Source organism: Ectopseudomonas composti, from assembly GCF_001567565.1.
GTDB lineage: Bacteria > Pseudomonadota > Gammaproteobacteria > Pseudomonadales > Pseudomonadaceae > Aquipseudomonas > Aquipseudomonas composti_A.
The window spans coordinates 218,182-331,713 of the sequence record NZ_LSSW01000029.1; the positions used below are offsets into that span (position 1 = coordinate 218,182).

Below are 113,532 nucleotides of genomic sequence, written 5' to 3' on the forward strand. Positions count from 1 at the left end.
GGAACCTGCAGGCCGTGGCGCGCAAGCTGCACGGCGACTTGCTGATCGGCACCGCGGGTGACCGCCTGATCGAGTTGGCCGCCGGCTGGGGCATCGTGCTGGTCGTCTCGGGGCTGTATCTGTGGTGGCCGCGTGGTCGTAGTGGCGCCGGCATCCTCTGGCCGCGCCTGAGTGCTCGTGGGCGCCTGTGGTGGCGAGATATGCACGCCGTCACCGGCTTCTGGGGCAGCGTCATCCTGCTGCTGATGCTGCTCACCGGCATGACCTGGACCGGCTTCTGGGGCGCGCAGTTCGCGGCGGTGTGGAACCGGTTTCCCGATGCGATGTGGAACGACGTGCCCAAGTCCGGGCAATTGACCGGCAGCCTCAACAACAGTGCCCGGCAGACCGTGGCCTGGGCGGTGGAAACGGCGCCGCTGCCGGCTTCCGACGCGCATGCAGCGCATCAGGGCCATGGCGACCATCAGGGCCATGGCGCTCATTCGCAGCCTGCCGCTACCGGCAGTGCTGCTGCGCTGCTGCAGCATGTGGTCGATACCGCCGAGGCGCGTGGCGTGCAGCCCGGTTACAGCATCACCCTGCCCAAGGGCGAGCAGGGCGTGTACACCGTCGCGCTGTTCGCCAGCGACCCACGCAACGACGCCACCCTGCATGTCGACCAGTACAGCGGCGAGGTGCTAGCCGATGTGCGCTGGGATGACTACGGCCCGGTCGCCAAGGCCGTGGAAAGCGGCGTGATGATCCATGAGGGGCGCATGTTCGGCTTGCCCAACCAGTTGCTGATGGCCGCGATCTGCCTGCTGATCCTGTTCAGCTCGATCAGTGGCCTGGTGCTGTGGTGGAAACGCCGCCCGGCCGGGCAGCTGGGGGTGCCGCCGCTGCGTCACGACCTGCCACGCTGGAAGACGGCCATCGGCGTGATGCTGGCGCTCGGTGTGGTCTTCCCGCTGGTCGGCGCCTCGTTGCTGCTGGTGTGGGGCCTGGACTGGCTGCTTGGCCTGTGGCGTCGCCAGTCGGTACCCAGTGCGCCTGTGGCCTGACCTCCTGAAGTTGGCCGGGCGCCATGCAGGCGTCCGGCCGCGACCGATCATTGCGGTGCCTGCCGAGGTGGGCTGCCGCGACTGGAATTGAATACATGCAAGCAATACTCAAACGCTCGATTCACCTGGCCGCTCTGGCCCTTGGTCTGCAGGCCCTGCCGGCCTCGGCCGACAGCACCTTGGCACTGGGCACCGTTACCGTAACCGGTGAGGAAAAAGGGCCGCTGTCGAGCCACAACATCCTCAGCTCGGTGGACTACGTCGGCAGCGACGTGCTGGAAAAACAACCCGTGCAATACAGCTGGGAGCTGTTCAACCGTGTGCCGGGGGTGATGCTGACCCAGTTCAACCAGGGCACCACCTCCGGCAAGCTGTCGTTTCGCGGCTTCAACGGCGAGGGCGAGGTCAATGCGGTGAAGCTGTTGATCGACGGCATCCCGAGCAACACCAACGACGGCAACATGCCGTTCATCGACATGGTCTTCCCGCTGGATATCGAGGACATCGAAGTGGTGCGCGGCACCAACGATCCGCGCTACGGCCTGCACAACATCGCCGGCAACGCCAGCATCAACACGCGCGTCGGCGGTAACGAGGGCAAGCTGCGCCTGCGCAGCGGCAGCTTCGATACCCAGGAGCTGCAGGCGATCAAGGGCATCGAGACCGGCAACTGGTCGCAGAACTACTTCGTCGCCTACCAGAAGAGCGGTGGCTATCGCGATCACGCCGATGCCGAGCGCCAAAGCTTCGCTGGCAAATGGTTCTACACCGCCGATGCCGGCTGGCGCGCCGGGCTGATCGCTCGGCACTACGAGGGCGAGGCGCTGGAGGCTGGCTACCTGAGTCACGCCGACGCCCACGATGATCCCCGTCAGTCCTATGCCAACAACGCCACCGACAAGGGCGAGCGCAGCATGGATCAGCTCAGTCTGCATCTGGACACGGATGTCGCCGAGGATCTGGCCTGGTCGAGCAAGGCTTACTACAGCCGCTTCAAGGATCGTCGTTGGGTGCGTTACTGGCGTACCGTCAGTCAGCAGGAGCGCTTCAACGACGAGGATCAATACGGCGCCATCAGCAGCCTGAGCTGGCGACCCGAGGTGCAGGGCCTGTATGACTTCGCCCTGGAGGGAGGGGCGGATATCCAGCGTCAGGAGGTGGTCAGCGAGCGCTATCGCACCGTCAATCGCGTGCGTGCCGGGCAGACCCGTGATCAGGTGTTCGATCTGACCACCACGGGTGTTTATGTGCAGGCCGTGATTCAGCCCTGGGAAAGCCTCAAGTTGATCCCGGCCTATCGCGTCGATCGCATCGAGGGTGATTACCGCAACGAACTGAGCGGCGAACGAGCCAGCGCCAACGACTACGGCAGCATCCGCCAGCCCAAGTTCAGCCTGGTCTACTCACCGTGGAAAGCGGCCAGTTTCTACGCCAACTGGGGGCGTACCTTCCAGGTCGGTGTCGGCTCCGGCGCCTACAAGCTGGCGGGCCAGGCCGATGACCTGAAACCCTCGATCAACGAAGGCTGGGAAACCGGCATCAAGTTCAGCCCGCTGGCCTGGTTCGACGGCCGCGTGGCCTACTGGGAGCAGCACGCTACCGACGAGGTGCAGCGCAAGCTCAACGACGCCGTCGGCGACTCGGAGAACGTCGGCGAGACCCTGCGCCGTGGCTACGACCTGCAGCTCAATCTGTACCCGAACGATCTGGCGCGTGTCTGGCTGTCCTACTCGCGGCAGTTCTCCGAGATCCTCGAGCCGAGCCCCAACCTGCCAGCCAGCAAGGGCAAGGAAATCGACCACATGCCCCATCATCTCTATGCCCTGGGCGCCGACTATCAGGCCAGCGACAAGCTCAAGCTGAGCGCCTGGGTCAACGGCCAGAGCGACTACTATCTGGAGCGCACCAATGCCACCGGCCAGTACGGCGGCTATACGCTGCTCAACCTCGGCGCCGAGTACCGTGTCAGCGAGTCGGTGAGCGTCGACGTGCAGATGAAGAACGTCACCAACCGCTACTACGAATACGTGTGGTACGACAGCACCGCGAGCGTCGCCCAGTCCCTGCATGCACCGGGCGACGGCCGTGCGCTGTATGCCGGTTTGACCCTGGATTTCTGATGTTTTCGTTTTCCCCCAAGGAGGCAACACCCATGACCCTGAAGAAAACCCTGCTCGGCCTGACCCTGCTGCTGCCGGCGCTGTTGGCCCAGGCGCATGAATACGAAGTTGGCCCACTGCATATCGACCATCCCTGGTCGCGCGAGATGCCGCCGGTGGCGCCGACTGCCGCCGCCTACTTCGTGGTGCACAACAAGGGCAGCGAGGCTGATCGCCTGCTCGGCGTCAGCACGCCGGTGGCGGGCAAGGCCGAGTTGCACGAGCACCTGCATGCCGATGGCGTGATGAAGATGCAGCAGGTGCAGGACGTGGTGATCCCCGCCGGCGGCGAAGTGAAGTTCGAGCCCATGGGTTATCACGTCATGCTGTTCGACCTGAAGCAGCAGGCCAAGGCCGGCGAGCGTTTCCCGCTGACTCTCGACTTCGAGAAGGCCGGCAAGGTCGACGTCGAAGTGGCAGTGCAGAAAGAGGCGCCGGCTGACCATGACCACGCTGCGGGTCACGGCGAAGGCGAACACTCGCACTGATGCTGTTCACGGCACGCAGACGAACCCTTGCGGCCCGGCTTGGGCTGCTGGCGTTCGTCCTGATCGTTCTGGCGCCACTGGCGTCGCAGCTGCGTGCCGAGCCGGCTGACTGGAGCTGGCTGAGCGAGCTCAGCTGTCATGACGGGACTGGTCGCGCGCCGGCCCCCGGTGGCAGCCCCGAGCCTGTGCTGCAGGTGGACGCGTGCGGCTACTGTTCGCTGCTCTCGCATTGTCCCGTGCTGGCCGACGTCGGTTCGATCGGCGCGAGCCGGCTGCAGCCGTCCCACTGCGTCGCCCAGGCGTGGCCCGAACAACCGCTGCCGGGCGCTCACTTTCCTCATGCGCTATCACGCGCACCGCCCATGCTTGCCTGAAATCACTGGTTTCTCTTCATCAATCGACTTTTCAGGTATTCGCATGTCCGTTTCCTTCGTTGCGGGCGCCGCTTTCGTGCGCCCTCGTTTTCCCCTGTCCGCGCTGGCCATCGCCTGCGGTCTGTGTTCCATCGGTACTGTGCAGGCCGAAGAGCATGTGCACGAACTGCCGCCCAGCGTGATCACGGCGATTCAGCAAAGCTCACCGCTGACCGTGGTGGCCGATCCCAAGGATCCGCGCCAGCCGGTGCCGGCCAGCGATGCCGCCGACTACCTCAAGACCATTCCCGGTTTCTCGGCGATTCGCAGCGGCGGTAGCAACAGCGACCCGGTGCTGCGCGGCTTGTTTGGCTCGCGCCTGCTGCTGCTCACCGATGGCGGACAGATGATCGGCGCCTGCCCCGGTCGGATGGACGCACCCAGTTCCTACATCTCGCCGGAAACCTTCGATCTGCTGACCGTCACCAAGGGCCCACAAACCGTGATCTGGGGGCCGGGTGCTTCAGCCGGCGTGGTGCGTTTCGAGCGTGAGCCGGAGCGTTTCGGCGAACTGGGCGCGCGCCTGCATGCCAGCGTGCTGGCCGGCTCCAACGGCCGCTTCGACCGCCTGATCGATGGCGCCGTAGGTGGCGAGCAGGGCTATCTGCGGGTGATGGGCAATCGCTCGCAGTCGGACGATTACGACAACGGTGACGGCGACACCATCGCCTCGCGCTGGAACAAGTGGAACGCTGACGTGGCCCTGGGCTGGACGCCGGATGCCGATACCCTGGTCGAATTCAGCGCCGGTCGTGGCGATGGCGAGGCGCGCTACGCCGGGCGGGGCATGGACGGCACCCAGTTCAAGCGCGAAAGCCTCGGCCTGCGCATCGAACGCAGCAACCTGGGCGGCGTGCTGGATAAGCTCGAGGCCAAGGTCTACTACAACTACGCCGACCACATCATGGACAACTTCCGCCTGCGTGTGCCGGACCCGAGCAGCATGATGGCCGGGCCGATGGCGGCACAGGTCGATCGCCGCACCCTCGGCGCACGCCTGGCCGCGACCTGGAAGTGGGACGACGTCGAGCTGATCACCGGTGTCGATGCGCAGCGCAGCGAACACCGCGAGCGCAGCTCCAGCGGCGGCATGATGGGCATGCCCTATGTCGACGCCAACCGCTTTCCCTGGGACAAGGACGCGCTGATGCACAACTACGGCGTATTCGCCGAAGCCACCTGGAGCCTGGCCGAGCGTGATCGGCTGATCTCCGGCGGGCGCCTGGATCGCGCCTCGGCCAAGGATTACCGGCAGAACTTTCGCAGCATGATGGGCATGACCCGGCCCAACCCGACAGCGGGTGAGACCCGCGCCGATACCCTGCCCAGCGGTTTCGTGCGCTACGAACACGACCTGTCCGGCTCGCCGACCACCGTCTATGCCGGTATCGGCCATGTGCAGCGCTTCCCCGATTACTGGGAGCTGTTCTCTGCCGGCCTCAATGGCCCGGCTGGCGCGGACAACGCCTTCGCTGGCATCGAGCCGGAGAAGACCACCCAGCTCGATATCGGCATCCAGTATCAGGACGACAAGCTGCAGGCCTGGGCTTCGGCCTATGCCGGGCAGATCCGCGATTACATCCTGTTCGACTACCGGGGCATGAACACCCAGGCCGACAACGTCGACGCGCGCATCATGGGCGGCGAGCTGGGCGTGGCTTACGCCTTCGATTCCAACTGGAAGGCCGACGCCACACTGGCCTACGCCTGGGGCAAGAACAGCTCGGATGGCGAGGCGTTGCCGCAGATGCCGCCGCTGGAAGCGCGCCTGGGCCTGACCTACCAGCGTGACGACTGGAGCGTCGGCGCGCTGTGGCGTGTGGTCGATGGTCAGGGCCGCATCGCCGAAGGGCGTGGCAACGTGGTCGGGCAGGACTTCGCCGACAGCGCCGGCTTCGGCGTGCTCTCGCTCAACGGCGCCTACCGCGTCAGCCAGCATGTCAAGCTCAGCGCCGGTGTGGATAACCTGCTCGACAAGAACTACGCCGAGCACCTCAACCTGGCCGGCGATGCCGGTTTCGGCTTCCCGGCCGAAAGCCGTATCGATGAGCCAGGCCGCACCCTCTGGGCCAAGGTCGATTTCGATTTCTGAGGCGTTTGTGGGAGGGGCTTTAGCCGCGACTGACAAGGTTCCAGTCCCTCCCCGCAGTTATTGGATGCGTAGCCCGGATGCAATCCGGGGCGGCCGGCAGGACAACTCCCGGATTGCATCCGGGCTACATATTCGTACGCGCTAATACGGCCTTAAGGTTGCGGCGCGAAAGTAGCCCCCGCAGACACCCTTACCCCTGCATCGAAGAGGACTTCATCATGCGCAAACTGCTTCTGCTGTCTCTGGTTCTGGCCAGCCCGCTGACCTTCGCCGCTACCGAATGCACCACCGTCGACAAGGCCCAGTGGCAGGATCAGGACAAGTTCCAGGCCGACCTCAAGGCCCAGGGCTACGAGATCAAGAAGTTCAAGGTCACCGGTGGCAACTGCTACGAAATCTACGGCCACGACAAGGATGGCAAGAAGGTCGAGATCTACTTCGATCCGGTCAGTGGCAAGCCGGTCAAGAGCAACGTGGAAGGCTGATGAGCACCGCGACCGTGCGCTTGTGGGATCCAGTGGTGCGCCTGTTCCACTGGTCCCTGGCCGGCGCTTTCCTGGCCAACTACTTCTTCACCGAAGAAGGCGAGGACTGGCATCGCTGGCTCGGTTATTACGCCGTGGCCTGGCTGGCAGTCCGCCTGGTGTGGGGTTTCGTCGGCACGCCGGCGGCGCGCTGGGCGGATTTCTGGCCGAGCCGTGCGCGTTTGCGCGAGCACCTGCATGCGCTGATTTCCGGGCAGCCGTATCACCGCCTGGGCCATTCGCCGCTGGGCGCGCTGGTGATGATCCTGATGATGGCGCTGATGCTCGGCCTGGGCGTGACCGGCTTCCTGATGGAGGAGGTCGACTATTTCTGGGGCGCCGATCTGCCGCTGGAAATCCATGAATTCTGTGCCAACGGCCTGATGGCACTGGTCGGCCTGCATATTGGCGCGGCCTTGTTCGAGAGCTATCGGCTGCGCGAGAACCTGCCGCTGTCGATGGTGACCGGCAAGCGGCGCAAGCTTTCGGAACACTGATACTGCAGTCGCGGCTGAAGCCCCTCCCACACTTTACCCACTCAGTGGGAGGGGCTTTAGCCGCGACGCTCTGGCTCAGGCCAGGCGCGCGTCCAGGCTGTTCTGCGCCAGGCGCTTGGCCTGTGCTTCGGTCATGCCCAGGTGCTCGTGCAGAGCGGCGAAGTTCTCGCCGACGTAGCCACCGAAGTAGGCCGGGTCGTCCGAGTTCACCGTCACCTTCACGCCGCGCTCGAGCATCTCGAGAATGTTGTGCTGGCCCATGTGCTCGAACACGCAGAGCTTGATGTTCGACAGCGGGCAGACGGTCAACGGAATCTGCTCGTCGATGATGCGCTGCATCAGGCGCTCATCCTCGATGGCGCGCACACCGTGGTCGATGCGTTTGATCTTGAGCAGATCCAGCGCTTCCCAGATGTATTCGGGCGGGCCTTCCTCGCCGGCATGTGCCACCGCGTGCAGGCCTTCGCTGCGTGCTTTGGCGAATACTCGCTCGAATAGCCGTGGCGGGAAGCCCTTCTCCGAACTGTCGAGGCCGACGCCGATGAAGGCATCGCGGAACGGCATGGCCTGTTCCAGGGTCTTGAACGCTTCCTCTTCGGGCAGGTGACGCAGGAAACTGAGGATCAGGCCGTGGCTGATGCCCAGTTGCTGTTCGCCGTCGCGCAGCGCCTGCTGGATGCCGCGCAGCACCACCTCGAAGGGAATGCCACGGTCGGTGTGGGTCTGCGGATCGAAGAAGGGTTCGACGTGGATGACGTTCTGCGCCTTGCAGCGTTGCAGGTAGGCCCAGGTCAGGTCGTAGAAATCCTGCTCGGTGCGCAGCACGTTGGCGCCGGCGTAATACAGGTCGAGAAATTCCTGCAGGTTGTTGAAGGCGTAGGCCGCGCGCAGGGTCTCGACATCGGCCCAAGGCAGGGCGATCTGGTTGCGTTCGGCCAGGGCGAACAGCAGTTCAGGCTCCAGCGAGCCCTCCAGGTGCAGGTGCAGTTCGGCCTTGGGCAGGGCGTTGAGCCATTCGGGCATGGTCGGTTCTCGTTGTCAGGCTTCGGTAGCGGCAAAGTTTAACCGCTGAGACAGGATTGTGCTGCGCCGGTGGGCGTACCTGGTCTGTGTGTGAGGGGCTTTAGCCGCGACAGATCGGCCATTTCGGCTGTCGCGGCTAAAGCCCCTCCCACTTTTTCATGGATTCCCCTGGCGGATTTCGCTAGCGACAAGAGCGGCGATCCGTTCGCGAGGCTGGCGTAGGGTGGACATCGCTTTCATGTCCACCAAAGCGTTGATTCCGGCTGCGTGAACGGTGGATGAAAAGAGCGTCATCCACCCTACGATGCTGTACGTTCTGTAGGAGCGGATTCATCCGCGAATTTCGCGACTGAAGTCGCTCCTACAGTTGGAGGCATTCAGCCCTACGCCTCCTCCCGCCGATAGGCATAGGTATCGGCGAAGCGCGACAGCAGGTAGGCGGCGCTGGTCACGGGCGTGTACTTGACCGGGTTGTCCGCACTGGAGCAGTTCGGCAGGCAGTCGATCAAGGTGTCGGGATGCGGCTCGGCGAAGAACGGCATGGAGTAGCGATCCACCCCCAGCGGGCTGATCACCCGATGCGGTGTGGAGGTGTATCGATCATTGCTCCAGCGCGCCATCATATCGCCGATATTGACCACGAAGCTGCCGGCAATCGGCGGCGCGTCGATCCACTCGCCACTGCGCGCACGTACCTGCAGGCCGCCAGCGTCGTCCTGATAGAGCAGGGTGATGCAGCCGTAGTCGGTGTGCGCGCCAGCGCCCTGTTGCTCGGCGCTGCTGGCGGTGTGGCGCGGTGGGTAGTGGATCATGCGCAGCACGCTGATCGGCTCATGAAAGCGCGCGTCGAAGAAGTCGTGCGCGATGTCCAGCGCCATGGCCATGGCGCGCAGCAGGGTCTTGGCCAGCGCCTGCATGTCGGCGTAGTGGCTTTCCATCAGCGCTTCCCAGCCGGGCATGTGCGGATGGCGATTGGGTCCGCGCAGCGGTTTGCCGGCCAGCACCTCGGGGTGATCGGCGGGCATATGGAAACCCATGTCGAAGGTTTCCTTGAGATCGCTCGGCTTGCTCGGGTCGAGCTGCTCGGTGGCGATGGCGCCATAGCCACGGTGGTGCGTGGTCTGGGTGATGTCGATCCTGAGTTTTTCCTCGTCGGGCAGGGCGAAGAAGCGCTTCGCCGCACCGAGCAGGGCGTCGATACGCTCACTGCCGATGGGGTGGCCAACGATGTAGAAGAAACCCCAGTCGCGGCAGGCGCGGTCGATGGCTTCGGCCACGGCAGGCCAGGCCGAAGTGTCGGCGGCGTAGAGAGGGGCGATGTCGATGATCGGTAGGCTGTTCATAAAAGCTCCGGGGTGTTGCTGCGAGTCTTCTCGTACCCAGGGCAGCGATGCGTGGCACCAAAGGCCGGCGCCACGGTGATGCGGTTCTGCTGAGATAAGCAGGGACGGCATCGGTGATTTCTAGATCATCGCGGCTGAAGCGCAATGCCGCCCAGCCGCTCCTACAGGAGTGGGAGTAGGAGCGGCTTCAGCCGCGATAGCCTGTGGCCTCCGCCACAGGCTGCGCCATTGCGCTTACTTCGGCATTTCGGCCTTCACGTTTTCCACGTAGTAGTTCATCGAGGCCAGTTCGGCGTTGCTCGCGCTCACGCCATCGGCGATGCGCACCGAGCCGCTCTGATCCTTGATCGGGCCGGTGAAGGGGTGGAACTTGCCGCTGCGAATGTCGGCGATGATCTGCTCGGCCTCGCTCTTCACGTCAGCCGGCACCAGGTCGCTGATCGGCAGTGAGAGGGTGTCTTCGGCCAGGCCGCCCCAGAAGTCCTGTGGCTGCCAGGTGCCATCGATCACCGCCTGGGTGGATTTGATGTAGTGCGGGCCCCAGTCGTTGACGATGGAGGTGAGCACGGCTTTGGGTCCGAAGTGGGCCATGTCCGAGGCGTAGCCTACGGAGTAGATGCCGCGACGCTCGGCGGTCTGGATCGGCGCCGGGCTGTCGGTGTGCTGGAACATCACGTCCACGCCCTGATCGATCAGCGCGTTGGCGGCGTCGGATTCCTTGCCCGGATCGAACCAGGTGTTGACCCACACCACCTTGATCTCGGTACCCGGGTTGTACTTGTCCAGCGCCAGCTGGATGGCGTTGATGTCGCGGATTACTTCGGGGATCGGGAAGGAGGCGATGTAGCCGACCTTCTTGGTCTTGGTCATCTTCGCCGCGAGGAAGCCGCCGACGTAGCGCCCTTCATACGAGCGCGACAGGTAGGTGCCGACGTTCTTGGCCTGCTTGTAGCCGGTGGCGTGCTCGAAGGTGACCTTGGGGAATTGCTTGGCCACCTTGATCGTCGGGTTCATGTAGCCGAAGGAGGTGGTGAAGATCAGGTCGAAACCACCCTTGGCCATGTTGCGAATCACTCGCTCGGCGTCGGCGCCTTCCGGCACGTTCTCGACGAAGCTGGTGGTGACCTTGTCGCCCATTTCCTTGATCAGCATCTGCCGGCCCTGCTCGTGCTGGTAGGTCCAGCCGTGGTCGCCAATGGGACCGATGTAGACGAAGCCGACCTTCAGCGGATCGGCGGCCGAGGCGCTGAGCATGGCGCCAAAGCCCAGGGCGGCGACGAGGGTGCGCAGCAGCGGTTTCTTGCTCTTCTCGAACATGGTGGATGGAGCTCCAGTCTTGGTATTGGGATGGCCTTTGCTTGGCTGCTGCCATGACTGCAAAAAGCTGACCAACAAGACAGATAGGCGGGGCGACGGCGCTCTGTCTGTGTACCTGCTCAGGAGTGGGGGCGGTATTGGTGCGCGGCAGACTGGTATGACGTGTTGTGGTGCGTCGCTCCTAGCCTTGTACGGAGGAAACGACGGTCGCGGCTGAAGCCCCTCCCACAGGTTGGCGCTGTTCTTGTGGGTGTGGCTTTTGTAGGAGGGGCTTTAGCCGCGACTCAGCCGGTAGCCTGGGTTTCACTGCACTCGCCCCAGCCTACGCAATCGATGTCAGCCCGCGATCAGCTCACGCGCCGCCTGGCGGTGATCGGCGATCAGTTGTGCCACGTCCAGCCCCTCGATCTGCCCGTCGATGACGCGCCAGGTACCGCCGATCATCATCCGGTCGGCGCGGTCGGCGCCGCACAGCAGCAGGGCGGAGAGCGGGTCATGGCTGCCGGAGAAGCGCAGTTCGTCGAGCTTGAACAGCGCCAGGTCGGCCTGCTTGCCCACTGTCAGTTCGCCGATGTCGCTGCGGCCCAGCAGTTGCGCCGAGCCCTTGCTGGCCCAGCCGAGCACGCGCTGCGGAGTGATCTGCTCGGCGCCGTAGCGCAAACGCTGGATGTACAGGGCCTGGCGCGCTTCGAGAATCATGTTCGATGCATCGTTGGAGGCCGAGCCGTCGACGCCCAGGCCCAGCGGCGCACCGGCGGCCTCCAGTTCGACGCTGGGGCAGATGCCCGAGGCCAGGCGCATGTTGGAACTGGGGCAATGGCAGATACCGGTGCCGGCGGCGCCGAGGCGGGCGATTTCGTCGGGATTGAAGTGGATACCGTGGGCCAGCCAGGTGCGTGGGCCGAGCCAGCCGACACTGTCCAAGTAATCCACCGTGCGCAGGCCGAAGCGTTGCAGGCAGAAGTCTTCCTCGTCGAGGGTTTCCGCCAGGTGGGTGTGCAGGCGCACGTCCAGTTCCTCGGCGAGCTGGGCGCTCTGGCGCATGATGTCCTGGGTTACCGAGAAGGGTGAGCAGGGCGCCAGGGCGATCTGGATCTGCGCGCCGTCGCCGCGCTGGTGGTACAGGCCGATCAGGCGCTGGCTGTCGGCCAGGATCACCTCGCCCTGCTGCACCGTCTGCTGCGGCGGCAGGCCACCGTCGGCTTCGCCCAGGCTCATCGAACCACGGGTGAGCATGGCGCGCATGCCCAGCTCGCGCACCGCCTCGACCTGTACGTCGATGGCATTTTCCAGGCCACCGGGGAACAGGTAATGGTGATCGGCCGCCGTGCTGCAGCCGGACAGCAACAGCTCGGCCAGCGCCACCTTGCTGGCCAGCGCTAGCTTTTCGGGAGTGAGGCGTGCCCAGACCGGGTAGAGCGTTTTCAGCCAGGGGAACAGCGGCTGGTTGACCACCGGCGCCCAGGCGCGAGTAAGGGTCTGGTAGAAGTGATGGTGGGTGTTGATCAGGCCCGGTAGCACCACGTGCTCGCGGGCATCGAACACTTGCTCGCAGGGTGTCGAAGGCTGCTGGCCTTTGCCGAGCACTTCGGTGATACGGCCATCCTCGATCACCAGACCGCCGCAAGCGTCCAGGTCGTTGGCAGTGAAGATGGCGAGAGGGTTCTTGATCCAGATGCGGGTAGCTGCCATGAGCAGGCTCCTCTGAGGTTGATGTCAGGTAAGCCAGCTCAGTGTTGACCCTGTCTGCTGATCCAGGTGCGTCGGCATCGCGACGTGGGCGCAAGATAGCTGACTTTCAGGTCAGCATGCAATCCGCGTCAGGCGCGTAGCGGGCAAGTGGTCGCCAGGCGCTGCAGAGTCTGCACCACGGCCTCGGCCTGTCCGGTGCGCTGCCGCCATTCGAGCCGATGCATATGCTGCTGGCCAACCTGATGGGTTCGATCGTCTGCGTCTGGTCGGTGCTGCGTATCCGCGACTCGCAAGTGGTATTCGGTCGCTATGACGCGGCCGGTCGCCTGCTGTTCTCCATCTGGCATATCTACGCCATGATGCACGGCGCAACGCCGCTGATCATGATTTTCCTGGTCGTCGAACTGGTCTGGGGTGTGGCGCAGTTGTGGCCTGTTAGGGCGAAGTAAGCCTGTCGCGGCTAAAGCCGCTCCCACAGGTTGGCGCTGTTCTTGTGGGAGGGGCTTCAGCCGCGACTACCAAGGTCAGAGCCACACCGAATCCCACAGCGGGTAATCGCCCACCCGGCTGACCAAGCCTGCTCTTAGAGGATTGGCGACGATATAGCGTGCTGCCGGCAGAACATCTTCCTCCCGGCGCAGTGCCCGATCATGAAAGCCATCCTGCCAGAGCTTTCCCTGGCGATCTGCCAATGCGTTGATTCGCTTGGCGCTGCGCCCTTTGATACTGCGCATCAGTTCGCTGAGTGACCCTTCGTGCAAGGCAACCAGCCAGTGAAGGTGGTCGGGCATGAGAACCCAGGCCAGTGATTCGGCCAGGCCATCTTGCTGGGCGGCTTTCAGCTCGGCGACGACGAGTCGACCAAGCGTGAAGTCCGAAAACAGCGCTTCGCGGTTTTCGGTTGTGGCAGTGAGGAGATAGATGCGCTGTGTTTCCGAGAAACGGCCGGCGCGCAAGCTGGATGAGTGGGGCATTCCTTTGCCTACCGATCAGGGTGTGACAAAGGTATAGCCGAAAAAGGCTTGTCGCGGCTAAAGCCCCTCCCACGGGCCCATATGACACCCGTGGGCAGGCTTCTGTGGGAGCGGCTTCAGCCGCGATTCATGGGCGCACTAATGCCCCGGCTGCCAAGGCTGGCCCAGCGATACCGGCGCGTACAGCCGGGTCTTGATCGCATCACGCGAGAGCAGGACCAGCACGACGATGGTGGCGACGTAGGGCAGCATCGCCAGCAGGTTCGACGGAATCGACAGGCCGATGCCCTGCGCCACCAGATGGAGGATGCTGGCCAGGCCGAACAGGTAGGCGCCGAGCAGCACGCGCAGTACCCGCCAACTGGCGAACACCACCAGCGCCAGGGCGATCCAGCCGCGCCCGGCGGTCATGTTCTCCGCCCACATCGGCGTGTAGGCCAGCGACAGGTAGCCGCCCGCCAAACCGGCCATGGCGCCGCCGAACAGCACCGCCAGGGTGCGCACGCGCAGCACCGGCAGGCCCATGGCACTGGCGGCGTCCGGGTTCTCGCCAACGGCCTGGATGATCAGGCCGATACGGCTTTTCAGCAGCACCCAGGCCACCAGCGCGAACAGGGCGAAGGACAGGTAGACCAGCAGGTCCTGGGCGAACAGCATGCGCCCGATCAGTGGGATATCGGACAGCAGCGGGATGACAATGGGCTCGAAACCGGTCAGCGGCTTGCCGACCCAGGCGGCGCCGACGAAGGTGGACAGGCCGACGCCGAAGATGGTCAGGGCCAGCCCGGTGGCCACCTGGTTGGCGTTGAAGCCCAGCGCCACGGCGGCGAACAGCAGCGACAGCAGCATGCCGGCGGCAATCGCCAGCAGCACGCCGAGCCACAGGCTACCGGTGCTGAAGGCGACGATAAAACCGATCACCGCGCCGAACAGCATCATGCCTTCCTGGCCGAGGTTGAGCACGCCGCTCTTCTCGCACACCAGTTCGCCCAGGGCCACCAGCAACAGCGGTGTGCCGGTGCGGGCCATGGCGTAGAAGATATTGGTCAACAGGTCGAGATCCATGGGGATTCCTTTGCTTTCATGCTCGTTGTGGGAGGCGCTTCAGCGGCGAGCTTTTGTCGCGGCTACAGCCACTCCCACAAGAAAATAGGAGTCAGGTGGTCGCTTCAGCGAGCCTCTCGCGCTTCGCCCATTTCCACTTCAGCCGTGGCCGGTAGAGGATCAGCACGTCACAGGCCAGCAGGTAGAACAGCATCATCCCCTGGAACAGTTGGGTTATCGCCTGCGGCAGGTTGAGGTTCATCTGCGCGTTCTCGCCGCCCAGGTACAGCAGCGCCATCAGCAGGCTGGCAGCGACGATACCGAGCGGGTTGAGTCGGCCGAGGAAGGCCACGGTGATCGCTGCATAGCCGTAGCCGGGCGATACCTGCGGCACCAGTTGGCCAATCGGCCCGGCCACTTCGCCGACACCTGCCAGCCCGGCCAGCGCGCCGCTGACCAGCAGGGCGAACCACACCAGGCGCTTCTCGCGGAAACCGACGAAACCAGCGGCGCGCTTGTCCAGACCTAGCACCTTGATTTGGAAGCCGAGAAAGCTCTTGTGCAGCAGCACCCACACCGCCACCAGGGCCAGCAGCGCCAGGTACAGGCCGCCGTGCAGGCGCCCGTCTTCGCTGACCAGCGGCAGACGGCTGGCATCGCCGAACATCGCCGACTCGGGGAAGTTGAAACCAGCGGGGTCTTTCAGCGGGCCATGCACGAAGAACAGCAGCAGGTTCAGCGCGATGTAGTTGAGCATGATGCTGGTGAGGATTTCGTTGGCGTTGAACTGCGTGCGCAGCCAGGCGGTCAGCCCGGCCCAGGCCGCACCCGCGCAGGTGCCGGCCAGCACGACCCAGGCCAGCGCCCAGCGACTTTCCCAATCGATCAGTTGCAGGGCCATGGCGCTGCCGGCCAGGGCGCCGAGTAGCAGCTGGCCTTCGGCGCCGATGTTCCAGATGCGCGCCTGGTAGGCCACTGCCAGGCCCAGGGCGCAGAGCAGAATCGGCAGCGCCTTGACCAGCAATTCGGATACGCCGTACCAGTCGCTGACCGGGGCGATCAGCAGGGTGTGCAGGGTCTGCAGCGGGTCATGGCCGAGCAGGGCGAACAGCAGCATGCCGCTCACCAGTGTCAGCATGGCGGCAAGCAGTGGCGACAGCCAGAGCATGGGGCGCGACGTCTGGCCGCGCGGTTCCAGGGATAACAGCATGACGGGCTCCGTCAGCAGGCCGCAGCGGCGGCGGGTTGATCGAATTCGCCGGCCATCCAGCGGCCGACTTCCACGGGGCAAACCTGCGCGGTGTCGGCCAGCGGCGACAGGCGCCCGCTGCACAGCGCGCCGATGCGGTCGCTGATCTGGAACAGCTCGTCGAGGTCTTCGGAGATCACCAGGATCGCCGCGCCGGCATCACGCAGGGCGATCAGCGCGCGGTGGATGGCGGCAGCGGCGCCGACGTCCACGCCCCAGGTCGGGTGCGCGGCCACCAGCAGTTTCGGGTTTTGCAGAATCTCGCGGCCGAGGATGAATTTCTGCAGATTGCCGCCAGACAGGCTGCGCGCGGCGGTGTCGGCATTCGGCGTCTTCACCGCGAAGCGCTGGATGATCTGCTCGGCCAGCGCGCGTACCTTGCCGCGCTGCACCAGGCCGCCCTTGACCAGGCCCTGGCCGAAGGCGGTGAGCAGGGCGTTGTCCACCAGGCTCATCTCCGGCACCGCACCATGGCCGAGGCGTTCGGCGGGCACGAAGGCCAGGCCCAGCCCACGGCGTGCATCCGGGTGCAGATTGGCCACCGGCGCGGCATCCAGGCTGATCCGCTCGCGTTCGCTGCGTGATAGGCGCGTTTCACCGCTGAGCAGGGCGAGCAATTCGTCCTGACCATTGCCAGCTACGCCCGCGATGCCGACGATCTCGCCGCTGCGCACCTCCAGGCGTATACGTTCGAGCGAGCAGCCGAAGGGATCGGGGTTGTGCCAGCTCAGATCATCGACGCGCAGTCGTGGCAGGCCGCCGCTGACTTTCGGGTAGCTGCTTTCCAGCCCCTCGGCATCGCCGACCATCAGTCGCGCCAGTTCCAGGTCGCTGCATTCTGCCGGCACGCAATGACCGGATACCTGGCCGCCGCGTAGCACCGTGGCGCTCTGGCACAGTGCGCGCACCTCGCCGAGCTTGTGGCTGATGAAGAGGATGCTGCAGCCTTCGGCGGCCAGGCGACGCAGGGTGACGAACAGCTCGTCGGCCTCCTGCGGGGTGAGCACCGAAGTGGGCTCGTCGAGGATCAAGAGCTTGATGTCCTGCATCAGGCAACGGACGATCTCCACCCGCTGACGCTCGCCGATGGACAGGCTGTGCACCAGCCGGGTCGGCTCCAGCGCCATGCCGTAGCGCTGCGACACCTCGCGAATTTTCGCCTCCAGCTGCTCCGGCGTACCGGCCTGCGCGCCCATGGCCAGGGCGATGTTCTCGGCCACGCTCAGGGTCTCGAACAGCGAGAAATGCTGGAACACCATGCCGATACCCAGACGGCGCGCCATGGCCGGATCGCGCATGCTCAACCGTTCGCCCTGCCAGCGAATCTCGCCGCTGCTGGGCTGGGTCACGCCGTAGATGATCTTCATCAGCGTGCTCTTGCCGGCGCCGTTCTCGCCGAGCAGGGCGCGGATCTCGCCGGGGGCGATGGCCAGGTCGATACGGTCGTTGGCCAGGCAGCCAGGGTACTGCTTGCTGATGGCGGTCAGCTGCAGGCGTGGGGAAGCAGGTGGGGCGGACATGGGAAACGCTCATGGAGAGAACTGAGCGGGGCTAAAGCAAAAACCTGGCCAGTGAGTCAGAAAACCATTTTCTGCGCGCTCGTCCATGGCCGAGCGCACGGTCGTGCCTGTCATTGGTGCGCGTCTCTCCGTGCGCGGCGCTCAATGCACCGTATGCGAGCGTTCGCGGCTAAAGCCCCTCCCACAAAAGCAGCGCCCGCCTGAGGGGGTATCAGCCAGTAGCCTGGGTAGAGCGCAGCGAAACCCGGGGGCCATCGATGGGTTTCGTGGGTTCAATCCATCGATGGCACTGACCAATATCGGTTCGCAGCAAGGCTTACCAGGGCAGCGGATTGCCCTCGAAGTCCTGATAGCGCAGACCGGGTTGGCCGACGGCGGCGCTGACGTGTTGGACCATGCCCTTGCAGCTGCTGTCGATGTCCAGCGGGGCGTCGGCGCCGCCCATGTCGGTGCGCACCCAGCCGGGGTGCATCAGCAGTACGCCGAGGTGCGGATTGTCCTGGCCGCGCACGAAGCACTGCACGAGGTGGTTGAGCGCGGCCTTGCTGGCGCCGTACAGCGGCATGCCCAGGCCGGCGCCGGCCTCGATGCTGCCGAGGATCGAACTCATGAACACGATCAGGCCATGCTCGGCCGACAGCTGCGGCAGCAGGCGTTCGGCTACCCGCAGCGGGGCGACGGCGTTGGTCAGGAACAACTGGCCCATTTCCTCGGCATTGGCCTGTGCGGTGCTGTGGTGCGCGGGGCCGGCAACCCCGGCGTTGACGAAGATGACGTCGAACTGCTGACCGCTCAGGCGACCGGCCAACTGCTCGAGGCTGCCCGGATCGGTCATCTCCAACTGCTCCACGCGAACGCCGGGCAGTGCCTGCAGCGGCGCATGTTGCGCGGCGCTGCGCACGGTCGCGGTAACGGCCCAGCCCTGGGCGGCGAATTCACTGGCCAGACCAAGGCCGAGGCCGCGTGAGGCACCGATGATCAAAATGGATCGAGGCGCAGTCATATTCAGGCTCCATGACGGATGAGTGAGGCGCGTCAGCATAGCGTACTTGCTCTGTCAGCCAGGCGCCCTGGCTGCGGCCGCAAGCGGTTTGCCGGTCGCGCGCTTCAGGGCGCTTTCAGGCTCTCGCGGCCACGGCTGATATCGCCCAGCAGCCGCTCCAGCGTGGCGCGCTCGGCCGGTGCCACGGCCAGCTGCAGGCGCGCGCCGGTGGCGTCGTAGGCCTCGCTTTCGATCAGGCTGTCGAAGTCGTTCAGGCGCGCCTTGAATACTGGCAATTCGGCGAACTGCAGGTGACAGGTAAAGGTCTGGCGCACGACCAGTTCGCGGCGTTCGCCAGCCTGCAGGCACTTGGCTGCGCTGCCGCCATAGGCGCGGGCCAGACCGCCGGTGCCGAGCTGAATGCCGCCGTACCAGCGAATCACCAGCACCACCACCTGGTCGCAGTCCTGCCCTTCGATGGCCGCCAGTATCGGTCTGCCAGCGGTACCGCCGGGCTCGCCGTCGTCGTTGAAGCGGTACTGGTTACCGACCTTCCATGCCCAGCAGTTGTGCGAGGCGGCCGGTTCGCTGTAGCGGTCGATGAAGGCTTGCGCTTCGGCCGCGCTGGCAATCGGCGCGGCGAGGGCGATGAAGCGGCTCTTGCGAATCTCCTCGCGGTATTCGCAAGGGCCGAGCAGGGTGAACGCCATCAGGCTTTGGCGGCAGGCGTCAGGCCGCAGCCCTTGAGGATGATCTGCACCAGCTGGTCGGAGGCTTCCTCGAAGTCCTGCTTGGTCAGCCGCGAGCACTGCTTCACGCGGCAGATCTGCGAGGCGAAGTCGGCGTAGTGCTGAGTGCTGCCCCACAGCAGGAAGATCAGATGAATCGGGTCGACCGGGTCCATCTTGCCGGCGGCGATCCAGCTTTCGAACACGGCGGCGCGGCCGCGAAACCAGTCCAGGTAGTTCTGGTTGAAGTACTGCGACAGGCACTCACCGCCGCTGATCACTTCCATGGCGAAGATGCGCGAGGCTTTCGGATGACGCCGGGAAAACTCCATCTTGGCGCGAATGTAGCGCTCCAGCGCCTCGGCCGGATCGTCCTCGACGCTGAGGTTGTTGAAGGTGCTGTCCCAGAGTTCGAGGATGTTGCTCAGTACCGCCAGATACAGACCCAGCTTATTGCTGAAGTAATAGTGCAGGTTGGCCTTGGGCAGGCCGACGTTCTGCGCGATGGTGTTCATGCTGGTGCCCTTGAAGCCATGCCGGGCGAACTCTTCCTCGGCAGCCTTGATGATGGCTTCTTCGTTCTTCTGGCGGATGCGTCCGGCGGGCTTGCCGCTGGCGCTGTGTGCGTGGACTTCGAAGGTCATGGGCGATTCCGGAGTGATCTGGGAGCGGAGCGATTGCACAGATACCCCAGCCTTGGCCGGGTGACAAGCATCTGGGCGTGAAAAAGCCCGTTAAAGTCGGCCATGTCACGCTGCCTGGTCGGCCGTGGGCAGTGGCTGCCCACGGTTGTGTCGGTCACACCTTGAAGTTGGCGAGCAGGCCGTGCAGGTTGCGGGTCATGCCGGTCATCTCGTCGCTGACGTTCACCGTGCTCTGCGCTTCGTGGGCGTTGCTCTCGCTCAGGCTCTTGATCTCCAGTGTGTTCTGTTCCACGCCTTGCACCACTGCCGCCTGTTGCTCGGCCGCCGAGGCGATCTGGATATTGTGGTCGATGATCTGATCCATGCTGCCGGTGATCTGCTCGAAGATGCTGGCCGTCAGGGTGATCTGCTCGACGCTCTGCGCCGCGCTCTGGTGGCTGCCACGAATGGTCTTCACCGCGCTGCCGACCTGCTGACGCAGGCGGGCAATGGTCTGGTCGATCTCGCCGGTCAGCTCGTGAGAACGGATCGCCAGGCTGCGTACCTCGTCGGCCACCACGGCGAAACCGCGGCCCTGCTCGCCGGCCCGCGCCGCCTCGATGGCGGCGTTGAGCGCGAGCAGGTTGGTCTGTTCGGCGACGCTCTTGATCAGGTCGACGGCCTTGGCGATTTCTTTGCTTTCCTTCTCCACCGAGGTGATGGCGCCGATGGAGTCGTCCATCTCGCTGAACAACTGGGTGATGCGTGAAACCGCATGGTCGACCTGCACCCGGCCTTCGCGGCATTTCTCACCCGCCGTGTTGGCCTTGTCGGCGGTGACGTGAGAGTTCTGGCTGACCTCCTGAACGTTGCTGACCAGCTCGCTCATCGAGGTGGCGATCAGTTCCAGCTCGCTGGCCTGGCGCTCGACGCTGCGCTGGCTGGTGGAAGCGCTGTCGCTGACGCTCTGCGCCTTGTCCAGGGTGGTTTCGGAAAAATCTGCGACCTGAGCGATCAGCTCGCTCATGCGTGCCTGCATCTCGTTGAAGTCCTGGGCCAGGTCGCCCAGTTCGTCGCGTGCTGCAGTTTCCACGCGCTGGCGCAGGTCACCTTCGGCCATGCGCCGTGTGGCGCTGGTCAGGTCGCGAATGGCGCCACGGACCGAAAGGTAGAAACCGATGAACAGGTACACCAGCACGCTTACCACCAGCAGCAGGGAGCCGGCCCACAGACCCAGCTCGCGCTGGTTGGCGTCGGCGCGTCTTTGCAGCAGTGCGGCGGTTTCCTCCAGCAGCAGGCTGCTGGCCTTGTCCAGTTCGGCAGCCTGCGGTGCGTAGGACTGGTAACGCTGCAGCCACTGCTCCACCCCCTTCTGGTCGAAGTAGCCGCTCTGCGTGTAAGTGTCGATGATCTCGCGCTTGTACTGTTCGGCACCGCTGCGTGCCGCGTCGCGCATCAGCTGCTGCGCCTCGGCATTGCCTTTGGCCTCGGCGCCTTCGGCATAGCGTTGCAGGGTATTGAGCTGGTTGACGATGGCCGGGCGCGACGAGGATTCGAGGAAGCCGTAGGCGGTCATGTAGCTGGCGTAGGCGCGGGTCTGGTTGAGCGCCTCGTACAGCGGCAGCATCTGGTTGAGCAGCAGATCCACGTTGCGATAGATACGTGGGTTGCTGTCCTGGCTCAGCTTGGAGGCGGCGGCGATCTCGCGCATGTTGGCGCTCAGGACGTGCACGGCGGCCATGTGTTCGATCATCTGCGAACTCAGTCCCTGTACCGACAGCTTCTTGTCCAGGGCTTTGCCAGGGTCGGCTGCGGCCAGCTTCATGTTGACGAACTGGCTGCCGTCGAGCCAGGCATTGAGGGCACCGATATTGTTCACCAGCGATTCGCTGCGCCGCTCGATTTCCTGTTTGGCGTCATCCTTGTTACGGGCGTAGCCGATCACATGCATGCCCGCCTGCTCCAGTGCCTGGCGGTACACCGGCAGGTACTGCTCGATGGTCTGCAGGCCATGCAATTCATGATGCGATTGCTCCAGTGCATCGTTGACATCGGCCAGTTTGCTGATCGACAGCCAGCAGTAGGGCAGCATGAACACAGCGAAGATCAGTAGGAACTTGTGGGCATAGCGCGCGCGGTTCATCAACGTCAGAACCGGGGTGAAGAAAAACATTTCAAGCCTCGAAAACCAGGAGTCACGACAGCCAAGCCTACGGCCAGGGCGTTTGGGGGGGGGGAGGTGCAAACCTCTCTGGCGATCTGCCAGCAAGAAACTTGCCGTCATTTATATGACGACGAGAAGCCGGCAAAAACCTCTGCGCTTTGCCCGACTCGAAAGCCTGTCGCGTCGCAGGGCCTGAACCTCGGATTGAGCGCGTGCGCTGAGAATCTTGCTCGGGTTTGGTGCGTCGTGCGTTGGCGTGGTGCGTGAATCAGGCCTCGGCCAGGGCTTCGAGAAAACTCTCCAGCACCAGGTGTGCGCGTCGCCCCTTGCGGGTTACAGCGGCCAGGTTGATGTCGTAGTAGCGGCTGCTCGCTTTGAGTGTGCGCAGGCGTCCCTGTTGTACCCAGGCCTGGGCATAGTGATCCGGGAGGTAGCCAATGTAACGCCCGGTGAGGATCAGAAAGGCCATGCCTTCACGATCCGAGGCGCTGGCCGTGCAGTTCAGTGCCTGATAGTGGCTTTGCACTTCAGGGGGGACACGAAAGGTCGGGGCGATGGCCTCCTGGGCGTTGAGCCGCTGGTCTTCGAGCTGCTGGTCATCGACGTAGAACAACGGGTGGCCGACGGCGCAGTAGAGCAGCGAGCGTTCGTCGTACAGCGCCTGGTATTCCAGACCGGAGAGGGCGCCGACCTGCGGCACCACGCCGATGTGCAGGCGGCCGTCGAGCACGCCCTGTTCCACTTCCGAGGGCGGCGTCATGCGGATATGGATGCGTACGTCCGGCCCCTGCACCTTGAGGCGGGCCAGGGCATTGGTAATGCGCATGTGCGGGATGGTCACCAGGTTGTCGGTCAGGCCGATGTTCAGCTCGCCACGCAGGTGCTGGTGCAGGCCGTTGACCTCGGTGCGAAAGCTCTCCAGCGCTGCCAGCAGTTGCAGGGTGCTCTGGTACACCTCGCGGCCTTCCTCGGTGAGGGCGAAACCGGCGCGGCCGCGCTGGCACAGGCGCAGACCGAGGCGCTGTTCCAGGTCGCTCATCTGCTGGCTGATGGCCGAGCGGCCGATGCCCAGGGCGCTTTCCGCAGCGGAAAAACCGCCACATTCCACCACGCTGCGAAACAGTTTGAGCAGGCGGATTTCAAAGTCGCTGACCTGGGCCAGCGGATCGGGACGGCGGCTGCTCATTTGTTTAGTAGGCCTTGAACTGAAGATAAGAAGAGTATTGTTTTACTGACTCTATGCCCGTGGCACCTTTGCTGGCAACTGATGCCCTTACTTGTAGGAGCGGCTTCAGCCGCGATGGCTGTCGACAGTCGCGGCTAAAGCCCCTCCCACCAAGCCCCCGATCACACCGCCACTGCCGAGGCCACCCAGATGAACATGCCGCAGACCGCAACCCCGTCCCTGGCCAGCCAGCTCAAGCTGGATGCGCACTGGATGCCGTTCTCCGCCAACCGCAACTTCCAGCGCGACCCGCGTCTGATCGTCGGTGCCGAAGGTAGCTGGCTGACCGACGACCAGGGCCGCAAGGTCTACGACAGCCTGTCGGGCCTGTGGACCTGCGGCGCCGGTCACTCGCGCAAGGAAATTCAGGAAGCCGTGGCCAAGCAGCTCGGCACCCTCGACTATTCGCCGGGCTTCCAGTACGGCCACCCGCTGTCGTTCAAGCTGGCCGAGCAGGTCGCCGACCTGATGCCGGGCGAACTCAACCATGTGTTCTTCACCGGCTCCGGCTCCGAGTGCGCCGACACCGCGGTGAAGATGGCCAAGGCCTACTGGCGTCTGAAAGGCCAGGCCTCCAAGACCCGCTTCATCGGCCGTGCCCGTGGCTACCACGGGGTCAACATCGCCGGCACCGCCCTCGGTGGCATCGGCGGCAACCGCAAGATGTACGGCCAACTGATGGACGCCGACCACCTGCCGCACACCCTGCAGCCGGGCATGGCCTTCACCAGGGGCATGGCCGAAACCGGTGGCGTGGAGCTGGCCAACGAACTGCTTAAACTTATCGAGCTGCACGACGCCTCGAACATTGCGGCGGTGATCGTCGAGCCGATGTCCGGCTCCGCTGGCGCCATCGTGCCGCCGGTGGGCTACCTGCAACGCCTGCGCGAAATCTGCACGCAGCACAACATCCTGCTGATCTTCGACGAAGTGATCACCGGCTTCGGCCGCATGGGCAAGTGGAGCGGCGCGGAATTCTTCGGCGTCACCCCGGACCTGATGAACGTCGCCAAGCAGATCACCAACGGCGCCATCCCGCTGGGCGCGGTGATCGCCAGCAGCGAGATTTACAACACCTTCATGCAGCAGCCGTCGCCTGAGCACATGATCGAGTTCACCCATGGCTACACTTACTCGGCGCACCCGGTGGCCTGCGCCGCCGGCCTTGCCACGCTGGAACTGCTCAAGCGCGAGAACCTGATCCAGCAGTCCGCCGAGCTGGCACCGAAGTTCGAGGCCGCCCTGCATGGCCTCAAGGGGGCCAAGCACATCGTCGACATCCGCAACTGCGGCCTGGCTGGCGCTCTGCAGATCGCCCCGCGTGACGGCGACGCGGTGATCCGTCCCTTCGAGGCCGGCATGGCCCTGTGGAAGGCCGGGTTCTACGTGCGCTTCGGTGGCGACACCCTGCAGTTCGGGCCGACCTTCAACGCCAAGATGGAAGACCTCGACCGCGTCTTCAACGCCGTCGGCGACGTGCTGAACACGCTGGACTGATTCCTGTGGCAGGGGTTTGAGCCGCGACATTCATACGGTCACGGCGAAAACCCCTCCCACCCACCTGACTTTGGAGATTCCCATGAGCCACATCCCTCACCTGATCAACGGCGAACGCGTTGCCGGCAACGATCGCAGCGCTCCGGTGTACAACCCGTCCACCGGCGACTCCACCAGCGCCGTGGGTCTGGCCGACCGTGCCACCATGCAACTGGCCATCGACGCCGCCAAGGCGGCCTTCCCGGCCTGGCGCAACACGCCGCCGGCCAAGCGCGCGCAGATCATGTTCCGCTTCAAGCAACTGCTGGAGCAGAACGAAAACGAGATCGCCGCACTGATCAGCGCCGAGCATGGCAAGACCCTCGAAGACGCCGTCGGTGAGCTCAAGCGTGGTATCGAGAACGTCGAGTTCGCCTGCGCTGCCCCGGAAATCCTCAAGGGCGAATACAGCCGCAACGTCGGCCCGAACATCAACGCCTGGACCGATCTGCAGCCCATTGGCGTGGTCGCCGGGATCACCCCGTTCAACTTCCCGGCCATGGTGCCGCTGTGGATGTACCCACTGGCCATCGTCTGCGGCAACTGCTTCATCCTCAAACCGTCCGAGCGTGACCCCAGCTCAACCCTGCTGATTGCCGAGCTGCTGCTGCAGGCCGGTCTGCCCAAGGGCGTGCTCAACGTGGTCAATGGCGACAAGGACGCGGTCGACGCGCTGATCGAGGCGCCCGAGGTCAAGGCCCTGAGCTTCGTTGGCTCGACGCCGATCGCCGAGTACATCTACAGCGAAGGCACCAAGCGCGGCAAGCGCGTGCAGGCCCTCGGCGGGGCCAAAAACCACGCCGTACTGATGCCCGACGCCGACCTGGACAACGCTGTCAGCGCGCTGATGGGCGCGGCCTACGGCTCCTGCGGCGAGCGCTGCATGGCCATCTCGGTGGCCGTGTGCGTGGGCGACCAGATCGCTGACGCGCTGGTCAGCAAGATCGTGCCGCAGATCCAGGCACTGAAAATCGGTGCCGGTACTCAGTGCGGCCTGGATATGGGGCCGCTGGTCACTGCTGCTGCACGTGACAAGGTAGTGGGCTACATCCATGACGGTGTTGCTGCGGGTGCCAAGCTGGTGGTCGATGGCCGTGGTTACAGCGTGGCCGGTCACGAGAATGGCTACTTCGTCGGCGGCACCCTGTTCGACCGGGTCAAGCCTGACATGCGCATCTACAAGGAGGAGATCTTCGGCCCGGTGCTGTGCATCGTCCGCGTCGGCAGCCTGGAAGAAGCCATACAGCTGATCAACGATCATGAATACGGCAACGGCACCTGCATCTTCACCCGCGATGGTGAAGCCGCAAATCTGTTCTGCGACGAAATCGAAGTGGGCATGGTTGGCGTCAACGTGCCGCTGCCGGTGCCGGTGAGCTACCACAGCTTTGGCGGTTGGAAGCGCTCGCTGTTCGGCGACCTGCATGCCTACGGCCCGGACGGCGTGCGCTTCTACACCCGCAAGAAGGCCATCACCCAACGCTGGCCGGCACGCAAGAGCCACGAAGCAGCGCAGTTCGCCTTCCCCAGCAATGGCTGAATGAGCTGCAGCACTGAAGCAAAAGGCCGGTCGCGAGATCGGCCTTTTTCTTGGTCGCAGTGTCGCGGTGCTTGGGCTTCTCGTAGGAGCGGCTTCAGCCGCGAATGAACGTGCAAGCACCAGCGATGCAATACCTGACCAACCTTACGGCGCTGGTAGCAATGGTTGATTCGAACGGGCAGAAAAAAGGGGAGCCATTGGCTCCCCTTTTTCGTCAGCGGGAAAGGCGGTGGTTTTTCCGCAGGTCGACCAGATCCTGATAGGTGCAGGTTTGTGGCGTCGGGCCAGTCAGGTCGTAGCAGCGCTGGCCGAAGCCCATCGGCCAGTAGGCGATGCCCACCGGCGGCCAGAAGATCGAGGCAACGCGAAAGCGTGTCTTCAGGCGGCCGCTCTGGATGACATGCGACTGTTTGTCTTCCAGGCGATAAGGCACGCCGCCTGCTGCGCCCCAGGAGAACGGACGCGTCTTGACCAGGCCTTGGTTGTGCTGCGCCGGGCGTTCATTGACGATGAGGGCGCTATCGTCGGGGAGTTTGACCCAGGTGGCAGTGGAACAACCGCTGACGATGATGGCGGCTGCCAGCATGGCGGCAGACTTGAGCGAAGACATCCGGAATACATCCTTGTCGTAGTGCTGATAGGGGCGCGTACTATAAAGGCTTATGGCTATCAGGAAAGTGCCGAATGTCCGTTACCAGTGGATAGCGGCAAGGCATTGAAGAAAAAGCCCGGCTCTGGCCGTAATGCTGTTCGCTTAAGGTTGCACGCGTTTGGCTCCCCTCTCCCATTTATGGGGCGTAAGCGGAAATAGCGAAGCACTGCTTCGCCCGCTGAAGCGCCCTGAGCTCTGCGAAGGGCTGGGGCGCAGGGCGGGGGCTGGGGGAGAGGGCCGAAAACACCGCAAACCTGCCAGTTTTCCCCTCTCCGAACGCGGCCCGCCCTAACCCTCTCCCCAAAGGGGCGAGGGGACTAATCGCGTCCGACCATTTCTTATGTGAACAGCATTACGGTCATGCGAGCGGCCTTCCTGGTATCAGGCGGCGCATTGTTCCCAGCCACGGGCCGCCGCTCACTGCGCCTGATCGATGGCCTGTTGCAGGCGCTGGGTGCTCGCCGCATTGGCCTGGTCGATCTGCTGTTTGAGTTGCTCCATCTGCTGCTGCGCCTGTTTGGCCTGCTCCGCCTGGAGCGAGGCCGTGGCGGCCGTCTCCCCGGCGCCGCAGCCGCTCAGGGCGAACAACAGGGCAAAGGTGCAGAAGCGGTGCAGGCGCATCATGGAGTCCTCGAACGAGCGTGTGTGCTGGAAGACAGATTGGCGCATTTTTGCCGGTTTGTATGTGCCGGTTGCCGCAAACCGAAGGCGCTGATTCGATTACGGCAGGTGGCTTGTGGCATGTCGTCTATCCATGTCCTCTGGTAAAACGGTCGCCAGGTAGAAAAGGGAGATGCACGATGACAGCGCCATTGTTGCTGGATCTACACACCTATCTCGGGCGTCTGGGCTATTGCTCGGCGCCCCCGGCGACCCTCGACACTCTGCGCGAACTGCAGGCGCGGCACACCGCCGAGTTTCCCTTCGAAACCCTGGCGAGCATGCTGCGGGTACCGGTGGAGGTCGAGCCAGCGGCGATCCAGGACAAGCTCCTGCGCCAGGGCCGTGGCGGTTACTGCTTCGAGCTCAACCGCCTGTACCTGCTGCTGTTGCAGGCCTTGGGCTTCGACGCGCGCGGTTTGACCGGCCGCGTGGTGATGGGCGGCCCGGAAGATGCTCTGCCGGCTCGCACCCATATGCTGGTGCTGGTAACCATCGATGGTGTGCGCTACATCACCGATGTCGGCTTCGGCGGCATGGTGCCGACCGGGCCCTTGCTGCTCGACAGCGAGGCGCAGCAGTTCACGCCGCATGAGCCCTATCGCCTGACACTGGTGGACGGCACCTACACCCTGCGTGCATTGGTGGCCGGCAGCTGGCGGGCGATGTATCTGTTCGATCTGCAGAAGGTGGCGGATATCGATTACGTGGTGGGTAACTGGTACGTGTGCACCCACCCAGATTCGCCCTTTCTTGGCCAGATGATCGCTGCGCGCACTGGACCAGGCCTGCGCAAGACGCTGAACAATGGCAGCTTCGCCATCCATCGCCTGGGACAGGCCAGTGAACGGGTGCAGTTGCAGGGTGTCGACGAGGTCCTGAAGGTGTTGCGCGAGGAGTTCGGCATTCGGGTGCCGGAGCATCCCCAGCTTCGAGAGATCATCGCGCGTTTGATCGCCGGAGCGTGAAAGCGGAGGCTGGCCGGTATCGTCGAGCTTTTGTAGGAGGGGCTTCAGCGCGACCCAAAGCCCCCAATCTGTAGGAGCGGCTTCAGCCGCGAAAATCTCTCAGCCAATCAAGATCGCTGAAAGAACGCGATCAGTCCCCCTTTTCCATACACGAGAGAGGCTTTGCGCCCGGTGTGCGTTCAGGCCTCGCGAAGGGGGAGTGGTGAGTTCCTATCATTTGCTCGGTTTTCGATTTCGCACGGCGAGAGCCTGACCACCGGTCGTGGTCGCCCCCAGAACTTGCAGCTCAAAGCGGTCATTTTGCGCCTTGATCAGGTCGCTCAGCTTCTTGAAACCGTACATCCGCGCGTCAAAGTCCGAGCGTATCTTGCTGATGTTCGAGCCCAGCAGGCCCAGGTGGCACCAACCGTCCTCATCGGAGTTGTCGTCGATCACTTTGGCGATGAAGTCCACCGGCACTTTCAGTGGTTTGACCTTGCTCGGTGTTGGTTGCGCGGCGGGTTTGCTTTCCGCCGAGGCGGCAGGTGTCGGTGCTGCGGCAGATGCGTCGCTGATGGCGCTTTCAGGCTCCGCAGCCGGTGCGTCGTTGCGCAGCAGCTCGGTATAGATGAATTTGTCGCAGGCCGAAACGAACGGTTTGGGTGTTTTCTGTTCACCGAAACCGATGACTTCCAGGCCTTCTTCACGTATCCGGGCGGCCAGACGAGTGAAGTCGCTGTCGCTGGAAACCAGGCAGAAACCTTCGAAACGCCGCGTGTAGAGCAGGTCCATGGCATCGATGATCAGCGAGCTGTCGGTGGCGTTCTTGCCCTTGGTGTAGGCGAACTGCTGGATCGGCTGGATGGAGTGTTCGAGCAGCACTTTCTTCCAACTGCCGAGGTTGGGCTGCGTCCAGTCGCCATAGATGCGCTTGACGCTGGCGACGCCGTACTTGGCGATCTCTTCGAAAAGGCCTTCGACTATGGCTGCGGGGGCGTTGTCTGCATCGATCAGGACGGCGAAGTGCTTGTGCTGGCGGGCGCTGCTGGGTTTGCTGGCCATGGTGCGTCCTTGCGAGGGCGATGCACCGACCTTACTGCGAAATGAAGGCTCTGCGCCATAGCCCGAAAGGCTATGGCGCTTTGCTTTGAATCAGCCGTTGCGGCTACTCAGTTGCCAGGCGCCTTTGCCGTCCAGGTCGAGCTGGTGGCTGTGGAAGGCGGCGAGGGTGTGGCGGTGGCCGACGCTGATCAGCAGGGTGTCGGGCAACTCGCGGCGCAGCAGGGTGTAGAGCGACTGCTCCAGACCTTCGTCCATCGCCGAGCTGGATTCGTCGAGAAAAGCCACCGCCGGGCGGTTGTAGAGCAGGCGGGCAAAGGCCAGGCGTTGTTGTTCGCCCAGGGACAATACCCGGCTCCAGTCGCCGGGTTCGTCCAGGCGGCCTGCCAGGTGCGGTAGGCAGACTTGCTCCAGCACCTGTTGCATACGCTCGCGGTCGTCGCCCGGTTCGGCGGGGTAGGCGAGGGCGCTGCGCAGATCGCCCAGTGGCAGGTACGGGCGTTGCGCGAGGAACAGCGCCTGGTGCCCGGTGGGCCGCGCCACCTGGCCGTCGGCGTAGGGCCAGAGGCCCGCCAGGGCGCGCAGCAGGGTGGTCTTGCCGCAACCGGAGGGGCCGCGCACCAGCAGGGCCTGGCCAGCGTGCAGGTCAAGGTTGAGGCCATCGACCAGCAGCTGGCCGTCCGGGCGTTGCAGGTGCAGGTTTTCGACGTACAAGCCGCTGGCTTGGGCGTGGGTGGTGACGTGCGGCAGTTCGCGGGCCTGCTGGTTGGCGTCGAGCAGGCCGCTCAGGCGGTTGAGGGTGGCGCGGTACTGGGCGAAGGCGTCGTAGCTGCTGCGGAAGAACGACAGGGCGTCCTGCACCTGGCCGAAGGCCTGCGCGGTCTGCATCACGTCGCCGAGCTTGATGGCGCCGCTGAAGAAGCGCGGCGCCTGGATGATGAAGGGGAAGACCACGGCTACCTGGCTGACGCCGAGGTTGAAACCGTCGAATTTCAGGGTTCGGTAGACCAGCGCCCAGAGGTTTTCCACCAATGCGGCGAAGCGGCCCAGCAGGGTGCGCCGCTCCACGTCACGGCCCTGGTAGAAGGCGACGTTCTCGGCGTATTCGCGCAGGCGCACCAGGGCGTAACGGAAGTTGGCCGAGCGCTGCTCGTTGAGGAAGTTCAGGCGGATCAACGGGCGGCCGAGGCGGAAGGCGATCAGTGTGGCGATGATCACGTAGATGTACACGGCGAATACCATGGCCCGGGGGATTTCCACGCCGGCCACCGTCAGTGGTGCGGACAGCCCCCAGAGAATGGCGCTGAAGGCCACCAGCGAGACCAGCGAGCTGACCGCGCCTAGCGAGAGTCGCAGCGAGCCGGAGACGAAGGCGGCGACGTCCAGCTCGATACGCTGGTCGGGGTTGTCGATCGGCTGGTCGAGGAACTGGCCACGGTAGTAGGCATCGCCCTTGAGCCAGTCATCGGTCAGGCGCTGGTTTAGCCAGGTGCGCCAGTGGATGCTCAGCGCCTGGTTGACGTAGAAGTCGAACAGCGCCCGCGTGACATGGATGGCGGCGAGGATGGCGAAGATCCCCAGCATGAACCAGAACGCCTGCTGATCCAGCTCCTGCAAGGCGCTGTAGAAGCCGTTGTACCAGAAGGAGAACAGCACGTTCATGCGCACCGCGAATAGCGACAGCAGCAGGAGCAGGGCGAAGGTCAGCAGCGGTCGCCAGCTGTTGCGCGGGTTGAGGTAGGGCCCGGCGATCTGCCAGAACTGGCGACCCCAGCGGGTGAATCGCACCAGGGCGAAGGCGGTGAGGCTGAAGCCGACGAGGGTGCACAGTGAAGCGATGGCCAGCCAGATCAGGCTGTCGGTGAGGGCTTGGTGCCAATCCATAAGGTGTGGGTTCCGCGATGCTTCGACAGGGAGGGGGGTGCCGGAGGGCCGGCTGCCGAGACTGCAGGCGTGAGTTATACGCCTGTGTTGCAGACTTTTCGCCGCTTCGTGGGTTCCGGGGGCTACGGCCTTTGTGAAAGTCGGACGGCTGCCGTTCAGGTTGCGATCGGTTGTGGCTATTGCGCCTGTTTCAGCGCCTGTTGCAGGCGATGGGTATTGGCCGCGTTGGCCTGGTCGATCGGCTGCTGGGCTTGCAAGCTGGTGCCGGCGGCGGTTTTACCCGCGCCACGGGCGCCGAGGTTGAGGCGCTGGGCAATGGGGCGACCGCATGGTGGGCCTCAAGCGAGTGATAGCAACTCAATAGAGTGGCGATTTCGCCTGGTTTGTATGCGCCACCATGCGCAATGTGTTGCGATCAGGCCAGTGCGGTGCGTTGCCGGCCTTCCACCCGGCGTTTCAACGCCGCGCCTTCGACGATATCCAGCCCGCCGCCTTGGGCTCGGGCAGAGCGGCCCCAGTCTTCCAGCAGTTCCATGCAGGCGTGGTCGATGTAGCGCACGTTGGCCAGGCTCACCTGCAGGCGCGTGCCCGGAGCGACTTCGCCGAGGACGGCCGCCAGTTGCGGTACGCGCAGGAAGGTCGCCGCGCCCTTCATGCGCAGCTCGGCGCTGTCCGGGCCGGTGGCTACCAGCTTCACGCGCAGGCGCGAGGCGTTCCACACCAGCTTCAGCAGGGTCATGGCGAAGCCCACCAGCACGCCGGTCAGCAGGTCGGTGAGGACGATGCACAGCGCTGTGGCGGCGTAGATGAACACAGGCGCGCGGCCATACTGACCGAGGCTGCGCATGGCCTTGGGATCGACCAGCTTGCAGCCGGTGTATACCAGTACCGCGCCGAGGCTGGCCACCGGAATGCTCTGCAGTACGCTGGGCAGCAGGGCGACCAGGGCCAGCAACCAGGCGCCGTGGAGGATGGTCGAGGCGCGGCCGCGTGCGCCGGCCTGGACGTTGGCCGAGCTGCGCACGATCACGCCGGTCATCGGCAGCGCACCGACCGCGCCACAGAGCATGTTGCCAATGCCCTGGGCCGACAACTCACGGTTGAACCGCGCGCGCGGGCCATCGTGCATGCGGTCGACGGCGGCGGCGGAGAGCAAGGTCTCGGCGCTGGCGATGAAGGCCAGCGCCAATGCCGCGATCAGCAGTTGCGGGTCGGCCAGGCTGGCGAGCCCCTGCGGGGTGATCCAGTCGATGGCGTCGCCAAGATTGGCCGGCAGCTCCACACGCTTGACCGGCAAGGTCAGCCAGAGACTGATCAGCGTGGCCAGTGTCACGCCAACCAGGGCGCCGGGCAGAAAGCGCAGCGGCGCCGGACGAAAGCGCTCCCACAGCCAGATGCTGGCGATGGTGCCGAGACCCACCGCTCCGGCGATCATGGCATTGCCACCGGCCAGGCTCAGGGCATCGAGCACGGCACCGGGAAAGGCCAGCAAATTGTCCAGGCCCGATGCCTGAGGCGAGGCATCGATCATCACGTGCACTTGCGACAGTACGATGAGGATGCCGATGCCGGCGAGCATGCCGTAGACCACCGCCGGCGCAGTGACGCGAAACCAGCCGCCCAGGCGCAGGCTGCCAGCGACCAGCTGGATCAGGCCGGCGAGCAGCAATACCGGGCCGAGCGCGGCCATGCCGTGGGTGCGTACCAGCTCGAATACCAGCACCGCCAGGCCGGCTGCCGGACCACTGACTTGCAGTGGTGCGCCGGCGATGAAGCCGACCACCAGACCGCCGATGATGCCGGTGATCAGGCCCTTGGCCGGCGGCATGCCGGAGGCGATGGCAATGCCCATGCACAGCGGCAGGGCGACGAGAAAGACCACCACGGACGCCAGCGCGTCCCGTGGCAGTGTGCGAAATACATTCATGGTGCTATCTCTCCTTGTCCACCTCGTGAACAAAAGCAGCCAGTACCCGCGCCGTTCCAGGCGCAGGCAGGGGGAAACGAGTGATCAGGCGCTGGCGTAGCGCGGTTGCGGGGTGGCGCAGGGCTGCTCGTCGCCGTCCAGCGCCAGGAAGTTGCCCGAGGCTGCGTCATAGGCGCGAATGCCGCCGCTGTCGATGTCGTAGACCCAGCCGTGGATGTGCAGCTGGCCACTGGCGATGCGCGCGGCGACCGAGGGATGGGTCCGCAGGTGGTCGAGTTGGGCCACCACGTTCTCCTCGGTCAGCACACCGAGGGTTTCGTGGGCGCTGCCACAGCTGCAGTTGTCCGCCACCACGCTGCGCGCCACTTCGGCGTGGCGCAGCCAGGCACGTACCGTGGGCATGCCATCGAGGCTGGCCGGGTTGAGCACGGCTTTCATCGCGCCACAGTCGGAATGGCCGCAGACGATGATGTGCTGCACGCCTAGCGCCAGTACCGCGTATTCGATGGCGGTGGAGACGCCGCCGTTCATCTGTCCGTAGGGTGGCACCACGTTGCCCACGTTGCGGGTGACGAAGAGGGTGCCGGGGTCGCTCTGGGTGATCAGCTCCGGCACGATGCGCGAATCGGCGCAGGTGATGAACATCGCGCTGGGCGACTGTGCCGAGGCCAGGCGCTTGAATAGCGCCTGCTGCTGCGGGTAGACCTCCTGACGAAAACGCCGAAAGCCCTGTACCAGTTGGTGCAGAGCGGTCTGGGCGGTGTCCTTGGCTACGGGACGCAGGGTGTTGCCGGTTCGGGAAGCGGTTGAGTTCATCGTTGCATCTCCTGTGATCTTCATCGGTGACGTTCTCGACTGCCAGCCAAACGCCTGTGACCAATTGGTCACTTCCAGGGCAACGATAAGGATTATTACTTAATCAAAACTGAACGGAAGGCTCTAAAACGCCACTATCCGGCCATTCCAGGGGGCAATTTCTGCAGCAAAAGGGCGTTCGCGAGGGATGGGGATCGATGAACGGTGCGTCTGCTCGGGTTGCGCGGGTACGAGCCGCCAGGCGATTCACCTGCAGATACAGGGTGCATCACCTGGCGAACAGTGGGCTGTGCTGTGGCTTAGTGCTCGCCCTTCAGCGCGCCGCTGAGGCCGAACATCAGCACCAGCAGGTTGGCGTCGGGCTTGGCCACTGGTTGCCCCTGTTTACGCAGGGGCGCAATGGGGCAGGGGGCCAGTGCTGAGCAGTCATGGGTTTCCAGTACGCGCGGGCCGGGCTCCTGCCAGGCGGCGGCAGCAATCGCCGTTACGCTGAGGGCGAGGCCGAGAAACAAACCTCGTGCTATTCCTAACTTCATTTTGCTAACCCCTTGAAAGCGCTGCCAAACGCTGTTCGCTAAACCTAGATCACCCATTTCGATACTGCCGTTCTGTGCGACGAACGGTTCTGTCACATGGCTGGCACCCGCCGGGGCTGTGCTGAGACACAGGCCGCGTCGGTTTGTTCAACCATGGTGCGGGTAACGTCTTAACGTAACCTTAGGTGCCCGTGATGGCGCCCTGTAACGGCCGGTCCTGGCAGCTGCAGTCGCCTGCAGACTTACTCTTTGCCTGGCGCAAAGGCGCGCGCTAGAGCCACTTCCTGGTGGGGGGATACGGATGTTGCCGATACAAGACTACCGGTGCAGGGCCGGCAGTCGTTTACTTAGGCAAGCTCTGTGCCGAGGCCCTTGGCGCCGTCGGCGAAGACCTGGCGATAACCTTGCAGCAGTTGCTGCCAGTCTGCGTCGCACCAGGGGCTGTGGCGGCGCAGCTGGGGCAGGTCGTGCTGGGCGGCCTGGACGCGGGTCAGGCGACGACGGCTTTTCTCCAGATCCAGCAGGGCCACCTGCGGCGTTTCGCCGTCAACGCGTACGAAGATGTGCTTGGCATACAGGCAGCCGTGCTGCCAGCGGCCCAGGTGCATGCGCGCCAGCGTGACACCGACAAGTTGCAGCAACTGGCTGTGTACGGCTTCACCGCAGGCTTGCCGGCCACCTTGCTCATACCAGTGCTCGATGTTCTCGAAGCCTTCCAGGGCCTCGGTGACCAGCAGGCCGCGCCAGCCTTCCTGGGCATCGTAGTCGATGCCGCAATAGATCATTTTCGGTACCAGCACCCCTAGAGAGGGCAGCGCCTGCAAGGCTTTGCGTTCGCGCAAGACGGTGGGGCGCCCCTGCGGATGCAGCAGGCTGCGATAGATGTGGCCGATCTGTTTCTTGGCGTAGAGCACGCCGTTTGCATCCAGCAGGCGTTGTACGCCGCTTTTACCACCGCGACGAACGTTGGGTTCTTCGACCCAGTCGCCTTGCTGTTGCCACCATTGCTGGAATGCCTGCTGAGGGATTTCGCTCGTGCTGCATAGGGCCATGTTGTTCTTCTTCTATTGGTGGGTTTGCGCCGCACTCGTCTCGTGAACGGTAATGCGTCGTTCAAGGTTGTAACAAAACATAAGCAAACAACGTTCCCGAGTCCACAGGAAATGTCCACGGGGTTTCCGAGCGGTATCACTTTCTTGCGCAAATAAAAAACCCCGCGACTGGCGCGGGGTTCTTTTTTTCCTGCTTGGGAGCCGGTCGGCTTACATCATGCCGCCCATGCCACCCATACCGCCCATACCGCCCATGTCAGGCATGGCCGGAGCTTTGTCGTCAGCCGCGTCGGCAACCATGGCCTCGGTGGTGATCATCAGGCTGCCGATGGAGGCAGCAGCTTGCAGAGCCGAACGGGTGACCTTGGCCGGATCGAGAATACCCATCTCGATCATGTCGCCGTAGGTGTCGGTCGCGGCGTTGAAGCCGAAGTTGCCCGAACCCTGCTTGACCTTGTCGACCACGACGCTCGGCTCGCCGCCGGCGTTGGAAACGATCTGACGCAGCGGCGCTTCGACAGCGCGACGCAGCAGAGCGATACCGACGTTCTGGTCTTCGTTGTCGCCTTTCAGGCCATCGATGGCCTGCAGAGCGCGCACCAGGGCAACGCCACCGCCAGGCACCACGCCTTCTTCCACAGCAGCGCGGGTAGCGTGCAGGGCGTCTTCAACGCGGGCTTTCTTCTCTTTCATCTCGACTTCGGTGGCAGCGCCAACCTTGATCACGGCAACACCGCCAGCCAGCTTGGCCAGACGCTCTTGCAGCTTCTCTTTGTCGTAGTCGGAAGAGGTTTCTTCGACCTGCTTGCGGATCTGCGCAACGCGGGCTTCGATGTCGACCTGGGCACCAGCACCATCGATGATGGTGGTGTTGTCTTTGTTCAGGACGACGCGCTTGGCGTTACCCAGGTGCTCCAGAGTGGCGCTTTCCAGGGACAGGCCAACTTCTTCGGAGATCACGGTGCCGCCGGTCAGGATGGCGATGTCCTGCAGCATGGCCTTGCGACGGTCGCCGAAGCCCGGAGCCTTGACGGCTGCAACCTTGACGATGCCGCGCATGTTGTTGACGACCAGGGTAGCCAGGGCTTCGCCTTCGACGTCTTCAGCCACGATCAGCAGCGGACGGCCAGCTTTGGCAACGGCTTCCAGAACCGGCAGCAGTTCGCGGATGTTGCTGATCTTCTTGTCGACCAGCAGCAGCAGCGGGCTGTCGAGCTCGGCAACCATGGTGTCCGGCTTGTTGATGAAGTACGGCGACAGGTAGCCGCGGTCGAACTGCATGCCTTCTACGACGGACAGTTCGTTTTCCAGGCCCGAGCCTTCTTCAACGGTGATCACGCCTTCCTTGCCGACCTTGTTCATGGCTTCGGCGATGATGTCACCGATGGAGCTGTCGGAGTTGGCGGAGATGGTGCCGACCTGGGCGATGGCCTTGGAGTCGGTGCACGGTTTGGCCAGCTCTTTGAGCTGGGCGACGATGGCGCTAGTGGCCTTGTCGATGCCGCGCTTCAGGTCCATCGGGTTCATGCCGGCAGCGACGGACTTCAGGCCTTCGTTGACGATGGCTTGAGCCAGAACGGTAGCGGTGGTGGTGCCGTCACCGGCAGCGTCGTTGGCCTTGGAGGCAACGTCTTTCACCAGTTGGGCGCCCATGTTTTCGAAGGCGTCTTTCAGTTCGATTTCCTTGGCGACCGAAACACCGTCTTTGGTGATGGTCGGGGCGCCGAAGGATTTGGCCAGAACCACGTTACGACCTTTCGGGCCGAGGGTGGCTTTGACGGCGTCGGCCAGTACGTTGACGCCAACGAGCATTTTCTTACGGGCGGAATCGCCAAACTTGACTTCTTTAGCAGCCATGTTGATCAGACCTCAAATTCTTGAAGGTTAAACGGAGACTCGTGGGAATCAGGCTTCGACGACAGCGAGGATTTCGTTCTCGCCCATTACCAGCAGGTCTTCGCCGTCGACTTTGACGGTGTTGCTGCCGGAGTACGGGCCGAATACCACCTTGTCACCGACCTTGACGGCCAGCGGACGGACTTCGCCGTTATCCAGAACCTTACCGGTACCGACGGCAACGACTTCACCTTGGTTCGGCTTCTCGGCGGCCGAACCCGGCAGCACGATGCCGCCTGCGGTTTTGGTCTCTTCTTCGCTGCGACGGATCACGACGCGGTCATGCAGAGGACGAAGCTTCATTGTCGATCTCTCCTAACAATTGAATGGCCAACTTGCCGACTCTTGCTTGGTCGGCGGGTTTGTAAAATCCGGCGAGGCCGGGCGCGGCACGCTGGGCGCACCGCGAAAGTTGGACTGCCTCGATGGGCAGGCACCTTGCGGTGACTGGTACATGTGGGCGGGCAAGGGTATTTCAAGGGGCGGCGGTGAAATTTTTTGCGTGGGAGAGGGGGGAAATTACAGATGACGGGCCGATGCCGGCCCTATGCGGGGGTTGCCATATGCAGGCTGTGGCTACCGGCGATCAGGCTTCGAGGTGATCGCCGGCAAGTTATTGTTGAGCATGCCTATTCGCGGCGTTCGTATTCGCCTTCGAGGACGTTTGGGCGGGTCTGTCCGGAGCGGGCCGCCTGGTCATCGAAGAAGGCGCGCTGGCGCAGGGCTTGTTCTTCGGCGCGGCGGCGAATTTTGCCGACCATGAGGCGTCGCGTGAAAGGAATCAGGCAGAGCACGCCGAAAATGTCGCTGATGAAGCCCGGCAGCAGCAGCAGGCCTCCACCGACGGCGATCAGCAGGCCTTCGAGCATCTCCTGTTCGGGCAACTCGCCGCGAGCGAGTTTTTCCCGCGCGCGCCAGGCCGTGGCAACCCCGGCGACGCGCAGGAGAATGCTGCCGAGAATCGCAGTGCCGATGATCAGCAGCAGGGTGGGCAGCACGCCAATGGCGCTACCGACCTTGATCAGCAATGCCAGTTCGATGATCGGGAACAGCAGGAAGAGAAACAAAAACGCGCGCATTTCAGTGGGTCCTTGGCGGAAGTGGACTTCCAGTAGGAATAAAGTATGGGGCCGTGGCCTGAATTCAAGCTTAAGGGGCGCCGTCGGTCGGCCAGCTCTCGGCGCGAGCCAGTGTCACCAGGGCTTCACGTACCTGTCCCGGGTTGTTGCAGGGTACCGGAAATGCCAGCCAATGCAGACTCTGGCCGATGCGCAGGTGGAAGCCTTCCTGGTCGACGCCGACCATCTGCGCCGGCTCATGCTGAGGCAATCCGGCCAGTTCGACGTAATGGGCAATGGCCTTGGCATGGTCTTCATTCATGTGCTCGACCATGCTCGCTTCGCTGCCGTCCGTCGCAAAGGGGTTGGCCAGGGCGACCTGGTCGAGCCAATGAATGGCGCCGAAGCCGCCAATGAAGCGCCAACGCACCGGCTCCAGCCGCCAGAAATCGAAGTCATGCGCCCGGTGGTAGTCGCGCGATTGGGGGAAAAAGCGGTAATAACGTTGTGCGGCCGCTTCGATTTGCTCTTCGTCACGCAATTGTCGTGCTTCGGCGAGCAAAGTGAGGCGGCCGACCGCCTGCACATCCTCTGCGCCACGCTCGCCGACCAGTAGCGAGCATTTGGCGTCCTGCCCGAGATTATGGGTGTGCTGGGCGATACGGCTGATCAGGATCAGCGGCCTGCCCTCGGCGTCCAGGCAGTAGGGCACCACCGATCCGAAAGGGAAACCCGGCATGGCCTTGGAGTGGGTGCTGAGCACCCCACGGTATTCCTTGAGCAGCAATTCTCGTGCATGCTTGCCGGCTTTCACGCTCACCTTATGACTCCTCGCAAAGAATCCGTCAGAAACGGACAGACGCCCTAGCATAGCGGTTAGCGGGCATCTGCGGGGTCGGAAAATGCTGCACCTTGAGGGGATAAAGCGATGCAACTGAAAGACAAAGTCATCATCATCACTGGCGGTTGTCAGGGACTGGGCCGCGCCATGGGTGAGTACCTGGCGGCCAAGGGTGCCAAGCTGGCGCTGGTCGATCTGAACCAGGAAAAACTCGACGAAGCCGTGGCCGCCTGCAAGGCTGCCGGTGGCGACGCTCGAGCCTATCTGTGCAACGTCGCCGATGAAGAGCAGGTCACGCATATGGTTGCCCAGGTCGCCGATGACTTCGGCGCCATCAACGGCCTGGTCAACAATGCAGGCATCCTGCGCGATGGCCTGACCATCCGCGTGAAGGATGGCGAGATGACCAAGATGAGTCTGGCGCAGTGGCAGTCGGTGATCGACGTCAATCTGACCGGCGTGTTCCTCTGCACCCGTGAAGTGGCGGCGAAGATGATCGAGCTGAATAACCAGGGCGCGATCGTCAACATCTCCTCCATTTCCCGCGCGGGCAACATGGGCCAGGCCAACTACTCCGCTGCCAAGGCCGGCGTCGCTGCCGACACCGTGGTCTGGGCCAAGGAGCTGGCGCGTTACGGTATTCGCGTCGCGGGCGTGGCGCCGGGCTTCATCGAGACCGAGATGACCGGCAGCATGAAGCCGGAAGCCCTGGAGAAGATGACCTCGGGCATTCCCCTCAAGCGCATGGGTAAGCCGGCCGAGATCGCCCATTCGGTGGCCTACATTCTGGAAAATGACTACTACACCGGTCGTATTCTGGAGCTGGACGGCGGCTTGCGTCTGTAATCTGCTGCGCCGAAATGAAAAACGCCCCGACTGGTTCGGGGCGTTTTTGTTTTGCCAGCGCGGTGTATCGCGAGCCCGTAGCCGGATGTAATCCGGGAATGGCTATATCCCGTAAACCCGCCCCCGGACTGTATCCGGGCTACCTGTCTGGTCTTGTCAGGCTTAGTGCGTACGCGCGACAGCGAAACGGCTCAGCTCGATCAGTGCGTCGCGATACTCACCGGCTGGCAGTGCTTCCAGGCAGGCGATGGCGCGCTCGGCGTAGTCGCGAGCGAGCTGTGCGGTGTAGTCCAGAGCGCCAGCGGCGTCCACGGCGGCGCGGATGCTTTCCAGGTCTTCGATACCGCCTTTCTGAATGGCTCGACGCACCAGGGCAGCCTGCTCTTCGCTGCCTTCGCGCATGGTGTAGATCAGTGGCAGGGTCGGTTTGCCCTCGGCGAGATCATCGCCGACATTCTTGCCCAGCTCGGCGGCGTCGCCCCTGTAGTCGAGCAGGTCGTCGACCAGCTGGAAGGCGATACCCAGGTGGTCGCCGAAGGTGCGCAGGGCTTCGCGCTGCGTTTCGTTGGCGCCGGCCAGCGCTGCGGCGGCGTGAGTGGAGGCCTCGAACAGCATCGCGGTCTTGCCGCGAATGACCTCCATGTAGGTCTCTTCCGTGGTGCTGGCATCGCGCACCTTGGACAGCTGCAGCACTTCGCCCTCGGCAATCACGCGGGTGGCGTTGGAGAGGATCTTCATCACCGGCATGGAGCCGAGTTCGACCATCATTTCGAACGAGCGTGAATAAAGGAAGTCGCCCACCAGCACACTTGGCGCGTTACCCCATTGGGCATTGGCGGTGCTGCGGCCACGGCGCATGTCGGACATGTCGACCACGTCGTCGTGCAGCAGGGTGGCGGTATGCAGGAACTCGATGGTGGCGGCCAGCAGGCGCAGGTCATCGGCCTGATAACCCAGCGCACGACCGCTCAGCAGCACCAGCAGCGGGCGCAGGCGCTTGCCGCCAGCAGAGATGATATAGTCGCCGATCTTTTCCACCAGCGGCACGCGCGAGACCACCTGTTGACGGATGATGGCATCGACGGCGGTGAAATCGTCCGCTACCACGCGGTAGAAAGCCTGAGGTTGCATCGGCGATTAGTGCTCCTTTGAGGTTGCGCGGCATGCTAGGTGGCGGGGTAGGGGCTGTCAAGGCAACTGCCTGTGGCCCTTGCGAAGCGTTCGGCGCTTGCGTACAATCGCGCACCCTGAACTTCCCCCTGGGCATTTCCCTGCCTTACGCAATTGCAAGGGTGTCACTTCCGGCCCCGAGCAGCCATGCCAGCCAATAACGATTCTTCTAAAGCGCTGGGTGAGCAGGATCAACGGAGATTTACCATGTACGCAGTAATTGTTACTGGTGGCAAGCAATACAAAGTCACCGAAGGCGAATTCCTCAAGATCGAGAAGCTCGAAGTCGCCACCGGCGAAGCCGTGACTTTCGATCGCGTTCTGCTGATCGGCAATGGCGACGACGTTCAGATCGGCGCTCCGGTCGTAGACGGCGCTAAAGTGGTTGCCGAAGTCGTGTCGCAAGGTCGTCACGATAAAGTGCGCATCATCAAGTTCCGCCGTCGTAAGCACCACATGAAGCGTCAGGGCCACCGTCAGTGGTTCACTGAGATCAAAATCACCGGTATCCAGGCCTGATTCGTCGGTCCCGATCCCTTTATAGGAGTATTGACTCATGGCACACAAAAAAGCTGGCGGTTCTACCCGTAACGGCCGCGATTCCGAAAGTAAACGCCTTGGCGTGAAAATGTACGGTGGTCAGGTCATCAAGGCCGGCAACATCATCGTTCGTCAGCGCGGCACCGAGTTCCACCCGGGTTTCGGCGTGGGCATGGGCAAAGACCACACCCTCTTCGCTAAAGTCGAAGGCGTGGTCAAGTTCGAAGTGAAGGGCGCTTTCGGCCGTCGCTACGTGAGCGTCGTTCAGGCCTAATCGCCTGCGCGCTGGAAAAGCCCTGTCCGTAGGACGGGGCTTTTTTATTGGCCCGCCATTCATGGCGGCAACCCTGCGGGCCGTCGCAGGCGACGTTAAAAACGCTCCAGGCGTTTTTTTCGTTTGTGTATCTTTGGTTCGCTTGCCAGATCCGCTAGTTCTGGATGATCCGGCAAGCGTTCCCCCAGCCCGCAGATGACGCGGGAGGCATATCCATGAAATTCGTCGACGAAGTTTCTATTTTTGTAAAGGCCGGTGACGGCGGTAACGGCATGATGAGCTTCCGCCGCGAGAAGTTCATCGAAAAGGGTGGCCCCAACGGCGGTGACGGTGGCGACGGCGGCTCGGTGTTCCTCGAGGCCAACGAGAACCTCAACACCCTCATCGACTACCGCTACACCCGCAAATTCAACGCGCAGAATGGCGAGAAGGGCGGCAGCACTGATTGCACCGGCGCCAAGGGCGAAGATCTGATCCTGCCGGTGCCGGTCGGCACCACGGTGATCGACGTCGCGACCCAGGAAGTGATCGGTGATCTGGTCAAGGCCGGTCAACGCCTGATGGTCGCGCATGGCGGCTGGCACGGTCTGGGCAACACCCGCTTCAAGTCCAGCACCAACCGTGCGCCGCGCCAGACCACGCCGGGCAAACCGGGCGAGTCGCGCGACCTCAAGCTGGAGCTGAAAGTGCTGGCCGACGTCGGTCTGCTCGGCCTGCCCAACGCCGGCAAGAGCACCTTCATTCGCGCGGTTTCCGCAGCCAAGCCGAAGGTCGCCGATTATCCGTTCACCACCCTGGTGCCGAACCTGGGCGTGGTCAGTGTCGACCGCTTCAAGAGCTTCGTGGTCGCCGATATTCCGGGGCTGATCGAAGGCGCCTCCGACGGTGCTGGTCTGGGTATCCGCTTCCTCAAGCACCTGGCGCGTACTCGTCTGCTGCTGCATCTGGTGGACATGGCGCCGCTGGACGAGAGCGATCCGGCCGAGGCAGCGCAGGTGATCATCGACGAGCTGGGCCGTTTCAGCCCGGCGCTGGCCGAGCGTGATCGCTGGTTGGTGCTGAACAAGATGGACCAGGTGCCCGAGGACGAGCGTGAAGCGCGCAAGGCCGATATCGTTGCCCGTCTGAACTGGCAGGGCCCGGTTTACGTGGTTTCTGCAATCAGCCGCGACGGTACCGAGCGCATCAGCCGCGACATCATGCATTACCTGGAAGTGCGCGCCGAGCGCATCGCCGAGGACCCTGTGTTCGCCGAGGAACTGGCCGAGCTGGATCAGCGCATTGAGGACGAGGCGCGCGCCCGTCTGCAGGCGCTGGACGACCAGCGTGCGTTGCGCAAGTCCGGTGTGCGCAGCGTCGATGACATCGACGAAGATGATGACTTCTTCGACGATGAAGACGACGATGGCCCGGAAATCATTTACGTCCGGGATTAAGCAAATTTTCAACGCCGCTTAATTGCGGCGTTTTTGTAGGTGGGGTGGACCCCATCGTTTTCTGGCTAAGGTTGGAAGATCATGCGTGACAAGGTGACCGGCGCGAAGCGTTGGGTGGTGAAGATCGGCAGTGCGCTGCTGACCGCCGATGGGCGTGGCCTGGATCGTGCGGCCATGGCTGTGTGGGTCAAGCAGATGGTGGCGCTGCGTGAGCAGGGCGTGGAGCTGGTGCTGGTGTCCTCCGGCGCGGTGGCGGCCGGCATGAGCCGTCTCGGCTGGACCAGTCGACCGAGCGCGATGCACGAGCTGCAGGCTGCTGCCGCCATCGGCCAGATGGCGCTGGTGCAGGCCTGGGAGTCGAGCTTTGCCGAGCATGGCATGCGCACTGCGCAGATTCTCCTGACCCATGACGACCTGTCTGACCGCAAGCGCTACCTCAATGCCCGTAGCACTCTGCGCACGCTGGTGAATCTCGACGTGATCCCGGTGATCAACGAGAACGACACCGTGGTCACCGATGAAATCCGCTTCGGCGACAACGACACCCTGGCCGCGCTGGTGGCCAATCTGGTCGAGGCCGACCTGTTGGTGATCCTCACCGACCGTGACGGCATGTATAACGCCGATCCGCGCCACAATCCCGATGCCGAGCTGATCTCTGAAGCCCGCGCGGATGATCCGGCGTTGGATGCCGTGGCCGGTGGTGTGGGCGGTGCGCTGGGCCGTGGTGGGATGCAGACCAAGCTGCGTGCCTCGCGTCTGGCCGCGCGCTCCGGCGCGCATACCGTGATCGTTGGCGGCGCCATCGAGCAGGTGCTGGCTCGCCTCAGGGGCGGCGAGCGTCTGGGCACGTTGCTGGCGCCCGAGCGCGGCCTGCTGGCGGCGCGCAAGCAGTGGCTGGCTGGCCATCTGCAGACCCGTGGCACCCTGGTGCTGGACGCTGGCGCGGTGAAGGCGCTGAGCCAGGACCGCAAGAGCCTGCTACCGGTGGGCGTGAAGGCGGTGCAGGGCAGTTTCCGTCGTGGCGAGATGGTGGTCTGCGTATCGCCTGACGGCCGTGAGATTGCCCGCGGCCTGGTCAACTACAGTGCGCTGGAGGCGCAGAAGATTATCGGCCAGCCATCCGATGCCATCGTGAAGCTGCTCGGCTACGTGGATGAGCCCGAACTGGTGCACCGGGATAATCTGATCCTGGTTTGAATGCGAAAGGAGAGTGCGATGAATCTGTTCAAGGGATGTGTGCTGAGCCTGCTGGTGCTGCCCAGTCTGGCGCTGGCCGAAACCATCGGCGAGGTGTCGACGGTGTTCAAGTGGGTCGGTCCCAATGACAAGATCGTCGTCGAGGCCTTCGATGATCCCAAGGTGGAGGGCGTGACCTGTTACCTGTCGCGTGCCAAAACCGGTGGCGTGAAGGGTGGTCTGGGCTTGGCCGAGGATCGCGCAGAGGCCTCCATCGCCTGCCGTCAGGTCGGTCCCATAGCATTCAAAGACAAGCTCAAGGACGGCGAGGAGGTGTTCAAGGAGCGCACCTCGCTGGTGTTCAAGACCATGCAGGTGGTGCGCTTCTTCGACAGCAAGCGCAATACGCTGGTGTATCTGGTCTACAGCGACCGGGTGATCGAAGGCAGCCCGCAGAATGCGGTAACGGCCATCCCGATCCTGCCATGGGGTCAGCAATAAGCCGATCAGCGCCCACAAAAAAACCGCCCCGAGGGGCGGTTTTTCATGGCTGACGATCAGGCGCTGGGCGTATCGAGTTGCAAGCGCTGGTTCGATTGCGCCTGCACCTGGCGATAGCGTTCGGCGTCGTGGGACAGCACGTCGGCCATGGCCGGGAAGATCTCATTCAGCTTGGCCTGCCAGCCCTCGCTCTTGGTCTGCTCGGGGAAGCAGCGGCGCAGCAGGTCGAGCATGATCGACACGGTCACCGACGCACCTGGCGAGGCGCCGAGCAGGGCAGCGATGGTGCCGTCCGCACCCGCCACCAGTTCGGTGCCGAACTGCAGGATGCCGCCTTTGTTGGCGTCCTTCTTGATGATCTGCACGCGTTGGCCCGCCACCTCCAGGCGCCAGTCCTCGGCCTTGGCTTCGGGGTAAAAGCCGCGCAGGGTGTTCAGGCGCTGTTCCTCGGACTGCATCACTTCCTTGATCAGGTAGCGGGTCAGGTCCAGGTTGTCGCGCGCCACCGCCAGCATCGGGCCGAGGTTGTTGGGGCGTACCGACAGCGGCAGGTCGAGGAACGAGCCGTACTTGAGGAACTTGGTGGTGAAGCCGGCGTACGGACCGAACAGCAGGGATTTCTTGCCGTCCACCACGCGGGTGTCGAGGTGCGGTACCGACATGGGCGGCGAGCCCACCGCCGCCTGGCTGTAAACCTTGGCCTGGTGCAGCTTGACGATCTCCGGATTGTCGCAGCGCAGCCACTGGCCGCTCACCGGGAAACCGCCGAAACCTTTGCCTTCGGGGATGCCGGACAGTTGCAGCAGGGGCAGCGCGCCGCCACCGGCACCGAGGAAAACGAACTTGCTCTTGAGCTTGCGCGTGGTGCCGGAGCGGGTGTCCTTGATAGTCACCAGCCAGCCTTCACCGTCACGCGTGAGGTCGGTGACCTTCTGGTTGCAGGTGACCTTGGCGTTGGGTTGGGTGGTCAGGTAGGCGAGCATCTGCTCGGTGACTGCACCGAAGTTGACATCGGTACCCGCGTGTACGCGGGTCATCGCCAACGGCTCGCTGCTGTCGCGGCCCGGGATCAACAGCGGTGCCCACTCGGCGATGGTGGCGCGATCCTCGGTGTATTCCATCTCGGTAAAGGCGTGATGCTGGCGCAGGGCTTCGAAGCGCTTCTTGAGGAAGGCGATGCCGCTGTTGCCGCGCACGAAACTCATGTGCGGGACCGGATTGATAAAGGTCTTCGGCGAGTTGATCGCGCCTTTTTCGATCAGGTAAGCCCAGAACTGCTTGGACTCCTCGAACTGGGCGTTGATGTTCACCGACTTCTTGATGTCGATGCTGCCGTCAGCGCCTTCCGGGGTGTAGTTCAGCTCGCACAGCGCGGCGTGACCGGTACCGGCGTTGTTCCAGGGGTTGGAGCTTTCCACTGCGCCGGACTCGCGCAGCTCAATCACTTCCAGAGTGATTTCGGGGTTGAGTTCCTTGAGCAGTACGCCCAGGGTCGCGCTCATGATGCCGGCGCCTACCAGCACCACATCTACGCTTTGGGAATCGTTGTGCGCCATTAACCTCTCTCCAAGAAAAACTGCACCAGATGGGCGGCCGTTCGGCCTTTCAGGGCGATACCGGCAGACTCAGGCGTGATGCCCCGTCGTTCGGCGGTGAGGGTCAAGGCTGGGGTTTGCGGACGCAAAACTGTTCATCTGTTCGCCACACTCTTGTGAAGTTGTAAAAACCGTTTTTTCACGCTCTTTTGGAGCGGTGAACCTCAAAAGCTCGACTGCCTCGGCACGCTTTCTCCCGTGCAAGTCATGCACTGCATGGCTGCCATTGGCTCTGCATATGGGCGGAAAGCGGCTAGCCGGAAGCGGCAGCTCGAAGTGGGCGACTCTCTGAGGCGGGGCGATGACGTTGCATCGGCGAGGTCGTGCGGCCCGATCAGGAGACGTCCTTATAATCGGGGCGCGATTATAACGGTGAATGAGGGGAAATTGATCGCCCCTGCGTGACTTTTATTCTTCCGCCGGTCAGGCCGCCAACGGGCGAACGGTCGATGCGTGTGTGACGACCGGCGTGATGCGGGCGCCGGCGGGCAGGGGGGCGCCCAACCAGGAGATGTTTGGCTCGCGAACTTCCACCCAGCCCGCCTGGGTCGGGTGTTCCTGCATCTGGCGCAGCGCGCAACAGCGCCCACGATCATCGATCAGGGCGAAATGGCGCATCGGGCGAGGGCGACTGAACAGGCGGCGCAAAAGCATGGCGAAGGCTCCAGCGGGGGACTGTCGCCTTTATGCCAGGGGGCGGTGACAGCCTGATGACAGGAACCGCAGCCGTGGGCGGGCTGTCCTATGCAGCGCCCCTGTCGGCCCAAGGCCGCGCTGGGTATACTGCCGGCCACTTCTAACTCACTCGGAGAGATGAGCATGCTGCACCGTGCGTTGATCGCCTTGCTTGCTGCCACCAGCCTGACTCTGGCCGGTTGCGCCCTCAGCCCTCAGCAACTCACCCCGCAACCCAAGCTCACCAGCTCGCTGACGCCAGTCGGGCAGGGCCAGCCGGTGGTGGTGCGCGTGGTCGATGGTCGCTCTTCACCGGTACTTGGCACGCGCGGCGGCCTGTATCCGGAAACCAGCTCCATCAGCGTCAGCCCGGAATACGTGCTGCCCAAATTGCAGGCTGAGGCCGAAGCCGCCGTCCGTTTGCTCGGCTTCACTCCGTCGCCCAATGCCTATAACGCTCCGCAACTGACCATCACCCTGGCGGACCTGAAGTATCAGTCGCCCAAAGAAGGGATGTACGTTACCGAGGCGGATATCTCTGCTTCCATTCGCGCCGACGTGCAGGGCAGCAGCCGCCGTTATACCGGTCGTTACGGTGCCTCGCTGAACCAGCGTTTCGGCACTGCTCCGAATCAGCGGACCAACAGCAAGCTGGTGAGCGATGTGCTCAGTGACGCGCTGACCCGTGCGTTCAAAGACCCGACCATTGGCCAGGTTCTGCTTCAGTAAGCCGTCGCGCTGTTAAAAAAACGCCCCGCATTGCGGGGCGTTTTCATTTGTCTCGGGCCTTCAGGCTGCTTCGGCGTAGAACTCCGGCAGGCTCATGCCGGTACGGTTGTCGATATCCGGCAGGTCGTAGTGCTCATGGCCGCCGAGGGCGCAGTACACCAGCCAGTGCTGGTCCTGCACGTTGAAGGAGAGTTCATCGACCACGGCGTCCACTTCATCCAGCGAGTCGATCAGGTAGTCGCGATCCAGCGGTTGTGAATTGAGCATGGCAGGTCCTCCAGGGACATTGAGGTTTGGCTCCAGCAACAGCGGTGACTGTTTGGTCACTCTGAGAGATACAAACCCTAGGCCAGGCATATGACAGTTTTCAGACGATTTCGGGATAGAGAGCTGCGTTCGTCGGAAACGAACCTTATAAAAGATGGGTTTCAGTACACTGCGCAACGACTTTTCGCTGGCTGAGAAGCGTGCTTTTCAGCTGAATTCCCCATTCTGGTGCAGTGGCGGGGCTGCTGCACCATGCTGTACTCGAGGTGTCGCATGTCGCTGCAGGTGTTGTGGTCACTGTTCGTCGCCCACCCGGCCGGGGCGGTGAATTCGCTGGCCTTGTTCTTTGCCCTGGCGGGTGCCTGGTTGTGTCTGATGACCCGACTGCGCGAGCAGCGCGGGATGGCGCGAGTGATGGCGCAGGGGGCGCTGGATGAGGCTGAGGTGTTGGACGAGCGCACCTGGCGTATCAATCGCTTCTTCTATCGCTTTGGCGCCCTGTGCCTGGGGGCTGCGTTGTTGCTGTCCTGGTTCAGCACGCGGTTTTGACGCTTGAGCGATTAACGAAAACGGCAGCCCTGGTGGCTGCCGTTTTGGTTTGTAGCGGAGCGCTTAGAGGGGCAAGCCGGCCTTGATTCGATACTGGTTACGGACCGGATTGGCGTATTGCAGGATCAGAAACGGCTTTTCTTCGGCGCTGCAGGCTGCCAGGCGTTTGTTCCACTGCGCTTCGGCCGCGGCCAGTTCTGCCTCGGGGAATACCTCGCTTGCCGCCGGCACGTTCAGCTCGCTCTCGCGGCCTTCCCACATGGCGTAGGCCAGGTAGTGGACGGGGAACAGGCGGTACTGGCCGAGAATATGGCGATCCAGCGCCTGCGCCAGCTGCTTGGTATCTTCCAGGCCGGCCATCGGCGGGCTGAAGTGCAGGTGCACGCGTCCTTTATAACCGGTGATGCCCAGGGCGATGCTGGCGTCGTCCTCGCCTGGTGCCTTGGTGTAGTTGCCGGTGGCGGCGCGTATGCTCAGCTCGCGGGCCTTGGCCAGGTCGCAGGGATCGTACTCGTAGCTGATCGAAACCGGCACCAGGTTCAGCGAGTCGATGACCTCGGCGAACGGCTCGTCCTTGCGGCTCATGTGGAACATCTTGAGGATGGCCGAATCGGTGCGGTCGTCCCCATCCTTGGCGCGGCCTTCGGCCTGGGCGATCCAGATCGATTCGCCGTCTTCGCAGATCGAGTGATTGATGTAGGCCGAAAGCAACTGATAGGCCGCCAGCTTCTCGCGTCGCCCGCTGATCGAACGGTGCACGATGAAGCTCTTGTTCAGGCGCATCAGGTCGCTGACGAAGGGGCGCTGCAGCAGGTTGTCGCCGATGGCGATACGCGGTGTCTGCAGGCCGGCATGGTAGACGGCGTAGTTGACGAAGGCCGGATCCATGACGATGTCGCGATGGTTGGCCAGATACAGATAGGGTTTGCCCGGCTGCAAGTGCTCCAGGCCGGAGTAGCTGATGCCGTCACTGGCATGCTCGATGGTACGGTCGATGTAGGGCTCGATCTTTTCCTGCAGCTTGTTGACCGAGTCGATGCTGGCGAATTCGCTGCGCAGCCGCGCGGCGATCAGCGGTTTGAGCAGCCAGCCTAGCGGGCTGGCCAGTCGTGGGAAGCGAAAACGGGTAAGGGTACCGAGGAACGCCGGGTCGGCGAGCAGGCGCGCCAGCACGGGGCGTACTTCTGCATCGGCATAGGGTCGGATGGCATCAAATGCGCCCATCATGCTCTCTTGTTGTAAAACGGCTAAGGTTGAAAGGGGTCTGCTTAACAGGGTGAGCAGTAGACCGGCGATTATACAGCCAAGTCACAAGGAGGCCGCGATGCTGGAAAGCGAGTCGTATCATTGCCCCTATTGCGGCGAACCGGCCGAGGCGCTACTGGACCTGTCGGGCGGTGATCAGTCCTATATCGAGGATTGCCCGGTGTGTTGCCGGCCGATCGAGTTCGAGTTGCGTACGGACGGTGTCGAGTGGGCGTTGGAAGTACGCGCGGAGAACGATTGATGCAGCGAATCTACGAGCCGGAAAATCTTCTGGAAGGTCAGATGCTGGTGGACATGCTGGCCAGCGAGGGCGTCGAGGCGCACCTGCTCGGTCAGCATCTGGTCGGTGCCGTGGGAGAGCTGCCTGCATGTGGCCTGCTCGGTTTGCTTGTCGCGGACTGCGACGCTGAACGGGCGCGTACGCTGATCGCTGAGTACAATACGGCGCAACCTGTGTCTGGCGATGAGCCAGAGTCCTTTCAGGGCGTGTTGCTCTGTTGATGTGCCCCCTGCCTGTCGAGTCGTTTCATGTGTGGACGTTATGCCCTGTTCCGCTGGTCGCCCGCTTTTGCGGCGTTGCCCGGCTTTCCTGCTGATCAGAAGCCGCACTGGAACCTAGCGCCCAACGGTCAGGTCCTGATGCTGCGCGCAGGCGAGAATGGGCCGCAGGCCGCCGCGGCGCGTTGGGGGCTGACCCCCGCCTGGCTGAAGGATCTGTCCAAGGCGCCGGCTCATGCGCGGGCCGAAACCCTTGGCGAGCAGCCGATGTTTCGTGAGCCCTTGCGCCTGCGCCGCGCTCTGTTGCCGGCCAACGGCTTCTACGAGTGGCGCGGGGCGACACGCAAGCGGCCGTACTGGATGACCAACGGCGACTCGCTGATGTATTTCGCCGCCTTGTGGGAGGTGTATCCGGTTACCGGGCACGACTACCTGAGTGTGGCGTTGATTACCCAGGAAGCCGCGACGCTGCGTCGCCCGCTGATTCTTGACGAGCATGAACGGGCACTGTGGTTGAGCGACGACACCACGCCCGAACAATTGGCGGCGTTACTGGCCAAGCCGCAGGTCGCGTTGCGAGAACGCGCCCTGGCGACCCTGGTCAATGATCCGAAGCTCGATGCGCCGGAATGCCTGACCCCAGCCTAGGTACGCCGTGCGCACCCGGACGGAGGAGCATTTGGCCTGACGCCTCCGGCGTCGCGGCCTGCCTGAGGTGAATGCTCCCTACACCTTGAACTGATTGATCAGGCGCCGCTGCTGTTCGGCCAGCTTGGTCAACTGCGCGCTGGCCTGGCTGGCTTCGTCGGCACCGCCTGCCACGTCGTTGGCGACCTGCCCGATGTTGGTGACGTTGCGGTTGATGTCCTCGGCTACCGCACTCTGCTCTTCGGCTGCGCTGGCGATCTGTGTGTTCATGTCGTTGATCACCGACACCGCCTGGGTGATGGACTCCAGCGATTGGGCGGCCTGGCTGGCATGTTGCACACTGTCGTCGGTCTTGCTCTGGCTCTGCTCCATCACCTTGACCACTTCGCGTGTGCCTTGCTGCAGCTGCTGGATCATGCTCTGGATTTCTTCGGTGGCTTGCTGGGTTTTCTGCGCCAGGTTGCGCACCTCATCGGCGACCACCGCGAAGCCACGGCCCTGTTCGCCGGCGCGGGCCGCCTCGATGGCCGCATTGAGCGCCAGCAGATTGGTCTGCTCGGCGATGCCACGAATGGCGACGAGGATCGCGTTGATGTTCTCGCTGTCCTTGGCCAGGTTCTGCACCACGCTCACGGCGCGGCCGATCTCGGTGGCCAGCGCAGCGATGGCAGCAGAGGTTTGCTGTACCACCTGCTTGCCCTGATTGGCTGCATGGTCGGCGTGGTTGGCCGCTTCGGCCGCATGTGTGGCATTGCGTGCGACGTCCTGCGCGGTGGCGGTCATCTCGTGCACGGCCGTGGCCACCAGCTCGATCTCGGCCAACTGCTTCTGCACGCCCTGATTGGTGCGGATGGCGATGTCGGCAGTGTGCTCGGAGGAGTCACTGACCTGCTGCACCGAGGTCACCACGGACGCGATCATCGTCTGCAATTTGGCCAGGAAGGCATTGAAGCCGGCTGCGATCTGCCCGAGCTCGTCCTTGCGATCGACTTGCAGGCGTACCGTCAGATCACCTTCGCCCTTGGCGATGTCGTCGAGCATGCCGACCATCTGCCGCAGGGGGCGGGCGATGCCGTAGCCGACGAACCAGATCACCAGCAGGCCCAGGCCGGCGATCAACAGGCCTACCAGTGTCATGCCCAGGGTGTCGCCGTCGCGCTGCGCGGTCAGGTCGCTCTGCAACTGGAGCAGGTCGGCCATCACGGCTTTGAGCGGTAGCACCAGTATCAGCACCCAGCGCGTGTCGCTCTGGCCGATATTGAAGCTGAGAAATAGCTCGATATGACTGTGTTCCGGGTCTTCCTTGGCATCGATGGAATAAATCGGTTGGCCGGGCTGCAGTTTGCCGAGATTAGCCACTTCGTTGGCGTCGAGCAGAACGGTGGCCGGTTCGCCGAGTTTGTCCGGCGCCTTGGTCGAGGCGACCAGGCGTCCATTGCTGGCGATCAGCGCGATCTCGCCGGCTCCGCTGTAGAGTTGGGCATCGGCCTTGACCAGCAACTCCTGAATGAAATTCACCGCCAGGTCGGCGCCGGCGATGCCACGGAACTCGCCGTTGACCAGAATGGGAGAGGTGAAGGAGGCGAGCATGGTCATCTTGCCGCCGACATCGTAAGGGGCCGGGTCGATCACGCAGGGGCGCTTGCGCTCCTTGGCGCAGAGATAGTATTCACCTTCGCGCACACCGGTAGGCAGCAGCTTCTCGCTCTCCATCGAACCGATGGCGTCGATGCCCAGGCTGCCGTCGGCATTGCGGTACCACCAGGGCAGGAAGCGGCCGCTGCCGTCGTAGCCGTTTTCCTTGCTGCCGGCATAGATGTCGTCGCTGGCGTCGAAGGCGTTCGGCTCCCAGCCCAGATAGCTGCCGAGCAGCTTGGGATTTTGCGCCGTGGTTTCGTGTACCAGATTGGCCAGCTCTTCACGGCTGATGCTGAGCATCGGGCTGCCGTTGGTGTCGGTCATGCCGAGCATGGCGTTGACCCGCGCCAGATCGGCGGTGATCTGCAGTGGGGCTTCCAGCTCCCGCTGAATTTCGCTGACCTGCGCCTGAGCCAATGCCGACAGACGCTGTTCGATGACTTGCTCCAGTAGTTTCTGCGTGCGCTCCTGTACCAGGTTTTGGGTTCGGCCGCTGGCGAACAGGGCGTAGAGCACCAGAGCCACGACCACTGCGAGTACGCTGGCGCCGGCTAAGAATGCGACGGAAAACTGGATCGACTTGAACTTCATGTAGGCTCCCGGACGCAGAGTGCGACTGTCTCCTGCTATCGGCAGTGGCAGGTGAAAACCTTAGTGGGTGGGTGCTGACAAGCAGGTTGGTGTCGTATTCAGCGAAGGTGGCGTGCGCTCATCGCGCAAGTGGCGCAGCTGCTCGTATCAAGAGTGCAGTCTGGCCGGCTCCTGAGAGTCTGGGCGAGGCAGGCGTGAATCGCCGAAAAAGCGGAGCCTGGGCCGTGTACATGAGCATTTGATTGCTGCTGATCGAGGCACGCTCAAGCGAGTTGGTTTGCGGCTGTCAGGCTGTTTTTACGTGGGACTGCCAACGTAGGTAAGTTGTCAGCGGGCTGCTAGCATAGGGTGTCCGATTCAAGGAGATAGCTCGATGAGCAAGGTTTTCTATCTGAGTGGCCTGGCTGCGGCGCTGCTGTTGAGCGGTTGCCAGGCGGTCAATACCACCAGCGGCGGTGCAGTCGGTGTGGAGCGCAAGCAGTACATGTTCAGCATGCTGTCCGCCGATGAAGTCAATCAGATGTATGCGCAGTCCTATCAGCAGACCCTGAGCGAGGCCTCGAGCAAGGGCATGCTGGACAAGAGCAGTGCCAACGCCAAGCGTTTGCAGACTGTCGCTGGTCGCTTGATCCCGCAGGCGCCGCGTTTTCGCCCGGATGCCGCCAACTGGCAGTGGGAGGTCAATCTGATCAAGAGCCCTGAGCTCAACGCCAACTGCGGCCCTGGCGGCAAGATCATTTTCTACAGTGGCATCATCGAGCAACTGAAGCTGACCGATGACGAGATCGCCGCGATCATGGGGCACGAGATGGCTCACGCCTTGCGCGAGCACAGCCGTGAAGCGATGTCCAAGGCCTATGGTATCGAGGTCGCCAAACAGGGCGCCGGGGCGTTGCTCGGCCTCGGCGAGAGTGGCATGGCGCTCGCCGATACCGTGGTGCAGTACAGCCTGACGCTGCCCAACAGCCGCGGTAACGAGAACGAGGCCGATCTGATCGGCCTGGAACTGGCTGCTCGCGCGGGCTATGACCCGAATGCGGCTATCAGCCTGTGGCGGAAGATGGAGGCTGCCGGTGGTGGCGCACCGCCCGAGTTCATGAGCACTCACCCGTCGTCCAGCAGCCGTATCGCTGCGCTGCAGGCGGCCATTCCCAAGGTCATGCCGCTTTACCAACAGGCCAAGGCCGGGCGCTGAGTTTGGCTATGAAAAACGGCGCGGCGTGATGGTTCACGGCGCGCCGTTGGCATTTCAGGGCAGGGCCGTTTCGGCCAGGGGGCGCGGCTGCAGGCCCAGTTGGGCGCGGAAGCTCTCCATGTCGAACATGGTGCAGATTTCCTGAATCTCATTACAAGGTGTCAAGGTCCAGAACGCCATCGCCGAGATGCTCAGCACCTTGTCGCTCGGCGGGTAGCCCAGTGCGGGGTTCTGGATGGTGCCGATCAGCGTGCACCAGGTCACCACCTTGTAGCCTTCGGCGATGCACTCTTCGATCATGATCTGCAGGTCCGGCATGGCATGGCGGACGGTCTGCACTATCTGGGCGAAGCCGGCGCTGCCGACCGGGTGCCCGATGAACGAGCTCTTGTAGAGAAAGTCGCGACTGTGCAGTTGTTCGGCCAGGGCCAGGCGGCCCTTGTTCCAGCTCAGGTCGATGTGTTGGCACACCACCCTCTTGCGATCATCCAGTGACATGCTGCCCTCCCGACTGCATAGCTGAACCATGTGACGTGGCACGCACTTTAGCAGCAGGCAGGAGGGGGCTGGAATTGGCCGAAATGCCAGTTGGTTGACGTCAGTAATGTGTCAGATCATGCCGCTCAGCTTCAGTGCCTGATAGCCGGCATAGATCGCCAGTGCAGCGAAGGCGCAGGCTGCCAGGCGGCGAATCAGTGTCAATGGCAGGCGTTCGGCCGCGAAGTTGCCCGCCAGCACCACCGGTACGTTGGCCACCAGCATGCCCAGCGTGGTGCCGATCACTACCAGGATGAAGTGCGGATATTGCGCAGCCAGCATCACGGTCGCGACCTGAGTCTTGTCGCCCATCTCGGCGAGGAAGAAGGCGATCAGGGTGGTGAGGAAGGGACCGTATTTCTTCAGGCCGGATTCCTCGTCGTCGTCCAGCTTGTCTGGAATCAGGGTCCAGGCCGCCACCACGACGAAGCTGGCGGCAAGAATCCAGCTCAAGGTGGCAGGCGAGAAGAAGCTCGCAACCCAGCTGCCAATGGCGCCTGCGGCAAAATGGTTGGCCAGGGTGGCGACGACGATGCCCCAGATGATCGGCCATGGCCGGCGAAAGCGAGCGGCCAGCAGCAGCGCGAGCAATTGCGTCTTGTCGCCAATTTCGGCGAGGGCAACGATGAAGGTGGGGACGAACAGGGATTCCAGCATCAGGCTTCCTAAAGGGGCGGGTCAACACGGCTTATGACACGAACGACCTTCCCGCCCCGGGTGAGGTTGTGCGTGTCATAGGTCTTGTCAAACCGCAGGCCTATCGACGTAGGCCTTGGGTCGCATGCGCCATGCTCTGCGGAGCAAGTGTGTTGACGCATACCGGGCGAGCTGGGCGCTCGCGGGAGACTACTCCCCTAGGACGGGCGCAATTGTGCCCAAGCGCCAAGCTGGGAGCAAGCCCAATTCAGCGCCGCGCGCTGTAGATGCGAAAACCCTCGGCATCGGCCAGGGTGCGGCAGGGCCCCAGGTGTCGCTCGATCAGCGGGGGATACTTGAGGAAACTGTTGGCCACCAGGCGCAATTCACCACCTTTGACCAGATGGCGCGCCGCCTGGGTCAGCAGGTTCTCGCTGGCCTGATAATCGGTGTGCACGCCCTGATGAAACGGGGGATTACTGACGATGGCGCTCAGTCCTTCAGGCGCTGATTCGATCCCGGTGCCGGCGATCAGGTTGGCTGACAGACCGTTGCGTGCAAGCGTCAGGCGGCTGCTCTCCAGGGCGAAGGCATCGACATCCAGCAGGCTCACTTCGCTGGACGGGTAGCGCCGTTTGAGCGCAGCACCGAGCACACCGGCGCCGCAGCCGAAGTCGAGCATGTGGCCGCTGGGCAGTTCATCCAGATGCTCCAGCAGCAGCGCGCTGCCCCGATCCAGGCGGCCATGGGCGAACACGCCGGGCAGGGTGACGATCTCCAGCGCGCCATCGTTCAGTTGCAGTGAATAGCTCTGTGCCAGGGCGTGCAGATCCGGTACTGCTGGCGCTTGATCCACCTCGACGCACCAGAGCTGGCAATGCCGCGCGCTGTCGAGCTTGCGCGGTTTGCCATAGACCGCCAACTGTTTCGCCGCGCGCTCGATGCCGCCCCGTTTTTCGCCCACCAGGTACAGCGGCTTGCCGGCCAGGCGCGAAGCCAGGGCGTGCAGCAGGTAATCGGTCAGCTCGCGTGACTTGGGCAGGAACAGCACGGCTGCGCGGTAGTCGCCCTCCGGCATGCGTGTGTCGAACTGGCAGCGACCGGCAAAGCGCGCAGCAAGCAGCGCCTGGTCGCCGGCATGCCAGGTCCAGCCACGTGCCTGCGGCAAGGCGCCGAGCAGGTCGTCAGCCGGAAGACCGGCCAGCAACAGCTCGCCACTGAACAGCTCGGCCTGACGCAGGAGAACTTCGCTTCGCGCATCCATGGTGGGTTCCTGCCTGAAAAAGCTGCGCAGCTTACCCGACGACTCGCAGCGGCGCACCGGCGAAGAAGCCGGCTGCGTTGTCGACCATCTGACCGACGATGCGCTGGCGTGCTTCCTGGCTGCCCCAGGCGCTGTGTGGCGTGACGATCAGACGGGGGATGTCCGCTGCCAGCAGTGGATTGCCGTCCTTCGGGGGCTCCTGCAGCAGCACGTCAGTGGCGGCGCCGCCCAGGTGGCCGCGGCGCAGGGTATCAGCCAGCGCCTGTTCGTCGATCAGGCCACCGCGTGCGGTGTTGATCAGAAATGCTCGCGGCTTCATCAGTGCCAGCTCATCGGCGCCAATCATGTTGCGTGTCTGCTCATTGAGCGGGCAGTGCAGGGTCAGTGCATCGACCTGCGGCAGCAGTTCGTGCAGTGGCAGGCGATCAGCACGTGCCGGGCGGCCGGGCAGTTGGCCAAGCAGTACGCGCATGCCGAAGGCTTCGGCCAGACGGGCGACGGCACCCCCCAGCTCACCATGGCCGAGCATGCCCAGGGTCTTGCCTTCGAGTTCGACGATGGGGTGATCGAGCAGGCAGAACTGGCTGGCTTGCTGCCAACGGCCTGCAGCGATGTCGCGTTGATAATCGGGCAGACGCGTGGCCAGGGCCAGCAACAGCATCAGGGTATGTTGCGCCACGGAGGGCGTGCCGTAGCCCTGGCAGTTGCAGACGGTTACGTCGTGGGTGCTGGCGGCTTTGAGGTCGATGTTGTTGGTGCCGGTGGCTGACACCAGCACCAGCTTCAGTTCGGGGCAGGCGGCGAAGGTGTCTGCATCCAGCGGGACTTTGTTGCTGATGGCGACCTGGGCGCCTTGCAGGCGTTCGGCGACCTGATCCGGACGCGTGTGGGCGTGCAGGGTCAGCTCGGCGAAGGCCTGGTGCAGCGGTTGCAGGTCGAGGTCGCCAAGGTCGAGAGAGGCGTGGTCGAGGAAGACGGCGCGGGGGCTTTTGCTCATCAGCTGTACCTTTTCGCAGGAGGGGCGCAGGAGTAGATTGGCGAGCCTACCAGACCTTCACCGTCGATGCGGAGCCGCCATGTACTGGAGTGAATTTCTCACCGTTGCCCTGATTCACCTGCTGGCAGTGGCCAGTCCAGGGCCGGATTTCGCCATCGTCGTACGTGAGAGCGTCGGCTACGGGCGCCGGGCCGGCCTGTTCACCGCATTCGGTGTGGGCACCGGCATTCTGGTGCACGTCACCTATTCGCTGCTGGGCATCGGTCTGATCGTGTCGCAGTCCATCGTCCTGTTCAATGCGTTGAAATGGTTGGCGGCGGCTTATCTGCTGTATATCGGCATCAAGGCGCTGCGCGCGCGCCCGGCCGACCCGGCCAGTGCCGAGCTGAGTCTGGCAGCCGGCGAGCGCAGCGGCTGCGGTGCGTTCGTCACTGGGTTCATCACCAATGGGCTCAACCCCAAGGCGACGCTGTTCTTCCTTTCCCTGTTCACCGTGGTGATCAACCCGCACACGCCAGTGGCGGTGCAGGCCGGCTACGGCATCTATCTGGCAGTGGCCACGGCCGTCTGGTTCAGCCTGGTGGCCTGGCTGTTCAGCCAGCAACGCGTGCGTGCCGGCTTTGCCCGTTTGGGGCACTGGTTCGATAGGTTGATGGGGGCGGTGTTGGTGGGGATCGGGGTCAAACTGGCGCTGACCGAAATGCGCTAAAGCAAAGAGCCCCGCAATCGCGGGGCTCATTGGTGATGGGCTGGCTTACAGCAGCTCGATGGCCACCGCGGTGGCTTCGCCGCCACCGATGCACAGCGAGGCGATGCCGCGCTTGCCGCCTTTTTTCTGCAGGGCGTTGATCAAGGTGAGGATGATCCGCGAGCCGGTGGAGCCAACCGGGTGGCCCTGAGCGCAGGCCCCGCCGAAAACGTTGACCTTGGCGTGGTCCAGACCGTGTTCGCGCATCGCCAGCATGGTCACCATGGCGAAGGCTTCGTTGATCTCGAACAGGTCGACCTCGTCCTTGCTCCAGCCGGCTTTCTTCAGCAGGTTGCTCATCGCACCGATGGGTGCCAGGGTGAACTCGCTCGGATCCTGACTCTGGGTCGCGTGGGCAACCACCTTGGCCAGCGGTTTGAGACCGCGCTTGGCCGCTTCATCGGCGGTCATCAGCAGCAGCGCGCTGGCGCCGTCGGAGATCGAGCTGGCGTTGGCCGCGGTGATGGTGCCGTCCTTCCTGAAGGCAGGCTTGAGCGCGGGGATCTTGTCCAGGTTGGCCGTCAGCGGCTGCTCGTCATCCTTGACCACCACCTCGCCCTTGCGCGACGTGACGGTGATCGGGACGATCTCGGCGTCCAGCGAACCGTCCTTGATCGCCACTTGTGCGCGGCGCAGCGATTCGATGGCGTAGGCATCCATTTCCTCGCGGCTGATGCCGTACTGGTCGGCTGTCTCCTGGGCGAAGGAGCCCATCAGGCGGCCAGTGCGGGCGTCCTCCAGACCGTCGAGGAACATATGATCCTTGACTTCGGCGTGACCCATGCGCAGGCCGGTACGGGCTTTCTCCAGGATGTAGGGCGCGTTGGACATGCTTTCCATGCCACCGGCGATCATCACCTGATTGCTGCCGGCTTTCAGCGAATCGAAGGCCATCATCACGGCCTTCATGCCCGAGCCGCACAGCTTGTTGATGGTGGTGCAACCAGTGGCGGCGGGCAGGCCGGCGTTGAGCGAGGCCTGGCGCGCCGGGCCCTGCTTGAGCCCTGCCGGCAAGACGCAGCCCATGATCACTTCCTGCACGTCGGCTGACTCGATACCGGCACGCTTGACCGCTTCGCGAATGGCGGCCGCGCCCAGCTCGACCGCTGGCACACCGGCCAGGCTGCCTTGAAAACCGCCCATGGGCGTGCGTGCGCCGCTGACGATGACGATGTCGGACATGGTGTTACCTCGAACGAAAGTTTGGCGTGGTGCAGCCTGTTTCAGAACTGGCTGGTTGGTTCGATTCTACCCTGTGACTAAAAGTGTCCATAGAGTCACGTGGCAAATCATTCTTTGGGCTGATTTAGCACTGCGCGAGCCGCTCTAGAGTCGCTGCATACCCATTCCTAGCGTGCCCAAGGTGATTTCATGCTGCAGACTCGACTGATCCCTCCCGCTGAAAACGCTCATGCCTATCCGCTGCTGATCAAGCGCCTGCTGCTGTCCGGTAGTCGTTACGAGAAGACCCGTGAAATCGTTTATCGCGACAAGCTGCGCTACAGCTATGCGACCTTCAACGAGCGTGTTGCACGCCTGGCCAACGTGCTTAGCGAGGCCGGGGTCAAGGCCGGTGATACCGTGGCGGTGATGGATTGGGACAGCCATCGCTATCTGGAGTGCATGTTCGCCATTCCCATGCTCGGCGCGGTGCTGCACACCATCAATATTCGCCTCTCGCCGGATCAGATCCTCTACACCATGAACCACGCCGATGATCGCTTCGTGCTGGTCAACAGCGAGTTCGTGCCGCTTTACAACGGCATTGCCGGGCAACTCACCACCGTCGAGAAGACTCTGCTGCTGACCGATGGCGAGGACAAGAGCGCCGATCTACCGAACCTTGTCGGTGAGTATGAGAGCCTGCTGGCTACAGCGAGCACGCACTACGATTTCGCCGATTTCGACGAGAACTCGGTGGCCACAACCTTCTATACCACCGGTACCACCGGCAACCCCAAGGGCGTGTACTTCACCCACCGGCAACTGGTGCTGCACACCCTGTCCATGGCCACCACCATGGGGGGCCTGGACAGCATCCGCCTGCTGGGCAATGACGACGTCTACATGCCGATCACGCCGATGTTCCACGTGCATGCCTGGGGTGTGCCCTACGTGGCGACCATGCTCGGGGTCAAGCAGGTGTACCCCGGCCGCTACGAGCCGGACATGCTCTGCCGCCTGATCAAGGAGGAGAAGGTCAGCTTCTCCCACTGCGTGCCGACCATCCTGCAGATGGTGCTGGGCGCACCGGGGGCGCAAGGGCACGACTTCGGTGGCATGAAGATGATCATCGGTGGCAGTGCGCTCAACCGTTCGCTGTACGAGGCGGCCAAGGCGCGCGGCATCCAGTTGACGGCCGCCTATGGCATGTCGGAGACCTGTCCGCTGATCTCTTGCGCCTACCTCAACGAGGAGCTGCGTGCGGGCAGCGAGGATGAGCGCACGGCGTACCGCATCAAGGCCGGTATCCCGGTGCCGCTGGTGGAAGCCGCGATCATGGACGATGAGGGCAAGCTGTTGCCGAGCGACGGCGAGGCGCAGGGTGAGCTGGTGCTGCGTGCGCCGTGGCTGACCCAGGGGTACTTCCGCGAACCGGAGAAAGGCGAGGAGCTCTGGGCCCACGGCTGGCTGCACACGGGGGATGTGGCGACCATCGATGGCATGGGTTTCATCGAGATTCGCGACCGCATCAAGGACGTGATCAAGACCGGTGGCGAGTGGATTTCCTCGCTCGAGCTGGAAGACCTGATCAGCCGTCACGCTGCCGTGCGCGAAGTGGCGGTGGTGGGCGTGCCCGATCCGCAATGGGGCGAGCGGCCGTTCGCCTTGCTGGTGGTGCGTGACGGCGAGGCGCTGGATGCCAAGGGGCTGAAGGAGCACCTCAAGCCTTTCGTCGAGCAGGGGCACATCAACAAGTGGGCCATTCCTTCGCAGATCGCCCTTGTTACCGAAATTCCCAAGACCAGCGTCGGCAAACTGGACAAGAAGCGTATTCGCGTCGAAATCGCCCAGTGGCAGGAGGCGGGCAGCGCATTTCTCTCCACGCTGTGAGTGGCGCGCTGGCTGGGCGGTGAAAGTGACCGCCCAGTCAAACAAGCGTTTGGCTTGCTAATTGCTGTTTCGCGTCCATGCTTGGCTAGGCGCAGGACGTGAAACCTGCGAGCCAGAGTGCGTGGGGACTGCAAATCACACTTTCGAGGGATCAAGCAGTAGTACCCGCTGGCTATAGTCCAAGCATCCATAACAAAAAACACATGGAGTAGCGTCGATGACAACAAGAACAAAACCCTACTGGCGTTTGGCGAAACTTCCGCTGGCCGTCAGCCTCGCTTCCACCCTTGCCGCTCCGGCATTCGGCGTCACTTTCAATATCGGTGAGATCGAAGGTCAGTTCGATTCGTCGCTGTCTGTGGGTGCCAGCTGGTCCGTACGCGGAGCCGACAAGGACCTGATCGGCGTGAACAATGGTGGTGATGGCCTGTCCCAGACCACCGACGACAGTCATCTCAACTTCAAGAAAGGCGAGACCTTCTCGAAGATCTTCAAGGGTATCCATGACCTCGAACTGAAGTACGGAGACACCGGGGTATTCGTTCGAGGCAAGTACTGGTACGACTTCGAACTGAAGGACGAGAGCCGCCTGTTCAAGGACATCGACGACAGCAACCGGAAAACCGCCGCGCAGGCCTCTGGTGCCGAAATCCTCGACGCATTCGTCTATCACAACTACACGATCGGTAACCAGCCGGGTTCGGTGCGCCTGGGTAAACAGGTGGTGAGCTGGGGTGAAAGTACCTTCATCCAGAACAGCATCAACTCCATCAACCCGATTGATGCGGCTGCATTCCGCCGTCCTGGCGCGGAAATCAAGGAAGGCCTGATTCCGGTCAATATGTTCTACGTGTCGCAAAGCCTGACCGACAACTTGTCGGCCGAGCTTTTCTACCAACTGGAATGGGATCAGACGGTCGTCGACAACTGCGGCACCTTCTTTGCCCAGCCAGACATCATTGCCGATGGTTGCGACAACAATCTGCGAGTACTGAGCAACAACCTGGCAGCCGGCGCGTCGGTCAACAACGCACTGACCAACGTTCTTGGACGGCCGGACCTGGTGATCGACCAGAACTCCGAGGGTGTGTTGGTTCGACGCAGCGGTGATAGAGACGCTCGTGACAGCGGCCAATGGGGCGCGGCCTTCCGCTATTTCGCTGAGGAGCTGGATACCGAATTCGGCCTCTACTTCATGAACTATCACAGCCGCACGCCGGCGTTCAGCGCCGCCGCACCGGGAGCTGACGTTTATGCCACCGCAGGGCTTACAGGCGCGGCGGCACCGCTGGTGGTGGCCGGTAACTCCACCTACTTCCTCGAGTACCCGGAAGATATCCGCCTTTATGGCCTGAGTTTCTCGACCACGCTGCCTACCGGTACTGCCTGGAGCGGTGAAATCAGCTACCGACCCAATGCCCCTGTTCTGCTGAACACCACCGATATCCTGTTTGCGGGTGTTCGTCCGCTCGGGGTCTCCATCTTCCCCAATGCGTCCCTGATCGACGGGCAGCCTGGTGATGAGGTCAATGGCTACCGCCGTAAAGAAATCACCCAGTTCCAGACCACCTTCACTCACTTCTTCGATCAGGTAATGGGCGCAAGCCGCCTGACTCTGGTCGGTGAGATCGGTGTGGTGCACGTCGGAGGCTTGGAGAACTCAAATGACCTGCGTTATGGCCGTGACCCGGTATTTGGCCCAGGTCCTCTGCCTGCAACTGGGCCTGTCAATACCTGCCGTGCGCTGAACACCAGCACCCTGGGCAGCGCCAGTGCCGAGAACGTCAGCAAGTACTGTGAAGATGACGGCTTTGTAACCAGCACCTCCTGGGGATACCGTGCGCGCGCAATCTGGGACTATCCGGACGTTTTCGCCGGTGTGAACCTCAAGCCCAGTGTTTCCTGGTCGCATGACGTGAATGGCTACGGTCCTAATGGCCTGTTCAACGAGGGGGCTAAAGCCGTCAGCCTGGGGCTGGATGCCGAGTACCAGAATATGTACACGGCCAGCCTGTCCTATACCGATTTCTTCGGTGGCAAATACAACACTGCAATTGACCGTGACTTCGTCGCGCTCAGCTTCGGCGTGAACTTCTAAGCGGCCAGGAATTTCGAGGAATGAAGATGCAAACGAAAACAACAAAAAAACTGTGGCAAAGCGGCATCCTGACCCTGTCTCTGCTGGCCACCAGCGTGATGGCGGCGGTGTCGCCGGACGAAGCGGCGAAGCTGGGTAACACGCTGACCCCGGTTGGCGCCGAGATGGCCGGTAATGCCGATGGCTCGATCCCGGCCTGGACCGGCGGCCTGCCGGCCAATGCCGGCACCGTCGATGGCAAGGGCTTCCTGTCCGACCCGTTCGCCAACGAGCAGCCGCTGTTCACCATCACCGCGCAGAACGTCGACCAGTACAAGGACAAGCTGACGCCTGGCCAGCTGGCCATGTTCAAGCGCTACCCTGACAGCTACAAGATGCCGGTCTACCCGAGCCACCGTTCGGCGAGCCTGCCACCAGCGGTGATCGAGGCGGCCAAGCAGAATGCGGTCAACACCAAGATGGTAGAGGGTGGCAACGGCCTGGAGAACTTCCAGACCGCCAACCCCTTCCCGATTCCGCAGAACGGCCTGGAAGCAATCTGGAACCACATCACCCGCTACCGCGGTGGCAGCGTGCGCCGTCTGGTCACTCAGGCGACCCCGCAGGCCAGCGGTTCCTACTCGCTGGTCTACTTCCAGGACGAGTTCACTTTCCGTGATGCGCTGACCGACTTCGACCCGAGCAAGGAAAGCAACGTCCTGTTCTACTTCAAGCAGCGCGTGACCGCTCCGTCGCGCCTGGCGGGTAACGTGCTGCTGGTGCACGAAACCCTCAACCAGGTGAAGGAGCCGCGTCTGGCGTGGCTGTACAACGCCGGTCAGCGTCGTGTGCGTCGTGCCCCGCAGGTGTCCTACGATGGTCCGGGTACTGCAGCTGACGGCCTGCGTACCTCCGACAACTTCGACATGTACAACGGTGCGCCGGACCGTTACGACTGGAAGCTCGAAGGCAAGAAGGAGATCTACATCCCCTACAACGCCTACAAGCTGGACTCGCCGAGCCTGAAGTACGAGGACATCATCAAGGCTGGCCACATCAACCAGGACCTGACTCGCTACGAGCTGCACCGCGTATGGCATGTGACCGCGACCCTCAAGCAGGGTGAGCGCCACATCTATGCCAAGCGCGACTTCTACCTCGACGAGGACACCTGGCAAGCGGCGCTGATCGACCACTACGACGGTCGTGGCACCCTGTGGCGCGTAGCCGAGGCGCATGCGCAGTACTACTACGACAAGCAAGTGCCGTGGTACACGCTGGAAGCGCTGTACGACCTGCTGTCCGGTCGCTACCTGGCCCTGGGTATGAAGAACGAGGAGAAGCAGGCCTACGACTTCAACTACAAGGCCTCCAGCAGCGACTACACGCCGGCGGCCCTGCGCCAGGCGGGCGTTCGCTGATAGTTGCTCGCGATACGACGAAGCCGGCCTTGTGCCGGCTTTTTCGTTACGGACTGTAGCAAGCGCTTCTAAAGGCCACTGCAAGTCGCTAGGCTGAGCTCAGATCGAGCCCCAGACAGAAGACTTCCAAGAATCGGCCGATGACAGACCTTTCCCGCTCCCCAGCCTTCCCCTATGCACCGGCTACGCCGGCGGAGGCGCGTTTCTATCGGCCACCGCTGCCGGCCGGGCACATGCCCAGGCCCAGGCTGTGCGAACGCCTCGAGGAAGGGCTGCAAGGACGCCTCCTGCTGGTCAGCGCGCCTGCCGGCTTTGGCAAGAGCTCGCTGGCGATCGAATTCTGCGAACGCCTGCCGAATCACTGGCGCAGCCTCTGGCTGGGCCTGAGCGAGCGGGATCGTGATCCCGGGCGCTTCCTCGAACGGTTGTTGCAAGGCCTGCAGCAGTCGTACCCGGGCCTGGGCGAGGACGCCCTTGGCCTGCTGAAAATGCGTCAGCGCCATCAGCCCTTCGCCTTCGAGCAGTGGCTCGACGGTCTGCTCGATGAGCTGACCCAGCAACTCGACGATGGTCAGCCGCTGTTGCTGGTATTGGACGACTACCATCTGGCGCAGGGGCCGGTGCTGGATCGTTGCCTGCAATTTTTCCTCAACCATTTACCGCCCGGCGTGCTGCTGCTGGTTACCAGTCGTCAGCGGCCGGACTGGCATCTGGCCCGCCTGCGACTGTCGCGACAGCTGCTTGAGCTCAACGAGCAGGATTTGCGCCTGACCGCAGCTGAGCTAGACGCACTGCTGACCAGTCAGGGCGCGCGTCTTGAAAAACAGCAGGTCACGGGGATTTTGCAGCGTAGCGAGGGCTGGATCGCCGGGTTGCGCCTGTGGTTACTGGCTGTCGAAGAACTGGGGCCATCAGGCGAGGGACTGCAGTTGCACGGCGGGGAAGGGCTGATTCGAGAGTACCTACTCGAGGAAGTCATCGAGCGGCAGCCCGCCGAGGTGCAGCAGTTCCTCTACGATACCGCCTGCATGGAACGCTTCTGCGCTGAGCTGTGTGATGCGGTGCGTGACAGCCGTGACAGCGCCGCGATCATCCGCCAGTTGCAGGCCAATCAGGTATTTCTCGTGCCGCTGGACGAGCAGGGGCACTGGTTTCGTTATCACCATCTGTTTTCCGACCTGCTCAATGCGCGCCCTGCCGAGGGCGCCAAGCATTCGCGTGGTTGCGCTCACCTACGTGCCTGTCGCTGGTTCGCTGCACAAGGCATGCTGGATGCTGCCATCGAGCAGGCGCTGCTGGCGGGGCAGGCCGATGTCGCGGCCAACTTGGTACAGAATCTTTCCGAGGAGCAGATGCTGGCGGAACAGAACATCGCCATGCTGCTGCGCTGGAAGACCAATCTGCCGGACGATCTACTGGTCAGCACGCCGCGACTGATCATGCTCTATGGCTGGGCATTGGCGTTGGCTTGCCAGCTGGATGCGGCGCAGGAGCTGCTCGATCATCTCGAGCGCTTCCTTCCAGCGGCCGAGCCGCTCGCTCAGCGGAGCCTGCTGGCGCAGTGGCAAGCGCTGGACGGGGTCATTGCCCGAGGCCGTGGTGATGGTGTGCGCGCCGAGCAGCAGTGCAGTGAGGCACTGGCCGGCTTGCCGGCGGAACGCTACGGCCCGCATTTCATGTGCCTGTCGGCATTGTCCAATCTGGCCATGGTGCGTGGCGATCTGTGGCGTGCGCGTGGCCTGAACCGCGATGCGCTGGAGTTGGCGCAGCGTATCGATAATCCGCTGTTCGAGGCGCTTGCCCACTATGAGCGTGCCCGCGTGCTGCAGGCCCGCGGGGAGGTGCTGCGGGCGCAGGAAGAAGTGCATCAGGGCTTGCTGCTGGTGCAGTGCCTGCCGGCTCAGCGCAGCTACTCCGTGCGGGCGCGGCTGACGATTTATGAGGGGTATCTGCTCAGTCTGCGGCTGCAGCCACAGGCGGTGGAGCGCTTGCGGGCGGGAATAGCCGAAGCCCGGGCTTGTCGTGACGTCGGCGCGTTGATCGGCTATTGCGTGCTGGCCTGCCTGGAAGGGCAGGATGGACGCTCTGCCGAGGCCTTTGCCCTGCTCGGTGAGGCAGAACGCCTGATGCACGTCTGGGACGTGCCGGCGATCTACTACCTGGCGATGATCACGCTGATCAAGTGCGAGCTGTGGTTGCGGCAAGGGCAGGTCGAGCTGGCAGCCGCCTGGCTACCGCAACTGGCTGAAACCTATGGTGAGCAGGGACGAGCGCTGGCGCCGGAGTTCCACCCACAGCTGGCGCTGCATATCGATCTGCAACTGGCCGCTCTGGAGCGCCTGCAGGGTGGGCAGGAGAATGCCGAGCGCCGTCTGCGCGCACTGCAGCAGCGTGCACAGGGTGTGGGCGGCCAACTGGTGGGGCTGATGGCGCAGGCGCAGCTCGCGCAATTGCTGAAGCAGACCGGGCGAGAGCGCGAGGCGCAGCAACAGCTCGATAGCTGTCTGGACCTTGCTCAAGGCGGAGCGCTGCTCACCTTCATCGAGCTGTTGCAGCATCAGCCGCAGTGGCTGCGTGAGCGTCTGCAGGGACGTAGCGCCTGTCTGCTGCGCGACGACTTGCTTGCGCGGTTGCCGGCAGAGCAATGGCCCGATGAGCCTCCCGAAGTCGAGGAGGGGCCGCTCACTGAAAAACTCAGCGGCCGCGAGCTGGCCGTGCTGCAACTGATTGCGCGCGGCTGTTCGAACCAGGAGATCAGCGAGCGCCTGTTCATCTCCCTGCACACGGTCAAGACCCACGCACGGCATATCAACAGCAAACTTGGCGTCGAAAGACGGACCCAGGCGGTGGCTCGTGCCAAAGGGTTGGGCCTATTGCGCTGAGGTCGGTGCCGACAGATCCAGCACTGGCGCTTTGGCCTCTGGCTTCACGGGTTGCGCCAGTTTGCGCTGCACATCCTCATGAATCATCCGCAGCACCGGTAACAAGGCCGCCATGTCCTGGCCGACCTCTGGGTAACGATGGCCTGTGCTGAGTCCTTCGATACGTGCCAGCAACTGCGCCTGTACATCGGCGGATAGATGAACGAAGAGTTCGGGAAACTGCTGGCTCAGTTCGGCGCTGTACAGCAGCAGCTCGTCGCGGCCAAAGGCCTGGGTCAGTTCCAGGTAGTCCAGGGCACTACCACTGAGCATGGCTGCCGCCGCTTTGGTCTCCTGTAGCCCCTGCAGGCGCACCGGGTTGCCTTGTTCGCTCTGTGACAGGGTCATCCAGAACTCGGTGGTGAGGGTGAACAGAATGGCCTGCTGGCGCAGTGAGTAACTCATCAGGCCCAACGCTTCGGCAGCGTAGGGTTGCTGTTTGGCGCGAAAGTCGAAGTACAGGTGCATCAGCTCCTTGAGTTCGAACAGCACCTCGCGCGCCTCGTTCTGGCGCAGCTCCAGCGGCGCATAGATGTTCAGTTGCGGGCGGAAGTTTTCCGCCGAGACCATGCGCTCATAGATCGGCCCGGTGAACTCGCCGCTGCGCCGCGGTAGTGCGTTGGCCTGAGTGCTGTCGACCTGCTCCAGGGCTTCGCGTAGCTGCCGATAGTCGCCAATGCGCCACGGCTTGTGGATATCCGGGATGCGTTGGCCAAGATAGAACAGCTCGGTGGCTCCCAGCGGCGGTAGCCAGACCAGCAAAAGGATGGCCAGCGGCCAGAGCAGGTGACGTGCTAGGGTGGATGACACGATGATTATCCGCGGCTAGAGGCGGCTCCAGAGTACTCAGCTCGCGGCGCCACGTCACCCGCGCCTTGGTTGGGAAAGCAGTATGGACGAGTTGGCCGAGCACGGTGCGATACGCGCGGTTTTCGAGGACCTGGGCGGTTATGGCGCACTCGCCTCGCAGCAGGTTGGCGGTGGCGAGGGCCCGTTGGTTGGCCATCTGCAGCGCACCAACATCCAACTGGCGGCTATTGCCGTGTTCGCCCGCAAGGGCCTGGAGCAGGCGACGGTGAATGACCTGCTGGAGGCGGCGCAGGTCTCGCGGCGCACCTTCTATAAATACTTCGCCAACAAGATCGAGGTGCTCGAAGGCATCTACCAGACTTCGGTGATGTTGCTGCTGGCGCGTTTTCGCGAGATGCAGCAGGTGGCCGGCAGTCCGCAAGAATGGCTGAGGGCGATGGTCGGGCGCTTTTTCGATTATCACCTGGCGGTCGGGCCGATCATCCGCCTGATGCAGGAAGAGGCGTTGCGCGCACAATCGCCTCTGGCTGCCCATCGCCAGCGAGCGCACCAGGAGATGCTGCGCCTGCTGGTCGAGCGCCTCGAGCCGGAGCTGGCGCCACGCGATCCCCTGGTCTATCAGGCGTTGATCTGGGCGCTGGAAGCGGCCTCTCTCGACCTGCTCGGGCGGCGTGCCAGCCGCGAGGAAATCGAGCGGGCCAAGAGGGTTCTGGCGGATCTGCTGATTGCTTCGTTGTGCCCGCGCTCCTAGGCGTTCTCGTAGCTGGGATGGGCCGTGATGGCCGCCAGAGATGACCTGTTAACAGACCCAAGGTTGGGCGCTAACGTGCAGAGGCTCATGCTTTGATGCGGCTACCTACAACAAGATTCGAGGTACGCCGCATGACCGCCAACAGCCTGTCCCTGCAACCGCCGCTGGCTGCCGGATTCGCCCGCCTGGGTTTCGGCGCTCTGCCGCTGGAGCGCCTCAAGGGCCGCTACGGTAGCGCTGCCGATGGCTCGCGCTATATCGAACTCGACGGCTTCAATATCCACTACCGGGATGAGGGGCGCCGCGACAAGCCGGCATTGGTGATGATTCACGGCGTGGTCGCCTCGTTGCACACCTGGGACGCCTGGGTGCAGGCGTTCGCCGCCGACTACCGCATCATCCGCTTCGATGTACCGGGGTTCGGCCTGACCGGCCCCGCGCGTGACGGCCAGTACTCGGCCGAGCGCATGATTCGTGTGCTCGGCCTGTTGCTCGATTACCTGCAGGTGGACAAGGCGGATATTGCCGGCAACTCCCTTGGTGGCTACATCGCCTGGAACTTCGCCCTGGCGCAGCCGCAACGGGTCGGCAAGCTGGTGCTGATCGACCCGGCCGGCTATCCCATGCGCAAGGTGCCGTGGATGATCGCCGCCGCCGCATTGCCTGGCGCGACCGTCGCCATGCCGATGTGGATGCCGCGTGCACTGATCGCTCAGGGCATCAAGGAGGTCTATGGTGAGCCGGGGCGCATCAAGCCCGGTGTGGTCGATCGCTACTACGACCTGTCGCGGCGTCCAGGCAACCGCCGCGGCATGATGGAAATCTTCCGCGTGCTGCTGAAGGTCAACAAGGACGAACTGCATACGACGCCTGAACGGGTCGCGCAGATCAAGGTACCCACCCTGCTGATGTGGGGTGAGCGTGATCGCTGGATTTCGCCCAAGCACGTGCCGCTGTGGCAGCGTGATCTGCCGGGGATTCAGGTCAAGGTCTACCCTGGCGTCGGGCATATCCCCATGGAGGAGATTCCCGAGCAGAGCGCCGCCGACGCGATGCGATTTCTGAAGGGGTGAGCGCGCACTGGACATGAAAAAGCCCGGCCAGAGCCGGGCTTTTTCATACGTCGCTTGGCAGCAGTAGCGCGTCAGGCAGCGCTGGCCTGGACCTGTGGGCTGCCATCGAACTCTTCGCGGGTGGCGTGCAGCACGTCCAGGTTGTCGTGCTCCCAGGGATGGAAACCGTCCTTGAAGAAGTCCAGATAGGTGCGGATCAGCGGGCGGAACACGCCTTCCTTGCCCCACATCCAGCGGATGCCGTCGCGCCATACGCGCCAGTTCCACAGTAGGCCGTCGACCTTGAGCATATGCGCCAGGCCGCGCGTAGTGTCGAGGACGAAGAACATGGTGCCCATGAGCATCGCCCGGCGCAGCAGCTTGCGGCTGCCACAGACCTGGTTGTAAACGTCGAAGGCCACCGCCTTGTGCTCGGTCTCCTCCAGCGCGTGCCAGCGCCATAGGCGGGCCAGCGACGGATGAGCACCGGCCAGGTGGGCCTCGTTTCTCAGCAGGCCATCGGCCATGATCGCGGTGATGTGCTCCAGCGCCGCAGTCGCCGCCAGCTGCCGCTGCGGCGAGAACTTCTTCTGCGTGTAGCGGATGCGCGCGCGGGCGCGTTTCTCGATGCGCTCGACGTTGTAACCCAGGTCACGTAGACGCTGGCTGTATTCGAGATGTTCACGGCTGTGATGGCCTTCCTGGCCGATGAAGCCGCGAATCTGTTCCTTGAGTAGCGGGTCGTCGATACGGTCGCGAAATTGGCGCACCGAGTCGATGAAAAAGCGTTCGCCATCGGGAAACAACACCGACATGGCATTGAACAGATGGGTCTTGAAGGCGTCGCCGCCGTTCCAGTGGCGCGGCAGCGGGTTGGGCAGATCGAAATTCATGTGCCGGGGGCGAATCTGCAATCCTTCCGGTGTGGTGCTGGCCATGAGGGCTCCATTGCGCTGTTTGACTGGCATTCACTATGGGCGTCATTCGCGGTTGGGCACAGGTTCGTAACAGCCAAGGTGGCAGTCATATCTGGCCAGTGCGCTGTTCCAATGGAAAGTTGGGGTGGCCGCAGAGCGGCGAACACGGATTCGCTGAGTTAAGGTTCATCGTCAGGACGGTCATTTGCGGCCAGTCGCCGGAACAACCCACCCATGAAGAACACCCTCAACTTCACTGCCGAACTGGTGCCCGTGGCTTATGCCGAGGCACTGCTGGCGCTGGCCGAAGAACTCGGCCAGGCACGTGCCGAGCTGTTCGTCGCGGCACGGGTACGCCCTGAAGTGCTGGGCAGTCCCAATGGTCGATTGTCCTTTCTCGACTTTCACCAGTTGACCCAGGCGGCGCTTGAGCGCTGCGGCGAACCGGCGCTTGGCCTGGTGCTGGGGCAGCGCCTGAACGTCTCCACCCACGGCATTCTCGGTTACGCGGTGTTGTCCAGTGCCAATCTGGGCAAGGCGCTGCAGTTCGCCCTGAAGTACTACCGCGTGCTGGGTCTGGCGTTCGAGTTGGAGTTGGTCGAGCAGGGCGAGGACATGCAGTTGCGTGCAGTCGAGTCCTTTCCCATGGGGCCACAGTCACGGTTCGCCGCCGAGGGGCTGCTGACCAGTATCCACACCATCGCGCGTTTTCTGCTGGGCGAGGAGTTGCAGGGCGTGGCCGTTGGCTTCGCTCATTGCGCCCCAGCCTACGCTGCGCGCTACGCCGAGGTGTTCGGCGTAGCGGCGCAGTTCGAACAGCCCTATCACTGGTTGCGCTTGCCCCGGCATTACCTGCAACGGCCCATGGCGCTGGCCAACCCGGCCACGGTGCAGATGTGCGAGCAGCAGTGCGAAGCGCTGCTGGCCAGCCTCGACGTGCAGGATGGGCTGCTCACGCGGGTGCGCCGCCTGTTGCTGGCGCGTCCTGGTGACTTTCCTGATCTGCAAAGCGCCGCGAGCGCCTTGCACACCAGCGGCCGCAGCCTGCGCCGCCACCTGGCGCAGATGGGCACCAGCTATCAGCAGGTACTCGACGATGTGCGCAAGCGTCTGGCTTTGCAGTACCTGACGACCACGCATTTGCCTCTGTATGAAATCGCCCAGTTGCTGGGCTTCAGCGACCCTTCCAACTTCCGCCGTGCATTTCGCAAATGGACCGGTAAACTGCCCGGCGATTACCGCAACGAGGCCTCCTGATGACCACCGCCGAACGACCCGCCCTGATTCGCGAAACCTTCCCCGTCGGGCCTTTGCAGTGCAACTGCACCATCATCGGCGACCCGCTCACTAAAAGGGCCATCGTGGTCGATCCGGGCGGTAATCCCGATCTGATCATGGCGCGTCTGGAGGCCCATGGCCTGAAAGTGGTCAGCATCATCCACACGCATGCGCACCTTGATCACTTTCTCGCCTCGGGGCAGATGAAGGAGAAGACCGGCGCCACCTTGCACCTGCACAAGGAGGATCAGTTCCTCTGGGACAATCTGGAGATGCAGTGCAGCATGTTCGGCGTGCCCTACACGCCGGTGCCGGCGCCGGACAAGTGGCTGGCCGATGACGAGGAGCTGGCCTGCGGCTGCGGTGTGGCGCTGCATACTCCCGGCCACACCCCGGGTTCGATGAGCTTCTGGTTCGAGGACGCCAAGCTGCTGATCGTCGGCGACACGCTGTTTCGTCGGGGGATCGGCCGTACCGACCTGTGGGGCGGTGACTACGCCACCATCGAGCGTTCGATCAAGCAACGCCTTTATAGCCTCGACGAGGACGCTACCGTGGTCACCGGTCATGGGCCGGACACTCGCCTGGGCGATGAAATGCGCGAGAACCCCTTTATTCGTGCATGACAGGGCACTAATGGCGGTGTGAGGACTCAAACAGCCATCACCCACCGTTCATGGAGACTCCTTCATGTTCCGCCTGCCCGTCATTGCCCTTTGCACCTCTGCGCTGCTGCTCGGCGGTTGTGTTTCGCAGAACCCTTATGATCAGAGCGCGCCGAGCTCCAACCGCACTGCGACCTATGGCGGTCTCGGCGCGCTGGCTGGCGCGGCCGCTGGTGCGTTGATCAACCATGACAACCGGGGCAAGGGCGCGCTGATCGGCGCCGCCGTAGCCGGTGCCGCCGCGGCAGGTTACGGCTACTACGCCGACAAGCAGGAAGAGGAGCTGCGCCGCAGCATGCAAGGCACCGGGGTCGAGGTGCAGCGCCAGGGCGATGTGATTCAGCTGATCATGCCCGGCAACATCACCTTCGCTACCGACTCCGCGCAGATCGCCAGCAGCTTCTATCAGCCACTGAACAACCTGGCCAACTCTTTCCGTCAGTACAACCAGAACAGCATCGAGATCGTTGGTCATACCGACAGTACCGGGTCGCACAGCCACAACATGGCGCTGTCGCAGCGTCGTGCGCAAAGCGTGGCCGATTACCTGCTGGCACAGGGCGTCGACCCCAGCCGTCTGAGCACACGAGGCATGGGGCCGGACCAACCGGTGGCGAGCAATGCCACGGCAGATGGGCGAGCGCAGAATCGTCGTGTCGAGGTGACCCTGCGGCCTCTGCCAGGCGTGCAGTAACGCTCCGTAGCGTGCAGACCTGCTCTGGATCGCAGCCCTCATGCGCTCAGGCTGATAAGCTTGGGCGGAACTTCACTGTGCCCTGGCGGTTCGAAGACTGTGGCATGTCTGCCCGATATCAGAAGAAATCCTAAGGAAATGTTATGAAGACCAGACGCAATCTGATCGCAGCAACTGCGCTCATGGCCATGCTGGCTGGCTGCACCACCAACCCCTACACCGGTGAAAGCCAGGCTGGTAAAGCCGGCATCTACGGTGGTGTCGGCGCCGTTACTGGTGCGGTGATCGGCGCCGCGACATCGAGCAAGAAAGACCGCGCCAAGGGGGCGCTTATCGGTGCGGCCGTTGGTGGCGCTGCCGGTGGTGGTTATGGCTATTACGTCGACACTCAGGAAGCCAAGCTGCGCCAGACTCTGCAAGGCACAGGCGTACAGGTACAACGCCATGGCGATGATCTGAAGCTGATCATGCCGGGCAATATCACCTTCGCCAGCAACTCGGCGGACATCTCCAGCAGCTTCTACCCGACCCTCAACTCGCTGGTGCTGGTGTTCAAGGAGTTCGACAAGAACGGTGTGAACATCGTCGGTCATACCGACAGCACCGGCTCGCAGGAGCTGAACCAGAGCCTGTCGCAGCGTCGCGCGCAGAGCGTGGCCAATTACCTGACCGCCAACGGCGTGCCGGGGCAGCGTATCTCCGCCTACGGCGCGGGCCCGAGCCAGCCGATTGCCAGCAACGCCACCGATGCTGGTCGCGCGCAGAACCGCCGCGTCGAGATCAACCTGCGCCCGCTATAAGGCTGGGTTGCGTTGCACGAAGCCTCCCTCTGGGAGGCTTTTTTATGTCGCCGACAATTCACCGCTATGAATGTCTTTTCAGCGACGTTGCCAGAACATCCTTGCGAGCCTGTTCGCGACCACTTGTCGTGTCCCTTCTGGCAAAAGGCCACTCATTCAAAACCTGACTAGACTGCTGTTGTGGTTCTGTGATGTCCGCGTGCGGGGTGTCCGCGCGCGTTGGTTCTGGATGACCGAAGGAGAGCGAATGGAAGACAGAGCTGTCGAGCTGCCGCCAAGGCCCTGGACGCCGTTACTGGCTGCACTTGGCCTGTTGCTTGGGCTGGGCGGATTGATTTTCTGGCAGTGGGACACCCTGCAGGATCGTGAGCGGGAAGACAGTCAGAGGCAGTTCCAGCAGCAGTCACAGGAGATCGGCCAGCGTGTGCTGGCGCGTATGCGCGCATACGAGATGGTCTTGCGTGGCGTGTCCGGGCTCATGATCGGCAGTGACCATGTCTCGCTCGCCGAATGGGACCGGGCCATCGATCAGCTGCAACTGCAGGAGCGCTATCCCGGTATCCAGGCGGTGGCCTGGTCGCGTTATCTGTCACCCGAGCAGCTCGCTGACTTTGCCGATGAGTTGAGGGCCGATGGTCGCTCCGACTATCAGATATTTCCAACAGGTGAGCGCGAGCACTATCTGCCGATCGATTACGTCAGTCCGCTGGACTGGCGCAACCGCCGCGTACTCGGTTTCGACATGCTCAGTGAGGCCGTGCGGCGAGCCGCGATCGAGCGCAGTATCGATACCGGTGATGCCAGCCTGAGTGGGCCTTTGATCCTGCGCCAGGAGGTGGATGTCAACGTCCAGTCCGGCGTGCTGCTCTACTTGCCGGTTTTCCGCCCAGGGTTGCCCGTCAATACGGTCGAGCAGCGCCGGGCGGCGTTGCTGGGGATGGTGCATGGCGGATTCCGCAGTCAGGACCTCATGGACGGGATACTCGGCTCCCAGACCCGCTTGTTCGACATCATCCTGAAAGATCCGCAGGCCACCGATCTGCAATTGCTCAGTGGCGAAACTCAGGCCAACGGCTGGCGCCCGCGTTTTCGCAGTCAGCAGCAATTGCCGCTCTACGGGCGCACCTGGGCGCTCGAGGTCATCGGTACGCCCGAGTACGAACGAAACCTGATCGATCGCACCGGCACGCTCGGACTTTGGGCCGGGTTGGCCGCGGCGCTGTTGCTGTCGACGCTGGTTGGCGGTTTTCTCTATCAGCGAGATCGCAAGCTGCAGATCAGTGAACGGGCTGCGGTGGCCTTGAGCGAGCGTGAAGAGCGCTTTCGCTTGTTGGTCGAGCGGTTGCCGGTCGCGACCCTGTTGTGCGACGACAAGGGCCGTATCGAGATGGCCAATCGCAGCGCCGCCGAGCTGCTCGACTGCCCGCTCAATGCTTTGCCGGGCGAATCTGTGCTGCGCGTGCTGCCCAATATCGAGTCACCGAAAGATCTGCAGGAGCAACTGGCCGAAAGCGACGAACGTATGGTGCGCACGTTGCGCGGCGAGTCGATTCCGGTCGGCATCAGCCTCAATCCACTGCATGAAGGCAGCAGCTATTTGATCAATCTGGTCGACCTGCGTGCGCGCAAGGTAGCCGAGGAGCGCTTCAGGCTGGTGGTCGAAGCCTCGCCCAATGCCATCGTGCTGGTCGATGGCCTGGGGCGCATTGCCATGGTCAATCGGCAGACCGAGCTGCTGTTCGGCTACGAGCGTCAGATGCTGCTCGACGAGCCCGTGGAAATGTTGCTGCCCGCAGCGCAGCGTGGCAGCCATGTGGCGATGCGCCGTGGCTATCAGGCGATGCCCGAGCAACGCCGCATGGGCGGTAATCGTGAACTGTTTGGCCAGCATCGCGAAGGGCGTCTGATTCCGTTGGAGGTAGGGCTGTCGCCGATTCGCAGTGGCGACGAGAACCTGGTGCAGGCGGTGATCATCGACATCAGCGAGCGCAAGGCGGCCGAGCAGAAATTGCGCGAGCAGGCCGAGCAGCTGTTGTTGGCCAACCGTTACAAGTCAGAGTTCCTGGCCAACATGTCCCACGAACTGCGTACACCGCTCAACAGCATCCTGATTCTCAGCGATCAGTTACGGCAGAACCTGGCCGGTAATCTCACCGAGAAGCAGACCAAACACGCGGATATCGTGCATCGCGCCGGCTGCGACCTGCTGCAGTTGATCAACGACGTACTGGACCTGGCCAAGGTCGAGTCCGGGCGCATGCAGCTCAAGCTCGAGGCGATCAACATGCAGGACGTGCTGGTGGAGCTGGATGCCAGCCTGCGCCCGATGGCCGAACTCAAGGGCCTGCGCCTGCACACCCAGCTGGAAGCCGGCGTGCCGCGCGTGATTCACACCGACCGTGTGCGCCTGCATCAGATCCTGCGCAACCTGTTGTCGAACGCGTTGAAGTTCACCGATCAGGGCGAGGTCGCTCTGACCGTCAGCAGTGAGGGGCGACAGGAGGATGAGCGTGAGCTGCTGAGTTTCAGCGTGCGTGACACCGGTATCGGCATCGATCCCGCGCAACATGAACAGGTGTTCCAGGCCTTCCAGCAGATCGACGGCTCCACCAGTCGGCGCTTCGGCGGCACCGGGCTGGGGCTGGCCATCACCCGGCAGCTGGTGCTGGCGCTGGATGGCGATATCACCCTGCAAAGTGCGCCCGGACAGGGCTCCACCTTTACCGTCCGCCTGCCGGTTCAGGCCGCTTCGATCAGCGTCGAGGCGCCGGTCCAGGGGCCGCAGCGTGCCGGGGATGGACCGCCGCTGCTGATCATCGAAGACGATGCCAATTTTGCCGCGGTGATCGCCGAAGAAGCCCACGCCCATGGTTTTTCCAGCGTGCACTGTCGTACCGGGTTGCAGGCGTTGGGGCTGCTGCAGCAGGAGTCGTTCAACGCGGTGATCCTCGACATCCTGCTCCCCGATCTCAGCGGCTGGCAGCTGTTTCGCCGTCTACGGGCCCAGCCGACCCACCGGCACACACCGGTGCACATCATTTCCTGCGTGCCACAGCCGGCGGGCTGGAACGATGATGGCACGCGCTACCTGGTCAAACCCATCGGCCGCGACGAGTTGGAGCAGGTGTTCGTCGAGCTGCAGCATGGCGCGCAGCAGGATAGGGCTCTGCTGCTGGTAGAGGATGTCGAGGCCGAGCGTGAGCACTATCGCCAGCAACTGACGGAGCTGGGCTTTCAGGTCACTGCCTGCGCCGATGGCGAGCAGGCTCGCGCGGCTTATGCGCAGGGACAGTTCTGCGCACTGGTGATCGATCTGGACCTGCCCGATCAGGACGGTTTCGCGCTGCTCGACAGCCTCAATCAGCTACGCCAGTTGCAGGGCACGCGTGTGGTGATCAACACCGGCGTCGATGTCACTCAGCAGACCTTGCAGCGTTTGCGCCGCTACAGCGCCGTGGTGGTGCGCAAGCATGGCGACGACACCGACGCACTGTGCAAGGCGGTGCAGGGCTTTCTCGGTGACGTGCGTGCGCCGCAGGCGGCGCACTTGCGGCTCAATCCGCTGGAGGGCAAGCGCATCCTGCTGGTGGATGACGACGTACGTAACGTCTACGCGCTGACGGCACTGCTGGATGAAGTGGGGCTGCACGTCAGCTCCGCCACGGACGGCATCGAGGCCATCGCCGCCTATCAGAGTGATCCATTTGATCTGATCCTGATGGACATGGCCATGCCCAACATGGACGGCTATACCGCCACGCGCCTGCTCAAGCAGGAGCATGCGTGCATGATCCCCATCATCGCGCTCACCGCCCATGCCATGAAGGGCGATCGCGAGAAATGCATCACGGCAGGCGCGGACGACTACATGGCCAAGCCGATCCAGCGCGATGAGCTGCTGGCACTGCTGGAGCGCTGGCTGAGCATGCCGGTCATGTCTTCTTCCGGTGATGGACTAACCTGATGGCAGGAGTGAGTAGGACAAGGGCATATGGATAGAGGAGTGATGATGGCCCAGGCGCAGAACAAGAATGCCATCGTGCCCGCCAGGCAGGTTCTGCTGGTGGTGGATGATCGAATGGAGAACCTCGAGGCCATGCAGGCGCTGCTCGAGGATGGTGAATGGCAGTTGCGCTGTGCCAGTTCCGGTGAAGAGGCCCTGCGTTGTCTGCTCGAAGAGGACGTCGGGCTGGTGCTGCTCGACGTGCAGATGCCCGGCATGGATGGTTTCGAGGTCGCCCGCCTGATGCGCGGCAATCCGCGCACGCGGCTGACGCCGATCATCTTCGTTTCTGCCATCGCACAGACCCACGACGCCGTGCTGCGCGGCTACAGCACGGGCGCGGTGGACTTCGTGCTCAAGCCGTTCGATCCCAGTGTGCTGCGGCACAAGATCCAGAGCCTGTTGGAGCATGAGCACAATCGCTGTGAGCTGCAGGTGCTGTCGCAGCAGCTCGAGCGCGCCAGGGCGTTCAATGCATCGGTGCTGGACAACGCCGCCGAGGGCATCCTGGTGGTCGGCGAGGACGGCCGTATCCAGTTCGCCAACCCCGCCATGGCGCACATGCTCGATGGCGAGGTCGCGGATCTGGAGGGCTCCGACCTGTTGTCCTTCCTCAAGAATCCGGCTAGCGAGGGTGGCTGGCAGCAGTCCGAGTTCTACCTGCACTTCAGGCGTGAGGCGACCTACCGCGTACACGAGGCGATGATGCGCACGCTCAAGGGTGGTTGCCTGCCAGTGGCGCTGTCCTGTTCGCCGCTGCCCCGGCAACAGCACGCCATGGTGGTGATCGCCCTGGACATGTCGGTGGTGCGCAACCTGCACGCGCAGCTGGAGTCGCAGGCGGTGACCGACTCGCTGACGGGGCTGCTCAATCGGCGCGGCTTTCACCAGGCGCTGGCGTCGGCGCTGGCGCGTATCGAGCGCAGCGGCCAGCGGGTGGCTGTGCTGTATCTGGACCTGGACGGGTTCAAGCGCATCAACGACTCGCTTGGCCACGATGTCGGCGACCAATTGCTGCGTCGTGTGGGCGAGCAGCTCAAGGCCTGCTTGCGTCCCTATGACAGCCTGGCCCGTATTGGCGGTGACGAGTTTACCGCGTTGCTGGACAACCTCGGTCATCCCGAGGATGCCGCCAAGGTTGCGGAGAAACTGATCGAGCTGGTCTCGGTGCGCCATACCCTCGATGGCGTGGATTTCACCTTGGGCGCCAGTGTCGGCATCGCCTGCTTCCCCGAGTGCGGGCAGAGCGTCGAGGGTCTGCTGCGCTCCGCCGACATGGCGATGTACGAGGCCAAGCGTGCCGGTCGCCAGCAGTACCGCTTCTTCTCGCCAGAAATGAACGGTCGTGCGCGTTCACGGCTGATGCTCGAGGAGAGCCTGCGTCACGCCATCGAGAACGACGACTTCGTGCTGGTCTATCAGCCACAGTTCCAGCTGGAGACCGGGCGCCTGCGTGGTTTCGAGGCCTTGCTGCGCTGGCAGCATCGGGTCGCCGGTATCGTGGCGCCGAACGTGTTCATTCCGCTGCTCGAAGAAACCCGCCTGATCAACCGCCTCGGTGAGTGGATCTTTCGCGAGGGCGCCAGGCAACTGGCCGTTTTCAAGCAGCAGTTCGGCGAGGACATGGTGCTCAGCCTCAACGTCAGCCCGGTGCAGTTCGGCATGCCGCAACTGGTGACCGACCTGCAGCGCGTACTGGCCATGCACGGCCTCAAACCCAGCCAGCTGGAAGTGGAGGTCACCGAGAGCGCCCTGATGCAGGACCTGGAACTGACTCAGGCTCAGCTGCGTCAGCTGCGTGAGTTAGGGGTGAAGATCGCCATCGACGACTTCGGCACCGGCTATTCGTCACTGGCGTATCTGCGTCATTTCGAGCTGGATACGTTGAAGATCGACCGCCTGTTCATCGCCAATATGCTCGACTCGCCGCGCGATGCGGCGGTGGTCAGCACCATCATCGATCTGGGGCGCCACCTCGGCCTGGAGGTCATCGCCGAAGGCGTCGAGACTCAGGAGCAGCGCGAGTGGTTGACGCAGCACCACTGCAACATCATGCAGGGCTTTCTGGTGGCGCCGGGTGTGCCGGCCAGCAGCGCCATGCAGGTGCCGGCGCTGCTGGACTGGAGCAAGGTGCCCCTGCCGCGTGGTGAGTGATGCGCCAGTTACGCTTCAGGCTTGCTGGTGCAGGCTGGCCAGCTCGGCGTCCTTCTCTTCCCACAAACGGTTGACCCACTGCTGGAAGGCCAGGCGATAGTCCTCGTCCTGGTCGTAGTTGCGGCCGATGAATTCGCGCGGAATGTCGACCTGTCTGAAGCGCACCTGCACGGCATCCAGACGACCGCTGAGCAGGTCCCAGAACCCCGGCACGCCATGCGGGTAGTGAATGGTGACGTTGACGATGGCGTGCAACTGCTCACCCATGGCATCGAGCACGAAGGCGATGCCGCCAGCCTTGGGCTTGAGCAGGTACTTGAACGGCGATTTCTGTTGCGCATGTTTGGCCGGCGTCAGGCGGGTGCCTTCGAGAAAGTTGAATACCGCCACCGGGTTGGTCTTGTAGCGTGCGCAGGCCTTGCGCGTAGTGGCCAGGTCCTGGCCGCGCTTTTCCGGGTACTTGGCCAGGTACTCCTTGCTGAAGCGCTTCATGAAGGGAAACTCCAGCGCCCACCAGCACAGGCCGATCACCGGCACCCAGATCAGCTCCTGCTTGAGGAAGAACTTCAGCAACGGCATGCGGCGGTTGAGCAGGTGCTGCAGCACCAGAATGTCCACCCAGCTCTGGTGGTTGCTGGTCACCAGATAGGAGTGCTGCGTGTCGAAAGGCTCCAGGCCCTCGACCTTCCATTCGATGGTGCCGACCAGGCCCATCCAGAATTTGTTGACGCCTATCCAGCTTTCGGCAATGCCGTGCATGACGAAACGCAGCGCGCGCTGGATAGGGGCGAACGGCAGCAGCAGTTTGAGCAGGGCGACGAAGAACAGCGGCCAGCACCAGAACAGGGTATTGAGCGCCAGCAACAGGCTCGCGATCAGGCCGCGCAGCGGCGCGGGAAGAAAGTGCAACATCGGGCGAACGCCTCCGTAGGCAGGCTGCACGCGCGGCGGGCAGCCTGAGAAAGGGGCTTTCTCTGCGCCCCGTATCAGTCGAAAGAGCTGCGGCGTTCCATGCAGCGAGCTGGTTCGGCGCCAAGGTTAACGGTTGTGCACTGACCTGCAAGTGCCAGCTGTGACCCTTAGGTTCTCCCCGGGCGGTAAACCAGGCCGGGCGCGCCCTAGTCAGGTGCGCGCGGCTGCCTTGGCTGTTCAGTCGTGATCGGCTGCCTGGATCGCCGTCAGCGCGATGGTGAAGACGATGTCGTCGACCAGCGCGCCGCGCGACAGATCGTTCACCGGCTTGCGCAGACCTTGCAGCATCGGTCCGACGCTGATGCAGTCGGCGCTGCGCTGTACGGCTTTGTAGGTGGTGTTGCCGGTGTTCAGGTCGGGGAATACGAACACCGTGGCCCGGCCTGCCACCGGGCTGTTCGGTGCCTTCTGCCGGCCCACGCTCTCGATGGCGGCGGCGTCGTACTGCAACGGGCCGTCGAGCAGCAGGTCGGGGCGTTTGTCACGGGCCAGGCGGGTCGCGGTGCGAACTTTCTCCACCTCCTCGCCACTGCCGGAGTCACCGGTGGAGTAGCTGATCATCGCCACGCGCGGCGGGATGCCGAAGGCCTGCGCCGACTTGGCGCTTTGCAGGGCGATTTCCGCCAGTTGTTCGGCGTTCGGGTCCGGGTTCACCGCGCAGTCGCCGTAGACCAGCACCTGATCCGGCAGCAGCATGAAGAACACCGAGGACACCAGGTTGTAGCCAGGCGCGGTCTTGATCAACTGCAGGGCCGGGCGAATGGTGTTGGCGGTGGTGTGGATGGCGCCGGAGACCAGGCCGTCCACCTCGTCCAGAGCGAGCATCATGGTGCCGAGCACCACGGTGTCTTCCAGTTGTGCCTCTGCCATCGGCGCATTGAGGCCCTTGCCCTTGCGCAGTTCGACCATCGGCTCGATGTAGCGTCCGCGAATCAGGTCCGGGTCGAGGATCTCCAGGCCATCCGGTAATTCGATGCCTTGCGCGCGCGCCACGGCCTGCACTTCGTCCGGCTTGGCCAGCAGCACGCAGCGAGCGATGCCGCGCGCCTGGCAGATAGCGGCGGCCTGCACGGTGCGCGGCTCGGCCCCTTCGGGCAGGACGATGCGCTTGCCGGCGGCCTTGGCGCGCTGCACCAGTTGGTAGCGGAAGGCTGGCGGCGACAGGCGCAGTTCGCGCGGTGTGCCGCAGCGTGCGCTCAGCCAGTCGTGGTCGATATGCCCAGCCACGAAGTCGGAGACCTTCTCCGCGCGTTCGCGGTCATCCAGCGGGATTTCCTTGTTCAGGCGGTTGAGGTGCGTGGCGGTGTCGTAGGAGCCGGTGGCTACCGTCATCACCGGCAGGCCGCTGGCCAGGGCGCCCTGGCACAGCTCCATGATGCGTGGGTCGGGAGCGAAGTCGCTGCACAGCAGCAGGCCCGCCAGCGGCACGCCATTCATCGCTGCCAGGCAGGCGGAGAGGATGATGTCGTCGCGATCACCCGGTGTCACCACCAGGGTGCCAGGCTTGAGCAGCTGCACGCTGTTGGCCACGGCGCGGGCACACAGCACGATCTTCATCATGCGCCGCTGCTCGTAGTCGCCAGCGTTGAGGATGCGTGCCCCGAGCAGTTCGGCGACGTCCTTGGTGCGCGGGGCGTTCAGCTCATCGAGCCAGGGGATGCAACCGAGCAGGCGGAAATCATCGCTCTTGAGCAGCGGCGAGATCTCACCCAGGCGCGTGGTGAAGGCTTCGATGCCATCCTCGCTGCGCACCTTGTTGAGGATCACGCCGAGCACCTTGGTATCTTTTGGCCCACCGAACTGCTGGGCCTGGATCTCGATACGGTCGCACAGCTCGGTGAGGTTCTCGTCTTCCGGTGCGCTGACCAGAATCACGTCGGCATCCAGGCTCTTGGCCAGATGCAGGTTGACCCGTGCGGCGTAGCTGGCATGGCGTGTCGGCACCATGCCTTCGACGATGACCACGTCCTTGCCGACTGCGGCTTGCTGATAAAGGCTGATGATCTCTTCCAGCAGCTCATCCAGCTGGCCGTCACCGAGCATGCGCTCGACATGGCTGAGCGGTAGCGGCTTGGGCGAGTTCAGGCCGTGGGTACGGGCGACCAGTTCACTGGAGCGCTCCGGGCCGAGGTCGCCGGCATGTGGTTGGGCGATGGGCTTGAAGAAACCGACCTTGAGGCCGCTGCGCTCAAGCGCACCGACCAGGCCGAGGCTGATGGAGGTAAGGCCGACACCGAAACCGGTGGGGGCGATGAAGAAGGTATGCATGAAAAAGCCTCAGTCGAGCAGGGCAAGGGTATCGAGGGCGATCTGCCGCTCTTCGTTGGTTGGCACCACCAGCACGCGGGTGTGGCCGTCGGCGTGAATGGCACCGGCAACGCCGCGCACGCAGCGTGCGTTGGCCTGGGCATCCAGTTGCAGCCCAAGCAGGCCGAGGTGATCCAGAGTCTTGCTGCGGATCAGCGCCGAGTTCTCGCCGATGCCGCCGGTGAAAATCAGACCGTCGAGGCGGCGCAGCGCGCAGCTCATCGCCGCCAGAGACTTGGCCAGGCGATAGCAGAACACCTCGATGGCCAGGGTGGCGCCGGCGTGACCCTGTTCCCGAGCCTGTTCCAGTGTACGCATGTCGTTGGACAAGCCGGACAGGCCGAGCAGGCCGCTGTCCTTGTTGAGCATGCTGTCGATCCGCTCCAGGCTCCAGCCCAGGGTCCGGGCCAGGTGGCTGTGCAGGTTGGGATCGACATCGCCGCTGCGGGTGCCCATCACCAAGCCTTCGAGCGGGGTCAGGCCCATGCTGGTGTCGCGGCTGCGGCCGTTCTCCACGGCGCAAGTGGAACTGCCATTGCCCAGGTGGGCGACCAGCCAGCTACTGGCGTCGAATGCCAGGCCGCTCATCTGTGCCGCCTTACGGCTGACGTAACGATGGCTGGTGCCATGGAAGCCGTAGCGACGTACGCCGTGTTCGGCGTACAGCGCCTGGGGCACAGCGTAGCGGTAGGCGTGCTCCGGCAGGCTCTGGTGGAAGGCCGTGTCGAACACAGCCACCTGCACCAGATCCGGGAACAGCTTCATCGCCGCTTCGATGCCGAGCAGGTTGGCCGGGTTGTGCAGCGGTGCCAGTGGCGCGACCTGGCGGATCGCCTGCAGGCTCGCGGCATCCACGCGGCTGGCGCCGGAGAAGTGTTCGCCGCCATGCACCACGCGGTGGCCGATGCCGTGCAGTACGCCAGCGGCGGTCTGCTGCACGATGGACAGCAGATGTGACAGCGCCAGGCCATGGTCTGCGCTGGGCAGGGCCTGGCTGTGCTTGTGTTGGCCGTGCTGCCAGTGCAGCACGGCCTCAGGGCTGCCAAGGCGCTCGGCCAGGCCGCTGACAATGAAGGTTTCCTGCGCCTCGTTGACCAGGGCGAACTTGATCGACGAGCTACCGCAGTTGATCACCAGAATGTTGCGTGCGGACATCTAAGCTTCCTTGAATTCATCGTGCGACCGCTCCATGGCGCACCAGCCACAGGGGAAGAGGCTGCCCAGCCTGACTTGGCGCTGTTCGGGATCGAGTACCCAGGGGCGATTCTGCCAGGGCGGTCGGTGGCGTATATGCTGAGTATGGCCACAAGACAAGACTGCCACCCAGTCGCCATGCTCGTCCTGACGGAAATCAACGATCCACACGGCCCGTTTGTCTGGGCTCGGGTCGCAATCCGGGGCGGGCTTGGTTAGAATTCCCCGTTCATTTCTCTTTTGCAAAAGGTCTTCCCATGCTGATCGCCGCCAACAAGGCTGTCTCCATCGACTATACCCTGACCAACGATGCCGGCGAGGTGATCGACAGTTCCGCTGGCGGCGCGCCGCTGGTGTACCTGCATGGTGCAGGCAACATCATCGTCGGCCTGGAGAAGGCCCTGGTCGGCAAGCAGGCCGGTGACGAAGTCGAAGTTTCCGTCGAGCCCGAAGAAGCCTACGGCGAATACAGTGCCGAGCTGGTCGCCACCCTGAGCCGCGCCATGTTCGAAGGTGTCGATACCCTGGAAGTGGGCATGCAGTTCCACGCTTCGGGTCCGGACGGCAGCATGCAGATCGTCACCATCCGCGACATCGATGGCGATGACGTGACCGTCGACGGCAACCACCCGCTGGCGGGTCAGCGCCTGAACTTCAAGGTCAAGGTCGTCACCGTGCGTGATGCCAGTGAGGAAGAAGTGGCCCACGGTCACATCCATGGCGAAGGTGGTCATCACCACTGAGTCGCTTTATCAGGCGACTTGCGGTCGTTCCGATTGGGGCAACCGCTGCTAAGCTCAAGCTTGCGATAAAGGCGCCTCAGGGCGCCTTTTTCATGCATGGCGGCTGGCTCGCTGGTAGCCGCTTTGTCGATTGACCGGGCCTTGCGCTCGCTGCACTGAATTCGCTGAGGAAGTTCGTCATGAGTGCCTTTCACGATCTCAATCTACGTGCGCTGGATGGCCAGGAACTGCCGCTGGCGCCTTACAAGGGGCAGGTGGTGCTGGTGGTCAATGTCGCTTCAAAATGCGGCCTGACCCCACAGTACGCCGGGCTGGAGAAGCTCTATCAGCAGTACAAGGGCAATGGTTTCACCGTACTCGGTGTGCCATGCAACCAGTTCGCCGGTCAGGAGCCTGGTAGCGAGGAGGAAATTCGCGAGTTCTGCAGCCTCAACTACGGGGTGACCTTTCCGTTGGGCAGCAAGCTCGAGGTCAATGGCCCCGCGCGTCATCCGCTCTATCGGCTGCTGGCGGGTGAGGGGGCCGAGTTTCCCGGCGACATCACCTGGAACTTCGAGAAGTTTCTGGTCGGCCAGGACGGCCGCGTGCTGGCGCGCTTCTCGCCGCGCACCACCCCGGACGATCCGGCGCTGATCCAGGCTGTCGAGAAAGCCCTTGGCCTCTGAGCGCTCGTCAGTCTCTCGTTAGCCGCCTGGTCAGTTGGCTGGGTGGTTGATGAGGTGGGTGCGTTACTGACCTGGATCAAATCGTCCGATCTTGAATACGGCGTAATCGTCCTCATCTAGTCTGCATCTCGGCGGGTTTTGTGTTTCGGGGATGTTGTCCCGGCCCGCCATTCTGGAGGAAGGACATTTATGCGTATCGATCGTTTGACCAGCAAGTTGCAACTTGCACTCTCCGACGCCCAATCCCTGGCCGTGGGCATGGATCATGCCGCCATCGAGCCGCTGCACCTGATGCAGGCGCTGCTCGAGCAACAGGGCGGCTCGATCAAACCGCTGCTGATGCAGGTAGGCTTCGACATCAACAGCCTGCGCCAGGGCCTGACCCGTGAGCTGGATCAGCTCGGCAAGCTGCAGAATCCTACCGGCGACATCAATCTGTCGCAGGATCTGGCGCGTCTGCTCAACCAGGCTGACCGTCTGGCGCAGCAGAAGGGCGATCAGTTCATTTCCAGCGAACTGGTGCTGCTCGCCGCCATGGACGAGGGCACCAAACTGGGCAAATTGCTGCTTGGCCAGGGCGTATCAAAGAAGGCCCTGGAAAATGCCATCGCCAACCTGCGCGGCGGCCAGGCCGTCAACGATCCCAACGTCGAGGAATCGCGCCAGGCGCTGGACAAGTACACCGTCGACCTGACCAAGCGCGCCGAGGAGGGCAAGCTCGACCCGGTGATCGGCCGTGACGACGAAATCCGCCGCACCATCCAGGTGCTGCAGCGCCGCACCAAGAATAACCCGGTACTGATCGGCGAGCCTGGCGTCGGCAAGACCGCCATCGCCGAAGGCCTGGCCCAGCGCATCATCAATGGTGAAGTACCCGATGGTCTGAAGGACAAGCGCCTGCTGTCGCTGGACATGGGCTCGCTGATCGCTGGCGCCAAGTTCCGCGGCGAGTTCGAGGAGCGCCTCAAGGCGGTGCTCAACGAACTGGGCAAGCAGGAAGGCCGCATCATCCTGTTCATCGACGAGTTGCACACCATGGTCGGCGCTGGCAAGGCCGAGGGCGCCATGGATGCCGGCAACATGCTCAAGCCGGCCCTGGCCCGTGGTGAGCTGCATTGCGTCGGTGCCACCACCCTGGACGAGTACCGCCAGTTCATCGAGAAGGATGCCGCGCTGGAGCGCCGCTTCCAGAAAGTGCTGGTGGACGAGCCGAGCGAGGAAGACACCATTGCTATCCTGCGTGGCCTGAAGGAGCGCTACGAGGTGCACCACGGGGTGACCATCACCGACGGCGCGATCATCGCCGCGGCCAAGCTCAGCCATCGCTACATCACCGACCGCCAGCTGCCGGACAAGGCCATCGACCTGATCGACGAAGCCGCCAGCCGCATCCGCATGGAGATCGACTCCAAACCGGAGGCGCTCGATCGCCTGGATCGTCGCCTGATCCAGCTGAAGATCGAGCGCGAGGCGCTGAAGAAGGAAGATGACGAGGCGACCCGCAAGCGCCTGGTCAAGCTGGAAGAAGACATCGCCAAGCTGGAGAAGGAATACGCCGACCTGGATGAGATCTGGAAGTCGGAAAAGGCCGAGGTGCAGGGTTCGGCACAGATCCAGCAACGCATCGAGCAGGCCAAGACGGAGCTGGAAGCGGCGCGGCGCAAGGGTGACCTCAACCGCATGGCCGAGCTGCAGTACGGTGTGATTCCCGATCTGGAGCGCAGCCTGCAGATGGTCGACCAGCACGGCAAGAGCGAGAACCAGCTGCTGCGCAACAAGGTTACCGACGAGGAAATCGCCGAGGTCGTGTCCAAGTGGACCGGTATCCCGGTGAGCAAGATGCTCGAAGGCGAGCGCGAGAAGCTGCTGAAGATGGAAGGTCTGCTGCACCAGCGGGTGATCGGTCAGGACGAAGCCGTGGTCGCCGTGGCCAACGCCGTGCGCCGTTCCCGTGCCGGGTTGGCCGATCCGAACCGACCGAGCGGCTCGTTCCTCTTCCTCGGCCCGACCGGCGTGGGCAAGACCGAACTGTGCAAGGCGCTGGCCGAGTTTCTCTTCGACACCGAAGAAGCGCTGGTGCGCATCGACATGTCCGAGTTCATGGAGAAGCACAGCGTCGCCCGTCTGATTGGCGCGCCGCCCGGCTATGTCGGCTATGAAGAGGGCGGTTATCTGACCGAGGCGGTGCGTCGCAAGCCGTATTCGGTGGTGCTGATGGATGAAGTCGAGAAGGCGCACCCGGACGTGTTCAACGTGCTCCTGCAGGTGCTCGAAGACGGCCGCCTGACCGACAGCCACGGGCGTACCGTGGACTTCAAGAACACCGTGATCGTGATGACCTCCAACCTGGGCTCGGCGCAGATCCAGGAACTGGTCGGGGACAGGGAAGCGCAGCGCGCGGCGGTGATGGATGCGGTGAGCAGCCACTTCCGCCCGGAGTTCATCAACCGCATCGATGAAGTGGTGGTGTTCGAACCGCTGGGCCGCGAGCAGATCGCCGGCATCGCCGAGATTCAGCTGCAGCGCCTGCGTGGCCGTCTGGCCGAGCGCGAGCTGAGCCTGGAGCTGACCCCGGAGGCGCTCGACAAGCTGGTCGCCGTGGGTTACGACCCGGTCTACGGCGCGCGTCCGCTGAAGCGAGCGATCCAGCGCTGGATCGAGAACCCGCTGGCGCAGCGCATCCTGGCTGGCGACTTCGCACCGGGGGCGCAGGTCAAGGCCAAGGTGGCGGGCGACGAGATCGTCTTTGCCTGATCGATTGCCGTGTAGACACGAAGGCCCGCCAATTGGCGGGCCTTCGTTTTTGTGCTGGACATCGGTTTCTGCCGGCCCCGGATTGCATCCGGGCTACGTGCTCGTCCGTAGGAGCGGCTGGGCGGCATTCCGCTTTAGCCGCGAAGTAGACACAAAATTTGCGGCTGAAGCCGCTCCTACGTAAAGCTTTAGCGTCCTAGCAGCAACCGCCCCAGTGTTTCTTCTTCGAGGTATGACCGATGCCGGGGTTGAAGGTGTTGGTCGGGTCCAGCTCGCGGTAGAAGCCGGCCAGCGCCGGTTTGGCCACGTACAGATGGCCGACGTTGTGTTCGGCCGGGTACTCGGCGCGGCGCTCGTCCAACAGCTTCCACATGGCGTGTTCCATGGCGAGTGGGTCATCACCCTTCTTGACGATGTAGTCCTGATGGAACACATGGCAGAAGAAGTGCCCGTAGTAGAGCTTGTGGATGATCTGCTCTTCCATCTCCTGCGGCAGTGTCTCGACCCAGTCGCGGTCGTTGCGGCGCAGGGCGATGTCCAGGGCGAGGATATCCTCGACGCTGCTGCGGTGCGCCTCGCGGTAGCGGATCGCGGCGCCGGCCACGGCGAAGCGGTGCAGGAAGGCCTTGCGCCCTTCCTCGGCGTCGCACTCGAAGTAGGCGCCGCTGGTGCTATTTGCGAAGTACTCGCTGAGGAAGGCGCGAGTCTCCTCCAGGGTGTCGTTGGAAACGCGCACCAGCAGATGGTGCTCGAAACGGTCGCGATACTCGCGCATGCGCGCCGGCAGGTGGCTGGGCAGCAGGTTCATCAGCGCCTGGATCACCTTGTCGGTCACGCCGCGCAGGCCGAAACGCTCGAAGAAACCGTCGACCCGGCTCTTCATGGCGAAGGCAGCCGGCACCTTGGACGTGCCGAACCTGTCGATCACCAGGAAGGTGTCCTTGCCGTATTTCTCGCCGATGTCGAAGGCGGTGCGGTGGATGTACTCCCCGGCAATCGGCAGACGCGGCAGCCTGGCCAGCAGGTGGCGACGCACCTCGGTCAGGTCGTGCGGATCGTTGCTGCCGATGTAGAACACCGTGCTCGGCTCTTTCGGGAAAGTGTCCAGGCGCACGGCGAACAGGCACAGCTTGCCGGCCGAACCGGAGGCCTCGAACAGGCGCGACGGGTCGGCATTGAAGCGCGCCGGGGTGTCGGCATCGACGTCGCGCACGTGCTCGCCGTAGCGCGCATCGGAGGCCTTGGCGGTGTCTTCGTTGTGCACCTGCTGCGCGCTGTAATCGCCTTTCTGCAGGCGGGTGAGGATTTCCTCGGGGTTGTCGCCCAGCTCGATCCCCAGGTGGTTGACCAGCTCCAGCGAGCCGTCGTCCTTCACCTGCGCATACAGCGCCAGTTCGGTGTAGGCCGGGCCCCGGCGCACCAGCGCGCCGCCGGAGTTGTTGCAGATGCCGCCCAGCACCGAGGCGCCGATGCAGGATGAGCCGATCACCGAGTGCGGCTCGCGGTTCAGCGGTGCCAGCGCCTGCTCCAGGCGATCCAGCGTGGCGCCGGGCAGGCACACCACCTGCTGGCCATCGTTGATCAGCTGTACACCGGTGATACGCAGGGTGCTGATCAGCACGATCTCGCGGTCGTAGTCGGCGCCGTCAGGGGTGGAGCCACCGGTCAGGCCGGTGTTGGCCGCCTGCATGATGACGATGCGGTCGGCCGCTACTGCCGCCTGCAGGATACGCCACTGCTCCAGCAGCGAAGCGGGGCGCACCACCGCCAGGACATTGCCCTCGCCCGTGCGGTGGCCCTTGCGGAAGCGCCGCGTGGCTTGTTCGTCGGTCAGCACGTGGCTGCTGCCGACGATCTGGCGCATCTGCGCCAGCAGGGCGTCGCGGGTAATGGAGGCAGCGGCAGTCATGGGTTCAACGCTCCTTTACCAGCAAATCCGGGGTGATCTCGGCGATGGACTTGGCGCCGGTCAGGACCATGGCCACGCGCATTTCCTTCTCGATCAGGTCGAGCAGGTTGCTCACGCCAGCACCACCGGCTGCGGCCAGGGCATAGAGGAAGGCGCGTCCGAGCAGTACGGTGTCGGCACCCAGGGCGAGCATGCGCACCACGTCTAGGCCGGTGCGGATGCCGGAGTCGGCGAGAATCTTCAGCTCGCCCTTGACCGCATCGGCAATGGCCGGCAGCGCGCGGGCGCTGGACAGCACACCGTCGAGCTGACGACCGCCATGGTTGGAGACGATGATGCCGTCGGCGCCGAAGGTCACTGCGTCACGCGCGTCTTCCGGGTCGAGAATGCCTTTGATCACCATCGGGCCGTCCCAGAAATCGCGGATCCACTCCAGATCCTTCCAGGAAATCGACGGGTCGAAGTTGGCGCCCAACCAGCCGATGTAGTCGGCCAGGCCGGTCGGGTTACCGCGGTAGGCGGAGATATTGCCCAGGTCATGCGGCTTGCCCAGCAGGCCGACGTCCCAGGCCCACTGTGGGTGAGTCATGGCCTGCAGCATGCGGCGCAGTGCGGCGTTCGGGCCACTCATGCCGGAATGGGCGTCGCGGTAGCGTGCGCCGGGTACGGGCATGTCGACGGTGAACACCAGGGTCGAGCAGCCGGCCGCCTTGGCGCGCTCCAGGGCGTTCTTCATGAAGCCACGGTCTTTCAGTACGTAGAGCTGGAACCACATCGGCCGGTCGATGGCCGGCGCCACTTCCTCGATCGGGCACACCGAGACCGTCGACAGGGTGAAGGGTATGCCCTTGGCCGCTGCCGCCTTGGCAGCCTGCACTTCACCGCGACGGGCGAACATGCCGGTCAGGCCGACCGGGGCCAGGCCGACCGGCATCGACATCTTCTCGCCGAACAGCTCGGTGGACAGGTCAAGCTCGGCCATGTTCTTCAGCACGCGCTGGCGCAGTTCGATGTTCGACAGGTCCGCGACGTTGCGGCGCAGGGTGTGCTCGGCGTAGGCGCCGCCATCGGCATAGTGGAACAGGAAGGGCGGCAGCTTGCGCTGGGCCGCGGCGCGATAGTCGGTAGAGGCAGAAATGATCATGGGCTCATCCTGTTACTGAAAAAGGGGAAGCGTAGCCTGACGGCAAGAGCCCCGGCTCGGCCGGGGCGCATTCGACGGGTTGTGTTCAGCGCACGACCAGCGGGTCGCTGACGCCCAGCACGTAGATCGCGACCAGCGCGATGATGCCGGTGAACAGCACGTAGTACAGCGTCGGCCAGATGGTCTTGCGCAGGGTACTGCCTTCGCGGCCGAGCAGGCCAACGGTGGCCGAAGCCGCGACGACGTTGTGGATCGCCACCATGTTGCCGGCGGCAGCGCCAACGGCCTGCACTGCGACGATCAGCGCGCTGGAAATACCCAGGCTGCTGGCGACGCCGAACTGGAACTGGCTGAACATCATGTTGCTGACCGTGTTGGAACCAGCGATGAAGGCACCCAGGGCGCCGATGCTCGGTGCCAGCAGCGGGTAGATGCCGCCAACGCTGTCGGCCACCCAGCGGGCCATGAGAATCGGCATGCTGGCCAGCTCGGCACCGTTGACGCCGGAGTTGATCAGGATGCGCACCATCGGCACGGTGAACAGCAGCACGAAGCCGGCGCTGAGCAGCACGCTGGAAGATTCCTTGACCGCCTTGCCCAGATCACGGGCCTTCATGCCATGCAGGAAGAAAGTGGCCAGGACCACCGCGACCAGGATGCCGCCTGGCAGATACAGCGGCTGGAAGTTGGCGCTGACGCCGGCCTCGCCCAGCAGGTCGGGGAAGTTCACCACCACCGCTTTCAGCGCGTTGCCCACGCTCGGGAATACGCGGCTGATCACCAGCAGCGCGCCGACCAGAACATAGGGCAGCCAGGCGCGCAGTGCGCTCATCGGCTTGGCGGTCAGTTCGTCCAGCTTCATCTCGACGGTGCCCAGCCATTCGCTCGGCCATTTGTCCGCCGGGGCGAAGTCCCAGGTCTTGCTCGGTACCAGAAATCCGAAACGTGCGGCGCTGGTGACGATGGCGAGGCCGATCAGGCCGCCGAGCAGCGACGGGAATTCCGGGCCCAGGAACACACCGGTGAGGGCATACGGCACGACGAAGGCCAGGCCGGCGAAGATCGCGAACGGCAGCACTTCCAAGCCGGCTTTCCAGCTTTTCTCCTGACCGAAGAAACGGGTCAGCATCATCGCCATGATGGTCGGCATGACCACGCCGACGATGGCATGGATGATCGCCACTTCACTGGTGATCAACTGCAGGAACTGCGCCCAGGACGAGCCTTGTTCGACCAGATGAGCGCCGATTGTGGCGGTGTCGAGGCCGGTGTTGACGCCGACGATGATCGGCGTGCCGACCGCGCCGAAGGATACCGGCGTGCTCTGTACCAGCATGCCCATCAGCACCGCAGCCATGGCCGGGAAGCCGATGGCGACCAGCAACGGCGCTGCGATGGCCGCCGGCGTGCCGAAGCCCGAGGCGCCCTCGATGAAGCAGCCGAACAGCCAGGCGATGATGATTGCCTGGATGCGGCGGTCGGGGCTGATAGTGGCGAACCCGGCGCGGATCGCGGTGATACCGCCGGAGTGCTTGAGGGTGTTGAGCAGCAAGATGGCGCCGAAGATGATCCACAACAGCCCGAGCGTGATTAGCAGGCCTTGCAAGGTCGAGGCGAGCACGCGGTTGACGCTCATGTCCCAGGCGAACAGGCCGACGGCGGCGGTAACCAGGTAGACCAGCGGCATGGCGTGTTTGGCCGGCCAGCGCAGGCCAATCAGTAGAACGGCAGCAAGCAGAATCGGCGAGAACGCCAGCAGGGCGAGAATTCCGTTGGACATTGGGACTTACTCCACACGAGCGCGCGGCTGGCGCGGCAGGGATGAGGCGTGATCGAACAGGCTTGCAGCGTGTTGGGCTGTCATGGCGTGACCTCGATGGATTGTTGTTCTTGTTGGTTAAATTGGTAATACCAATTTACAAAGTAGCGGGCTCAGGTTAAAAGTTGCTCAATGGGCTGTCAAATCGAGATGCTAAGACTTTGGTCGTAGAGTGCTTGCTTGTTCGGCACGGAAGGGCGCTATAGGCTTGCGCTGTGAGGCCTTGGGCCTGGTCAAACCAATGGAGATGAGGGCGATGGAAGTAGGTCTGGTTCGGCAGCGGCGTCTTTCCGATGACATCGTCGCGCAGCTGGAAACCATGATTCTCGAAGGCACCTTGCGCGCCGGTGAGCGCTTACCTGCCGAGCGTGCGCTGGCCGAGCAGTTTGGCGTCTCGCGTCCATCCTTGCGCGAGGCGATCCAGAAGTTGGTAGCCAAGGGCTTGCTGGTCAGTCGTCAGGGTGGTGGTAACTACGTCGCCGAATCGCTCGGCTCGACCTTCAGCGACCCGCTGCTACAGCTGCTGGAGCACAAGGAAGATGCCCAGCGAGACCTGCTGGAGTTCCGCCATACGCTGGAGGGCTCCTGCGCCTACTACGCGGCCAAGCGCGCCACCGATATCGACCGCCAGCGTCTGGCCGAGGCGTTCGAGGCCTTGCAGGATTGCTATGCGCGGGTCGGCAAGGTGACCCGCGCCGAAGAGGGCGCGGCGGATGCTCGGTTTCACCTGGCAATTGCCGAGGCCAGTCACAACGCGGTCCTGTTGCACACCATTCGTGGCCTGTTCGACCTGCTCAAGCGCAACGTCGTGACCAATATCGGCGGCATGTACGCGCAGCGTGAAGAGACGCGCGACATGCTGATCAACCAGCACCGGGCGCTGTACGAGGCGATCATCGAAGGTCGCGCGGAGGATGCGCGCGACCTCTCCAACCAGCACATCGACTATGTGCAGGAAGTGCTCTCGGAAGTGCAGTTGGAAGCCCAGCGGGTGGCGCGTGCACAACGCAGGCAGGGGCTTTAGACATCAGCGCAGGCGATCATGTCGAGCATCATCGCCTGCGCGGTGAAGCGGGCGTTTAGTCTTCCTTGCCCTTGCTGCGCATCGCGCGTTGAACCTCGCGATCGGCGTCACGTTCCTTCTCGGTGTGACGCTTGTCGAAGTCCTTCTTGCCCTTGGCCAGGGCAATCTCGCACTTGATCAGATGCTGCTTCCAGTACAGCGACAGCGCTACGGCGGTGTAGCCCTTCTGCTGCACGGAGCCGAACAGCTTTTCCAGCTCGCGCTTGTTCAGCAGTAGCTTGCGCGTGCGGGTCGGGTCCGCGATGACGTGAGTGCTGGCGGTTTTCAGTGGCGTGATGTGGCAACCCATCAGCCAGGCCTCGTCGTCCTTGAGCAGCACGTAACTGTCGACCAGCTGTGCCTTGCCGGCACGCAGACTCTTCACTTCCCAGCCGGACAGCACCAGGCCGGCCTCGAACTTGTGTTCGATGAAATAGTCATGCTGCGCCTTCTTGTTCAGCGCGATGGTGCCTTGGGGATGTTTCTTTTGCTTAGCCATAGGGCGCGCATTATAGGGAGTCGTCCGCGCCTGCGCCATGGGCGCTTTGCCGAGCCAAACTTGAGCCCGTGCAGCTAATCTCCGACAATGCGCGATCTTTTTTCCCGCAGTCTGGGGTCTTGGCCGCAATGGCGAGCGACAAAGTTTCAATTCATGGTGCCTGGGCCAGTCGCTGGGTGTTCATTCTGGCGGCCACCGGTTCGGCTGTAGGCCTCGGCAATATCTGGAAGTTCCCGTACATGACCGGGGTCTATGGTGGCGGTGCGTTCGTCGTCATGTACCTGTTCTGCATCGCCCTGGTGGGCGTGCCGATCATGCTGGCGGAAACCCTGATCGGCCGCCGTGGCCGGCAGAGCCCGGTCAACGCAATGAAGAGCCTGGCCTTGGAGGCCGGCGCCTCGAAGCACTGGTCACTGGCCGCGCTGATGGGCATGGTCGCTGCGCTGCTGATACTGTCCTTCTACAGCGTGGTGGCTGGCTGGTCGCTGGACTACATCCTCAGCATGGGGCGTGGCGACTTCACCGGCATCAGCGCCGACGGCGCCGGTGCGGCGTTCGGTGGGCTGACTGCCGACCCGTGGCGACTGACGCTGTGGCACAGCCTGTTCATGCTGGGGACCGCGTTCGTCATCGCCAAAGGCGTGGTGGCCGGGCTGGAGCGCAGCCTGCGCATCATGATGCCCCTGCTGTTCGTGCTGCTGCTGGTGTTGCTGGGCTACAGCTTCAGCACCGGGCATTTTCGCGAAGGTTTCGACTTCCTCTTCCATTTCGATCCCAGCAAGGTGCAAGGGGGCATTCTCGCCGCCATGGGCCATGCGTTCTTCACCCTGAGCGTCGGTGTCGGTTCGATCATGGTCTACGGCGCCTATATGCCGAAGAAGGCTTCGATTGGCGCAACGGTGCTGACTGTCGGCCTGCTCGATACGCTGGTGGCGCTGACCGCCGGCATGGCGCTGTTCCCCATCGTGTTTGCCGCCGGGCTCGAGCCGGGAGGCGGGCCGGGGTTGATGTTCGTGACGCTGCCGATCGCCTTTGGCAACATCGCCTTCGGCCAGGTGATGGGCCTGATCTTCTTCGTGCTGGTGGCCGTGGCGGCCTGGAGTTCATCGATCTCCATGCTGGAGCCAGCCGTTGCCTACTTCGTCGAGAAGACCGGGCGCAGTCGCGTCAAGGTCACCGCCGTGCTGGCGCTGTTTTGCTGGCTGATGGGGATGGGCACGGTGCTGTCGTTCAATTTGTGGGCCGAGGCCAAGTTCTTTGTCTTCGCCGAGGACGGCTTCCATCTGCTGCAGTGGGGCGTCGAGGGCGGCAAGACCTTCTTCGACAGCATCGATTACCTCACCAGCCGTATCCTGCTACCGCTGGGTGGCCTGGCGTTCGCCATGTTCGCCGGTTGGGCGCTGAACCGCGAAGCGGTGCGCGAAGAGTTGGCCATCAGGAGCCCGCTGCTGTTCAATCTGTCTCTCTGGCTGATTCGCGTCGTGGCGCCGATCGGCGTACTGATCGTTTTCATCGCGGAGCTGAGCAAGTAAATGACTACTCGAATCCAGCGCTCGGCGTTGTTGCCTTACCCGGCGCAAGCGCTGTTTGATCTCGTCAACGATGTCGCCAGCTACCCGCAGTTCCTGCCCTGGTGCCGCTCCAGTGAGGTGCTGGAGGTCAGTGAAACGCATATGCTGGCCAGCCTCGAAGTCGCCAAGGGCAGCATCGGTCAGCGTTTCGTTACGCGTAATGTGCTGACGCCTGGCCAGCGTATCGAGATGAATCTGCAGGAAGGGCCTTTCACCAGCCTCAACGGCGTGTGGGAATTCAAGGCGCTGGGTGACAAGGCCTGCAAGATCAGTCTGGACCTTACCTTCGACTATGCCGGGCCTCTGGTGCGCGCCACATTGGGCCCATTGTTCAATCAGGCGACCAACACCATGGTCGACGCCTTCTGCCAGCGAGCCAAGCAGTTGTATGGATAAGCCGAGCATCGTCATCGAGGTGGTCTACGCGCTGGCCGAGCGGCAGAAGCTGCTGCGTTTTTCCGTGCCGGCTGGCACCACGGTGCGTGAGGCTGCGCTGCGTTCCGGTATGCAGCAGTTCTTTCCCGAGCTGGACCTGAACCAGGCGCCACTGGGTATTTTCGGCAAGGCGGTCGGCAAACCGGAGGAGCGTGTGCTGGAGGAGGGCGAGCGTGTCGAGATCTATCGGCCGTTGATCGCCGACCCCAAGGAAGTGCGCAAGCAGCGCGCGGCCAAAGCCAAGGCCAGGGAAGAGGGCGAAGAACCCGCCTGATGATTGCCGTCGTTTGGCTGATCAGGCGGCAGATACGAAAAAGCCCGGATTCGCTCCGGGCTTTTTAGTGTCCGCGTGTTACTGCGGATCGGTGTCCAGCGGCTCCGGCGTCGGCACCGGGACGGTCTCGACCTGGTCCACTTCGCGCTGGATCTGCTCCAGCAGCGAGCCGGGTGCTGGCGGCGTTTCATCCTGCGGTTTGGCTTGCGGCTGAGCACTGCTGGTGTCGCTGTCTTCGCCCATGATCGCCTGATCACGGCTGACGCCGGGCATGAAATCGCCGGCCAGGCCAACCAGCTGGTCGCTGCCGTCGAATACCAGGCTGACGCGTTCCTGCAGGCGCTGACCGCCGCCCGGCTGGATGCTGTACAGATAATCCCAGCGATCGGCATGGAAGGTGTCGGTGATCAGCGGGTTGCCCATGATAAACCGCACTTGGCGCCGGGTCATTCCTGGGCGCAGCTGGTCTATCATGTCCTGTGTCACGACATTGCCCTGTTGAATGTCGATCTTGTAAACCCCGGGGAATGAACAACCGGCGAGTGCGAAGAGCCCGGTCAGCGACAGGCTGGTCAGCAAGAGCTTGGTTTTTTGCATCGGAGGGTGACTTCCACTATCTTGGGCAACTTGAACCCCGGATCATACCCGTATTGAAGGGTGCTGCGAAGCAGCATCCATGAGAAAGCAGACCATGGTTGAAAATAACGAACTGCGCAAAGCTGGACTGAAGGTGACCCTGCCACGGGTCAAAATCCTGCAAATGCTGGATAACGCCGAGCATCGCCACATGAGCGCTGAGGATGTCTACAAGGCGCTGATGGAGGCCGGTGAAGACGTCGGACTGGCTACCGTATACCGCGTCCTGACCCAGTTCGAGGCTGCTGGCCTGGTGGTGCGTCACAACTTCGATGGCGGCCATGCCGTATTCGAACTGGCGGACAGCGGCCATCACGACCATATGGTCTGTGTCGATTCCGGTGAGGTGATCGAGTTCTTCGACGCCGAGATCGAGAAGCGCCAGAAGGAGATCGTGCGTGAGCATGGCTTCGAACTGGTCGATCACAACCTGGTGCTGTACGTGCGCAAGAAGAGCTGATGCTTCTGCGGCAATGAAAAAAGGCGACCTTCGGGTCGCCTTTTTGCTGTGTCGTAGCCTGGATGCAAGCCGGGGGAATGATGCTTCTGCATCGTTTCCGGGCTGCGGCGTTTCAGGCCGCCTGGGCGCTGGTCACCATCTTGCGCGCATGAGCGAGGGATTCCTCGGTCAGGTCGACGCCGCCGAGCATGCGGGCGATCTCCTCGACGCGACCGCTCTCATCCAGTTTGCTCACGGCGGTGGAGGTGGCGTCCTCACCGCGGCGCTTGTGCACGAATAGATGCTGATGGCCTTGTGCGGCAACCTGCGGCAAGTGAGTGACGCACAGTACCTGGCCTCGTTCGCCGAGGCGGCGCAGCAGTTGGCCGACCACTTCGGCGGTTGGCCCGCCGATGCCGACATCCACTTCGTCGAATACCAGGGTCGGTACCCGCGAGGTTTGCGCGGTGATCACCTGGATCGCCAGGCTGATACGCGACAGTTCACCGCCAGAGGCGACCTTGGCCAGGCCGCGCAGTGGCTGACCGGGGTTGGCGCTGACCAGGAACTCGACCATCTCCAGGCCATTGGCATGCGGCTCTTCGCTGTTCATCGTCTGCAGCTGGATGTTGAAGCGCCCACCTGGCATGCCCAGCGCCTGCATCTCCTGTTCTACGGCGGCAGACAGGCGCTCGGCGGCATTGCTGCGCAGCGAGCTGAGTTCCGTGGCCTTTTCCTGATAGTGGCGCTCGTAGGCGGCCAGTTCCTCGGCCAGGCGTTCGCTGGCCTGGTCATCGGCATTGAGGCTTTCCAGTTCATCGAACAGCTTTTGCTGCAGGGCCGACAGCTCGGTGGGCTGGATGCGGTGCTTGCGCGCCAGGGTGTAGATGGTGTCCAGGCGTTCTTCGAGAAACTGCTGGCGCTGCGGGTCGGCGTCGAAGTGGTCGACGAAGCGGTTGAGCTCGCCAATGGCTTCTTCCACCTGAATCTGGGCGCTGGCCAGCAGGTTGCTGGCTTCACCGAGGGCGCCACCCTGGCCACCGAAGGCACCCAGGCGGTTGAGGCTGGCGGTCAGTGCTGACAGGACGTTGCCGGCATCGCTTTCGCTGCACAGCTCGAGCACTTGGCGACAGGCTCCGATCAGGGCTTCGGCGTTGCTCAAGGTCTTGTGTTCCTGCTCCAGTTGCTCCAGTTCGTTGTCACCAAGGGCGAGGTTATCCAGCTCTTCCAACTGGTAGCTGAGCAGTTGATGGCGGGCGCGTTGCTCGTCACCCTGGCTGGAAATGCGTTCCAGCTCGTTACGTGTCTGCTTCCAGCGCTGTGCAGCGAGTTGCACCTGGCGCGCCAGTTCCTGACTGCCGGCGTATTCGTCGAGCAGGCGGCGGTGGGTGTCGCTCTTGAGCAGCGACTGGTGTTCGTGCTGGCTGTGGATGTCGATGATCAGCTCGCCCAGGGCCTTGAGGTCGGCCTGTGGGCAGGGGCTACCGTTGATGTAGCCGCGTGAGCGACCTTCGGCGGTAATCACGCGACGGAGGATGCACGGGCCGTCGTTGTCCAGGTCACGTTCCGCGAGCCAGGCGCGAGCTTCGGGAATGTCCGCCAGGTCGAAGCTGGCGAGAATGTCCGCCTTGTCGCTGCCAGGGCGCACCACGCCGCTGTCGGCGCGATCGCCCAGGCACAGGCCCAGGGCGTCGAGCATGATCGATTTGCCGGCACCGGTCTCACCGCTGATGGCGCTCATGCCGGCATCCAGTTCGAGATCCAGGTGGTCGACGATGGCGTAGTTGTGAATGGACAGGTGCACCAGCATGGCGAACGCTCCCGAATTAAGGTCTGGTTATTTATACAGTGTTTTTTCTTTTCCTGGCAATCCTCGTCTATCGCCCCTTGAAAGCTGTGGAATTGACTCCATATAGGCGGCAGGAGTGCGAGCCGGACTCGCGCCGATTCATTCGATAGGAGATAGGCATGGCTGACGAACAGAACCTGGATACGCAGAACCCCGAGACTCAGGCGGCCGAGAACGCTGCGTCGAGCGACGACCTGGCGGCTCGCGTACAGGCCCTGGAAGAGCAGCTGGCTGCGGCGCAGGACCAGTCGCTGCGCGTAGCGGCCGAGCTGCAGAACGTGCGCCGTCGCGCCGAGCAGGACGTGGAGAAGGCGCACAAGTTCGCGCTGGAAAAATTCGCCAATGACCTGCTGCCGGTGGTCGACAGCCTGGAACGTGGTCTGGAGCTGTCCAGCCCTGACGACGAAGCCATCAAGGGCGTGCGTGAGGGCATGCAACTGACCCTCAAGCTGTTCATTGACACCCTGGCGCGCCACCAGCTGGAAGCGGTCGATCCGCACGGTGCCCCGTTCAATCCGGAGCATCACCAGGCAATGGCGATGGAAGAAAGCGCCAAGGTCGAGCCGAACTCGGTGCTCAAGGTGTTCCAGAAGGGCTACCTGCTCAATGGTCGCCTGCTGCGCCCGGCCATGGTCGTGGTCAGCAAGGCGCCGACCACGCCGCCGCCATCCATTGACGAGCAGGCTTGAAATTCTCGGCAGCGCCCCCATTTCTAAGTCAAGCGTTTTAGTGCTACCGGCGCCTACGAAACCAGGCGGCGGAAAAATCAAAGTTTCGGGAGAATTTTCATGGGTAAAATCATCGGTATCGACCTGGGGACCACCAACTCCTGCGTCTCCATTCTGGAAAACGGCAACGTCAAGGTGCTCGAGAACGCTGAAGGCGCTCGCACCACGCCGTCCATCATCGCGTACGCCAACGACGGCGAAATCCTGGTTGGCCAGTCGGCCAAGCGCCAGGCTGTGACCAACCCGCACAACACCCTGTACGCGGTGAAGCGCCTGATCGGTCGTCGTTTTGACGAGGATGTCGTGCAGAAAGACATCCAGATGGTGCCGTACAAGATCGTCAAGGCTGACAACAGCGACGCCTGGGTCGAGGTCAACGGCCAGAAGATGGCGCCGCCGCAGATCAGCGCCGAAGTGCTGAAGAAAATGAAGAAGACCGCCGAGGACTACCTGGGCGAGCCTGTGACCGAAGCGGTGATCACCGTTCCGGCCTACTTCAACGACAGCCAGCGCCAGGCCACCAAGGATGCTGGTCGCATCGCCGGTCTCGACGTCAAGCGCATCATCAACGAGCCGACCGCGGCTGCGCTGGCCTACGGCATGGACAAGGCGAAAGGCGACCACACCGTGATCGTCTATGACTTGGGTGGCGGTACCTTCGACGTGTCGGTGATCGAGATCGCTGAAGTCGACGGCGAGCACCAGTTCGAAGTACTGGCCACCAACGGTGACACCTTCCTCGGTGGTGAGGACTTCGACATTCGTCTGATCGACTACCTCGTCGACGAATTCAAGAAAGAAACCGGCATGAACCTCAAGGGCGACCCGTTGGCCATGCAGCGCCTGAAGGAAGCTGCCGAGAAGGCCAAGATCGAGCTGTCCTCGAGCCAGCAGACCGACGTCAACCTGCCGTACATCACTGCAGATGCCTCCGGTCCGAAGCACCTGAACGTGAAGATTTCCCGCTCCAAGCTGGAGTCGCTGGTCGAGGATCTGGTGCAGCGCACCATCGAGCCGTGCCGCACTGCGCTGAAGGACGCCGGTATCGACGTCAGCAAGATCGACGACGTGATCCTGGTCGGCGGTCAGACCCGCATGCCGCTGGTGCAGAAGACCGTTGCCGAGTTCTTCGGCAAGGAGCCGCGCAAGGACGTCAACCCGGACGAAGCCGTGGCCATGGGTGCTGCCATTCAGGGCGCGGTGCTGGCTGGTGACGTCAAGGACGTGCTGCTGCTGGACGTTTCTCCGCTGACCCTGGGTATCGAAACCATGGGCGGTGTGATGACTGCGCTGATCGAGAAGAACACCACCATCCCGACCAAGAAGTCGCAGGTGTTCTCCACTGCTGATGACAATCAGAACGCCGTGACCATTCACGTGCTGCAGGGTGAGCGCAAGCAGGCCGCGCAGAACAAGTCCCTGGGCAAGTTCGACCTGGCCGAGATTCCGCCAGCTCCGCGTGGTGTGCCGCAGATCGAAGTGACCTTCGACATCGATGCCAACGGCATCCTGCATGTGTCCGCCAAGGACAAGGCCACTGGCAAGCAGCAGTCCATCGTGATCAAGGCCAACTCCGGTCTGTCCGAGGAAGAAATCGAGCAAATGGTGCGTGATGCCGAGGCCAATGCCGAGGAAGACCGCAAGTTCGAAGAGCTGGCCACTGCGCGCAATCAGGGCGATCAGCTGGTGCATGCCACCCGCAAGATGCTCACCGAGGCTGGCGACAAGGCCACTGGCGAAGAGAAAGCGGCCATCGAGAAGGCCATTGGCGAGCTGGAAGTTGCCGTGAAGGGCGACGACAAGGAAGCCATCGAAGCCAAGATGAACGCGCTGTCCGAGGCCACCACGCCGCTGGCGCAGAAGATGTACGCCGAGCAGCCGCAAGGTGGTGCCGCCCAGGCTGACGCTGGCGATGCCAAGGATGCCGCCGGTGACGACGTGGTCGACGCTGAGTTCGAAGAGGTCAAGGAGAACAAGTAAGGGATGCGGCCTGCTCAGCGGGCCGCCTCTTCTTTACGCTCCACCGTCGCTCGCGACGGGCAGGATTCGCCGCGCGGGAGCCTTCTCCCGCGTCGGCGTATCTGGAGCTCACGAATCTGAGAGTGCAGCACTACTATGGCAAAACGTGACTATTACGAGATCCTGGGGGTCGAGCGCGGCGCCAGCGAGGCCGAGCTGAAGAAGGCCTATCGGCGCCTGGCGATGAAGTATCACCCGGACCGCAACCCGGACGACAAAGACGCCGAAGAGAAATTCAAGGAGGCCAACGAGGCCTACGAAGTGCTCTCCGACGCCAGCAAGCGTTCGGCCTATGACCAGTATGGTCATGCTGGTGTCGATCCGCAGATGGGCGCAGGTGGTGGTGCCGGTTTCGGCGGCGCCAACTTCTCCGACATCTTCGGTGACGTGTTCAGCGATTTCTTTGGCGGCGGTGGCGGACGTGGTGGTTCGCGCGGCGGTGCCCAGCGTGGCTCTGATCTGCGCTACACCCTTGAGCTGGACCTCGAAGAAGCCGTGCGTGGCACCACCGTGACCATTCGCGTGCCGACTCTGGTTGGTTGCAAGACCTGCGATGGTACGGGCGCCAAGAAGGGCACCAGCCCGGTCACCTGTACCACCTGTGGTGGTATCGGCCAGGTGCGCATGCAGCAGGGTTTCTTCTCCGTACAGCAGACCTGCCCGCGTTGCCACGGCAGCGGCAAGATGATCACCGATCCCTGTGGCAGTTGCCATGGTCAGGGGCGAGTGGAAGAGAGCAAGACGCTGTCGGTCAAGGTGCCGGCAGGTGTCGATACCGGTGATCGCATTCGCCTGTCCGGTGAGGGTGAGGCGGGGGCGCATGGCGGCCCGGCCGGTGACCTCTATGTGGTGGTCAACGTGCGTGAGCATGCGATCTTCCAGCGCGACGGCAAGCATCTGTACTGCGAGGTGCCGATCAGCATCGTCGATGCGGCGCTGGGTGGCGAGCTGGAAGTGCCGACCCTCGATGGCCGGGTCAAGCTGAAGATCCCTGAAGGCACGCAGACCGGCAAGCTGTTCCGCCTGCGTGGCAAGGGCGTGGCCCCGGTGCGCGGTGGCGCGGCCGGCGATCTGATGTGTCGGGTGGCGGTGGAGACGCCGGTCAACCTGAACAAGCGTCAGCGCGAGCTGCTCGAAGAGTTCCGCAAGTCGCTGCAGGGCGACGACTCCCACTCGCCCAAGGCCAGTGGCTGGTTCGAAGGCGTCAAGCGCTTCTTCGGCGACGTTTAATCCCAAAGCGCCCCGGCATGGCCGGGGCGACAGCTTGGAGCTGATGTATGCAACGTATTGCAGTGATGGGCGCCGCCGGGCGCATGGGCAAGACCCTGATCGAGGCCGTGAGCCAGGCTGAGGGTGCGCAGCTCAGCGCCGCCATCGACCGTGCCGACAGCAGCCTGATCGGCGCCGATGCCGGTGAGCTGGTCGGTCTGGGCAAGGTCGGTGTGGCCCTGGCGGGCGATCTGGCAGCGGTTGTCGATGATTTCGACGTGCTGATCGATTTCACTCATCCGTCGGTGACGCTGAAGAACCTGGAAGTCTGCCGCCAGGCGGGCAAGGCCATGGTCATCGGCACCACGGGTTTCACGCCGCAAGAGAAGCAGCAACTGAGCGAGGCGGCCAAGCAGATACCCATCGTCTTCGCTGCCAACTTCAGTGTCGGCGTCAACCTGTGTCTGAAGCTGCTGGATACCGCGGCTCGCGTGCTGGGTGATGACGTGGATATCGAGATCATCGAGGCTCACCATCGGCACAAGGTCGATGCACCGTCCGGCACGGCGCTGCGCATGGGTGAAGTGGTCGCCGATGCACTGGGGCGTGATCTGCGCAAGGTTGCCGTCTACGGCCGTGAAGGCCAGACCGGTGCGCGTGAGCGTGAAACCATCGGCTTCGCCACTGTGCGCGCCGGTGATGTGGTCGGTGATCACACCGTGCTGTTCGCCGCTGATGGCGAGCGCGTGGAGATCACTCACAAGGCCTCCAGTCGCATGACCTTCGCCAAGGGCGCGGTGCGTTCGGCGTTGTGGCTGCAGCAGCGTTCACCTGCGCTATACGACATGCAGGACGTGTTGGGCCTGAGTTGACGCAAATGTGTGACTGAAGCGTCTTATCGGGTGGACCGAAAAAGGGTTCTCCTGTAAGCTTCCTGTTTTAGTGTGTCCACTAAAAGTTACGCAGAATGGCTCAAATAAAAAAGCGGGATGACCTTCACACGTCATCCCGCTTTTTTACAACCTGCGTTTGCTTCAAGCCTTGATCGAGACGGAGGTCTTCTTGACTAAGCCAGCCCCCAAACCTGCCATTTTGGCCCTTGCTGACGGCAGCATTTTTCGCGGCGATTCCATCGGGGCCGATGGCCAGACGATCGGAGAGGTGGTGTTCAACACCGCCATGACCGGCTATCAGGAAATCCTTACCGATCCATCCTATGCCCAGCAGATCGTTACCCTGACTTACCCGCACATCGGCAACACCGGCACCACCCCGGAAGACGCCGAGTCCAATCGTGTCTGGGCCGCTGGCCTGATCATTCGCGACCTGCCGCTGATTTCCAGCAACTGGCGCGACAAGCAGCCGCTGGACGAGTACCTGAAAGCCAACGGCACCGTCGCCATTGCCGGCATCGATACCCGTCGCCTGACCCGCATCCTGCGCGAGAAGGGTTCGCAGAACGGTTGCATCCTGGTGGGTGATGACGCCACCGAAGAGAAAGCGCTGGAGCTGGCACGCGGCTTCCCAGGCCTCAAGGGCATGGACCTGGCCAAGGTGGTCAGCTGCACCGAGCGCTATGAGTGGCGCGAAAGCACCTGGAATCTGCAGAGCGACAGCCATCCGGAAATCCCGGCCAGCGAGCTGCCTTATCACGTGGTCGCCTATGACTACGGCGTGAAGCTGAACATCCTGCGCATGCTGGTCGAGCGTGGCTGCCGCCTGACCGTGGTGCCTGCGCAAACTCCGGCCAGCGACGTGCTGGCGCTCAATCCCGATGGCGTGTTCCTGTCCAACGGCCCTGGCGATCCCGAGCCGTGCGACTACGCGATCAAGGCGATCAAGGACGTTCTGGAAACCGATATTCCGGTGTTTGGCATCTGCCTTGGCCACCAGTTGCTGGCTCTGGCCTCCGGCGCCAAGACCCTGAAGATGGGCCACGGCCACCACGGCGCCAACCACCCGGTGCAGGACCTCGACAGCGGCGTGGTAATGATCACCAGCCAGAACCACGGTTTCGCCGTGGACGAGAGCAGCCTGCCGGGCAACGTGCGCCCGATCCACAAGTCGCTGTTCGACGGCACCCTGCAGGGCATCGAGCGCACCGACAAGGACGCCTTCAGCTTCCAGGGTCACCCAGAGGCGAGCCCAGGCCCGCACGACGTGGCTCCATTGTTCGACCGCTTCATCGAAGCCATGGCCAAGCGCCGCTAAGCCTGCCGACTGACCCAAGGATTCGAGAGTAAGAAAATGCCAAAACGTACAGACATCAAAAGCATCCTGATCCTCGGCGCCGGCCCCATCGTCATCGGCCAGGCCTGCGAGTTCGACTACTCCGGTGCCCAGGCGTGCAAGGCGCTGAAGGAAGAAGGTTTCCGCGTCATTCTGGTGAACTCCAACCCGGCCACCATCATGACCGACCCGGCCATGGCCGACGCCACCTACATCGAACCGATCAAGTGGGCCACCGTGGCCAAGATCATCGAAAAGGAGCGTCCGGATGCACTGCTGCCGACCATGGGCGGCCAGACCGCGCTGAACTGCGCGCTGGATCTGGAGCGCCACGGCGTGCTGGAGAAATTCGGCGTCGAGATGATCGGTGCCAACGCCGACACCATCGACAAGGCCGAAGACCGTTCGCGCTTCGACAAGGCGATGAAGGACATCGGCCTGGCCTGCCCGGTATCCGGCATCGCCCACAGCATGGAAGACGCCTACGGCGTGCTGGAGAAGGTCGGCTTCCCGTGCATCATCCGTCCGTCCTTCACCATGGGCGGCACCGGCGGCGGCATTGCCTACAACCGTGAAGAATTCGAAGAAATCTGCGCCCGTGGTCTCGATCTGTCGCCGACCAGCGAACTGCTGATCGACGAGTCGCTGATCGGCTGGAAGGAATACGAGATGGAGGTGGTCCGCGACAAGAAGGACAACTGCATCATCGTCTGCTCCATCGAGAACTTCGATCCGATGGGCGTGCACACCGGTGACTCGATCACTGTCGCACCGGCACAGACCCTGACCGACAAGGAATACCAGATTCTGCGTAACGCCTCTCTGGCGGTACTGCGTGAGATCGGTGTGGAAACCGGCGGCTCCAACGTGCAGTTCGGCATCTGCCCGAACACCGGGCGCATGGTCGTGATCGAGATGAACCCGCGCGTATCGCGCAGTTCGGCGCTGGCCTCCAAGGCCACCGGCTTCCCGATCGCCAAGATCGCCGCCAAGCTGGCCGTCGGCTACACCCTCGATGAGCTGTCCAACGACATCACTGGTGGTCGTACCCCGGCGTCGTTCGAGCCGGCCATCGACTACGTGGTGACCAAGGTTCCGCGTTTCGCCTTCGAGAAATTCCCCAAGGCCGATGCGCGCCTGACCACCCAGATGAAGTCCGTGGGCGAGGTCATGGCCATCGGTCGCACCTTCCAGGAGTCGATGCAGAAAGCCCTGCGTGGCCTGGAAGTCGGCGTTGCCGGCTTCGATCCGAAGCTCGACCTGAACGACCCGGAAGCCGAAAGCACCCTGCGCCGCGAGCTGACCGTACCCAGCGCCGATCGCATCTGGTACGTGGCCGATGCCTTCCGTGCCGGCAAGACCGTCGCCGAGGTGTTCGAGCTGACTCGCATCGACGAGTGGTTCCTGGTGCAGATCGAAGATCTGATCAAGGACGAGGCGACCGTTCAGACTCTGGGTCTGTCCTCCATCGACTATGACCTGATGTTCAAGCTCAAGCGCAAGGGCTTCTCCGATGCGCGTCTGGCCAAACTGCTGGGCGTTTCCGAGAAGAGCCTGCGCGCTCACCGCCACAAGCTGAAAGTGCTGCCGGTGTACAAGCGCGTGGACACCTGCGCCGCCGAGTTCGCCACCGACACCGCCTACATGTACTCGACCTATGAGGAAGAGTGCGAGGCCAATCCGTCGACCCGCGACAAGATCATGATTCTCGGTGGCGGCCCCAACCGTATCGGTCAGGGCATCGAGTTCGACTACTGCTGCGTGCACGCGGCGCTGGCCATGCGTGAAGACGGTTTCGAGACCATCATGGTCAACTGCAATCCGGAAACCGTCTCCACCGATTACGACACCTCCGATCGTCTGTACTTCGAGCCGGTGACCCTGGAAGACGTGCTGGAAATCGTCCGCGTCGAGCAGCCCAAGGGCGTCATCGTCCAGTACGGCGGCCAGACTCCGCTGAAGATCTGCCGCGCGCTGGAAGAAGCAGGCGTGCCGATCATCGGCACCAGCCCTGAGGCCATCGACCGCGCCGAAGACCGCGAGCGCTTCCAGCAGATGGTGCAGCGCCTGAACCTGCGTCAGCCGGCCAACGCCACTGCGCGCAGCGAAGACGAGGCCCTCGCGCTGTCCAAGGGCATCGGTTACCCGATGGTGGTGCGTCCGTCCTACGTACTGGGCGGACGGGCGATGGAAATCGTCTACCAGGAAGAAGAGCTCAAGCGCTACATGCGCGAAGCGGTGAAGGTCTCCAACGACAGCCCGGTGCTGCTCGATCGCTTCCTCAACTGCGCCATCGAAGTGGACGTGGACGCGGTCAGCGACGGCGAAACCGTGGTCATCGGTGCGATCATGCAGCATATCGAACAGGCTGGCGTGCACTCCGGTGACTCCGCCTGCTCGCTGCCGCCATACTCGCTGCCGGCACACATCCAGGACGAGATCCGCGAGCAGGTCAAGAAAATGGCCCTGGAACTCGGCGTGATCGGCCTGATGAACGTGCAGATGGCCGTGCAGGGCGAGGACATCTACGTCATCGAAGTGAACCCGCGTGCCTCGCGTACCGTGCCGTTCGTTTCCAAGTGCATCGGCGAGTCGCTGGCCAAGGTGGCCGCGCGCGTCATGGCCGGCAAGACCCTGGCCGAAGTGGGCTTCACCAAGGAAATCATCCCGCCGTTCTTCAGCGTCAAGGAAGCGGTGTTCCCCTTCGCCAAGTTCCCGGGTGTCGACCCGATCCTCGGCCCAGAGATGAAGTCCACCGGTGAGGTGATGGGTGTCGGTGACAGCTTCGGCGAGGCCTTCGCCAAGGCGCAGCTGGGTGCCAGCGAGATCCTGCCGAACTCCGGTTGCGCTTTCATCAGCGTACGCGAGGACGACAAGCCGGAAGCTGTTCAGGTCGCTCGCGATCTGGTCGCGCTGGGCTTCGAGGTGGTCGCCACCGCAGGCACCGCCAAGGTGATCGAGGCTGCCGGTCTGCCGGTACGCCGGGTGAACAAGGTGACCGAAGGTCGTCCGCATGTCGTCGATATGATCAAGAACGACGAAGTTACCTTGATCATCAATACCACCGAGGGGCGTCAGTCCATCGCTGACTCCTACTCGATCCGTCGTAACGCCCTGCAGCACAAGATCTACTGCACCACCACCATCGCGGCGGGGCAGGCGGTCTGTGAGGCGCTCAAGTTCGGTCCCGAGAAGACCGTGCGCCGACTGCAGGATCTGCACGCAGGAATCAAGGCATGAATAAATACCCAATGACCGTCCAGGGCGCTCGCGCCCTGGAAGAAGAGCTGGCGCACCTGACCAAGGTGCGTCGCCCCGCTCTGAGCCAGGCGATTGCCGAGGCTCGCGAGCTGGGTGACCTCAAGGAAAACGCCGAATACCATGCTGCCCGTGAAGAACAGGGCATGGTCGAGGCACGTGTGCGTGATATCGAGGGTCGCCTGCAGAATGCGGTGATCATCGACGTCACCACCATTGCCCATACCGGCAAGGTAATTTTCGGCACCACTGTGGAAATCGCCAATGTCGAAACCGACGAGAGCGTGACCTACCAGATCGTCGGTGAAGACGAAGCCGACATCAAGCAGGGCAAGATTTCCGTTGGCTCGCCCATCGCTCGTGCCCTGGTGGGCAAGAGCGAAGGTGATGTGGTGACGGTGCAAACCCCCAGTGGCCTGATCGAGTACGAGATTGTCGAAGTCCGTCACATCTAAACCACATCAACCGTCGCGGGCCGCTGCCGTCAGTTGGCAGCTGGCCCAGACCCTCTGGGTCGGCGGTCTGTGGTTGTTGCAATTCGTCATTCTGCCGGCCATCGGTCAGATCGGCCTGGCGCCTCTGCTGACGCAGGAAATAGCCGAACGGCTGGTGCCACTGCTGATCGGCCTGACGGCCGTGTGCGTAGCGCTGCAGGCGTTTGCCTTGCTGCGCGGCGACGGGCTTTCGAGTCTGGTGCGTGATATGCGTGGGCAGTTGCTGTTGACCGTTGCGGCCATGGCCCTGAGTTACTTCGTGGTCCTGCAGTACTGGCCCGAGGCCGAATACTGGCTACGCTTCAGCTACTTGGTGATGGCATTCTGCGGGCTGCTGCTGGTGCTGCAACCGGTTCCAGGTAAATCGCGCGGCGCCTGACGTCGACAGTGCAGGCGCTGCACGCAGTCGTCAGCCCTGATAGCGAATCACGTTGGACAGGTTGCGATTCGGCTTGGGGTTCTTGCGATAGAGCAGGGCGACCTTGCCGATGGACTGGACCAGCTCGGCCCGTCCGCTTTGGCACAGGGCTACGATGGCAGCCTGGCGATCTTCGCGTTCGCTGAGGCGCAGCTGTACCTTGATCAGTTCGTGATCGTTCAGGGCGCGGTCCAGCTCGGCCAGCACGCCTTCGGTCAAACCATTGTCAGCCACGATCAATACAGGTTTCAGGTGGTGGCCGATAGATTTGAATTGTTTCTTCTGCTCTTGAGTGAGCGGCATAATCGTTAGTACCTAATTCGGTCTGGAAAACGGCGCCTATCTTACCCGAGCCCGCGCAGTTATTCATGACCCGTTGAGTTCGAGGTTTCAGTGGCACGTTCCAAGACCAGCCAGCGTTGGCTGAAAGAACATTTCGACGATCCTTACGTGAAGATGGCGCAGAAGGACGGCTATCGGTCGCGCGCCAGCTACAAGTTGCTGGAAATCCAGGAGAAGGATCGCATCCTGCGCCCCGGTATGACCGTGGTCGATCTTGGTGCTGCGCCGGGGGGATGGTCGCAGGTCACCAGCCGAGTGATTGGTGACAAGGGACGTTTGATCGCGTCCGATATTCTGGAAATGGACGCGATTCCCGACGTTACCTTCATTCAAGGCGATTTTACCGATGATGCGGTGTTCGCCCAGCTTCTCGAGGCCATCGGGGAAAATCCGGTCGACCTTGTTATTTCCGATATGGCCCCCAATATGAGTGGGGTAAGAACCGCTGACCAGGCGCGTGCGATGTACCTGTGCGAGCTCGCGCTGGACCTGGCCGGACGTGTCTTGCGTCCAGGTGGTGATTTTTTGATCAAGATTTTCCAGGGCGAAGGCTTCGATGCGTACCACAAGCAGGTGCGTGAAACCTTCGACAAGGTACAGATGCGCAAGCCACTGTCTTCGCGTGATCGCTCGCGTGAGCAGTATCTGCTGGCGCGTGGTTTCCGCGGGGCGTGAGTTGAAACTG

Annotated in this window: 101 protein-coding genes, 1 pseudogene and 1 riboswitch (1 of these 103 only partly in view); of the genes and pseudogenes, 53 read left to right on the top strand and 49 right to left on the bottom strand. The window is 63.1% G+C overall.

Annotated elements, in window-relative coordinates; translation table 11 throughout:
• The 7 genes from PCLY_RS17550 to PCLY_RS17580 form a co-directional block, all read left to right on the top strand.
• A protein-coding gene (locus PCLY_RS17550; RefSeq protein ID WP_061240903.1) for a PepSY-associated TM helix domain-containing protein crosses the window boundary here: on the top strand, positions 1-1,040 show its 3' portion. The gene continues 397 nt to the left of window position 1, outside the view; the window shows 1,040 of its 1,437 coding nt (coding positions 398-1,437); the start codon falls outside the window, past its left edge; it ends in the stop codon at positions 1,038-1,040.
• 95 nt (positions 1,041-1,135) lie between these two features.
• Positions 1,136-3,160 carry a TonB-dependent receptor gene (locus tag PCLY_RS17555; protein ID WP_061240904.1) on the top strand — a complete coding sequence of 675 codons (2,025 nt, stop codon included), beginning with the start codon at positions 1,136-1,138 and terminating at the stop codon, positions 3,158-3,160.
• 32 nt (positions 3,161-3,192) lie between these two features.
• Positions 3,193-3,687 carry a copper chaperone PCu(A)C gene (locus PCLY_RS17560; protein WP_061240905.1) on the top strand — a complete coding sequence of 165 codons (495 nt, stop codon included), beginning with the start codon at positions 3,193-3,195 and terminating at the stop codon, positions 3,685-3,687.
• A complete protein-coding gene (locus PCLY_RS17565; RefSeq protein WP_061240906.1) occupies positions 3,687-4,061 on the top strand; it encodes a DUF2946 domain-containing protein in 375 nt (124 codons plus the stop codon). The genes PCLY_RS17560 and PCLY_RS17565 overlap by 1 nt, the downstream gene beginning before the upstream one ends.
• A 43-nt stretch (positions 4,062-4,104) precedes the next feature.
• On the top strand, positions 4,105-6,192 hold the full coding sequence (locus PCLY_RS17570) for a TonB-dependent copper receptor (RefSeq protein ID WP_061240907.1): 2,088 nt from the start codon (positions 4,105-4,107) through the stop codon (positions 6,190-6,192).
• A gap of 218 nt (positions 6,193-6,410) precedes the next feature.
• Positions 6,411-6,677, top strand: a complete 267-nt coding sequence (locus PCLY_RS17575; protein ID WP_061240908.1) for a PepSY domain-containing protein — start codon at positions 6,411-6,413, stop codon at positions 6,675-6,677.
• Complete coding sequence (locus PCLY_RS17580; RefSeq protein ID WP_061240909.1) at positions 6,677-7,213, top strand: cytochrome b/b6 domain-containing protein; 537 nt, start codon at positions 6,677-6,679, stop codon at positions 7,211-7,213. Before PCLY_RS17575 ends, PCLY_RS17580 begins: the two co-directional genes overlap by 1 nt.
• Positions 7,214-7,288: 75 nt before the next feature.
• Here the strand turns inward: PCLY_RS17580 and PCLY_RS17585 are convergent, their stop codons facing one another.
• The 4 genes from PCLY_RS17585 to PCLY_RS17600 form a co-directional block, all read right to left on the bottom strand.
• Positions 7,289-8,236, bottom strand: a complete 948-nt coding sequence (locus tag PCLY_RS17585) for an adenosine deaminase (protein WP_061240910.1) — start codon at positions 8,234-8,236, stop codon at positions 7,289-7,291.
• Positions 8,237-8,619: 383 nt separating this feature from the next.
• On the bottom strand, positions 8,620-9,579 hold the full coding sequence (locus PCLY_RS17590; RefSeq protein WP_061240911.1) for a 2-oxoglutarate and iron-dependent oxygenase domain-containing protein: 960 nt from the start codon (positions 9,577-9,579) through the stop codon (positions 8,620-8,622).
• A gap of 234 nt (positions 9,580-9,813) precedes the next feature.
• Positions 9,814-10,896 carry a BMP family ABC transporter substrate-binding protein gene (locus PCLY_RS17595; protein ID WP_061240912.1) on the bottom strand — a complete coding sequence of 361 codons (1,083 nt, stop codon included), beginning with the start codon at positions 10,894-10,896 and terminating at the stop codon, positions 9,814-9,816.
• Positions 10,897-11,232: 336 nt separating this feature from the next.
• A complete protein-coding gene (locus tag PCLY_RS17600) occupies positions 11,233-12,588 on the bottom strand; it encodes an 8-oxoguanine deaminase (RefSeq protein WP_061240913.1) in 1,356 nt (451 codons plus the stop codon).
• Between the two features lie 161 nt (positions 12,589-12,749).
• Here PCLY_RS17600 and PCLY_RS17605 point away from each other — a divergent pair.
• Positions 12,750-13,037: pseudogene (locus tag PCLY_RS17605) on the top strand (hypothetical protein); the annotation flags it as partial.
• 75 nt (positions 13,038-13,112) lie between these two features.
• On the opposite strand, the gene PCLY_RS17610 reads toward PCLY_RS17605, so the two are convergent.
• The 9 genes from PCLY_RS17610 to PCLY_RS17650 all read right to left on the bottom strand — a co-directional run bounded on the left by PCLY_RS17610 (position 13,113) and on the right by PCLY_RS17650 (position 23,058).
• Positions 13,113-13,562 (bottom strand): REP-associated tyrosine transposase, encoded by a 450-nt coding sequence (locus PCLY_RS17610; RefSeq protein WP_061240914.1) that lies wholly within the window; start codon positions 13,560-13,562, stop codon positions 13,113-13,115.
• 138 nt (positions 13,563-13,700) lie between these two features.
• Complete coding sequence (locus PCLY_RS17615) at positions 13,701-14,627, bottom strand: ABC transporter permease (RefSeq protein WP_061240915.1); 927 nt, start codon at positions 14,625-14,627, stop codon at positions 13,701-13,703.
• A gap of 91 nt (positions 14,628-14,718) precedes the next feature.
• Positions 14,719-15,816, bottom strand: coding sequence for an ABC transporter permease (locus PCLY_RS17620; protein ID WP_061240916.1), 1,098 nt, complete (start codon positions 15,814-15,816; stop codon positions 14,719-14,721).
• An 11-nt stretch (positions 15,817-15,827) separates the two neighbouring features.
• On the bottom strand, positions 15,828-17,375 hold the full coding sequence (locus PCLY_RS17625; protein ID WP_061240917.1) for an ABC transporter ATP-binding protein: 1,548 nt from the start codon (positions 17,373-17,375) through the stop codon (positions 15,828-15,830).
• A gap of 316 nt (positions 17,376-17,691) precedes the next feature.
• Positions 17,692-18,378 (bottom strand): SDR family oxidoreductase, encoded by a 687-nt coding sequence (locus tag PCLY_RS17630; protein WP_061240918.1) that lies wholly within the window; start codon positions 18,376-18,378, stop codon positions 17,692-17,694.
• Between the two features lie 104 nt (positions 18,379-18,482).
• Positions 18,483-19,067 (bottom strand): IMPACT family protein, encoded by a 585-nt coding sequence (locus tag PCLY_RS17635; RefSeq protein ID WP_061240919.1) that lies wholly within the window; start codon positions 19,065-19,067, stop codon positions 18,483-18,485.
• On the bottom strand, positions 19,067-19,729 hold the full coding sequence (locus PCLY_RS17640; protein ID WP_061240920.1) for a TetR/AcrR family transcriptional regulator: 663 nt from the start codon (positions 19,727-19,729) through the stop codon (positions 19,067-19,069). The genes PCLY_RS17635 and PCLY_RS17640 overlap by 1 nt, the downstream gene beginning before the upstream one ends.
• Before the next feature lie 154 nt (positions 19,730-19,883).
• Positions 19,884-21,881: a methyl-accepting chemotaxis protein gene (locus tag PCLY_RS17645; RefSeq protein ID WP_061240921.1), complete on the bottom strand. Its 1,998-nt coding sequence runs from the start codon at positions 21,879-21,881 to the stop codon at positions 19,884-19,886.
• A 259-nt stretch (positions 21,882-22,140) separates the two neighbouring features.
• A complete protein-coding gene (locus tag PCLY_RS17650) occupies positions 22,141-23,058 on the bottom strand; it encodes a LysR family transcriptional regulator (RefSeq protein ID WP_061240922.1) in 918 nt (305 codons plus the stop codon).
• 189 nt (positions 23,059-23,247) lie between these two features.
• Here PCLY_RS17650 and aptA point away from each other — a divergent pair, with 189 nt between their 5' ends.
• Together aptA and PCLY_RS17660 are read left to right on the top strand one after the other, a co-directional pair.
• A complete protein-coding gene (gene aptA / locus PCLY_RS17655; RefSeq protein WP_061240923.1) occupies positions 23,248-24,594 on the top strand; it encodes an omega-aminotransferase AptA in 1,347 nt (448 codons plus the stop codon).
• A gap of 82 nt (positions 24,595-24,676) precedes the next feature.
• The gene (locus PCLY_RS17660) at positions 24,677-26,173 is read left to right on the top strand and encodes a CoA-acylating methylmalonate-semialdehyde dehydrogenase (RefSeq protein WP_061240924.1); all 1,497 of its coding nucleotides are present in this window, start codon (positions 24,677-24,679) and stop codon (positions 26,171-26,173) included.
• 214 nt (positions 26,174-26,387) lie between these two features.
• On the opposite strand, the gene PCLY_RS17665 is transcribed toward PCLY_RS17660, so the two are convergent.
• Entirely contained in the window at positions 26,388-26,783 is a 396-nt protein-coding gene (locus tag PCLY_RS17665; RefSeq protein ID WP_061240925.1) for a phosphatidylethanolamine N-methyltransferase family domain-containing protein, read from the bottom strand.
• 459 nt (positions 26,784-27,242) lie between these two features.
• Complete coding sequence (locus PCLY_RS17670) at positions 27,243-27,449, bottom strand: hypothetical protein (protein WP_197432201.1); 207 nt, start codon at positions 27,447-27,449, stop codon at positions 27,243-27,245.
• Positions 27,450-27,625: 176 nt separating this feature from the next.
• Here PCLY_RS17670 and PCLY_RS17675 point away from each other — a divergent pair, with 176 nt between their 5' ends.
• Positions 27,626-28,453 (top strand): arylamine N-acetyltransferase family protein, encoded by an 828-nt coding sequence (locus PCLY_RS17675; RefSeq protein ID WP_061240927.1) that lies wholly within the window; start codon positions 27,626-27,628, stop codon positions 28,451-28,453.
• Between the two features lie 213 nt (positions 28,454-28,666).
• Here PCLY_RS17675 and PCLY_RS17680 read toward each other — a convergent pair whose 3' ends face one another.
• The 10 genes from PCLY_RS17680 to PCLY_RS17730 all read right to left on the bottom strand — a co-directional run bounded on the left by PCLY_RS17680 (position 28,667) and on the right by PCLY_RS17730 (position 39,480).
• Positions 28,667-29,494 carry an NYN domain-containing protein gene (locus PCLY_RS17680; RefSeq protein ID WP_061240928.1) on the bottom strand — a complete coding sequence of 276 codons (828 nt, stop codon included), beginning with the start codon at positions 29,492-29,494 and terminating at the stop codon, positions 28,667-28,669.
• Between the two features lie 90 nt (positions 29,495-29,584).
• Positions 29,585-31,375, bottom strand: a complete 1,791-nt coding sequence (locus PCLY_RS17685; protein ID WP_061240929.1) for an ABC transporter ATP-binding protein/permease — start codon at positions 31,373-31,375, stop codon at positions 29,585-29,587.
• Positions 31,376-31,790: 415 nt separating this feature from the next.
• Positions 31,791-33,302, bottom strand: a complete 1,512-nt coding sequence (locus PCLY_RS17695; RefSeq protein ID WP_061240931.1) for a SulP family inorganic anion transporter — start codon at positions 33,300-33,302, stop codon at positions 31,791-31,793.
• An 84-nt stretch (positions 33,303-33,386) separates the two neighbouring features.
• Positions 33,387-34,118 (bottom strand): carbonic anhydrase, encoded by a 732-nt coding sequence (locus tag PCLY_RS17700; protein WP_061240932.1) that lies wholly within the window; start codon positions 34,116-34,118, stop codon positions 33,387-33,389.
• A gap of 299 nt (positions 34,119-34,417) precedes the next feature.
• Positions 34,418-34,654 carry a hypothetical protein gene (locus tag PCLY_RS17705; RefSeq protein WP_061240933.1) on the bottom strand — a complete coding sequence of 79 codons (237 nt, stop codon included), beginning with the start codon at positions 34,652-34,654 and terminating at the stop codon, positions 34,418-34,420.
• A 347-nt stretch (positions 34,655-35,001) separates the two neighbouring features.
• Positions 35,002-35,706: a lipopolysaccharide kinase InaA family protein gene (locus PCLY_RS17710; protein WP_061240934.1), complete on the bottom strand. Its 705-nt coding sequence runs from the start codon at positions 35,704-35,706 to the stop codon at positions 35,002-35,004.
• Between the two features lie 210 nt (positions 35,707-35,916).
• Positions 35,917-37,563, bottom strand: coding sequence for a chaperonin GroEL (gene groL / locus PCLY_RS17715; RefSeq protein ID WP_061240935.1), 1,647 nt, complete (start codon positions 37,561-37,563; stop codon positions 35,917-35,919).
• Between the two features lie 48 nt (positions 37,564-37,611).
• The gene (locus PCLY_RS17720) at positions 37,612-37,905 is read right to left on the bottom strand and encodes a co-chaperone GroES (RefSeq protein WP_017675400.1); all 294 of its coding nucleotides are present in this window, start codon (positions 37,903-37,905) and stop codon (positions 37,612-37,614) included.
• A gap of 326 nt (positions 37,906-38,231) precedes the next feature.
• A complete protein-coding gene (locus tag PCLY_RS17725; protein ID WP_061240936.1) occupies positions 38,232-38,681 on the bottom strand; it encodes an FxsA family protein in 450 nt (149 codons plus the stop codon).
• Between the two features lie 70 nt (positions 38,682-38,751).
• On the bottom strand, positions 38,752-39,480 hold the full coding sequence (locus PCLY_RS17730) for a HugZ family pyridoxamine 5'-phosphate oxidase (protein WP_061240937.1): 729 nt from the start codon (positions 39,478-39,480) through the stop codon (positions 38,752-38,754).
• A gap of 108 nt (positions 39,481-39,588) precedes the next feature.
• Between PCLY_RS17730 and PCLY_RS17735 the strand changes: the two genes are divergently transcribed.
• Positions 39,589-40,347 carry an SDR family oxidoreductase gene (locus PCLY_RS17735; RefSeq protein WP_061240938.1) on the top strand — a complete coding sequence of 253 codons (759 nt, stop codon included), beginning with the start codon at positions 39,589-39,591 and terminating at the stop codon, positions 40,345-40,347.
• 162 nt (positions 40,348-40,509) lie between these two features.
• On the opposite strand, the gene PCLY_RS17740 is transcribed toward PCLY_RS17735, so the two are convergent.
• Positions 40,510-41,478 (bottom strand): polyprenyl synthetase family protein, encoded by a 969-nt coding sequence (locus PCLY_RS17740; RefSeq protein ID WP_061240939.1) that lies wholly within the window; start codon positions 41,476-41,478, stop codon positions 40,510-40,512.
• Positions 41,479-41,724: 246 nt separating this feature from the next.
• Between PCLY_RS17740 and rplU the strand changes: the two genes are divergently transcribed.
• The 5 genes from rplU to PCLY_RS17765 all read left to right on the top strand — a co-directional run bounded on the left by rplU (position 41,725) and on the right by PCLY_RS17765 (position 45,447).
• Entirely contained in the window at positions 41,725-42,036 is a 312-nt protein-coding gene (gene rplU / locus PCLY_RS17745) for a 50S ribosomal protein L21 (protein WP_004424548.1), read from the top strand.
• Between the two features lie 37 nt (positions 42,037-42,073).
• Positions 42,074-42,331 (top strand): 50S ribosomal protein L27, encoded by a 258-nt coding sequence (gene rpmA, locus PCLY_RS17750; RefSeq protein WP_061240940.1) that lies wholly within the window; start codon positions 42,074-42,076, stop codon positions 42,329-42,331.
• Positions 42,332-42,546: 215 nt separating this feature from the next.
• Complete coding sequence (cgtA, locus tag PCLY_RS17755) at positions 42,547-43,767, top strand: Obg family GTPase CgtA (RefSeq protein WP_061240941.1); 1,221 nt, start codon at positions 42,547-42,549, stop codon at positions 43,765-43,767.
• Between the two features lie 81 nt (positions 43,768-43,848).
• Positions 43,849-44,967: a glutamate 5-kinase gene (gene proB / locus PCLY_RS17760; protein WP_061240942.1), complete on the top strand. Its 1,119-nt coding sequence runs from the start codon at positions 43,849-43,851 to the stop codon at positions 44,965-44,967.
• Between the two features lie 18 nt (positions 44,968-44,985).
• Entirely contained in the window at positions 44,986-45,447 is a 462-nt protein-coding gene (locus PCLY_RS17765; protein WP_061240943.1) for a CreA family protein, read from the top strand.
• Between the two features lie 56 nt (positions 45,448-45,503).
• Here the strand turns inward: PCLY_RS17765 and mqo are convergent, their stop codons facing one another.
• Together mqo and PCLY_RS17775 are read right to left on the bottom strand one after the other, a co-directional pair.
• A complete protein-coding gene (gene mqo, locus PCLY_RS17770; protein WP_061240944.1) occupies positions 45,504-47,003 on the bottom strand; it encodes a malate dehydrogenase (quinone) in 1,500 nt (499 codons plus the stop codon).
• A gap of 462 nt (positions 47,004-47,465) precedes the next feature.
• Entirely contained in the window at positions 47,466-47,696 is a 231-nt protein-coding gene (locus PCLY_RS17775; RefSeq protein WP_061240945.1) for a hypothetical protein, read from the bottom strand.
• Positions 47,697-47,861: 165 nt separating this feature from the next.
• On the opposite strand from PCLY_RS17775, the gene PCLY_RS17780 reads away from it, so the two are divergent.
• Entirely contained in the window at positions 47,862-48,446 is a 585-nt protein-coding gene (locus tag PCLY_RS17780; RefSeq protein ID WP_061240946.1) for a YajG family lipoprotein, read from the top strand.
• Positions 48,447-48,506: 60 nt separating this feature from the next.
• Here the strand turns inward: PCLY_RS17780 and PCLY_RS17785 are convergent, their stop codons facing one another.
• The gene (locus PCLY_RS17785; protein WP_004424534.1) at positions 48,507-48,713 is read right to left on the bottom strand and encodes a hypothetical protein; all 207 of its coding nucleotides are present in this window, start codon (positions 48,711-48,713) and stop codon (positions 48,507-48,509) included.
• A gap of 273 nt (positions 48,714-48,986) precedes the next feature.
• Here PCLY_RS17785 and PCLY_RS17790 point away from each other — a divergent pair, with 273 nt between their 5' ends.
• Entirely contained in the window at positions 48,987-49,262 is a 276-nt protein-coding gene (locus PCLY_RS17790; protein ID WP_061240947.1) for a hypothetical protein, read from the top strand.
• A gap of 63 nt (positions 49,263-49,325) precedes the next feature.
• On the opposite strand, the gene PCLY_RS17795 is transcribed toward PCLY_RS17790, so the two are convergent.
• Positions 49,326-50,489, bottom strand: coding sequence for a 1-acyl-sn-glycerol-3-phosphate acyltransferase (locus PCLY_RS17795; RefSeq protein WP_061240948.1), 1,164 nt, complete (start codon positions 50,487-50,489; stop codon positions 49,326-49,328).
• A 97-nt stretch (positions 50,490-50,586) separates the two neighbouring features.
• Between PCLY_RS17795 and PCLY_RS17800 the strand changes: the two genes are divergently transcribed.
• From PCLY_RS17800 to PCLY_RS17810, 3 genes are read left to right on the top strand one after another with little or no spacing between them, the layout of a single operon-like run.
• Complete coding sequence (locus PCLY_RS17800; RefSeq protein ID WP_061240949.1) at positions 50,587-50,769, top strand: CPXCG motif-containing cysteine-rich protein; 183 nt, start codon at positions 50,587-50,589, stop codon at positions 50,767-50,769.
• Positions 50,769-51,029, top strand: coding sequence for a putative signal transducing protein (locus tag PCLY_RS17805; protein ID WP_061240950.1), 261 nt, complete (start codon positions 50,769-50,771; stop codon positions 51,027-51,029). Before PCLY_RS17800 ends, PCLY_RS17805 begins: the two co-directional genes overlap by 1 nt.
• A 27-nt stretch (positions 51,030-51,056) precedes the next feature.
• The gene (locus PCLY_RS17810) at positions 51,057-51,674 is read left to right on the top strand and encodes an SOS response-associated peptidase (RefSeq protein WP_061240951.1); all 618 of its coding nucleotides are present in this window, start codon (positions 51,057-51,059) and stop codon (positions 51,672-51,674) included.
• Between the two features lie 78 nt (positions 51,675-51,752).
• Here PCLY_RS17810 and PCLY_RS17815 read toward each other — a convergent pair whose 3' ends face one another.
• Positions 51,753-53,903 carry a methyl-accepting chemotaxis protein gene (locus PCLY_RS17815; RefSeq protein ID WP_061240952.1) on the bottom strand — a complete coding sequence of 717 codons (2,151 nt, stop codon included), beginning with the start codon at positions 53,901-53,903 and terminating at the stop codon, positions 51,753-51,755.
• A gap of 373 nt (positions 53,904-54,276) precedes the next feature.
• Between PCLY_RS17815 and PCLY_RS17820 the strand changes: the two genes are divergently transcribed.
• The gene (locus PCLY_RS17820; RefSeq protein ID WP_061240953.1) at positions 54,277-55,098 is read left to right on the top strand and encodes a M48 family metallopeptidase; all 822 of its coding nucleotides are present in this window, start codon (positions 54,277-54,279) and stop codon (positions 55,096-55,098) included.
• A 54-nt stretch (positions 55,099-55,152) separates the two neighbouring features.
• Here the strand turns inward: PCLY_RS17820 and PCLY_RS17825 are convergent, their stop codons facing one another.
• The 4 genes from PCLY_RS17825 to PCLY_RS17840 all read right to left on the bottom strand — a co-directional run bounded on the left by PCLY_RS17825 (position 55,153) and on the right by PCLY_RS17840 (position 58,532).
• Positions 55,153-55,596: an ester cyclase gene (locus PCLY_RS17825; RefSeq protein WP_061240954.1), complete on the bottom strand. Its 444-nt coding sequence runs from the start codon at positions 55,594-55,596 to the stop codon at positions 55,153-55,155.
• A 111-nt stretch (positions 55,597-55,707) separates the two neighbouring features.
• Entirely contained in the window at positions 55,708-56,289 is a 582-nt protein-coding gene (locus PCLY_RS17830) for a TMEM165/GDT1 family protein (protein WP_156458627.1), read from the bottom strand.
• Between the two features lie 80 nt (positions 56,290-56,369).
• Positions 56,370-56,502: riboswitch (yybP-ykoY riboswitch) on the bottom strand.
• A gap of 37 nt (positions 56,503-56,539) precedes the next feature.
• Complete coding sequence (locus tag PCLY_RS17835; RefSeq protein WP_061240956.1) at positions 56,540-57,535, bottom strand: class I SAM-dependent methyltransferase; 996 nt, start codon at positions 57,533-57,535, stop codon at positions 56,540-56,542.
• 31 nt (positions 57,536-57,566) lie between these two features.
• On the bottom strand, positions 57,567-58,532 hold the full coding sequence (locus PCLY_RS17840) for a 2-hydroxyacid dehydrogenase (RefSeq protein ID WP_061240957.1): 966 nt from the start codon (positions 58,530-58,532) through the stop codon (positions 57,567-57,569).
• Positions 58,533-58,611: 79 nt separating this feature from the next.
• Between PCLY_RS17840 and PCLY_RS17845 the strand changes: the two genes are divergently transcribed.
• Complete coding sequence (locus tag PCLY_RS17845; RefSeq protein WP_061240958.1) at positions 58,612-59,241, top strand: LysE family translocator; 630 nt, start codon at positions 58,612-58,614, stop codon at positions 59,239-59,241.
• Positions 59,242-59,286: 45 nt separating this feature from the next.
• Here PCLY_RS17845 and PCLY_RS17850 read toward each other — a convergent pair whose 3' ends face one another.
• Positions 59,287-60,462, bottom strand: coding sequence for a thiolase family protein (locus PCLY_RS17850; protein WP_061240959.1), 1,176 nt, complete (start codon positions 60,460-60,462; stop codon positions 59,287-59,289).
• Positions 60,463-60,651: 189 nt separating this feature from the next.
• Between PCLY_RS17850 and PCLY_RS17855 the strand changes: the two genes are divergently transcribed.
• The 4 genes from PCLY_RS17855 (at position 60,652) to PCLY_RS17870 (ending at position 68,714) form a co-directional block, all read left to right on the top strand.
• Positions 60,652-62,334 carry a fatty acid--CoA ligase gene (locus PCLY_RS17855; RefSeq protein ID WP_061240960.1) on the top strand — a complete coding sequence of 561 codons (1,683 nt, stop codon included), beginning with the start codon at positions 60,652-60,654 and terminating at the stop codon, positions 62,332-62,334.
• Between the two features lie 217 nt (positions 62,335-62,551).
• A complete protein-coding gene (locus tag PCLY_RS17860; RefSeq protein WP_061240961.1) occupies positions 62,552-64,432 on the top strand; it encodes a DUF1302 domain-containing protein in 1,881 nt (626 codons plus the stop codon).
• A gap of 26 nt (positions 64,433-64,458) precedes the next feature.
• A complete protein-coding gene (locus tag PCLY_RS17865; protein WP_061241609.1) occupies positions 64,459-65,832 on the top strand; it encodes a DUF1329 domain-containing protein in 1,374 nt (457 codons plus the stop codon).
• 140 nt (positions 65,833-65,972) lie between these two features.
• Entirely contained in the window at positions 65,973-68,714 is a 2,742-nt protein-coding gene (locus tag PCLY_RS17870) for a LuxR C-terminal-related transcriptional regulator (RefSeq protein WP_061240962.1), read from the top strand.
• On the opposite strand, the gene PCLY_RS17875 is transcribed toward PCLY_RS17870, so the two are convergent.
• Positions 68,703-69,563 carry a hypothetical protein gene (locus PCLY_RS17875; RefSeq protein WP_061240963.1) on the bottom strand — a complete coding sequence of 287 codons (861 nt, stop codon included), beginning with the start codon at positions 69,561-69,563 and terminating at the stop codon, positions 68,703-68,705. The genes PCLY_RS17870 and PCLY_RS17875 overlap by 12 nt on opposite strands.
• Before the next feature lie 82 nt (positions 69,564-69,645).
• Between PCLY_RS17875 and PCLY_RS17880 the strand changes: the two genes are divergently transcribed.
• A complete protein-coding gene (locus tag PCLY_RS17880; protein WP_061240964.1) occupies positions 69,646-70,314 on the top strand; it encodes a TetR/AcrR family transcriptional regulator in 669 nt (222 codons plus the stop codon).
• 131 nt (positions 70,315-70,445) lie between these two features.
• Positions 70,446-71,387, top strand: coding sequence for an alpha/beta fold hydrolase (locus tag PCLY_RS17885; protein ID WP_061240965.1), 942 nt, complete (start codon positions 70,446-70,448; stop codon positions 71,385-71,387).
• Between the two features lie 71 nt (positions 71,388-71,458).
• Here the strand turns inward: PCLY_RS17885 and PCLY_RS17890 are convergent, their stop codons facing one another.
• The gene (locus PCLY_RS17890; protein WP_061240966.1) at positions 71,459-72,304 is read right to left on the bottom strand and encodes a metal-dependent hydrolase; all 846 of its coding nucleotides are present in this window, start codon (positions 72,302-72,304) and stop codon (positions 71,459-71,461) included.
• A gap of 213 nt (positions 72,305-72,517) precedes the next feature.
• Here PCLY_RS17890 and PCLY_RS17895 point away from each other — a divergent pair, with 213 nt between their 5' ends.
• From PCLY_RS17895 to PCLY_RS17920, 6 genes are all read left to right on the top strand, one after another.
• Positions 72,518-73,540, top strand: coding sequence for an AraC family transcriptional regulator (locus tag PCLY_RS17895; RefSeq protein ID WP_061240967.1), 1,023 nt, complete (start codon positions 72,518-72,520; stop codon positions 73,538-73,540).
• Positions 73,540-74,187 (top strand): MBL fold metallo-hydrolase, encoded by a 648-nt coding sequence (locus PCLY_RS17900; RefSeq protein ID WP_061240968.1) that lies wholly within the window; start codon positions 73,540-73,542, stop codon positions 74,185-74,187. Before PCLY_RS17895 ends, PCLY_RS17900 begins: the two co-directional genes overlap by 1 nt.
• 64 nt (positions 74,188-74,251) lie before the next feature.
• Positions 74,252-74,920: a YiaD family glycine zipper/OmpA-like lipoprotein gene (locus PCLY_RS17905; protein ID WP_061240969.1), complete on the top strand. Its 669-nt coding sequence runs from the start codon at positions 74,252-74,254 to the stop codon at positions 74,918-74,920.
• A gap of 143 nt (positions 74,921-75,063) precedes the next feature.
• Complete coding sequence (locus PCLY_RS17910; RefSeq protein WP_061240970.1) at positions 75,064-75,720, top strand: YiaD family glycine zipper/OmpA-like lipoprotein; 657 nt, start codon at positions 75,064-75,066, stop codon at positions 75,718-75,720.
• Between the two features lie 247 nt (positions 75,721-75,967).
• Positions 75,968-79,684, top strand: a complete 3,717-nt coding sequence (locus tag PCLY_RS17915) for a response regulator (RefSeq protein WP_061240971.1) — start codon at positions 75,968-75,970, stop codon at positions 79,682-79,684.
• A 45-nt stretch (positions 79,685-79,729) separates the two neighbouring features.
• Positions 79,730-81,877: a putative bifunctional diguanylate cyclase/phosphodiesterase gene (locus tag PCLY_RS17920; RefSeq protein ID WP_061241611.1), complete on the top strand. Its 2,148-nt coding sequence runs from the start codon at positions 79,730-79,732 to the stop codon at positions 81,875-81,877.
• Between the two features lie 15 nt (positions 81,878-81,892).
• On the opposite strand, the gene PCLY_RS17925 is transcribed toward PCLY_RS17920, so the two are convergent.
• The 4 genes from PCLY_RS17925 to PCLY_RS24560 all read right to left on the bottom strand — a co-directional run bounded on the left by PCLY_RS17925 (position 81,893) and on the right by PCLY_RS24560 (position 86,596).
• Positions 81,893-82,789, bottom strand: a complete 897-nt coding sequence (locus PCLY_RS17925; RefSeq protein WP_061240972.1) for an acyltransferase — start codon at positions 82,787-82,789, stop codon at positions 81,893-81,895.
• Between the two features lie 237 nt (positions 82,790-83,026).
• Positions 83,027-85,117, bottom strand: coding sequence for a phosphate acetyltransferase (gene pta, locus PCLY_RS17930; protein ID WP_061240973.1), 2,091 nt, complete (start codon positions 85,115-85,117; stop codon positions 83,027-83,029).
• Between the two features lie 9 nt (positions 85,118-85,126).
• Positions 85,127-86,311 (bottom strand): acetate kinase, encoded by a 1,185-nt coding sequence (locus tag PCLY_RS17935; protein WP_061240974.1) that lies wholly within the window; start codon positions 86,309-86,311, stop codon positions 85,127-85,129.
• Positions 86,312-86,596, bottom strand: coding sequence for a DUF3565 domain-containing protein (locus PCLY_RS24560; protein WP_082768101.1), 285 nt, complete (start codon positions 86,594-86,596; stop codon positions 86,312-86,314).
• A gap of 11 nt (positions 86,597-86,607) precedes the next feature.
• On the opposite strand from PCLY_RS24560, the gene PCLY_RS17940 reads away from it, so the two are divergent.
• The 3 genes from PCLY_RS17940 to clpB all read left to right on the top strand — a co-directional run bounded on the left by PCLY_RS17940 (position 86,608) and on the right by clpB (position 90,512).
• A complete protein-coding gene (locus PCLY_RS17940; protein WP_061240975.1) occupies positions 86,608-87,093 on the top strand; it encodes an FKBP-type peptidyl-prolyl cis-trans isomerase in 486 nt (161 codons plus the stop codon).
• A 179-nt stretch (positions 87,094-87,272) separates the two neighbouring features.
• A complete protein-coding gene (locus PCLY_RS17945) occupies positions 87,273-87,758 on the top strand; it encodes a glutathione peroxidase (RefSeq protein ID WP_061240976.1) in 486 nt (161 codons plus the stop codon).
• 189 nt (positions 87,759-87,947) lie between these two features.
• The gene (gene clpB / locus PCLY_RS17950; protein WP_061240977.1) at positions 87,948-90,512 is read left to right on the top strand and encodes an ATP-dependent chaperone ClpB; all 2,565 of its coding nucleotides are present in this window, start codon (positions 87,948-87,950) and stop codon (positions 90,510-90,512) included.
• A 196-nt stretch (positions 90,513-90,708) separates the two neighbouring features.
• Here the strand turns inward: clpB and dld are convergent, their stop codons facing one another.
• The 3 genes from dld to PCLY_RS17965 all read right to left on the bottom strand — a co-directional run bounded on the left by dld (position 90,709) and on the right by PCLY_RS17965 (position 95,345).
• Positions 90,709-92,421, bottom strand: coding sequence for a D-lactate dehydrogenase (gene dld / locus PCLY_RS17955; RefSeq protein WP_061240978.1), 1,713 nt, complete (start codon positions 92,419-92,421; stop codon positions 90,709-90,711).
• 4 nt (positions 92,422-92,425) lie between these two features.
• Positions 92,426-93,565, bottom strand: coding sequence for an FMN-dependent L-lactate dehydrogenase LldD (gene lldD, locus PCLY_RS17960; RefSeq protein ID WP_061240979.1), 1,140 nt, complete (start codon positions 93,563-93,565; stop codon positions 92,426-92,428).
• 85 nt (positions 93,566-93,650) lie between these two features.
• A complete protein-coding gene (locus PCLY_RS17965; protein ID WP_061240980.1) occupies positions 93,651-95,345 on the bottom strand; it encodes an L-lactate permease in 1,695 nt (564 codons plus the stop codon).
• A 295-nt stretch (positions 95,346-95,640) separates the two neighbouring features.
• Between PCLY_RS17965 and PCLY_RS17970 the strand changes: the two genes are divergently transcribed.
• Entirely contained in the window at positions 95,641-96,408 is a 768-nt protein-coding gene (locus PCLY_RS17970) for an FCD domain-containing protein (RefSeq protein WP_061240981.1), read from the top strand.
• A gap of 55 nt (positions 96,409-96,463) precedes the next feature.
• Here PCLY_RS17970 and smpB read toward each other — a convergent pair whose 3' ends face one another.
• The gene (gene smpB / locus PCLY_RS17975) at positions 96,464-96,946 is read right to left on the bottom strand and encodes an SsrA-binding protein SmpB (protein WP_037001574.1); all 483 of its coding nucleotides are present in this window, start codon (positions 96,944-96,946) and stop codon (positions 96,464-96,466) included.
• 128 nt (positions 96,947-97,074) lie between these two features.
• Here smpB and PCLY_RS17980 point away from each other — a divergent pair, with 128 nt between their 5' ends.
• Genes PCLY_RS17980 through PCLY_RS17990 form a run of 3 tightly spaced genes read left to right on the top strand, consistent with a single transcriptional unit; the run spans position 97,075 to position 99,226 of the window.
• Complete coding sequence (locus PCLY_RS17980; protein WP_061240982.1) at positions 97,075-98,478, top strand: sodium-dependent transporter; 1,404 nt, start codon at positions 97,075-97,077, stop codon at positions 98,476-98,478.
• Positions 98,479-98,913 (top strand): type II toxin-antitoxin system RatA family toxin, encoded by a 435-nt coding sequence (locus tag PCLY_RS17985; RefSeq protein ID WP_061240983.1) that lies wholly within the window; start codon positions 98,479-98,481, stop codon positions 98,911-98,913. It abuts the gene before it with no gap.
• The gene (locus PCLY_RS17990) at positions 98,906-99,226 is read left to right on the top strand and encodes an RnfH family protein (protein WP_061240984.1); all 321 of its coding nucleotides are present in this window, start codon (positions 98,906-98,908) and stop codon (positions 99,224-99,226) included. The genes PCLY_RS17985 and PCLY_RS17990 overlap by 8 nt, the downstream gene beginning before the upstream one ends.
• 78 nt (positions 99,227-99,304) lie before the next feature.
• Here the strand turns inward: PCLY_RS17990 and PCLY_RS17995 are convergent, their stop codons facing one another.
• On the bottom strand, positions 99,305-99,823 hold the full coding sequence (locus tag PCLY_RS17995) for an outer membrane protein assembly factor BamE (protein WP_061240985.1): 519 nt from the start codon (positions 99,821-99,823) through the stop codon (positions 99,305-99,307).
• A gap of 94 nt (positions 99,824-99,917) precedes the next feature.
• Between PCLY_RS17995 and fur the strand changes: the two genes are divergently transcribed.
• Positions 99,918-100,322: a ferric iron uptake transcriptional regulator gene (gene fur, locus PCLY_RS18000; RefSeq protein ID WP_037001567.1), complete on the top strand. Its 405-nt coding sequence runs from the start codon at positions 99,918-99,920 to the stop codon at positions 100,320-100,322.
• A 112-nt stretch (positions 100,323-100,434) separates the two neighbouring features.
• Here fur and recN read toward each other — a convergent pair whose 3' ends face one another.
• Positions 100,435-102,111, bottom strand: a complete 1,677-nt coding sequence (gene recN, locus PCLY_RS18005; RefSeq protein WP_061240986.1) for a DNA repair protein RecN — start codon at positions 102,109-102,111, stop codon at positions 100,435-100,437.
• Positions 102,112-102,269: 158 nt separating this feature from the next.
• Here recN and grpE point away from each other — a divergent pair, with 158 nt between their 5' ends.
• The 8 genes from grpE (at position 102,270) to PCLY_RS18045 (ending at position 112,466) form a co-directional block, all read left to right on the top strand.
• A complete protein-coding gene (gene grpE, locus PCLY_RS18010; protein WP_061240987.1) occupies positions 102,270-102,839 on the top strand; it encodes a nucleotide exchange factor GrpE in 570 nt (189 codons plus the stop codon).
• Between the two features lie 99 nt (positions 102,840-102,938).
• Complete coding sequence (gene dnaK, locus PCLY_RS18015) at positions 102,939-104,858, top strand: molecular chaperone DnaK (protein ID WP_061240988.1); 1,920 nt, start codon at positions 102,939-102,941, stop codon at positions 104,856-104,858.
• Positions 104,859-104,993: 135 nt separating this feature from the next.
• On the top strand, positions 104,994-106,127 hold the full coding sequence (gene dnaJ / locus PCLY_RS18020; protein WP_061240989.1) for a molecular chaperone DnaJ: 1,134 nt from the start codon (positions 104,994-104,996) through the stop codon (positions 106,125-106,127).
• Between the two features lie 47 nt (positions 106,128-106,174).
• Complete coding sequence (gene dapB / locus PCLY_RS18025) at positions 106,175-106,978, top strand: 4-hydroxy-tetrahydrodipicolinate reductase (RefSeq protein ID WP_061240990.1); 804 nt, start codon at positions 106,175-106,177, stop codon at positions 106,976-106,978.
• A 190-nt stretch (positions 106,979-107,168) separates the two neighbouring features.
• A complete protein-coding gene (carA, locus tag PCLY_RS18030; RefSeq protein WP_061240991.1) occupies positions 107,169-108,317 on the top strand; it encodes a glutamine-hydrolyzing carbamoyl-phosphate synthase small subunit in 1,149 nt (382 codons plus the stop codon).
• Positions 108,318-108,353: 36 nt separating this feature from the next.
• On the top strand, positions 108,354-111,575 hold the full coding sequence (gene carB, locus PCLY_RS18035) for a carbamoyl-phosphate synthase large subunit (RefSeq protein ID WP_061240992.1): 3,222 nt from the start codon (positions 108,354-108,356) through the stop codon (positions 111,573-111,575).
• Positions 111,572-112,048: a transcription elongation factor GreA gene (gene greA / locus PCLY_RS18040; RefSeq protein ID WP_061240993.1), complete on the top strand. Its 477-nt coding sequence runs from the start codon at positions 111,572-111,574 to the stop codon at positions 112,046-112,048. Before carB ends, greA begins: the two co-directional genes overlap by 4 nt.
• Complete coding sequence (locus PCLY_RS18045) at positions 112,026-112,466, top strand: hypothetical protein (RefSeq protein ID WP_061240994.1); 441 nt, start codon at positions 112,026-112,028, stop codon at positions 112,464-112,466. The genes greA and PCLY_RS18045 overlap by 23 nt, the downstream gene beginning before the upstream one ends.
• A 30-nt stretch (positions 112,467-112,496) precedes the next feature.
• Here the strand turns inward: PCLY_RS18045 and yhbY are convergent, their stop codons facing one another.
• Positions 112,497-112,808, bottom strand: a complete 312-nt coding sequence (gene yhbY, locus PCLY_RS18050) for a ribosome assembly RNA-binding protein YhbY (RefSeq protein WP_061240995.1) — start codon at positions 112,806-112,808, stop codon at positions 112,497-112,499.
• A gap of 90 nt (positions 112,809-112,898) precedes the next feature.
• On the opposite strand from yhbY, the gene rlmE reads away from it, so the two are divergent.
• Positions 112,899-113,522 (top strand): 23S rRNA (uridine(2552)-2'-O)-methyltransferase RlmE, encoded by a 624-nt coding sequence (gene rlmE, locus PCLY_RS18055; protein WP_061240996.1) that lies wholly within the window; start codon positions 112,899-112,901, stop codon positions 113,520-113,522.
• Positions 113,523-113,532 lie beyond the last annotated feature (10 nt).

Coding starts and splice junctions, on each gene's coding strand:
- PCLY_RS17555 (WP_061240904.1), top strand. CDS start 1,136: ATGCAAGCAATACTCAAACGCTCGATTCACCTGGCCGCTCTGGCCCTT.
- PCLY_RS17560 (WP_061240905.1), top strand. CDS start 3,193: ATGACCCTGAAGAAAACCCTGCTCGGCCTGACCCTGCTGCTGCCGGCG.
- PCLY_RS17565 (WP_061240906.1), top strand. CDS start 3,687: ATGCTGTTCACGGCACGCAGACGAACCCTTGCGGCCCGGCTTGGGCTG.
- PCLY_RS17570 (WP_061240907.1), top strand. CDS start 4,105: ATGTCCGTTTCCTTCGTTGCGGGCGCCGCTTTCGTGCGCCCTCGTTTT.
- PCLY_RS17575 (WP_061240908.1), top strand. CDS start 6,411: ATGCGCAAACTGCTTCTGCTGTCTCTGGTTCTGGCCAGCCCGCTGACC.
- PCLY_RS17580 (WP_061240909.1), top strand. CDS start 6,677: ATGAGCACCGCGACCGTGCGCTTGTGGGATCCAGTGGTGCGCCTGTTC.
- PCLY_RS17585 (WP_061240910.1), bottom strand. CDS start 8,236: ATGCCCGAATGGCTCAACGCCCTGCCCAAGGCCGAACTGCACCTGCAC.
- PCLY_RS17590 (WP_061240911.1), bottom strand. CDS start 9,579: ATGAACAGCCTACCGATCATCGACATCGCCCCTCTCTACGCCGCCGAC.
- PCLY_RS17595 (WP_061240912.1), bottom strand. CDS start 10,896: ATGTTCGAGAAGAGCAAGAAACCGCTGCTGCGCACCCTCGTCGCCGCC.
- PCLY_RS17600 (WP_061240913.1), bottom strand. CDS start 12,588: ATGGCAGCTACCCGCATCTGGATCAAGAACCCTCTCGCCATCTTCACT.
- PCLY_RS17610 (WP_061240914.1), bottom strand. CDS start 13,562: ATGCCCCACTCATCCAGCTTGCGCGCCGGCCGTTTCTCGGAAACACAG.
- PCLY_RS17615 (WP_061240915.1), bottom strand. CDS start 14,627: ATGGATCTCGACCTGTTGACCAATATCTTCTACGCCATGGCCCGCACC.
- PCLY_RS17620 (WP_061240916.1), bottom strand. CDS start 15,816: ATGCTGTTATCCCTGGAACCGCGCGGCCAGACGTCGCGCCCCATGCTC.
- PCLY_RS17625 (WP_061240917.1), bottom strand. CDS start 17,375: ATGTCCGCCCCACCTGCTTCCCCACGCCTGCAGCTGACCGCCATCAGC.
- PCLY_RS17630 (WP_061240918.1), bottom strand. CDS start 18,378: ATGACTGCGCCTCGATCCATTTTGATCATCGGTGCCTCACGCGGCCTC.
- PCLY_RS17635 (WP_061240919.1), bottom strand. CDS start 19,067: ATGGCGTTCACCCTGCTCGGCCCTTGCGAATACCGCGAGGAGATTCGC.
- PCLY_RS17640 (WP_061240920.1), bottom strand. CDS start 19,729: ATGACCTTCGAAGTCCACGCACACAGCGCCAGCGGCAAGCCCGCCGGA.
- PCLY_RS17645 (WP_061240921.1), bottom strand. CDS start 21,881: ATGTTTTTCTTCACCCCGGTTCTGACGTTGATGAACCGCGCGCGCTAT.
- PCLY_RS17650 (WP_061240922.1), bottom strand. CDS start 23,058: ATGAGCAGCCGCCGTCCCGATCCGCTGGCCCAGGTCAGCGACTTTGAA.
- aptA (WP_061240923.1), top strand. CDS start 23,248: ATGAACATGCCGCAGACCGCAACCCCGTCCCTGGCCAGCCAGCTCAAG.
- PCLY_RS17660 (WP_061240924.1), top strand. CDS start 24,677: ATGAGCCACATCCCTCACCTGATCAACGGCGAACGCGTTGCCGGCAAC.
- PCLY_RS17665 (WP_061240925.1), bottom strand. CDS start 26,783: ATGTCTTCGCTCAAGTCTGCCGCCATGCTGGCAGCCGCCATCATCGTC.
- PCLY_RS17670 (WP_197432201.1), bottom strand. CDS start 27,449: ATGATGCGCCTGCACCGCTTCTGCACCTTTGCCCTGTTGTTCGCCCTG.
- PCLY_RS17675 (WP_061240927.1), top strand. CDS start 27,626: ATGACAGCGCCATTGTTGCTGGATCTACACACCTATCTCGGGCGTCTG.
- PCLY_RS17680 (WP_061240928.1), bottom strand. CDS start 29,494: ATGGCCAGCAAACCCAGCAGCGCCCGCCAGCACAAGCACTTCGCCGTC.
- PCLY_RS17685 (WP_061240929.1), bottom strand. CDS start 31,375: ATGGATTGGCACCAAGCCCTCACCGACAGCCTGATCTGGCTGGCCATC.
- PCLY_RS17695 (WP_061240931.1), bottom strand. CDS start 33,302: ATGAATGTATTTCGCACACTGCCACGGGACGCGCTGGCGTCCGTGGTG.
- PCLY_RS17700 (WP_061240932.1), bottom strand. CDS start 34,118: ATGAACTCAACCGCTTCCCGAACCGGCAACACCCTGCGTCCCGTAGCC.
- PCLY_RS17705 (WP_061240933.1), bottom strand. CDS start 34,654: ATGAAGTTAGGAATAGCACGAGGTTTGTTTCTCGGCCTCGCCCTCAGC.
- PCLY_RS17710 (WP_061240934.1), bottom strand. CDS start 35,706: ATGGCCCTATGCAGCACGAGCGAAATCCCTCAGCAGGCATTCCAGCAA.
- groL (WP_061240935.1), bottom strand. CDS start 37,563: ATGGCTGCTAAAGAAGTCAAGTTTGGCGATTCCGCCCGTAAGAAAATG.
- PCLY_RS17720 (WP_017675400.1), bottom strand. CDS start 37,905: ATGAAGCTTCGTCCTCTGCATGACCGCGTCGTGATCCGTCGCAGCGAA.
- PCLY_RS17725 (WP_061240936.1), bottom strand. CDS start 38,681: ATGCGCGCGTTTTTGTTTCTCTTCCTGCTGTTCCCGATCATCGAACTG.
- PCLY_RS17735 (WP_061240938.1), top strand. CDS start 39,589: ATGCAACTGAAAGACAAAGTCATCATCATCACTGGCGGTTGTCAGGGA.
- PCLY_RS17740 (WP_061240939.1), bottom strand. CDS start 41,478: ATGCAACCTCAGGCTTTCTACCGCGTGGTAGCGGACGATTTCACCGCC.
- rplU (WP_004424548.1), top strand. CDS start 41,725: ATGTACGCAGTAATTGTTACTGGTGGCAAGCAATACAAAGTCACCGAA.
- rpmA (WP_061240940.1), top strand. CDS start 42,074: ATGGCACACAAAAAAGCTGGCGGTTCTACCCGTAACGGCCGCGATTCC.
- cgtA (WP_061240941.1), top strand. CDS start 42,547: ATGAAATTCGTCGACGAAGTTTCTATTTTTGTAAAGGCCGGTGACGGC.
- proB (WP_061240942.1), top strand. CDS start 43,849: ATGCGTGACAAGGTGACCGGCGCGAAGCGTTGGGTGGTGAAGATCGGC.
- PCLY_RS17765 (WP_061240943.1), top strand. CDS start 44,986: ATGAATCTGTTCAAGGGATGTGTGCTGAGCCTGCTGGTGCTGCCCAGT.
- mqo (WP_061240944.1), bottom strand. CDS start 47,003: ATGGCGCACAACGATTCCCAAAGCGTAGATGTGGTGCTGGTAGGCGCC.
- PCLY_RS17775 (WP_061240945.1), bottom strand. CDS start 47,696: ATGCTTTTGCGCCGCCTGTTCAGTCGCCCTCGCCCGATGCGCCATTTC.
- PCLY_RS17780 (WP_061240946.1), top strand. CDS start 47,862: ATGCTGCACCGTGCGTTGATCGCCTTGCTTGCTGCCACCAGCCTGACT.
- PCLY_RS17785 (WP_004424534.1), bottom strand. CDS start 48,713: ATGCTCAATTCACAACCGCTGGATCGCGACTACCTGATCGACTCGCTG.
- PCLY_RS17790 (WP_061240947.1), top strand. CDS start 48,987: ATGTCGCTGCAGGTGTTGTGGTCACTGTTCGTCGCCCACCCGGCCGGG.
- PCLY_RS17795 (WP_061240948.1), bottom strand. CDS start 50,489: ATGATGGGCGCATTTGATGCCATCCGACCCTATGCCGATGCAGAAGTA.
- PCLY_RS17800 (WP_061240949.1), top strand. CDS start 50,587: ATGCTGGAAAGCGAGTCGTATCATTGCCCCTATTGCGGCGAACCGGCC.
- PCLY_RS17805 (WP_061240950.1), top strand. CDS start 50,769: ATGCAGCGAATCTACGAGCCGGAAAATCTTCTGGAAGGTCAGATGCTG.
- PCLY_RS17810 (WP_061240951.1), top strand. CDS start 51,057: ATGTGTGGACGTTATGCCCTGTTCCGCTGGTCGCCCGCTTTTGCGGCG.
- PCLY_RS17815 (WP_061240952.1), bottom strand. CDS start 53,903: ATGAAGTTCAAGTCGATCCAGTTTTCCGTCGCATTCTTAGCCGGCGCC.
- PCLY_RS17820 (WP_061240953.1), top strand. CDS start 54,277: ATGAGCAAGGTTTTCTATCTGAGTGGCCTGGCTGCGGCGCTGCTGTTG.
- PCLY_RS17825 (WP_061240954.1), bottom strand. CDS start 55,596: ATGTCACTGGATGATCGCAAGAGGGTGGTGTGCCAACACATCGACCTG.
- PCLY_RS17835 (WP_061240956.1), bottom strand. CDS start 57,535: ATGGATGCGCGAAGCGAAGTTCTCCTGCGTCAGGCCGAGCTGTTCAGT.
- PCLY_RS17840 (WP_061240957.1), bottom strand. CDS start 58,532: ATGAGCAAAAGCCCCCGCGCCGTCTTCCTCGACCACGCCTCTCTCGAC.
- PCLY_RS17845 (WP_061240958.1), top strand. CDS start 58,612: ATGTACTGGAGTGAATTTCTCACCGTTGCCCTGATTCACCTGCTGGCA.
- PCLY_RS17850 (WP_061240959.1), bottom strand. CDS start 60,462: ATGTCCGACATCGTCATCGTCAGCGGCGCACGCACGCCCATGGGCGGT.
- PCLY_RS17855 (WP_061240960.1), top strand. CDS start 60,652: ATGCTGCAGACTCGACTGATCCCTCCCGCTGAAAACGCTCATGCCTAT.
- PCLY_RS17860 (WP_061240961.1), top strand. CDS start 62,552: ATGACAACAAGAACAAAACCCTACTGGCGTTTGGCGAAACTTCCGCTG.
- PCLY_RS17865 (WP_061241609.1), top strand. CDS start 64,459: ATGCAAACGAAAACAACAAAAAAACTGTGGCAAAGCGGCATCCTGACC.
- PCLY_RS17870 (WP_061240962.1), top strand. CDS start 65,973: ATGACAGACCTTTCCCGCTCCCCAGCCTTCCCCTATGCACCGGCTACG.
- PCLY_RS17880 (WP_061240964.1), top strand. CDS start 69,646: ATGGACGAGTTGGCCGAGCACGGTGCGATACGCGCGGTTTTCGAGGAC.
- PCLY_RS17885 (WP_061240965.1), top strand. CDS start 70,446: ATGACCGCCAACAGCCTGTCCCTGCAACCGCCGCTGGCTGCCGGATTC.
- PCLY_RS17890 (WP_061240966.1), bottom strand. CDS start 72,304: ATGGCCAGCACCACACCGGAAGGATTGCAGATTCGCCCCCGGCACATG.
- PCLY_RS17895 (WP_061240967.1), top strand. CDS start 72,518: ATGAAGAACACCCTCAACTTCACTGCCGAACTGGTGCCCGTGGCTTAT.
- PCLY_RS17900 (WP_061240968.1), top strand. CDS start 73,540: ATGACCACCGCCGAACGACCCGCCCTGATTCGCGAAACCTTCCCCGTC.
- PCLY_RS17905 (WP_061240969.1), top strand. CDS start 74,252: ATGTTCCGCCTGCCCGTCATTGCCCTTTGCACCTCTGCGCTGCTGCTC.
- PCLY_RS17910 (WP_061240970.1), top strand. CDS start 75,064: ATGAAGACCAGACGCAATCTGATCGCAGCAACTGCGCTCATGGCCATG.
- PCLY_RS17915 (WP_061240971.1), top strand. CDS start 75,968: ATGGAAGACAGAGCTGTCGAGCTGCCGCCAAGGCCCTGGACGCCGTTA.
- PCLY_RS17920 (WP_061241611.1), top strand. CDS start 79,730: ATGGCCCAGGCGCAGAACAAGAATGCCATCGTGCCCGCCAGGCAGGTT.
- PCLY_RS17925 (WP_061240972.1), bottom strand. CDS start 82,789: ATGTTGCACTTTCTTCCCGCGCCGCTGCGCGGCCTGATCGCGAGCCTG.
- pta (WP_061240973.1), bottom strand. CDS start 85,117: ATGCATACCTTCTTCATCGCCCCCACCGGTTTCGGTGTCGGCCTTACC.
- PCLY_RS17935 (WP_061240974.1), bottom strand. CDS start 86,311: ATGTCCGCACGCAACATTCTGGTGATCAACTGCGGTAGCTCGTCGATC.
- PCLY_RS17940 (WP_061240975.1), top strand. CDS start 86,608: ATGCTGATCGCCGCCAACAAGGCTGTCTCCATCGACTATACCCTGACC.
- PCLY_RS17945 (WP_061240976.1), top strand. CDS start 87,273: ATGAGTGCCTTTCACGATCTCAATCTACGTGCGCTGGATGGCCAGGAA.
- clpB (WP_061240977.1), top strand. CDS start 87,948: ATGCGTATCGATCGTTTGACCAGCAAGTTGCAACTTGCACTCTCCGAC.
- dld (WP_061240978.1), bottom strand. CDS start 92,421: ATGACTGCCGCTGCCTCCATTACCCGCGACGCCCTGCTGGCGCAGATG.
- lldD (WP_061240979.1), bottom strand. CDS start 93,565: ATGATCATTTCTGCCTCTACCGACTATCGCGCCGCGGCCCAGCGCAAG.
- PCLY_RS17965 (WP_061240980.1), bottom strand. CDS start 95,345: ATGTCCAACGGAATTCTCGCCCTGCTGGCGTTCTCGCCGATTCTGCTT.
- PCLY_RS17970 (WP_061240981.1), top strand. CDS start 95,641: ATGGAAGTAGGTCTGGTTCGGCAGCGGCGTCTTTCCGATGACATCGTC.
- smpB (WP_037001574.1), bottom strand. CDS start 96,946: ATGGCTAAGCAAAAGAAACATCCCCAAGGCACCATCGCGCTGAACAAG.
- PCLY_RS17980 (WP_061240982.1), top strand. CDS start 97,075: ATGGCGAGCGACAAAGTTTCAATTCATGGTGCCTGGGCCAGTCGCTGG.
- PCLY_RS17985 (WP_061240983.1), top strand. CDS start 98,479: ATGACTACTCGAATCCAGCGCTCGGCGTTGTTGCCTTACCCGGCGCAA.
- PCLY_RS17990 (WP_061240984.1), top strand. CDS start 98,906: ATGGATAAGCCGAGCATCGTCATCGAGGTGGTCTACGCGCTGGCCGAG.
- PCLY_RS17995 (WP_061240985.1), bottom strand. CDS start 99,823: ATGCAAAAAACCAAGCTCTTGCTGACCAGCCTGTCGCTGACCGGGCTC.
- fur (WP_037001567.1), top strand. CDS start 99,918: ATGGTTGAAAATAACGAACTGCGCAAAGCTGGACTGAAGGTGACCCTG.
- recN (WP_061240986.1), bottom strand. CDS start 102,111: ATGCTGGTGCACCTGTCCATTCACAACTACGCCATCGTCGACCACCTG.
- grpE (WP_061240987.1), top strand. CDS start 102,270: ATGGCTGACGAACAGAACCTGGATACGCAGAACCCCGAGACTCAGGCG.
- dnaK (WP_061240988.1), top strand. CDS start 102,939: ATGGGTAAAATCATCGGTATCGACCTGGGGACCACCAACTCCTGCGTC.
- dnaJ (WP_061240989.1), top strand. CDS start 104,994: ATGGCAAAACGTGACTATTACGAGATCCTGGGGGTCGAGCGCGGCGCC.
- dapB (WP_061240990.1), top strand. CDS start 106,175: ATGCAACGTATTGCAGTGATGGGCGCCGCCGGGCGCATGGGCAAGACC.
- carB (WP_061240992.1), top strand. CDS start 108,354: ATGCCAAAACGTACAGACATCAAAAGCATCCTGATCCTCGGCGCCGGC.
- greA (WP_061240993.1), top strand. CDS start 111,572: ATGAATAAATACCCAATGACCGTCCAGGGCGCTCGCGCCCTGGAAGAA.
- yhbY (WP_061240995.1), bottom strand. CDS start 112,808: ATGCCGCTCACTCAAGAGCAGAAGAAACAATTCAAATCTATCGGCCAC.